This is a genomic window from Brevundimonas sp. Leaf168, assembly GCF_001423685.1.
Lineage (GTDB): Bacteria > Pseudomonadota > Alphaproteobacteria > Caulobacterales > Caulobacteraceae > Brevundimonas > Brevundimonas vesicularis_C.
Window position 1 is genome coordinate 1 of sequence record NZ_LMOY01000009.1, and the last position, 113099, is coordinate 113099.

A 113099-nucleotide genomic window follows, 5' to 3' on the forward strand; every position below is an offset into this window, starting at 1 on the left:
CGACTGACGTCCAGCGGTCCGGATCGGCTGGGTCAGGCAAGCTCGATCCAGACCGGCGCGTGGTCGCTCGCGCCCTCGGCGCCGCGCACCGCGCGATCAACGCCGGCGTCGGTCAGCCGTTCGGCCGCGAGACCGTTGAGCAGCACATGGTCGATCCGCAGACCGGCGTCGCGGCACCAGGCCTCGCGGAAATAGGACCAGAAGGTCCAGGGCGGCGGATCGTGCGGGAAACGCTCGCGCAGGGCGTCGGTCCAGCCCTGGTCCAGCAGGCGCTTGAAGGCCGCGCGGCTCTCGGGCTGAAGCAGGGCGTCGGTTTTCCATGAGCGGGTATCGTAGATGTCGGCGTCGGTCGGGACGACATTGTAGTCGCCGCAGAGAATGACCGGCGCCTCGGTCGAATATAGCGACGCCGCGTGAGCGGTGAGCCGTCGGGCCCAGGCCAGCTTATAGTCGAACTTGGGCCCGGGCCTGGTATTGCCGTTAGGCAGATAGAGGCAGCCGATCAACACGCCATTGACCGCCGCCTCGATATAACGGGCCTGTCGGTCGTCGGCGTCGCCGGGCAGCCGGCGTCGGGTTACGACCGGCGCGCCGATCCGGCTGAGGATGGCGACGCCGTTCCAGCGCGGTTCGCCGACCCAGACCGCGCTATAGCCGGCCGCCTCGAGCTCGGCSGCCGGGAACTGCGTGTCGGCCGCCTTCAGTTCCTGCAGGCAGAGCACGTCCGGCTGGGCCTGTTCCAGCCAGCCGAGGAGGTTGGGCAGGCGACGATTGACGCCGTTGATGTTGAAGGTGACGAGCCGCATCCCGTCACGGCGTCCGNCACGTCCGGCTGGGCCTGTTCCAGCCAGCCGAGGAGGTTGGGCAGGCGACGATTGACGCCGTTGATGTTGAAGGTGACGAGCCGCATCCCGTCACGGCGTCCGYAAGGCCGCCAAGGCGGCGCGCACATGGGAGGCGAGGGCGTCRGCCATCYTYCCYACGCCGGCGGCGTTGGGATGGATCCGGTCCGGTAAGACATAGGCTGGGTGCAGCGCGACACCGTCCATCAGGAACGGCATCAGGGGCGCGTTCGCCGTTCGAGCGACCTCGGGGTAGACYGCGTCGAACGCCCAGGCGTAGGCGCCGAACCAGGGCGGCGCCCGCATGCCGCACAGCAGAACGGGGATGTTGCGCTGTTGGAGTTTGTCGATGATCGACAGAAGRTTATCCCTGACGTGATCGGTCGGGACCAGCTGCATCATGTCGTTGGCGCCCAGGGCGACGACGCAAAGATCCGTCTGGGCCGGCACGTCCCGATCGAGCCGTCTCAGACCGTCCGTTGTCGTGTCGCCGGACACGCCTGCACCGATGATGCGAACCGGGGGCGTGTGGGTCGCCAGTCGCGCCGCCAGTTGTCGCGGCAAGCTCTCGGCCGGCTTGAGGCCGTAGCCGGCGGTCAGCGAGTCGCCGAGAAGCGTTATGACCTGCTCAGTATTGCCCACAGGCGGCGCTCCCGTCAGCGTCTGATGTTGCGGGCGAGCCGAAACCGGATCTGGGGCGGTCGGCGAGCAGTGGGTTCAGCGTCATGGCCTACCCAAAAGCTCGCCGAACCTGTCGTGTTCCTGCCAGATCGCCTGAAAACGACCCCGAGCTCCGGCCGTGATGCGCTGAGACGTCTGGCGGTCCATCGTCGTCACGGCAGTGAGATTCGAACGAAGGCCGTTGATCAGCCGTGCGGCTTCAGCACGACCTTCGTCCATTCGTTCGGATTGTCGTGGAAGTTCTTGTAAGCCTCTGGCGCCTGCTCAAGCGGCAGGCGATGGMTGATCAGATCCGTCGTGTCGATTTTGCCGTCCATGACGAGCTCAAGGAGCTGGGGCAGGTATTTCTGCACATGGGTTTGGCCGGTTTTGATCGTCAGCCCTTTCTGCATGAGCGCGCCGATCGGCAGCTTGTCGCCGATTCCGCCATACACGCCGGGGATCGATACCCGGCCGCCCTTTCGACACGCCATGATCGTCTCGCGGAGGACATGTTGGCGATCCGTGCCCAGCTTCGTTTCCTGCTTCACCGCATCGATGATGTTGTCGGGCGAAAAGCCATGCGCCTCCATACCGACCGCGTCGATGCAGGCGTCCGGCCCGATGCCGGCGGTCATCTCCATCAGGGCTTCGCGAACCTTGACCTCATGATAGTTGAGGACTTCCGCGCCGTTCGCCTTGGCGAGCTCCAGTCGGCGTGGNGATGCCGGCGGTCATCTCCATCAGGGCTTCGCGAACCTTGACCTCATGATAGTTGAGGACTTCCGCGCCGTTCGCCTTGGCGAGCTCCAGTCGGCGTGGTGGTTGAGGATCTGGACAGCTTCAGATCGAGATAGGAGGCGACGAAGGCGACACGCTCGGTCAGCGCGGTCCAGTCGGTGATCGACACCTGACCATTCCGCCATCGTACGAGGCCTGTGTCGCGAAGGACCTTGAGCGAGCGGTTCACATGGACGCTCGACATCCCCAGCATGTCCGTCAGGTCGATTGGGTTAGAGGGCATTCGAAGGTTTGGTCTTGGGCGAGGGAGACCTCTTTCAAACGAAGGTAGAGTTCGCAGATCAGCTGACCCAGCCGCGTCACTGCATCCCTGCGCCCAAGCGCCACCAGCCAATGTCGGTGGATGGCCGCATCTATCAGCGTTTCAAGCCAAAGCGCTCGCGCAAGACGAGGGGCGTGTTTCGTCACGCGCTTCAAGTCGGCGTGCTGGACAACCGCGACGGTGACGTCAGACAAGGCTACAAGGCTACAAGGCTATGATCCATCGTCTTTAGAAGAAAGCCATGCAGATCGATGAAGTCCAAGGGAACCCTGATCGCTGTGATCTGACGACCGCCGTCCGCCAGAGTCGAAATTCGGCCGACAAATCCCGAGATCAGCAGCGTACTGAATGTGGGTCGACTGCCCTCTTCCACTAAGGCTTCGCCTGCTGCGGCGCGACGGCGTCCAGTCAGGAGTCCTGCAAGTCGTCCGCGATCGTCGTTCGAGAGGTCGCCGAGGCGGTAAAGTTTGACGCCGATGAGCGCTTCCACGGACGTCATCCTTGCGAACAGGGGCGTCAGGACGCTTCAGCCCTTGTCATAGGATCAACGCGACGCAGCCGATGACCGGCTCGCATGAGGGTCATCCGTCCTTGGCGCCGAATTCGACGAATGCGGCGCGTATCGCCTGTTCCTCATCATCGGTTTCGGCAGACACGACGACTTTGACACGCCCGGCGACCGGCACGTCTGACGGAGAGTCGACGCTGGGGATGTCGCCTTCGACGTCTCCGCCCGAAAGCCTGTCTCCAACCGTGTTTGCCTCGCCTTCAGGGGCGACCTGAATGGCTTCTCGTTCCATGCCATGGGTTTGAACGAGCCGTTCGACCACGAGCTCGGCGTCTCTACGTGTTGCAAATGTGGAGGCGACAAGGTTGGTCATGGTTGGGTGCCTTTAGCTAGTCCACTGAACGCGCTGCGTAGTTTATCGCTCCAAGGCTGACCGCTCTCCGCAGCACTCGCGCGACTGCATCGGATCATCTCAACCAAATGCGCTTGGTTCTGGTAGCTCCAAAGACCGAACGCCTCCCATCTGCTTGAGCCCACTTTCGCACACAGCAACGAATAGCCGCGGCATAGCTTTGACCTTCAGGCTCTTCGCCATGGACGGATCCGAGGGGGATCGGGTGGTCGATCACAGCGGTACGGATGCGCTCGTGGTCGCCGGACGCCGCGGCGGCCACGGCGATCGACCACTTCGGTTGTCAGCTGCTCGCGGACGGCCAGCAGCTGTGCGGCGACGGCATCATTATCCTGAATCACCGCCACTATTTAAGGTCGGCGATCGCCTCGCCGGCCTCTTCTTCCTCGAGAAGAGCGGCGTTGTCGGCGTTTGCCGACAGGCGCACCCGATTGCCTTCAACCTCGGCGACCAGACCGCCCGAGAGGTAGTGGTGGTGATCACTATGCGATCCGCTGTCGGCCTTGGTGAGCTTGATGCGATCGCCTTCGACCTTATCGACGGTGCCGAGATGGACGCCGTCAGCGCCGATCACTTCCATATGCTCTTTGATGTTCGAGAGGTCGGTCANGCTTGATGCGATCGCCTTCGACCTTATCGACGGTGCCGAGATGGACGCCGTCAGCGCCGATCACTTCCATATGCTCTTTGATGTTCGAGAGGTCGGTCATGGTGGGTCTCCGTTTACCTACGCCATCAACGAGGCGCGACGCGCGGCGTTCCAGAGACGAAAGCGGCGTAGCGGGTAATGCGGCTGCAGTACGTGCGGCTGCGCTGGGCGCTGAGCACTGGCGAGAGGTTCACCGATAAGACCGGCGGCTAGCCCGCACCATTTCCTCGACCCAGTTCATGAGCAGAGTGGCGTAAAGCCGCTGATGGGCGGGATCGCGCATCGCATGGGTCGCCTCGGCGATGATCCTGTGGCTGAACGAGTTCGCGTCCTTGAAGGCGGCCTGATAGGAGGCGATGACTTCTGGCGGAATGCGATCGTCCTTGCCCGACTGCACGATGAGGACTTCGCCCTCGAACGCGGCGCAGGCCGAGAGCGCCTTGTCTTCCTGCGGCGTTCGCAGTTGCTGTCGATAGGCGCGCACCGCGTCCTTATCGAGCTTGGCCNTCGCCCTCGAACGCGGCGCAGGCCGAGAGCGCCTTGTCTTCCTGCGGCGTTCGCAGTTGCTGTCGATAGGCGCGCACCGCGTCCTTATCGAGCTTGGCCTTGGGGACCTCCCAGTGCGCGTCCGGATAAAGCGCCGGGACACGCAGCGCCAACCAGCGCACGTCACGGATGCTCGTCAGCAGAGCCGACAGATAACCTCCGTAGCTCGTGCCGATCACGCCGATCGCACCGGGATCGATCAGGGGCTGGGACGCCAGGTASTCATAGGCCGCGGTCACGTCGTCCAACCCGTTCTGCCGGGTGACCTCGTCTCGGCTCGCATCGCTCTCGGCATGGCCTCGAAGGTCGAAGGTGAAACAGATGCAGCCCAGTCGAGCGAGATCCTCGGCCAGGCCCAGGTCTTCTTCCTGATCGCCGCCCCAGCCGTGGACAAACAGAAAGCCCGGCACGGGNTCATAGGCCGCGGTCACGTCGTCCAACCCGTTCTGCCGGGTGACCTCGTCTCGGCTCGCATCGCTCTCGGCATGGCCTCGAAGGTCGAAGGTGAAACAGATGCAGCCCAGTCGAGCGAGATCCTCGGCCAGGCCCAGGTCTTCTTCCTGATCGCCGCCCCAGCCGTGGACAAACAGAAAGCCCGGCACGGGCGCTTCGGGCGTCAGAAGCGTGCCAGTCAGTTTCTGCCCGTCGACAGCCAGTCTAACCCGCCCTTCCTCGACGTCGTCAGGTTCAATCACGCTGTCCTCGTCACATATTTTGTCATCGGCCCGACCTTGGGGTCCTCACCCCGGAAATAGACGACATCCTCCGGTCCGACATCGGCGAGGCCGTACACTTCGACCGTGGCGGTTTCGACCGAAGTCAGCGCGGGCGAGGCCGCAAACGCCTCGAGGGCGGCGATCTCCGCGCCGGTCGCCCCGCCGACCCGCCACGACTGCTCCAGCACGCCTACACGCCTGCGGCCTCGCGCGTCCTTGCCGGCGAGGACATCGTAGTTCCGGCGGGACAGGACCAAGTCTGGATAGGCGCGCTGGGCCGCGTCGTCGAACACGGCCGCGCAACGCACCGCTTCCACCGCTTCGGGCGTTAGTCCAAGGTGAGTCAGTCGATCAAGGTCGCCCCTGACGCACCTTAGTCGGGAACCGCCGTACACTTCACGTCCCTTGTGATCGGTCGTTTCCCGCTGATCCCCGACGTAGCTGATGCGCAGTCCGCCGACCGACAGGGTTCCAACGCTGTAGGTTTCGACGCCGAGCAGGTTTTCCTCAAGGACGACGCCGAAGGCGGCGATCTGCGCCTCGTCCTGATCGGCGATGACGGAGATGAGCGCTTCGGACGTTTCGACGACCGTCTGGCCCAGACCTGCCTTGGCCAGGACATCCTTGACGCGGACAGGCCCGGTCTTGAGAAGGCGTCGACCAGCTTCGATTGCGTCGTCGACGGAGAAGGCGGTGTAGCCTTCCAGAGCCGCATCCCCCAGACGTTCGGCCATGGTGTTGGACCAGCCGGTCGGGCAGGTCGCGGACCGATCGATCAGGCCGTGGGTGATCGCCTTGGTGGCGATGAAGCGGTGTGGCACGCGGCCGCCCAACAGATTGCTTGAGGTGAAGACCGTGCGCGAGATCATGTCTTCACCGACCAAGGTGTCGCGAGGCACCAGCAAGACGTCGGGTCCGACGTCTTCCGCATCTTCAACGACATCAATGACCGGGAGGCGCAGAAGGCGCGCCAAGCGAGAAACAAGCATTTCTCTGGACGCCTGATCATGCAGATTGCCTGGATTGTGTCCGTCTGGATCGAAAAGCGCGATGCCGGCGAGCGCGGCCGCATTGGTGAATGAAGGCATCGGGGCGACGCCCGATGGATTGAGGATGGTCATGGCGGTCAGCGCTCCCTGCCAAGGGTCAACCCAAAGAGCGATCAACGGTTCAGCGCGCCAACTTTTCTTTTTGCGCGATCCGGCGCGTCGTCGTTGGGACGACAGGCCGATGCCGCGACGTGGCACTAATCAGGGTGGGACGATGGTCATGGCGGTCAGCGCTCCCTGCCAAGGGTCAACCCAAAGAGCGATCAACGGTTCAGCGCGCCAACTTTTCTTTTTGCGCGATCCGGCGCGTCGTCATTGGGACGACAGGCCGATGCCGCGACGTGGCACTAATCAGGGTGGGAAACGTCCTATACCCGCGGGGGCTTTGCTACTGAAGAGGTGCGTTTTCGCACATAGGAACGGTGACCCAGAGGGCGTCGTTGCCCACCCATGAGCGACTTGACAGCCAATATCGTGGGTACAGCGGCGGCAGTCTGCTCGATCACGAGCTTTGCGCCCCAAGCCCTCAAGATCTGGAAAGAGCGCGACGCGTCTTCGGTCAGCCTCAAGACCTATTCGCTCACCGTCACCTGTTTCATCCTCTGGGTGGTCTATGGCGTCATGACCCGAGCCTGGCCGGTGACTGTGTCGAACAGTTTTGCCCTGGTCATGGCGGCCTGCGTCCTGATCATGAAGTGGCGGTTTCGCGATGGCGATCCTGACGAGCATTAGGTTGCATCTACCGGCTACCGCGTATCCTTCGCCTTGCCAGTGCCTGTCAGAAGTGGCCCGGTACAACCGATATTGCTGGGGAGAGCCATGCAGACATGCTAGTTGTCCGATCAACAAGCGGCAGCCAAGGCCGACGGTCAGCAATTCCGAGACAGCGCGGACCACTCGAGATTGACATTGACCCCGGTCGAAAGGCGTCAGCCGAAGAGCCCGTGGAGCCACCAGCTGAGATCGCCGGTCTGAGGCTGTTCGCCATCGCCGCGTCGATAGACCCAGAAGCGGGCCCCAGCCTCGTCCTCCAGCTGGAAATAGTCGCGCACGGCATCGCGTTCGCCGTCACGCCGCCACCATTCGCCGAAGATCCGCTCAGGGCCGTCAGCGCGCCTGACGCGATGACGGACGCCGCGCCAGCTGAATGCGACCGGCGGCTGATCGGGCAGGAGCGCGACGGCCTCGATGGCTTCAGGATGGGCGAGCAGGCGGGAGGGGCGCGGCCAGCGACGCGTCCAGGTTTCCGACACCGGCGGCGCGGTCGGCGGCAGTTTGCGGATTGAGCGTTCGGGCACGTCGCTTTGCGCCGGGGCCAGCCGGTACAGGTTCTGCGGGCCGAGACGATTGGCGAGCAGATCGACGAGATCGCCGATGTCCGCGGTCGCCGGGCCGCCCAGGTCGCCAGCGCTCGGCGACCAGTCCAGCGGCAGGACGACTGGCGCCGCCAGGACCATGGCCTCTACGCCGAGGCCAGGATCAATGGTTTCGATCTTGTCGCAGAGTAGGCGTGTAAGCCGCGCGACATCGCGGACGGGGCGCGCCAGGCCGACGCGGATGGCTTCGGTCCGGTTGTCGATCCGTTCAAACCGCAGGTCGAGCCGGGAGGCGCCCAGCCCTTGAGCTTCGAGCGCACCGCTCAGGGCTTCGACTAAGTTGAGCGTGTAGCGGGCCAAGGTCTCGGGCGCGCCGATCGGCTCGGCGAAGACCCGTCGGACCTGGATCAACTCCGGGGCGTCGATCGGGGTGATCGGCTCATGGGCGCGGCCGTAGGCCTGATCCAGGCGACGGATCAGCTCCGGTCCGAAGCGCAGGGCCAATGGCGCGCGAGGCTTKGCTTCCAGCTCGCCGATGGTGTCGACCCCCAGACGCACCAAGCCATCGACCATGTCTGCGGGCAGGCGCAAGGCGCGCAAGGGGAGGTGACGGATGGCAGGCCCCCCGCGCGCGACGACGATCGTGGGTTCGGCGAGGTTGCGGGCCAAGGCATGGGCGGCGCCCCAGGTGTCGGCAAGGGCGGCGCGGGCGTCCAGACCGACAGCGGCGGTCTGGGCGATCAGATCCTCGAGCAGGCCCTCATCGCCGCCGTAGCGGTGACCGGCGCCGGTGACATCGAGCACCAAGCCGTCAGGCGGGTCGRCGGCCACGATCGGCGCATAGCGGCGCAGCGCCCAGAGGGCGAGTTGGTCCAGGGCGGCCGCGTCGCCTGCCGGATCGAAGGGATGGACGACGAGATCGGCGACCAGGGCCCGGGCCTGGGTCGCGGCCATGCCGGAATGCAGGCGATGGGCGCGGGCGGCGAGGTCGGCGGCCAACACCACGCGTTTGCGGCCCTGGCGCCCGACCAGGACCAGGGGCGTCTCAGGCGACGGCGCGTCGGGTCCCAGCCGGCGTCGCAGCCGATCGGTCGGCCAGGTGGGGAGGTAGAGCGAGACGACCCGTCTCATCGCAGGCTTCCAGTTCGAAATCCGCGCAGGCTCCGGCGCGGCAGCGGATCAGTTCGACAAACCAGCGCGGGCGGCCGACGCCGGGCACGGGCAGGGGGGCGGAGGGCAGGGCGGTGACCCGCCAGCGGGTGGCTGCGGCGGTCGGCTGGCCGAAGTCCGCCGCCTCGGCCTGACGTCGCCATCGTCGGACCGCCAGTCCGAGCGAGCCCGTGTCCTCGGCGACCAGCTGCAGCCGCCGGGACGCCGTCATGGACAGGCGGGCCACTTCGCCGACGACCGCGCCGAAGCCGCCGTGACGCAGGCCGTCCTCGAAGGCGGCCAGCAATCCGGCCTCGTCGCCGGCCTCCACATAGATGACTCGGTTCGAGGACAGCCCCGCCTGCTCCAGCGCCGGCGCGAACAGGTCCGGGCGGGTCACACACCAGAGCACCGGCCCCTGGGTGCGCGCTGCCACACCGGCCGCAAACAAGGCGGCGACGGCCCCGTCGATGGCGCCGTCACCGCCGCCGGCCACCTCATGCAGCGCGCCGAGCGCCAGGCCGCCGGCGGGCAGCCGGCGATCAAGCGCGGCYAGGCCGAACGGCAGCACGCCGCCAGGCGGACGTCGACCCGCCTCAATGCGTGCAATCTCCGCGCGGAGCGCCTGGAAGGATGGGGAGGCGGCGGCCATGTTCTCCTGAAGCCGAATGCGAGCTAATGTTCCTTATTTGTTCTTATTCGAGCGTATGAGAGTCAAGGCTGATTGCAACGGCGTTGTGGATCGCCCTGTGGGCGGCGCCATCCCGGGCGCGGCGCGTTAGCCCACGATGACGCAGCCCCTCCGATACCCCACCACCCCCGACGGCTGCTATTTCGTGGTGCGAGGTCGGCTGTGGCGGTGCTCCAATCCTGCTCTGTCGGCGGAGGCGAGGGACGAGCTGGTGCATGATCTGATGTCGGCGCGCCGGGCGGTGCGGACGGCCCTGGCGGCTGAGGATGMGGACGCTTTGGCCGCGGCGCGGCGCAGCGTCGACAGTGCCAAGGTGGGACTGGGCGAGCGGGGCCCTGTGTGGTGGACCGACGGCTCGCCGGATCTCAATCGACACATGGCGCGAAACACCCCCTATGCAGACTGGTTCGCCAGTCTGGGCGAGACGGCCGGATGACCACAGCACTCGACCGTTTCGTCCTAGCTCAAGACCCCGTGTTCGAAACGGCGATGGCCGAGCTCGCGGCGGGTCGCAAGACAAGCCACTGGATGTGGTTTGTCTTCCCYCAGGCCCGGTCGTTGGGACGGTCTTCGACAGCTGCCTTCTATGGCATCGGATCGCTTGCGGAGGCGCACGCCTATCTGCTGCATCCCGTATTAGGGGCGCGTCTCATCCGCGCAGCCCAAACCGCGAGCACGGCGCCGGTGGCGTCGGTGCTTCAGCTGTTCGGATCGCCCGATGACCTCAAATTCCGTATTAGGGGCGCGTCTCATCCGCGCAGCCCAAACCGCGAGCACGGCGCCGGTGGCGTCGGTGCTTCAGCTGTTCGGATCGCCCGATGACCTCAAATTCCGGTCGTCGATGACCCTGTTTGCCGCCGTGGCGCCCGATCCGAGTGTGTTCGATGCGGCGCTCGCACGTTGGGAGGTGTCGCTTGATCCCATGACGTTGGACCTGGTGGCGTCCGCCCGGCTTGGACCAGACCACCTTTGATGGCGCGGCGAACTCCCGGCCGCGCGATGTGCTATCGTCGTTGGCGGCCGGGTCAGTTGCGCGGCGCGAGATTGCGGTAGGGCTGGCCTCGCTCCCCGGCGTCACTCCGGGTCAGTGTGCGCGTGATCGATCCGCCGGTGACGGCGACCATGATGTCGCGAATCCGAATGCCGTCCACGATGGTCTTCGGCCGTGCCGTCTGCATCTCAGCTAGGCGTTGGATCCAGTCATCGACGCTGATCTCGATCAACCCGGCAGAAGCGTCTCGTCGTCCGCCGCGGCGGTTTGGAGTGCATCCAGCGCGTCATTCAGTTCATCACTCGTCATGGCGAGGCTTCTAGATCGAGTCGCCATGCGCTCGTGAGCGAGTGGATGAACGGGCGTACGGGCGTATGGGATTGGGACGCTTGGTCGTCCGTCAGCCGACGCCTGCGAGACGACCGCAGAAGGCCAGGACGCTGGTGATGACGATGCCGAGGAGGACGATCTTCAGACGGCTCAACGTCCTCTGGAAAAGGGTCGGGATCTCTGGCTGGAGTTTGGTGAAGTCTTCCGGACGATAGGGCGCAGCGTGCGCCTGATCTGCGCTTTCCAAATGGTCTTCAGGGTCAGGCATTGAGGATCGCCAGTGCGCCGTCGGGCAGCGGGCGCTGCAGCGCCTGGGCCGCCTCCCACGGTGCCGTCATCCAGGCCTCGATCTCGTCGGTCTGCGTCAGGATCACTGGCATGGCCTTGGGGTGAACCGCGCCGACCTCGGCGTTAGGCTCGGTCGTCAGAAAGGCAAAGACGTCGATCGTCTCCATGCCGGTCTTGATTTTGCGGACGCTCGTGTGGGCCTGGAGGTGGATGCCGGCGAAGAAGGCGATCGGCTCTGGCTCGTCTCCCGCGAGCTTGAACCAGACGGGTCGGTATTTTCCGGCCGCGTCCCGGCCCGGTTCGCTGAAGGCGGTGAAAGGGACCAGACATCGCGATGCCGGCGACAGATGTGGGCGCCAATGGCTGGAGCTGGTGTTGCGGACGTTGGTCGTGCCGCTGTCGGGTTCGAACTCGAGGATTTTCTGAAAGTCCACCTCGCCGCCTTTGGCGCGCAACTTGTCGGCGCGCTTTGTGGCATTGTCGAAGATCATCTTCTGGGATGACGGCATGCCCCAGCGCGCCGAAGCCAGAATGCGCTCTGCGCCCTCCCAGCGCACGATCGGCGCGGGATAGTCGGGATAGACGTCGCCCGGCGCGAGGTTTCCGACGGTCGACCGCATGGCGTTAGCCGCGTCCAGTATGGCCTGGGGGCCAGAGCGCTGGCGGTACAGATTGCACATCAAGCCCTGGCCTTTTTCAGATCCGCAGCCAGGGATTTGCGCTCCGCCTCATAGGCCGTCTCCACCTGTTGACGCGCCTGGTTCAGCGCGGCCTGTTGTTCTTCGAAATCAGCCATTACCGCCTGATGGCGTTCGTCCAGATCGGCCAACGCCGTCTTCAGCTTTTCGATCTTGGCGGCCTTCGCCCTGGACGGTCCCGGAGGTTTGGCGGGCTTGGCCTTGCCGATCTTGCCGATATCGATAGTGAGGCCCCGCTCGATGACCTCGCCAGGAGAGGCCAGCGCGGCCTCGTAATCCGGTCCGCCGGTAAGCTGGCTGGCCAGGCCGGTGGCGAACAGATCCTGTTTGGAACCCCAGGCTTCCAAAGCCTTGGGTCGCGAGCTTGTGGCGACGGTGAAGGCATGAAAGCCGTCGGACCAAGTGAAGACCTTCAGCTTTGCCGCCATGTCAATCGATCAGTCCGCGACGCTGCAGGTCCATGATGATGGGATCGGTCAGCGAAGTGATGACTTCCATGTCAAAGGCGTCCTCCGCTTCCGTCTCATCGGCAAATGAGCGTGGCGGGTTCTGGCGCAGTGTCGACAGCCGCCAGGACGATTGGACCACCTGCTGCCGGGCCAGATGCTCGATGCGCTGCAGCCGAACGCCGGCGCGTGTTTTGATGAGGGTCTTTCGTGCCGCCATGGTTCCGTCCTCCCGGCCGAAGCCTGACACGCAGGCCAGCGAATGTGGAGTCGCGACCGCGCAAAGACCGCGTTCGAGCGCCATCGCCAAAGAGTTAGGGTATCAACGCTCCAGAATACCCGCGTCTGATGTTGGCGGCTTCACCAAATACGTTGTCTGGATCGTCACGACGCGTTGTGGCAAGCGAGGGCACGTAGACGGCTTTCAGAGAAATTAGACTGCCATACGATCCCCGACTGCTTCTAGGTAGTTGAGGGTCAACACAATCATCGAATTAAGGCAAATCAGTTTCCTAGACATCCAAGCCGTCACTGACTCAACGCTAGGCACATCGTTTTCTTCGCGAATGTTGCAATCCGAACATCTGAATTGGTTATCTTCGCATCTTGACAGATTATTATATCTTGCCGAACTTCGGCTCTTACTATAGCCATACGCTGACTTAGCAGTAACCTAGTACTGGCGATAATCAGTACCCCCTTGCGTCGCTTGTTTCACAGAGTTTCTGGAGTGAAGGCTAGCTTCCGGGGTAAATTGGCACAGATCAACGTGGCGGAAGCGGCGCGGCCTCCGCGTTTCCAGCCGAGCCATCCCTGAGCTTCAGTTTGTCAGTTGAAAACTCAGTCTCAGGGCGCCGGTAATGCCTTTGACGCCCATGCGCATGCAGATGGCGCGCAGGTGGGCGCGCACGGTGTGGATCGACATATCCATCTTTCGGCCGATGTCCTTCGGGGCCTCGCCTTGGGTCAGATGGGAAAGGACCAGGAGTTCAGCCCGGGTCAGACCGAAGATGGCGCGTAGCGGCTCCATACCCTCCACGCCCATGCAGTGGGCCGGGCGCGCCGTGGCGAAGATGCGGTCGATCGCATCGGGCGCCGTCGCCAGATCCAGCAGGCACCAGGCGTCATCGCCTGCGCGAAACAGAAGGCGGCCGTGCGATTGTCGTCCTTCCAGCAGACGGTTGGCCAAGGCGTCGAACTCGCCACGATTGCGATGGGAAGGGCAGATAAAGGCCCCGCCAGCGCCCAGCACACCCGCTGCAATCATGGCTCTGGCATTGGCGTTGGCGTGGATCACGCAGCCTTGAGGATCCAGAACGAACCGGGCGAGAATGTCATGTTCGAACCAGGCGGTGCAGTCCGCACGGGGCAGGGGTGTCGGATTTCCGGTTGATCTGATTGGCGTCCGGCGCTGCCCAAATTCTCCTTGAAGCATCGCTGAAACAGCACGGCCGTCTGTTCGCGACGACGCCGCTATCTTTTGCTCATACATTTGCGCCACCCATTTCTGCAGGCTGTCCAAACCCGGATAGGGCTGTCAGCCTCAAGCTTACGATCTGTGTGTGCCGGCTCCTCCAAACAGCCGGCTCATCGCGTTAACTTTGTTACCAGTTTGACGGTCGGGTCGTAATCGCCGCTATGGGCTAACCAGTATGGGGTAGCCCACGTCATCGGGGCGATATGTCGATAGCGAGCACATCCTGATAGCGACCGGCCATCTGATCCTTGATCTTGCCCAAGGTGAACAGCATCGGCAGCGACATGCCGGCGAGGGTGCGGGGCGGATCGACCTCCTTGGTCCAGGGCGCCTGTAGATCGACCGGCGTCCCGTCCAGCTCGACCGCGTAGGCGACGCTGGACGTGGTCTCCGCGTCGCCCCGACGCTGCATCAGGCCGCGATGTTCGGACGTGATCGCGATGATCGACGGTGCGTTGGCGCGGACCTGGATGAAGATGCGCCGCGTCAGGCCGGTAGAGGCGTCACCGAAATCGACCACATCCACACTGGAACCGGAACCAAAGGCGCCAGCGGCGCCGGCCAGGTTCAGTTGTGCTCGGGGCGTGGAGACCAACTGCATACGGACCGGGATTGGGGCAAGCAGAGCCGTTCCATCGGCGTCCTTGATCAGCAGCTTCAGGTCGGTGGCGTAGGTTCCGGCGTCGGGCACGGCGTCCACGACGATGGCGGCGTCCATCTGCGCCTGACCTGTCGCCTTGCCTGCAAGAGTGTAGCGGAAGACGCCAGGCTCGACGTCGGACGTCTGAAGCCCCGACGCCTCTCGCGGGCGGAACTGCACCCCCACGCCCCCAAGCGCCAGGCCGGACACAATCGCCCCGCCGTCGTCCACGACGGACAACCGCAGCTCGCAGACCTCGTCTGCCTGGTTCTTCAGGCCCAGATCGATGGCGCCGCTCGACGGTCCCGCAGCGAAAGGATTATAGTTGATGACGACAGTGCTGGGGCTCTGGGTCAGGGCAAGGTCGCAGGCTCTCGCCTTGGAGGCGGTCACGGCCAGGATAGCCGCCAGGACCAGCGAGACGATGACGGTCAGCGTTTCAGACCAGGTTGGAACCGGGATCTTTCGGTCACCTTGCGCCTTGCGCCTACGGCGACGGCGGAGACGTGCGGATTTCGCCGACATCGACTGTTCCTTCCACTTTCTCGGGAATCACGAATTCTCCCACCACGGCGCCCTGGATCACCAGGCGATAGCGACCCGGAGCCAGGCCATCGGCGACGAAACGCCCGGAGCGGTTGGTGAAGAAGGGCTTGCCCTCGGCATCAGCCGGAGCGCCTGCCGCTTGGATGACGCCGCCGGCCAGAGCGACCGGCCCATTGGCGGACATCAGGACGCCTCGCGCGGTGCGCGACGCGTCGCTACCCACCACGAAGCGGTACCCGTTGCCGTAGCCCGGGAAGATGTTGACCACACCACTACCCAGGTCGTAGCCCTGCGGCAGCGGATCGGCCTCGATCTCGTAGCGATTGACGCCATAGCCGCGATCCAAGCCGACCAGAGCCGGACCCAGCCATCCGCTGTGCGCGACCGTATTGCCGCTGGAATCCGTCAGCTTGATGCGCGAACGGGAGAGGGTAGGGTGGGGCGTTGCGATGACGAAGCCCTCGCGCGCCGAACGTCCGACGCCAAAGGCGCCGCCGGCGTAACCGATCATCGTCGACATTCGCCACAACGACTCCTGGCGCGTGACCCCGCCGGGCTCGGACGAAACCAGCCGGTTCGATACGAGTTCGGCGTCGAACCGATTATTGATGTAGCGCAGGTCCGCCGTGATCGCTTGGTTGGTTCGATCTTGCGACAGCCGCAGGTCGCCGCTCAAGTCGTTGAGGCGGCCCGAAGATGCGCGTGACACCCCAACCTCACGCAGGTCGTTGTCGGTGTCGTAGCGCGCGGTGGTGCTCCAGCGCCCGCCGAAGCGCGACGTTAGCGTCAGTCCGAAGCGGTCCTCGTCGCGGCCATCTTCGGTGGACCCGCGCTGCCAGGCCAGATTGACCGCGAAACGACGGAAAGTGCGGCCCAGGCCCAGGCTGAAATCAGTGCGATCCTTTTGTTCGCGACTCTTTACGAAGGCGACGCCGCCGCTGATCGAATAGTCACGAAAACGCACAAGCAGCCGCGCGGCGGCGCGCCATTTCTCGTTGTTGAAAGCGGACGGATCGAAGGCGCTCTGAAAATAGCGGCTAGTTGCCTGGGCCGACGCCACAAGGCGCGCATCAGCGGTCTTGCCCAAAGTCCTTTCGAGGAGATAGTCGACAGAGGCGACGTAGCCGTTTTTTCCGGTGTCGCCGTTGTGGCTGGCGGCGCTGCTCAGCTGGATCAGACCCAGTTTGGAACCCCACGTCGCTATGGCCCCGGCTTGCCCCTTTCGGTCGGCGATCTGAGCGTTGACGCCGACGGTCAAAACATCGGACAGGCCCTTGCGAACAAAGCCGCTCGCGGCCAGCGTCGAGCCGTACTGAAAATCTCCGCCTTCTTCCAGCAGTCCGGCCGACACCCCAAAATCCAACACGCCGCGATCCAGCAGCCCGGCGCCGCCGAACAGGTCGAACACAGCGATCTCGCGCCGACCGCTGTCGTCTTCGACGAGCAGGCGAACCGTGTTGGCGCCCTGCGCGAAGGGAAAGTCGCCAATGGAGTAGGGGCCGGCCTCCAGACGGATCCGTTCCGCCACCACGCCGTTGACCTCGACGACGACCAAGGCCGGACGGTCTAGGATGAACTGCCGGCGCCCTGCGGGACGCACGTTCTGGAACGGTCGAATGGTTGAATACGCGCGTGCGGCCGATAGCCCCAAAAATCTTTGCGAGCCCTGAAAACTGTCGATGGGGGGCGCGAACTCGCCGGCGGTCAAACGTACAGCGGATTTGAAGATGTCCTTGGTCAGACGGATTTCGCGGCGCTGCCAGCGGCCTTGTGTGTTGTTCCCGTCGTAATCGACGCCGGTGGTCAGCGTGACGCCGTCAAACCCGCCGAGGTTGGCGAAAATGTCGACGCCGCCCTGTAGCGGCGAAAAACGAGTGTCGGTGTGGGAGTAGAGTTGGGCCAGGGTGATATTCGCGCCGGCCGAAAAGTCCGCCGGTTCATCGAAGGCGGCAGGGTCGATCACCGGGGTTTGGGAGAAGCCGACATCGCGCCGTGCTCGGCTTTCCGGCGTGGATGTCGCAACGAAGGTCAGAGACAGGGGATCGAAGGTCAGAGAGAAGGTGTCGGTGACAAGGTCCGCCATATTGACCTTAGTCTGTGTCGCGATCCGGCCTGACAGGGTGGTGAAGAGTTCGGACCCGATCTGAGGCTTCAACAGGTCCAGCAGGCCTGTCGCATCCACCAGTCCCTGGCCTTGGGCGTCGACCGAGCCGCTGATGTCGCCAAGATATTTGCCGTCGAGCGTTAGCGGCCCCTGGATCGGCGTAAAGACCGAGGACGGCCTGACCGAAGGAGACTGGTCCTGAATGGGTGGCGAAGCTTCGGTAACTGGGCCTTCGCTTTCGTCTCGATCGATGGCTACGACGGCGGAATAGTCCGGCGGCGCCGTGCGCATGACCTCATCGGTCAGCACGACGGGAGCGGCATGCGCCACGGTAGCCAACCCGCCCCCCATGCAGGCGACGGCCCCGATGCGGCGAAAGGCGGTTCGCGCTCCGGACCGCCCGTCCTTGAGGGACTCGCGGGCCATCGCCGGCCCTCACAGCAGCACGATGGAAGCGGTTAGGTCGCCGGATGCCGATGCGGCGAGGGCCGCCGGTATCTTCACCTGCCGCGTGGCGCCGCCGGCGATCACGCTGACCTGTCCAACATCCACTTCGGCGGCCGGCACCTCATGCGACTGTCCGTCCGCCGTCTTCAGGATGATCCTGGACTCACGGATATAGGCGAAGCCGGTCCCTGAATTATGGGCGGTCAGGATGACGTCGCCGTTCGGCTCGCGCGACACGGCAGTGACCTGCACTTCGGCGCGCGCTCTGGGCGGGGCCACGAACACATAGGTATTGATCGTGAAGGCGACCTGAATGTCAGCGCCGACGCCGCCGTCGCTGGGCGTTGTCTGCATATTGATCGGCAACTGAGCTGCGCGGACCAGATACATACGGCCCTCTTCGGTAGCGTCGCCTGTGTAGCGGACTTGGATCACCTGCTCGCGATTGGCCGGGATGACGGACTGGACAGGAAACACCGTGATGTCTTTGTCGTCTTCGACCAAAGACCGGGCGCCGTTATCATCGACCTGCATGCGATAGGTCTCGATTTCGACCGTCGCTGGTGTGGCGCTGTCGTTCCTGACGGTCATCCGATAGCTGGACCCATTGCCGGATGGCGTGATCTTCGAGATCATGGGCGACACGTCCATGGCCTCGGCCGGTGCAGTCGCGCCTGCCATCAGGACTGTCGTTAAAGCCGTTGCGGCCATCAGTGTCGCGAATACACGACGTGTCATTGTTGCCCCCGTTGTGTTGTCAGACTTCTCACGAAGAAGCAGGGGCCGTCCGAGGGCGGCCCCTGCATTTCGCGACGATCAAGCGGGATCGAGCGAGAAGGTGAAGGTTTCCGTATAGGTTCCGGCCGGAGCCGAAGCGGCGCCTGGACCCGAGGGGGAGGCAGCACAACCCGAAGAGCCGGGGTTGCTCGGATCGCCCTGTGTTCCGCCCACACCGCTGCCGCCGGGGACGTTGTAGCAGAGGTTCAGGAACAGATCGCCGAAGACGCCGTCAGCCAGTTTTTGGCTGTAGCCGCCAGAGTTGGTGACTTGGGCAGGTTCGCCGGGATAGGTGTCGTTGGCCGCAAAGCCCAGGCTGGGGATTTCCGGCACGGACAGATCCCAATCGTAGTTGATCAGCTTGCCTGCCGCCGACTTGAAGTCGCCGTTGGCGGCGCTTGATGTCAGTTTGGCGCCGCTGGCGGCGTTGCACGACATCCGCAATGTGGTGACCTTCTGACGTACGCCGTTGGCGACCGCGACGTTTCCGCCTGCAACATTGGCCAAGCCGATGCCGCAGAAGTTGGTCACGGTGGTCGAGACGGTCACATTGGTCTGTGCGCTCGACACAGCCGGCATCGCCAGCAAGGCCGCAGCGGCAGTCGCCGCTGCAATAATATAGGTCCGCATATTATCCTCCAGCTTTTCAATATTTTCCCGCCCAATGAGACTGGGTGGGCGCCACAATGTCGTGGTGTCATCATCTATTCACCGCTGGAGGCGGCGTCGCATCGTCAAAGACACTATCGATGATTGCTTAGTCGATCTGCGCATCATTATTGGTGGTGCAAGGACACACCTTGAAGCTGCGCCAGCGTGTTGGTGTGAAAGTTCGACGCCATTTGGCGAGCGGTATTGAGCTGGATCGACTTCGACGGCCGTCACTCCCCTAACTCGGGTATGTCAATTGGCCCGGTCTGTGGATAGGACGGTGTGGTGAACTGCGCCTGAGAACGCTCGACGCTTGGAATGGCTGTTTACGTGTCGAGCATCGAGGCCCAGCCACGAGGGAGGGTTGAGATGATTGTGGGCGTGACGGGCTTTCTTGCTGTCGGGAGTGAAATCGGCGACTGCGATCCACGACAGGCGAACCTGAACTTCGACGATGACGCCGATCTCATACCGCCTTGGTCTCGCGCCATCGCGGCTTGGGTCAACATCGATCCCCGCGCCAGGATGTTGTTATCGCGATCGGGACGAATCGGTTGGGCGAACGAAGCCGCCTATCGAATGTTGAAGGACGCCGGCGTGTTCCGGCTGAATGACGACCATCTTGTCTCCGACAGTGCACAGACGGCTGCGGCGCTGGCTCGGCTTTTGAAAGACGCTGTGCCCGGGCAAGCGATCTATGCCGTCACATCGACGAATGCCGATCGACAATGGCTTTTGCGCTGCCAACAACTCATACCGGGCGATGACGACAGCATCGGGTTTGCTGCACACCGAATGGCGGACCGTGTTTCATACGAAGCAATGCTCCAGATTCACCACCTGACACCCTGCGAAAAACACATCGTGACGATGATGTTGGCGGGGATGGAGACGGGGCGTATTGCTCAAAAGCAGGACATCTCCATCGAGACACTGCGCACTCACATCAAACATGCCTATCGCAAGTTGGACGTCAGCAGTCGTGGCGAACTATTCGCCAAGGCTGTAGACTTCGCGGGTCTCTAGGCCTGAAAGCACTCTTTCCGGCGCACGATACGGGCGGTCAAGGTTTCGGATTTCGGCCACGACACGATCGCCAATCCCTTCCATCAGCCGCTGAGCGTGGTCTTTATGATGAAAGCTTTGCCGCCTGCAGCATCTGCACGCCTCAAACCTCGACTTGTCGCTGCTTATTTCGAACACAAATTTTGACGGAAACGGCCTCGCGACGCATCGTCCCCAGGAGGGGAAATCAATGATTTACGGCGGCGGAAAATCGGAGCACGCAAGAGTTCGCTGGTTGGGGCAGGAAATACTTCCCCACGAACAGGACGTTCGCGCTTGGTTGCGGCGATCGCTTGTGACGTCCAACGACGTCGATGATGTCATTCAGGAATCGTATTGCCGATTGGCCAACCTCAAGGCGGTGGAGCAGATCGAGAGCCCTCGCGCCTACTTCTTTCAGACCGCGCGGTCTGTCGTGCTTGAGCAGATGCGCCGCGCCCGCATTGTCCGGATCGACGCCGTGACGGAAATCGACGCCCTGCGCATCGAGTGGGACGAACCGTCGCCAGAGCGTATCGCCGGGGGACGCAAGGAACTCGAACGCGTAATGAAGATCGTCGCCACATTGCCCGAACGCAGCCGACGCATCTTCGAGATGCGCCGCGTGCTGGGGCTGTCTCAAAAGGAGATCGCGCGCCAGTTGGGCGTGTCGGAGAACGTGGTCGAGAACGAAGCTGCGCGCGCGTTGAAAGCCGTCCTGGCAGGCTTGGCAAATGCTGACGCTAATGTCGCCCCATCATCGACCGGGGAGCGGCGTGCATGAGCCGTGAAGCTTCCACAGAGATCGACGCGGCGGCGGCCAATTGGGCCGCTCGACTGGACGCAAACGTGATTAGCGCGTCCGACCAGGCGGCCTTGGACGACTGGCTGGCTGGCGACAGCCGTCGTGAGGGCGCTTTGTGGCGGGCGCGGGCGGTCATGGCCTTGATGGTCGAGCCCATGCCTCAGACCCAAACGCACCGGGCGCCGGCGAAGCCCGACCGCCGCGTGCTTCTCGGGGGGATGGGATTGGCGGCGGCTGTCGCGGCCGGGGTCGTTCTGACGCCGATCTTGTCGCGTCAGCGCTACCGGACCTTGGTGGGCGAGATTCGCCGCGTGCCCTTGGCCGACGGGTCAATGGCGGCGATAAACACCGACACGACATTGGACATCCGCTTTCAGAAGGCCGAACGCGCCGTGACCCTTGATCAGGGAGAGGCGTGGTTTCAGGTCGCAAAAGATCGAGCGCGGCCTTTCGTCGTGGCGGCGGGCGATGTCCGCGTCCAAGCGGTCGGCACTGCCTTCTCAGTTCGCCGCAAGTCCGGCGGGGCCGAAGTTCGCGTGACGGAAGGCGTCGTGGAGGTCTGGAGCGACAAGGGCGCTGGAAAAATGCGCCGCCGCGTCGGCGCCGGTGAACAGGTTTTCGTCAGCGACCAGGCCGGCGCGTCCAGTCCGGTGAACCGTCCGCTGGAAATGGACCGGGCTCTGTCTTGGCGAGAAGGGCAGATTGTTCTGGATGGCGACACGATCGGCGCGGCGGCAGCTGAGTTCAACCGCTACAACAACCGCAAGATCGTGATAGTCGATCCGGATCTGGAAGGCCGTACCGTGGTCGGATGGTTCCGCACCAACGAACCGGAAAGCTTCGCCCAGGCGGTGGGCGTCGCCCATGACGCGAGCGTGAAGCTGGGCGCAGATGTCATCATGCTGGGTGGCGCGGGATAAATCTTTTTCGTCCGGCGACGGAAAGTCGATCGTCGAACATCGAGACTCTTGGAACCCTCGAAGAAGGGTCCGGGAACCAGGAAACAGAAAAAGGGAGGGCCGACGCATGGCCATGTCGCGAAACCAAGGCGCGAAGGCGTCGCTGATGATCGCCGTCAGCACGATGGCGCTGGCCGGCGCCGGCGCCGCTCAGGCTCAGGCCAGACAGTTCAATGTCCCTGCGCAGCCTGCCTCGACCGGCGTGCCGGCCTTCGCACGCCAAGCGGATCTTCAAATCCTGGCGTCGACCGAAGCGGTCGCAGGGCAACGGACCGCCGCTGTGCAAGGCGTCTATTCGGTTGATCAGGGGCTGGGCCGGCTCCTGCAGGGCAGCAACTTGGTGGTGGCGTCCAACAACGGCCGGACGGCAGTGCTCGCCGGCGCGAGCGTCGCGCCCCAGACCGTCGCCCAGGGGAGCGAGGTCGAAGACCTGGCGGACGAAGTTGAAACTATCGTGGTAACCGGTTTCCGTGCGTCGCTGGGCAGCGCGCTGACGGCTAAGCGGCGAGCTAACGGCGTGGTGGATGTGATCAAGGCCGAGGATATGGCCGATTTTCCGGACGCCAACCTTGCGGAGTCCATTCAACGGGTGCCTGGAGTCTCCATCGCACGCGACGCTGGCGAAGGCCGTCAGATCACGGTGCGAGGGCTGGGGCCGCAATTCACGCGCGTGCGCATCAACGGCGTCGAGGGACAGAGCACTGCGTCGGGCACGGACAGCTCAGGCGGCGCCAACCGCAACCGAGCCTTCGACTTCAACGTCTTCGCGTCCGAGCTTTTCAACAGCATCACGGTCCGCAAGACCGCCTCGGCCGAAACGGAAGAGGGGTCGTTGGGCGCTACGGTCGATCTGCAGACCGGTCGTCCGTTCGACTACGCCGGCGCCAACCTCGTTGTGTCGGGCCAATACGGCTACAATGATCTGTCCCGGGAATGGGACCCGCGGTTCGCGGCGCTCGCCAGCAATACCTGGATGGATGGGCGTCTCGGAGCCCTCGTCTCGGTGGCCTATACCAAGCGTCGGCTTTTGGAGGAAGGACATGGTTCCGGCGGCTGGCTCAACGGGACCGAGGCTGGCGGCTATAACCCCGCATCACCCTTTGCCGATGCGAGGCGAGCCGATGTCTATACGCCCCGCTTTCCGCGTTACGGCCGACTGACGCACGATCAGGAGCGGCTGGGCCTGACGGGATCGGTGCAGTTCCGCCCGCAGGAACAGACGCTGATCAATCTCGATCTGCTCTACTCCGACTTCAAAGCCACGCGTCAGGAAAACTGGCTGGAAGCCCTGTCCTTCGCGCGCAACGCGTCGCAGGGCGGCCGACCAGAAATCATCGTGCGCGACGGCGTCATCGATGCCAACGGCGACATGGTCTACGGCTTGTTCGATGACGTCGATGTGGAGACGGAAACTCGCTACGACGAACTCGACACCAAATATACGCAAGGCACACTGAGCCTAGAGCACGCGTTCAGCGACCGATTCAGGATCAAGGGCCTGGTGGGCTATTCCAAGTCTGATTTTGACAATCCGATCCAGACGACGGTCATTCTGAACCGTGAAAATTCGGACAACTACTCATACGACTATCGCGAAAACCGAAACGCGCCATTGATCCGGTTCGGCTATGACGTGACCGACCCGCTGGCCTACAACTTCGGGGCGGCGCGCTCGGAAATCCGCCTGCGTCCGCAGGGCGTCACCAACACGATCAAGACTGCGCAACTTGACGGCGGCTACGATCTGACGCCGTCGCTGACGCTTAAGGCCGGGGTGAACTACAAAGAATATGAGTTCGACTCCTGGGCTCTGGCGCGGGTCAACGAGGGCGTGGTGCCGCAGCTGCCTGCTGGCGTGACCCTGGCCAGCCTGACCGAGTTGGTCAGCGGGTTTGGTCGCAATCTTGGCGCACCGAACGGCACCGTCACCAACTGGATCGCGCCGAACCTCAACGCCTTTGCTGACCTGTTTAACATTTACAGCGGCACGGGACTGTTCGAACTCAGCGGCGCCTCCAACGCCAATGCCCGCGGCAACATCCGCAATGTGACCGAGAAGGACTCGGCCGCCTATCTGCAGCTCGACTTTGACACCGAACTTGGAGGCGTTCCGGTACGCGGCGACATCGGTGTGCGCTACGTCAAGACGAAACAGAGCTCGACCGGCTATCAACTGGTCGCCGGCGCGGCGCAGCAGACGACCGTCGATCGCGACTATGACGACGTTCTACCGGCGCTGAATCTGACGGCCGAAGTCACGCCGGACTTCCTGGTGCGGTTCGGCGCCGCCAAGGTCATGACCCGTCCAAACCTCGGCAGTGTGACGCCGGGCGGCAGCCTCAGCACGGTCGGCGTGTTCAGCGTCAGCTCGGGCAATCCGTATTTGGATCCCATCCGCGCCACGACCTACGATTTGTCGGCGGAATGGTATTTCGCGCCTGACGCCCTGCTGTCAGTCGGCCTGTTCTACAAGGACATCGAAAGCTACATTCAAACCTCTCGAACCTCCCAGCCTTTCAATCAATCCGGCTTGCCGCTGGAGTTGCTGAACGGCCTGGGTGTTTCGCCCAGCGACGTCTTCCTGTTCAGCCAGCCGGTGAACACCGAAGGCGGCCCGCTGAAGGGGATCGAGGTCAGCTATCAGCAGCCCTTCACCTTCCTGCCCGGACCATTCGACAATCTCGGCGCCATCTTCAACGTCACGCTGGTGGACTCCAAGATCAGCTATATTTCCTCGCGATCGCCGACGGGCTTCGTTGAAAATGATCTGCTCGGCCTTTCGAAGACCGCCTACAACGCCACCCTCTATTACGAAGACGATCGGTTCAGCGCCCGCGTCTCGGCCGCCTATCGCGATCGCTATCTGACCGCGGTCCCTAGCGGCACCAGCACCAATGACATCGATGGCGTGCGTGACATCGTGACAGTGGACGCCTCGGCCTCCTATGCTTTGACGGACCGCATCAAGCTGACGTTCGAAGGCTTGAACCTGACCGACGCCTTCAATGAGCAGTACACAGACAGTCGCCGCGACAGTATCTACGTCTATTCGCACACCGGAAGGCAGTACAACTTCGGCGTCCGCTACACCTTCTAAGACACTCCCAACTCCTCCGGGAGACTGGGCGCTGGCCGACCTGTCGGCCGGCGCCTTCTTTTTCATTAGGGGCTCTCATGCGTCTGTCATTCTCGCGCCGTCAGGCGCTTGTCGCCGCAGCAGCTTTGCCGATGATGGCGCCGCCGTCTTCCTGGGCCGCTGTGGCGCCCTACGATGCTGTGCTGGGGACAAGCGACTCCGGTCGTCGGGTCGGCGCGCCTTCCTATCCCACCCTTTCCGCCGCCATCGCCGCCGCACCGGCGGACGGGCGAAAGCCGTTCCGCATCCTGATCACGCGCGGCATCTGGACCGAGCAGGTCGTTGTCGACAAACCCTTCATTCATCTGATTGGCGAGGATCGCTCGGCCTCGGTGATCAATCATCTGGCGGCATCGGGATTGGCGGCGCCGGATGGGCGGATGTGGGGCACATTCCGCACCCCGACCCTGTTCGTTCGCGCGCCCGATTTTCGCGCCGAGAACCTGACGATCAATAATGCCTTCGACGGTCTGGCGGAAATAACGAAGCCGAACGGCCTGCACTCTCACAGTGGCGCAGGGCCCCAAGCCGTGGCTCTGATGATGGACAAGGGGTCGGATCGCGCGGTCGTCCGCAACTGCGATATTCTCAGCTATCAGGACACCTTGTTCCCCGACGCGGGCGCGACCCTGTTTGAAAACTGCCTCATCACTGGCAGCTATGACTTCATCTTCGGCGGCGGGCGTGCTTGGTTCGAACGTTGCGAAATCCGATCGCGACTTCGTCCCGCCGATCCGGTCGAAGGCTATATCGTCGCCCCAAGCACGCCGATCGAGCAGGACTACGGCTTTGTCTTCCACGATTGCCGTCTCACCAGGGACGCCGGCGTCCTGCGGCATTCCGTGTTTTTGGGGCGCCCCTGGCGACCGTCCAGCACCTTCCCTGATGGTCGGTACGGCGATCCGAAGTTTGTCGGCGCAGCGACCTTCCTCGACTGCTGGATGGACGATCATATCGCGCCGGCGGGCTGGACCGAGATGTGGTACACCGGCCGCGACGGCAATCCCCGCACAATGCTTCAGCCGGAAGACGCCCGCTTCGCTACCTTCGGATCGCGCGGACCTGGTCGCGCAGACTTTTCGCGGGGCAAGCGTCTGACGCACCCGCAGGCGAGGCGGATCGATAGAGTTGCCGTGATCGGCGACTGATTCTAGAACTGGCTAGCGAGGGTGACGCCTATGCGCGAGATTTTATCTCTAAAATGGCAGGAACATTTGCTTCTGACCTAGAATAGTGTTGCGAATGACAAGGATGATCTAACCTGATCGTCTAGCGTATTCTTATGTTATGAAAAAATTCGATAAATATGTCGGTTATGGTTTCGGTCCAATTTAATCCGTCCAAGCAAGGCCTACCAGCTAAGTGCTTCAACACGTTCGATTTGAGCGCGTGCTGCGAGATTGCATCGAGCACCCGGCACTCTGATTTCAACGGCCTTTGGCGCCTCTGAGGAGATAAACGCATCCCTTGAGGACTTGAGACCGCTATCGCACACAGGAACGAATAGCCTCGGCATAGCTTTGACCTTCAGGCTTTACGCCATGAACCGATCCGAGGGGGATCGGGTAGTCGATCACGGCGGTACGGATGCGCATCGGCGTCATCGCACATCTCAAATATCCGATCGCAGAACCCTTCGCCGGCGGGCTGGAGATGCATACCCATCTGCTCTGTCGCCAACTGCGGCTGAACGGTCATGACGTCACTCTGTTTGCAGCGACCCTGTCGGACCCCGCGCTCGGTCTGGAGGCGATCTGCGAGCAGACGGAAATCGCCAAGGTCGGGACGGCGGAGGCGGGCGACGTCGCCTTCTTCCGAGAGCATCACGCCTATCTGTCGTTGATGAGCCGGCTTCGTCGCAGTTCGTTCGACGTCATCCACAACAACAGCCTGCACTATCTGCCGGTCTCGATGGCGGAGACCTTGCCGATGCCGATGGTCACTACGCTCCACACGCCGCCATTTTGCTGGCTGGAAAGCGGTATCCGCGAAGCGAGCGCGCCCTTCGCGCGGTTTGTCGGCGTTTCCGAGGCGATGCGTGAGCAATGGAGCCGGGTGCGGCCGATCGATCAGGTCATTCTGAACGGGATCGACCTGGAGCGCTTTCCCTGGCGTGCGCATCACGACGATCCTGGGCATTTGATCTGGTATGGGCGGATCGTGCCCGAGAAGGGTCTGCATCTGGCGCTGGACGCGGCGGCATTGGCGGGTATCGCCCTGCGGTTCGCAGGCCCGATCCTGGATCAAGCCTATTTCGATGCCGAGATCGCTCCGAGGTTGACGCGCGAAACCACCTATCTCGGCCACCTCGATCACGAAAGGCTCTCGCAGGAGATCGGACAGGCGGCCGCCTTCGTCTGCACGCCGCGCTGGGACGAACCCTACGGGCTGGTGGTGGCCGAAGCGCTGGCGTGCGGAACGCCGGTCGCCGCCTTCGCGCGGGGCGCCATACCCGAGATCCTGACCCCCGACTGCGGCGCCCTGGCGCGCGCGGACGACGTGCAGGATCTGGCGCGCGCCATCGTCCGGGCGGTCGGCCTGTCTCGGTCGGCCTGCCGCGCCCGCGCCGAGGCGGCCTGCGATGTGCGCCGAATGATCACGGCCTATGAAGGGCTCTATGGCGAGATGATCCAAGCGGCTGCGGCGGGACAGATGCAGGCCAATGACTCGCTGGAAGATCGGCTGATCGCATGAAGGACGAACCTGCCTTCTGCGTTTGCGTGCCCGTGCGGAATGAGGAACGGCGTCTTCCCGTGCTTCTCGCCGCCCTGGCCGCGCAGGATTTTCCGGGCAGGATTTCGGTCGCGCTTTGCATCAATAACTCCACGGACGGTTCGCTCCCTCAGGCGCAGGCCGCAGCCGATCGGTGGAAGGATCGACTGGACATCGTCGTCGATCTGCAGACCTTCCCAGAGCATCGGGCGCATGCCGGCGCGGCGAGGCGTTCGGCCATGTCCGCCGGTATCGAGCATCTCGGAGATCGATCCAATGGCGTTTTGATCTCGACGGACGCCGACACGCGACCGCCGCCGAACTGGCTGTCCGCCAATCTCGCAGCCATCGTGGATGGAGCGGATCTGGTGGGCGGACGGCTGGTCCTGGATGAAGCGGAACCGATCTCGGCGGATGTCGCGGCTCTGCGTCGACTATGGGACGCCTACTGGCGTGAAGTTCGCACGATTGAGGACGAGATCGACCCTTCGCCGCATGACCCGGCGCCTCGCCATGGCGATCACACCGGGGCCAGCCTCGCCATCACCGCGGCGGCCTATCAGTCAGCCGGCGGGGTGCCGGAACAGCCGACGGGCGAGGATCGGGCGCTTGTGATCGCCGCTCAAGCGCAGGGGGCCAGGCTTGTGCATCCCTTGGCGGTGTGGACCCGCGTGTCGGCACGCACGACGGGCCGCGCCGCCGGGGGGATGGCGGAGGATATGACCCGTCTGTTCGATCAGGCGCGGAACGGCGGTCCGATCATGGCGCCGGACCTTTCGCATTGGCGGCAGCGGGTGAGGTGGCGCCGGGGTCAGCGTCACGACGCGGCGAGCGCCAGGCGGCTGTCGGCACTGGAAACCCAGTTGCCCGCCATGCCGCTCGACATGGATTTACGAGAATGGGCCGACGGCGTTGAGAGAGCCGCAGCGTGAGGGCTTCGATCGGATACTATGTCCATCACCAGGGCGACGGCCACCGCCAGCGCGCACTGGAAATCGCCGCCGCTGCGCCCGAGCGATTTGTCCTGCTTGGAACGGGACTGAAAGGGCGAACCGAAGACATCGCCTGCGTGGATCTGGAGGATGACAGGCCCCACGAGGGAGACCGCTTCTCCGGCCGTGACGAGGCGCCTGTCCGGCCCGAGGCGCTGCATTACGCCCCCTATCACCATGCGGGCGTCCGGGCGCGAACCGCCCGGTTCGCCCAGTGGATCAGCGACGCCAAGCCGGCCTTGATGGTGATCGATGTGTCGGTCGAGATGGCGATGCTGGCCCGGCTGTGTGCGACGCCTGTGGTTTATGTCCGTCTCGCGGGGGATCGATCAGATTCGGCGCATCTGGACGCCTTCCGCGGCGCAGAAGCCTTGCTTGCGCCCTTCCATGAGCGGCTGGATGGAATGGGGGCCAGAGAGGTGCGCGACAAGACGCACTACTTCGCCCCCCGGCGCAATTCAGGACCGAAGCGTGGATCAGGCATCCTGGTCGTTCATGGGCGGGGTGGCGATCCGTTGGATGGCGCCAAGCTGGCGGCGGCTGCAGAAGCTACGCCCGATCAAGTGTGGACCGGGGTCGGGCCGATCGAGCCGCCGCCGATCATGCCGCCGAACCTGAAGCTGGCAGGCTGGATCGACGCTATCGGCGACGAGATCGAAAAGGCGGAGATCATCGTCGGAGGCGCGGGAGACGGCCTGCTGAACGCGGTGATTTCGGCCGACAAACCCTTTGTCTGTCTTCCCGAGCCTCGCGCCTATAACGAGCAGATGGCAAAGGCCGAACGGTTGGCGGCGCTAGGCGCTTCGATCGTCCTGGCGCAGTGGCCGCAGGCGCAGCAATGGCCGAGCATCCTTGGGTCAGCACTCTCACTGTCGCCCGCTGATCGGCAGCAGATCAGCGGGCAGGGACTCGGCGCCGCCGGACTCTGGCTTGTCGATCTCGCATCAGAGCTTGAGGCACGCCGATGACAGCTCTGGAAGCAACGCCGACCGCGTCATCGCCTCTAAAACTTGAGGTTAGATTGGCGGCGCTAGGTGCGCGCTACGACGCCGCGCCGCGATATCCCGCCGAGAGTCTGACGCTGCTCGCGTCGGAGGGTTGGGGGCGGCGGTTCGCTCCGGTTCAAAGCGGCGGAACGGCCTATGACAATCCACTCCACAAGGCCTTGGCATTGATGAACGCTCTACGCAGCGTGGGACGGTCGGATCTGAGCGTCGGCCGACTGTTCGAAGGACATGTCAACGCCCTGGCGCTGTTCGACTGGTACGCGGACCCGGCCCAGAAGGCTTGGCTGGGGAAGGTTGTGGCGCAGGGCGGCTGGTTCGGCGTCTGGGCGACGGAACCGCCGCCCGGCGTTCGTCTGGTCGGCGACCGGCTGCAGGGTGCCAAGATGTTCGCGACCGGCGCGGGCGGATTGGAATATGCGATCATCACCGCCCAGCCGGAACAGGGCGAACGCCAGCTGATCGTCGTGCCGGCGAACGAACCCGAGAGGGCCGATCTGAGCGGTTGGCGCGTCCGCGGCATGCGCGCAACGACCAGCGGGCGCTATGAGGTGACCGGGTTGACGGTCGATGCCGATCAGCGGCTCGGACGTCCTGGAGACTATGATCGCGAACCGCGTTTCACGGCGGGAGCCTGGCGATTTACGGCGGTGCAGTTGGGCGGCGTCGAAGGCCTGGTCATGGCGATGCGTGACGCGCTGTCCGACGCCGCGCGCGCAGATTCCATCCGGCGCGCGCGCTTTGCCGATGCGGTCGTTGCGATGCGGACGGCCTGGCTCTGGGTCCGCGAAGCCGCGATCCGCGCGGCCTCCGAAGCGCCGGACGCCGGCGATTTCGCCCGCGCCACGCGCGGCGTCGTCGAACGCAGCGCCCTGGATGTCATGGAGTTAGCGGCGCGGTCGGTCGGGACGCGCAGCGCCTTCGACGGCGAGCGCATCGACAAGATCACCCGCGATCTCAGCCTCTACCTTCGGCAGGCCGGACCCGACTATGCGAAGGACCAGGCGGCCAAGACCTGGCTGGATCGCGATCTCTGGGGCGAGGGCGACGCCCTATGGTGAGCAAGAAAGCCGGCCGGCTGGCGACCCTGGCGCTGGAGCGTTCGCCCTGGCGATCCGCGCGGTGGTTGGTCGTTGCTCCGCATGCCGACGACGAGACGTTGGGCGCCGGAGCCTTGATCCATCAGGCGGCGGCGACGCAACATTTAGCAGGCGTCGTGATCCTCACCGACGGCGCGGGTTCGCACGACCATCCGGACACGGCTTCCCATGCGAGGCTTGTCCGGACCCGACGCCTGGAGGCGGGGCGCGCGGTTCGACGGTTGGCGGGGGATGCGGCTGCGGCGCCCGTGTTTCTGGATTGGCCTGATGCTCAGCCCGCTTCTCCTGGCAGCACGGTATTCGAGGCGACCGCCCGTCGTCTGGCCGCCCTGTGCCGTGATCGGCGCGTCGATGCGATCGCCGTCACTGGACCAGACGATCCCCATTGCGATCATCAGGCTGCGGCCCAGCTTGCGCGCCGCGCGGCCGGGCTGGCCCGCCGGCCGGTCGCCGTGTTCGATTATGTCGTGTGGGGGGCGGCTCCGCCCGGGTCGAAACTACGGATCACGACGCGACCTCTTAGGGCCGGCCTCAGAGCGTACGCCTTATCGAGCCATCAAAGTCAGTCGACGCCGATGTTCGGCCAAGGGTTCCGGCTTGAGAAGGAGAGAGGGCTGCGCGCCGCCTCGGACACCCTTTATCGGCGCGACGCCTATGGCTGAACGCTCGCTTCCCGCCGCCTACTTCGAAGGCATCTTCGCCGGGGACGCCGATCCATGGAGTCTGGCCTCCAGCCCCTATGAGGCGGCCAAGTTCGATCGCACTATCGCCGCTCTGTCGGCGCGGCGAGCGGCTTTTGCGCTCGAGGTCGGTTGTGCGGGCGGCGTCCTGACCGAGCGGCTGAGCGCAGTCTGCGATCATCTGTTGGCGATCGACGTCAGCCCGACTGCCCTGGAGCGAGCGCGCCAGCGTCTGTCGGGGCGGCCGAACGTCCGGTTCGAGGCCGCGGCGTTCCCCCGGGACTGTCCGGCTCTTGATGGGCTGGATCTCGTCGTCCTGTCCGAGGTGGCCTATTATTGGAGCGACGCTGATCTGGACCTTGCGGCGCAACGCATCGCCGACGGTTTGGTCGAGGGGGGACGCGTCCTTCTGGTGCACTGGACCGGCGAGACCGACTATCCCCAGACCGCCGACGACGCCGTGGAACGCCTCTGGCTTGGATTGTCGGCTGTCCTGAGAGTGGATCTGGCCGAACGGCATCCCAACTATCGGCTGGATTTGTGGAGCCGCCGATGACCAGCCTGTCCGCGCTCACGCTGGTTCGCAACCGGCAAGCCCATCTGGACCGATTGGTCGAGGGATTGTCCCTCAGCGCCACGCCGCCCGACGAACTGGTCGTCATCGACATGAGCGATGCACCGGTGACGCTGCCGCCACTGAGCTTTCCCGTTCGCATCGAACGTCTGGCGGGCGACGCCTTGCCTCTGGCCGCCGCCCGAGGACTGCATCGTGTCGTCGTCAGTTTGCGGCCGTATGCAGGCCCTGCTCGCCGAGCATGACGCCGTCGTCTGTCCAGAGGTGCTGTATCTCCCCGCCGGAGCCGTCCGGCAGGGCCCCCTGTCGGAGATCGATCTAAAGGCGGCCGGGCGCCCCCATCCCGTGCGCCCTTTTCCGCAGGAAGGCGAACGCCCGGAGGGCAATCCCGGCCTGTTCTGGTCTCTGGCTTTCGCGCTCCGTCGCGCGACCTTCCATCGGCTTGGCGGGTTCGACGAGACCTATGTCGGCTACGGTGCCGAAGATACGGACCTGGGCTTTCGCATCGCGAGAGACGGCCTGCCGCTCCTCTTCGCCGGCGGCGCGCCGGTCTTCCACCAGCACCATGAGGGCTATGATCCGCCCCTGCAGCATTTTCGCGCCCTGATCGCCAACGCCAAACGCTTTCACGCCGCCTGGTCGATCTGGCCGATGGACGGTTGGCTGCGGGCGATGGCGGATCTCGGACTGATCGACTGGTCGTCGGACGGATTGACCATTCGGCGCGACCCCACGCTGGCCGAAATCGCCGCCGCACGAAAAGATCCTGCAAATCCCTTCTAGGGCGGTTCCGTCGCGCTGGCGGCTGAAATGACTGGGGGTACGAAAGCGGGCGCAACCCCCGGCCGGCCTTGGGGTTGAGCCAAGATGAAATCGTTACCCGCCGAGACCGATCTTTCCGCCACGGGCCAACAGGTCCTCGTTGGAGGGCCAGCGCCCGAGCAGGACGACGGCAAGCGTTGGAAAATGCCGGCGGCGGCCGTGGCGGCTGGACTTGCCGAGATGAAGACAAGGCGCTCGCAGGCCGTGGTGTTCATAGCCACCAGCGAACGCCGCGCCGATGAGATTGCGGCGGCGCTCTCGCCGATGGTGAAGGACGCCGAGGTGCTGGTCCTGCCGCCCTGGGACTGCCTGCCCTACGACCGCGCTGCGCCTTCGCGAGAAAGCATGGGGCGGCGGATGGCGGTCCTGGCCGCCCTGAACGAAGCCAGCGCAAGGCCCGTGTTCTTGGTCGTCTCGCCCGATGCGATCGTGCAGCGGACGCCGTCGCGCGAACGGATCAAGGCCCGCTTGTCGCTCGCGGCGGGCGAAGCGCTGGATCGCGAACTTCTGGAGTCGTTTCTGACGGATACGGGCTATGCGGCGGATGAGCGGGTCGACGAACCTGGCGAGTACGCTCTGCTCGGCGCGGTGGTCGACGTCTTCCCGCCGGCGTCCGCAACGCCTTATCGCATCGCCCTGGACGAGGCGGACCGGATCACTGAGATCCACGCCTTCGATCCAGTATCGCAACGCCGGGGCGCCGAGATCCAGACGATCTGTCTGACCCCTGCGGCTGAGTGGAGCGACCGGTCACCCGAGGATGACGATCGTCAGGAGACCGGACCGTCGATCAATGCTGAGACCTCGACGACCCTGTTTGATTTCCTCGACAAGCCGATGATCCTGACCGACGTGGGCGTGGAAGATCGGTTCGAACGCATTCGCGCGCATGTGGCCGAAGCCTATGACACCCGCCTGCGGTTCAGCGAGGGCGCGCGTCCTTCGAAACCCGACAGCCTCTATTTGACGGAGAAGGACGTTCGGCAGGCGTTGAAAAGCGCCAAACCCCTGAGCGTCGAGGGTTGGGCGCCGACCCCGGCCTTCGCATTCGAGAAATCGCCAGGGCGGGCCCTTAAACAATTTATCGCCGAGCGGCGCGAGGCGGGCGATCGCATCGTCCTGACGGGATTGCCCCATGAGCACAGGATCATCCTGCGCCTGCTGCGCCGACACGGTATCGATGCGCCCGTGGTGCTGGAGAACTGGAGCGCGATCGCGACTCTGCAGCACGGGCAGATCGCCGTCGTAACCGCCGATCTGGACACAGGCTTCCGACAGGCGGCCGCCGGTCTAGTCGTCCTGACGCCTTCGGACATCTTCGGCGGCCGGATCGCGCGAGCATCCGGCGACACGAACAATGCGTTCGGAGAGACAGAACTGCGGTTGGACGATGTGGTCATCCATGAAGACCACGGACTGGGCGTCCTGAAGGCGTTGGAGCAGGTCGAAGCAGATGGTGTCGAGCGCGACGTTCTGCGCATCGAGTATCATGGCGGAGGAACCATTCTCGCGCCGATCGAGGAGTTCGACAAAATCTGGCGCTACGGCTCGGAGAAGGAGGCCGTATCGTTGGATCGACTGAATACCCAGGGATGGCTCAAACGTCGCGCGAAGGTGAGCGCGCAGATCGACGAGGCCGCAGCGGCCCTGTCAGCGCGGGCCGAGGCGCGTGCAGCGCTGAGGACCGAACCGATCACGGCCCCGCGTCAGGCGCTGGCCCGGTTCGCCGCAGGGTTCGCCTTCCCCGAAACAGCCGATCAGGCGCGCGCCATCGAGGCGGTCCTGTCCGACCTGGGATCCGGCAAGCCCATGAACCGGCTTGTCTGCGGCGATGTCGGTTTCGGCAAGACCGAGGTCGCCCTGCGCGCTGCGGCGGCCGTGGCCCTTGCCGGCAAACAGGTCATCGTCGTCGCCCCGACCACCGTCCTGGCGCGCCAGCATTTCGAGGTCTTCAAGAGACGGTTCAAGGACACGGACGTTCAGGTCGGCCACTTGTCGCGCGCCGCAGACAGCGCGGAGGCGCGGGCGGTCAAGACGGGGCTGGCGGACGGCTCCATGCGCGTCGTGGTGGGTACGCAGGCGCTGGCGTCGGAAGGGGTGGCGTTTTCCAGCCTTGGGCTTGTCATCATCGATGAGGAACATCGCTTCGGCGCGCAGATGAAATCTGCCTTGGCAGAAAAAGCGCCGCATCTGTTGTCGATGTCGGCCACGCCGATTCCAAGAACCCTGCAGAGCGCCATGGTCGGCATTCAGGACGTCAGCCTGATCGCTAGTCCGCCCGCCCGACGCCGGCCCATCCGAACCTTCATGACCCCGTTCGACGCCGGGGCCGTTCGCTTGTCGCTGATGCGCGAGAAGGCGCGAGGCGGCCAGAGTTTCGTGGTCGTGCCGCGGATCGAGGATATGGAACCTTTGGCGGAACGCTTGAAGACCTTGACGCCCGAGCTGTCGGTGGTTTCGGCGCACGGTGACATGTCCCCGTCGGCGATCGACGAGGTTATGAGCCGGTTCTCCGACGGCGAGGGGGACGTGCTTCTGGCCACGAACATCATCGAGACGGGCCTGGATGTGCCGCGCGCCAATACGATGTTGATCTGGCGGCCGGACCGCTTCGGCCTAGCGCAGTTGCATCAGCTGCGCGGGCGTGTCGGCCGGGGGCGCCGCCAGGGCTTCACCTATCTGCTTTCCGATCCCGAAGCGCCCATGGCGGCGGCGACGGAGGCCCGTCTTCATACATTGGAGGCTCTGGACCGACTGGGGGCGGGCTTCGCGATCAGCGGGCGCGATCTTGACCTGCGCGGCGGCGGCGATCTGGTGGGCGAGGAACAGGCCGGACATCTCAGGCTTATCGGCTCGGCCCTTTATCAGGCCGTTCTGGCTCGGGCGCTCGCGGCTGCCAAAGGCGATCCCGATCCAGACCAAGCTTCTCCCAGTCTGAACGTCGGCGCGACAGGGCATCTGCCGGCGGACTACATCCCCGACGAAACCGTGCGCATCAATCTTTATGCCCGGTTGGCGCGCGCCACGACGGCGGAAGATGTCGACGCCTTGCGAGACGAAGCCGAAGATCGGTTCGGCTCTTTACCAGACCCCGCAGAGGACCTGTTCACCGGCCGTCGCCTTGCGGCGCTCGCCCGTGATGCCGGCGTCACGGAAATCGTGTCGGGACCGAAGGCGACGGCGTTGCGGATCGCGGCGGCGCGTCGGCCCGGCATGGAAGCGTCGTTGTCGTTGCGCGATGATCGACGTTGGTCCGAAGATCGCATGATCGTCGACGCCGCCAACGATCAACCGCACGACACGGCCTTCATCGAGAAGCTTCTGACCGAATTGGCGGCGGCCTGAGGGCAGGGCGGGTTTGCGCCGGTTTCAACGTCTGGAGTCTGTTTTGTTGGGAGCAATTCCGCCGCTGGCGCGCTGATCGACGACCGCCGACCGATCACGGCGGAGCCTCGCGTCTTCGCTTTCTTAAAAGCCCCTGCATGCCCACAGACACCCGCCTTACTGTCGTCTTCCTTCATTCCCTGGGCTCGAGCCGCCACGATTGGGACGCGGTGATCGACCGGCTTGCCGATGAGATGGTAACCGTCGCGATCGATCTTCCAGGGTTCGGGGACAGGGCGGGGGAAGGCTATGGCGATGTCCAGGTCGTGCTCGACGACCTGAGCTGCCGCCTGACCAATCTCCATCTCCCGCGCTGGATCCTTGTCGGCCACAGCATGGGCGGCAAGTTTGCGACCTTGATCGCCGCGCGGGCGCGTGACGGGGCGGCGGGTCTGAGCGGGTTGCTGGGCGTGGTGCTGGTCGCCGGATCGCCACCCTCGCCGGAGCCGATGGACGAGAGCAGGCGTGCGGATATGCTGACCTGGTTCGACGATTCGGCCAGGATAGAGGATCGGGGACACCAGTTCATCGACGCCAATACCGCCGCCGGTCTGCCGCAAGCCGCCTTCGATCAGGCGCTGGCCGATTTCACCCGATCCAGCCCCAAAGCCTGGCGCGGATGGCTAGCCGAAGGATCGCGCGAGGATTGGTCCGATCAGGCCGGCGTCCTGCCTTTCCCTGCCCTGATCATCGCCGGCGCGGAGGATGGCGATTTGGGCGAGACGGCGCAGCGGCGTCTCAACGCTCCCCACTATCGCGCCGCTGACGTGGTGGTCGTGCCGGATGCGGCGCACCTGATCCCTCAGGAACAGCCGGACCGTCTCGCCGGCTTGGTTCTAGAATTCGTCGAGAAGGTCGGTTCATCCGCGCTGCCTCCACGCTTCGTGGGTCTGATGGCATCCGATCGCGTGTCGGATCGCACACGACGCGCAATGCTGGATCGTCATTTCGGTCCGGTGCCAGCTGACGGCGGCGTCCTGAACCCGACCCAGCGCGCCGTGCTGTCGGCGATGATCGCGCGCATTCTGCCTGATGCAGGCGATCCGGATGATCTGGCGCGACGTTTGGATGTGGGCCTCGCCAACGGACAGGGCGATGGATGGCGGTTCGCCGATCTTCCCTCGGACGCCGAGGCCTGGCGACGCGGGCTGGATGAGATCGCCGCCATGGCGCCGGAGTTCGCAACCCTGGCCCCCGATCGCCAAGACGACATCCTGCGCACCATTTCACAGGGCGAATGGCCCGAGCCGGGCCGGCTTTCGGCGGACGCCATGAGGCTGTGGTTCGAGGACGTCGTGTCCGAGGCCGCGCGCCTGTGGATGTCGCTGCCGGCCACCTGGGCCCAGATCGGTTACGACGGTTTCGCCACGGGCGGCGAAGGCCGGTTCCAGGGCTACGATCAGACGGCGGCGGACCACATCGAACCTTGGCGTCTGCCGATGGAGGGCGTGGGTTGAGCGCGCCTGCAAGGACGGCCGGCGAAACCGATGTCGTCATCATCGGCAGCGGGGCCGGCGGGGCTCCGATCGCGGCCAGGTTGGCGAATGCTGGGCTGTCGGTCACGGTGTTGGAGGCAGGGCGGGCTTTCGATCCGGCGGAGCATACGCCCGACGAAACGACGGCCGATCTCTATTGGATGGAGGAGCGCCTGAGCGGAGGGCGCGACCCGACCGCCTTTGGGGCCAACAACTCCGGCCAGGGCGTCGGCGGCTCGCTCCTGCACTGGGGCGCCTTCTGCCCACGACCCGATCCCCGTGATCTGACGCTGGCCTCGGAGACGGGACGCGGGCGGGACTGGCCGTTCGGCTGGGACGAACTGAAATCCTATGTCGAGACCGTAGAGACGGTGATCGGGGTCTCAGGCCCGGCCGACTATCCGTGGGGCGGGCGACAGTTCGCCTATCCGCCTGTCCCGCGCAACGCCCCGGCGGATGCAATGGCCCGTGGCGCGACGGCCGTCGGGCTGACCGTTACGGATGCGCCGGCGGCCGTGCTGTCCCGCGATCGCGAGGCGGGGACGACGCCCTACCGCATGGCCTGCGTCAACTGCGGCGCCTGCCACCAGGGATGCAGAACCGGCGCCAAGGGCGGCGCGGACAACAGCTTTCTGCCGATGGCCGCAGCCAACGGCGCCACGATCATCGCCAACGCGCGGGCGATAGGCGTGGAACGTGACGCCGGTGGACGGATCAAGTCCATGATCTATCGCCGCGACGGGCAGGATCATCGGCTGAACTGTCGAGCGCTGTTCCTTTGTGCGGGCGGTGTCGAGACGCCGAGGCTGCTGCTGAATTGGGGATTAGGCAACGGCGGCGGCGAGGTCGGCTGCAACTTCATGACCCATGTGGCGACTCAGGTCTGGGGCCGGTTCGACGCCGACATGTCGATGAACCGCGGTTATCCGTCTTCCCTGATCAGCGAAGAAATGGTGCGTCCGGCCGACGCGAACTTCGCCGGCGGCTATCTAATCCAAAGCCTTGGCGTCATGCCGGTCACCCTGGCGGGCGGGTTCGCGCGCGGCGCGGGCCTATGGGGCGCGCCGCTGGTCGATACGCTACGCAACTATCGCCGGCTCGCCGGGATCGGCATCAATGGAGAGTGTCTGCCGGACGACGACAACCGCTTAACCCTCTCCGATGAGGTCGACGCCGTCGGGCTGCGCAAGGCGCGGATCGACTTCAGCTATGGCGAAAACGAGCGGCGTCTGGATGCCCATGCCCGGCGCGTCATGACCGAGATTTGGACCGCCGCGGGCGCCGAGGACATCTTCGCGGTGGCCCGGTCGGCGCACACCATCGGCGGCTGCCGGATGGGGGACAAATCGGACGGGGCGGTCGTCGACGCCGACGGGTGTAGCGTCGAGATCGACAATCTGTACGTTTGCGACAACTCGGTTTTCCCCAGCGCGCTTTCGGCCAACCCGGCCTTGACCATCATGGCCGTCGCCCTGCGCACGGCCGATCGCTTCCTCGAACGTCAACGAACAGGAGATTTGTGATGGACCTTGGGATCAAGGGGCGTATCGCCCTCATTTCCGGCGCCGATTCCGGCATGGGCAAGGAGACGGCGCGGCTGCTGCTGGAAGCCGGCGTACGGGTCGCCCTGACCGACAAGCCGGACGGCACGCTGGATGAAGCCGTCCAAGAGCTTTCTGCCTTGGGCGAATGCATCGGCGTGACCGGCGACGTGACCAAGGCCGACGATGTCGAAAGACTGTGGGCGGAGGTCCGAGACCGCATGGGCGATCCGGACATCTATGTGAACGCAGCGGGCGTGACCGGCGCGACCGGCGATTTCCTGGATGTCGATGACGCCGGTTGGCTGGAGACGCTCGACATCAATCTGATGGGCGCGGTGCGGATGTGCCGCCAGGCCATTCCGGCCATGCGGCGTTCGGGCTGGGGCCGTATCGTCTTGTTCGCGTCGGAGGATGCGGTCCAGCCCTATGTCGATGAACTGGCCTATTGCGCCTCGAAGGCCGGCATTCTCAGCCTGGCGAAGGGTCTGTCAAAGGCCTACGGCTGCGACAATGTGCTGGTGAACACAGTCTCGCCCGCCTTCATCGCCACCCCGATGACCGACGCCATGATGAAGAAGCGCGCCGAGGAACGCGGCGAAACCTTCGAGGAGGCGATTAAGAGCTTCCTGAAGGAAGAACGCCCCGGCATGACCCTGGATCGCCGAGGTAAGGCTGAAGAGGTCGCGGCTGCCGTCGCCTTCCTGTGTTCTGAACGCGCCAGCTTTATCAACGGCGCAGGCATCCGGGTGGATTCCGGCTCGGTCGCCACCATCGCCGGCTAGTCGTAGGGCCGAGAAAGAGAGACCGGCGGCGGGACGACCCCGCCGCCGGTTTTGTCTTGTCAGGCGACGCCCATGCCGCCGGTGACGCCGAAGACTTCGCCCGTGATGTAGCTGCCTTCTTGAGAGGCCAGCAGAACATAGACCGGGGCGATCTCGACAGGCTGGCCCGGCCGACCCAGCGGCACCTGCTCGCCGAACTTCATCACGGCTTCCTGCGGCTGTCCGCCAGACGACTGCAGCGGCGTCCAGAAGGGGCCGGGCGCCACGACATTGGCCCGTATGCCCTTTTCGATCAGCTGCTTGGACAGGGCCTTGGTATAGGCGACGATCCCGGCCTTGGTGGTGGCGTAGTCCAGCAGGATGGCCGAAGGCTCATAGGCCTGGATCGAGGCGGTGGTGATGACCGAGGCGCCCGCGGGCAGATGCGGGACGGCCGCCTGGGCGATCCAGTGCATGGCGTAGAGGTTGGTCTTCAAGGTCTTGTCGAAGTCTTCCGACGTCACCTGCGATATGTCCTCGCGATACTGTTGGCGACCGGCGTTGATGACCAGGATGTCCAGTCCGCCCAGTGCGGACACGGCCTGTTCGACCATCTGCCGGCACCAGTTTTCATCGGTGATGTCGCCGGGCAGATCGATGGCCTTGCGCCCTTCAGCCTCGATCAGCGCGATGACTTCGGCGGCGTCCTTGCGCTCGGACGGCAGATAGGAGAGCGCCACGTCGGCGCCTTCCCGGGCGTAGGCGATGGCGGCCGCGCGGCCGATGCCGCTGTCGGCGCCGGTGATCAGGGCCTTGCGTCCTTTCAGCTTGCCGGAACCCTGATAGCTGTCCTCGCCATGATCGGGCTTTGGGTCCATCTCGCGCGCTTCGCCGGGCACGGGCTGCGGTTGGCGCGGGAAGGGCGGCTTTGGATATTGCTCGCGCGGATCCTGAAGGGTCAGGCGATCAGTCATGGAACGTCTCCGTTTCGGGCTGGGGGGAAGTGGTCTGCGCCTTGCCGACGGCGGTCAGGGCGGTCAGATGCGCGAGGTGGCTGAGCCCCTGCGGCATGTTGCCGAGGTAGGCGCCGGTGTCCGGGTCGATCATCTCGGTCAGCATGCCCCAGCGGCCGCTGAGGGCTTCGCGCAGGGCGTCGATGCGGGCGCGCGCCTTGTCCGGTTCGCCTAGCGTCGCCCAGGCTTCGGCGATCCAGAAGGAACAGGCGATGAAGCAGCCTTCCTCGGCCTGCATGCCGGAATAGCGATAGTGGAAGACGCCGGCGCCGAGGTGACGGTCCAGCGCGTCAAGGGTTGCGCGCAGCCGCTCTTCGCCATCGAACCGGAACCGCACGGCAAGGGCCAGGGCCGCATCCAGCTTGTCGCTACCCGGATACATGACGAAGGCCTGAAGGTTTTCGGACCAGCAATGCGTCTCGACCCAGTCAAAAATCCGGTCGCGCTCCCGCCGCCAGCGATCCCGGCACGTCGTCGGCAGTTGTCCCGCGTCCGCCAGCTCGACCGCACGGGCCAGGGCCTGCCAGCAGCTGATCTTGGACATGGTGTAGTGCTGCTGATCCTCCAGCTCCCACATGCCCGCGTCCGGCTGTCGCCAAGCGTCGGCGCACTGATCCGCCAGTTCGGACAACTGCTGGGCGCTGGCGCTGTCGAGGATGTTGCCGCAGCCGACGAAGCGCGAGGCGGTCTCAAAGATGTCGCCGAATACGCCGTGCTGGGCCTGGTCGGCGGCGCGATTACCCGTGACGACCGGACGCGAGCCTTTATAGCCCGGCATGTCCCAGTGCGTTTCCGGCGGCACGAGTGCGCTGTCGAGGCTGTAGCAGACCTTGGCGCCATGGCGCTTCAGCTGCATCAGCAGCCAACTGAAAGCGGCCTTGGCCTCCGCCTGGGCGCCGGCCGCCAAGAAGGCCTCGATCGTATAGCCGGCGTCGCGCAGCCAGGCGTAGCGATAGTCCCAGTTCTTGTCGCCGCCCAGTCGCTCGGGCAGGGACGTCGTGGCGGCCGCGGCGATGGCGCCCGACGGCGAGTACAGCAGCAACTTCAACGCCAGGGCGCTGCGGATGAAGTCGTCGCGATACAGGCCGGGGCAGTTCAAGCGCGCCGCCCAATCCCGCCATTCCTGATCCGACAGGTCGATGCGGGCGTCGATTTCTTCGATGGACGGCACGACCAGCGGTTCGTCGCGTCCAGCGACGATGGCCACGGTGCGCCGCTCGCCTGCGCCGACCACAATGGTTCCGACAATGCCCTCATCGGACCATTCGCATGAGATGCGCGGATCGTGGACGAACAGGCCGAGCACCCGCTCGACATGGAAGACCGTGTGTTCGCCGATCTTCGAATGATACGGATTGGCCGTGTCGCCCCGACGCCCCGGACGCATGTCCAGGGTGAAGGTCACTTCGCCCTCCAGGCCATCGATACGGCGGGCCAGTTCGCACCAGGGCAAACGACCGGCCGTGCCGCTGTTCAGGCTCTCGGTCAGGCGCGCGCGTCCGCTGGCGGTGATGAACTCCGTCTCCAGCACATTGCTGTCGGGGCGATAGCGGCGGGTCGCCGTGAAGGCCTCGGTCGGCGTGATCGAAAACCGGCCGCCCTCCGGATCCAGTAGGCGGTCGAAAAGGGGCGGCGCATCGATCGCCGGGACGCACCACCAATCGATGCCGCCATCCAGCGCCGACAGGGCCACCGTTCGGCCCTCGCCCAGAACGCCATAATCTTCGAGGGCGACGTAGCCATCGGGACGGAGCGCTTGCGACGAGCGCGCCGGATGGGGCGTGAAGGTCGTCTCTGTCATCGTTTGGACGATCTGATCGCAAAGCCAGCCGTTACGGCAAGGCCGGCAAGGACGCCGACCGCCGCGACCTTGAGCGCCGCAATCTGGCGGCTGGACACGAAACCGATCAATGGTCTGATCACCCGTTCGGTGTCTGGGCCGTCGATCGCCGCCGGACCGTCTTCGGGTTGATCGAGATTGCCGAGACGCGGCAGTTGCGGGTCGCCCTGCTGCGCTGTGATCATCCTGGCGGCCTGCCGATCCGCCAGCGCCGGTGCGAACTGTTGCGCCAGCGCCATCAGCCATGTCGTGCGACCCACGAAGACCTTACGGCTGGGCCGCTGCACGGCCGACCAGACGGCGTCTGCACACAGGCGAGGATCGAACAGGGGATCTGGAATGACCTGCGCCCGGTCGGTCCGGTTGCGTGACCACAAAGGCTGGGGCGTGTTGACGGCCGGCAGATAAACGGTGGTCAGGGTGACGTTGGAAGCTGAGGCGATCAGTTCGGCCCGAATGGCCTCGGTAAACCCGTCGATGGCCGCCTTGGCGCCGCAGTAGGCGGCCTGCAGCGGGGCGGGGCGCAGCGCCAATCCCGAGGAAATTTGGATCACCGCCCCTGTGTCCGCCGGCCGCATGACCCGAAGCGCCGCGCGCGTTCCGTAGACCTGAGACAGATAGGTCGTCTCGACGACGCGGCGGTAATCGGCGTCGGTCAGATCTTCATCGCGCCCGATGACCGTGGACATGGCGTTGTTGACCCAGACATCGATGCCGCCGAAAGCGTCCACGACATCGCGCCCCGCCTGCTCGACGAAGGCCGGATCGGACACATCGCCCGCCATGCCGATCACTCGGTCTCCCGAACGCTTCAGCTGTTCGACGGCGTTGGAAAGCCGTTCAGCCTGTCTGGCGATCACCACGACCTGCCATCCGGCTCGGGCGAACCGCTCGGCGATCGCGAGACCGATGCCGGCGCTGGCGCCTGTGACGACGATGACCGGCATGGCGATCCTTCTGATCTCGATTGCGGAATGACGATCGCGGTTGCGGCCGAACGGGGAGGCTCTGACAACGACACGTCCGGAGGAAGGTTGCCGTCTTTCCGGCGGCCGACGCTTAAGTCGCTGGTCAGCATTTTGATGCTGGCGCAAAGCTTCGCCCATAGAGATGGACGGGCACGAGCATGCAGGACGGCGGCAAACACAGTGGAACGTCATTCACTGTCGTGCGGTGCGGAGCTTCTGGACCAGGCGGCTAAGCTTCGGATATTTTCTCTCTGCTGAAGGCGGGGTGAAACGATGCGTGCAGCTTGGATAGGTTCGGTTGCTGTCGGCATTCTGGCCGGATCAGCGCCGAACGCTCTTGCGGCGGTCTCCCAAGTTCAGGCCGCGCCCCAAGAGGCGGCCCAAGGCGGCGCCACAGTCGCTCTGACCTTTGCGGCTGCTCAACAACGTTTGCGCTCCAATTCCAGTCTCGGTCGCGCTGCGGGCTATGGGATGCAGGCCGCGAGGGCCCAGGCGGATGTGGCTGCCGGGCTGAATCGGCCGACCGTAGCGCTCGATGCTCAGTTGATCCGTTATCGTAAAACATTCGATCTCTCGCTGGGTGACACGCTGGACCGCGCGCAGGCCGAGCTCGGCGCCGCCATTCCTGGGCTCATCGCGGACTTGCCCGGTGTGCCGGGTGACGTGTTGCAGAGTGTCGGTCAGCGGCTGGAAGCGGCGCTTCCCGAATTTTTCGCCGCCTTGCCGCAAGACGTCCGACTGCAGGTCGACGACACGACCTTTCGCCCCACAGTGACGGCGCTTCAGCCGATCTACACCGGCGGCGCAATCCCAGCCTTACGACGAGCGGCGTCGGCCAATGTGGATCTGGCGCAGGCGAAACAGCAGGAAGCGGTCAGTCTGGAGGACGTAAATCTGGCGCGGGCTTACTTTGGCCAGGTGCTGGCAGCCGAAGCGCTGAAGATCGCACGCGAGACCCGTGACGGCTTCGATCTGCATTTGCGCAACGCTCGACTGTTGGAATCGCAAGGCGTGCTCAGCCACGCCCAGACGCTTCAGGTCGAAGTCGCCCGCGATGCGGCTCAGCGGCAGGTCAACAGGGCCGAACTGGAGCACGACAACGCCGTGGCGTCCCTCGCCAGGGTCGTTGACGCCAATGGCGCCGTCGTTCCAACCACGCCCCTGTTCGTAAACCGTGACCCAATCGGTCCAGCCGGCGTGTTTCTTGACCAGGCAAGCCAGGCGAATGCTCGCCTTGCGCAGGCTCAAGCGGGGCGCGATCTGGCCGAGGCGGGCGCCGATCTCGCGGCGTCACGAATGAAACCGTCCGTCTATGCATTTGGAACCTACAATCTGAATCCAGACGACGCTCTGCCGACCGAGCCAGATTGGGCGGTCGGGATCGGCGCCCGCTACACTCTGATATCGACGGTGGATCGACGACGCATGCTGGGCGCAGCGCGCGCTCAGGCCTTGGCTGCCGCGGAGGTGGAGCGACAGGCCCGACACGACGCCCGATTGCTGGTCACGCGAGCCTATAATCAGGCGGAGTTGGCGCGCCGTCAGTTTCTGAGCATGGACAGCAGCCTGCAGGCCGCCAGCGAAAATCTTAGAGTCCAGGAGGTTGGATTCCGTGAAGGCGAGGCCACAGCCGCCTCGGTCGTAGACGCCCGCAATCTTCTGGGGGGCGCGCGCCTGCAACGCGCGGCAGCAGCTTACGAATATGATCTCAGCCTAGCCGCCCTGCTAGCGGCGTCGGGAAGCGATCTGACCTTGAACGACTATCTGCAACGCGAAGATCGGATCAGCGCGCCATGAGCGAGACGCCTCCCTTTGCCGATGCCCCGACAAACGGTGCGCCGACCATCGCGGCCGGTCGCACGTCTGCACGGCGACGCATTCTGCCTGTGATTGTGGGCGTTGGTCTCGTTCTGCTGATCGCCTTCATCATCGTTGGCCTCTTCCTTGCGGCACGTCCTGCCCAGGATCAGGTTCAGGGGATGGTCGAGGCGGAGACCTTCACCGTTGCGACCAAGGTGCCCAGCCGCGTGGAGCGCTTCCTCGCGTCAGAGGGCGATCAGGTGAAGGCCGGTCAAGAGTTGGCTCTGATGAGCAGTCCGGAGGTTGCAGCAAAGGACGCTCAGGCCCGCGCCTTGCTTCAGTCGAGCCAAGCCATTCAGTCAATGAGCCGCGAAGGCGCTCGGCGCGAAGATGTGCAGTCGGTCGAGTCCATCTGGCGCGCCGCCCAGGCGACGGCTCGTTTGGCGGACCAAACTGCGCGGCGGGCGGAGAAGCTGTTCGCCGAAGGCGTGATTTCCGCCCAGCGCCGTGACGAAGCCGTGGCCGCTCGCGCTGCTACAGCCTCGCAGACCGAAGCCGCCCGTCAGCAGTATCTGAAGGCATTGGCAGGGACACGGCCACAGGAAAAATCTGTTGCCGACGCCAATGTGCAAGGCGCGCAGGCCGCCGTCGCTGAGGTCCAAAGCCTGCAAGGCGAGACACGACTGCTCGCTCCAAATGACGGCGAGGTTGCGGAGCGTTTCGCCAATGTCGGCGAGCTCGTGCTCACGGGCGTGCCTGTCTTCACAATCGTGGACATCGGCGACCCGTGGGTTACGTTCAGTGTGCGCGAGGATCAGTTTCGCGATCTGAAAATCGGCGCGATCGTGCGTGGCGACGTGCCCGCACTCGGCGTTACTGACGTCGCCTTCCGTATCACCGCCATCAGTCCTCAAGGCGAGTTCTCCACTTGGCGCTCAACCCGGCAGTCGAGCGGCTATGACGTGCGAAGCTTTCAGGTCAAGGCCAAGCCTGTTCGACCTGTCAACGGCCTGAGGCCTGGCATGAGCGTCCTGTTCGATTGGTCCGCTCGTTGAAACGCCTCGCGGCCGTCTTCGTATCGGCCGTTCGGGACGAAGCGCGCGTCTTGGTGACCCGACCGTGGGACGCGTTCGTCGCCTTCGGCCTGCCGCTGATCCTGCTGATGGTCATCGCGGCAATGCTGGCCCCTGGAGTGATCCGTCAGGCCCCGGTCGCCGTGGTCGATCAGGATGATTCAGTCTTCAGCCGCGCCGCAATCCGCAACATGGAGGCGAGCCCCGGTGTTCGCGTGACCCATGCTCCGGCGACGATGACGGAGGCCATGGCCCTGATGCGGCGGGGCGAGATTTACAGCGTCGCTCATTTTCCAGCAGATTTTTCTGACGGGGCGTTTCGTCGGCCGGAACAGGTGACCGTATCATTCAACGGCGCTTTCCAGACGGTCGGCGCCTTGTCCGCCTTGGGACAGAGCGCGGCCATCGCATCAGCGGCCGGCCAGCAGTTGCAAGAACGCGCGCGCCAGAGAGGATTGCCCGAAACCGCATTGCAACTCCCCGCTGTCCAAGTGTCGATCGTCGGCAATCCGCAGCTCAGCTTCGAGCTTTTTCTCGGCGGACTTCTGGCGCCGGGGGTCCTTCATCTGCTGGCGGCTTGTTCCGCGGTGCTGGCGGTTGGCCGGCTGATGGAGGGCGGCTCCTTCAAACGCTTCAAGGCCGAGACGAGCGGCTTCACGACGACGGCGCTGGTCGGGCGACTCATTCCGCACTTCGTGATCTTCAGCCTGTGGGGGTTGGCCTGGATCGCTTGGCTCAGCGGCGTCCGGGGCTGGGGTGTGGCAGGCTCTCTCCCGCTGCTGATCCTCGGCATACTCGCCTTGATGGCGGTGAGCGTTGTCTTGTCGGCTTTTCTGGTCGCCGCGCTTGGCGAGGTGGATATGGCGTTCTCGGCCACCGCCATCTATTCGGGCGCGGCTATCGCCTTTTCCAACGGCACTCTCCCGCTGGACCATGGGCCGCGCTTCGCCCGGGTATGGAGCGATATTCTTCCGTATACGCACTATCTACGGCTGCAGACGGGCCAGCTGATCACGGGTGCGACTTCCGCATCGGCATGGCGAGACTTGATGATCCTGAGCGGCGTCGCCGTCGTTGGTCTTCTTCTATCGGCGCTGTTCATCCGGGGACGAGCGCGTCTTGTCCCCAAACCGGAAAATTTGAACTTTCCGCTCCCGCAACAGGGCGTTATCGCCACCTTTGCCGCGACGTTCCGGAACCTGCCGCGTGCGCGGCCGGTCAGCAGCCTGCTGATCCTGGCCGTCGTCCTTTACGCCTTTTACTATCCGGCCGCCTATGCCGGCCAGGCCGCGACGGGACTACCCATCGCCATAGCGACACCGACGCAGACAGCGCTGACGCGCACTCTTGTCGAAGACCTGAATGCTTTGCGCGAGATCGAGGTCGCCGCTGTGATTTCATCCCCCGCTGAGGGCTTCGAACTGATGCGGCGCGGCGTGGTCGACGGGGTCGTCGTCCTGCCTCAGCGTTTTGAGGCCGATTTGGTCAGGGGGGCGCCGACGGGCGTGGCCATCTGGCTGAACGGCGGCTATCTTGTTCGTGTCACAGCCGTCGGCAAAGCCGTCGCCGCCGCAACAGCGCAGGTCGCCGAGGCGCAGTTGAAAGAGCTGCCTGATATCACTCGCACCGTCAGATTGGCGCCGACCCTGGAGCAGGTTTCCCTGTTCAACCCGACGGAGGGCTATGGCGGCTATGCCGTGCCGGCGGTTAGTCTCATCATCCTGCAGCAGACGCTATTGCTGGGCGCCGGCGTGATTACAGCCGTTCGTCGAGAGACCGCCGCACCTAGGCTGAGACGCAGCGCGCGCTTGGGTCTTTGGCTGGCGCTTACGGCGATTGGGACAGCATCTAGCCTCTTCTATTTCGGTTTCGTGTTCTGGTTTCAGGACTATCCCCGCGCCGGCAACCTGATCGGCGTTCTACTGCTGGCGCCCATTTTTTCAGGGGCGGTCGCCGCTGTGGGTCTGCTTCTAGGCGCGCTTTTCGATCGCCATGAGCGGGTCTTGCAGGTTCTGGTCGGCACCTCCGCGCCCTTATTCTTCCTGTCTGGTGCTGCGTGGCCGCATTTCATGATGCCTGAAGGCCTCGTCTGGCTCGCGCATCTTTCACCATCCACCGCTGCCGTTCAGGCCTTTGTTCGCCTGAACGCCATGGGCGCCAGCCTTTCAGAAGTCTCAGGTTTGGCAGCCATTTTGACAGGCCTCGCCGTCGTCTATGGCGGCTTGTGGGTGGTGGGCGGCTCTCTGCGCGTGGCGGCGGGAGCGTCTTCTTCGCAAAGCGCATCGGGAGAATAAGGACCAATCGAAGCGCAGGGGTGGGTTTGGCTATCGAGACGCCACCGTTGTGCCGATGATACGAAGGACGTCGGGTCGCTGACAAGCGCCATGATGCGTCTGGTCGATCACCCCGATGAACGTCTAGCCCTGGCGCGTGGCGGGCAGGCCTATGTCGAGCGGGTGCATTCGCCGGCCTCGCGCGCCGCCGAGCTGGACGCCTTGCGCGAGGCCTTGGTCGACACGGCGTTCGTTACGCCGCAGCCGACGCTGCGCCGTCGTCCTCCGTTCGGGCCGGCGGCGTCCCTGACCCGGCTTCAGGGCTAAGGGCTTAGGGCTAGGCTTCAGCCTCTTCGGATGAGGCTGTCGTAAACGTGGGTGACCGCGTCGAACCGCACGCGCGTCGGTTGGTCGCCCAGTGGCGCGGCTTGGAAGTCGGCGTCAGTCAAACCGGCGGCGACGGGATCGGCGATCTTGTCGTGTTCCAGCCCAGCAGCAGGCGACCGCCCGGGCGTAGGATGGCCGCTAAAGCCTTCAAGGCGCGCTGCTGCTGGTCGGGACTGTCGACGCCATAGCCCAGCACGCCGTTGCAGACGACGGCGTCGAAGGTCAGGTCCGAGAACAGCCGATCCGCCTCGCAAACGTCACCGGTGCGATGACGCCCCTCGCGGCCCCAGCGTGCGGCCGTCGGATCGATGTCTGTGGTCCAGACCTCGCCGCCCTAGGCCTCCAGCAAGGCGTAGTCGTCCAGCGTGTATTCGCGGCATCCGACCCACAGAATCCGCCCGCCGTCGGCCGCCAAAGCCGGAACATAGTTCTCGGCCATCACGCGGCGGTCGGGCAGGGAGCGGATTCGCGCCGCCTTGGCGGATCGTCGCCTGCGGTCGGCGTCCTTGCCTAAGATCAGACCCCTGACAAGCGTTCCCAGACCCACGTGCATCCCCTCGGACCGTTCAATACGGCTGTTATCGAGGGGGCGGCGATCTGTCTCGCGCTTTTCCAGGCGTTTCCGGCCGCCGGGCTTTGATGTGGCGGAACGACCGCCTACTGACGGCGCATGATCCAGGACGTTCCTCCCCCCGTCACGCCCACCGCCTTGCCCGAGATCGTCGTCACCGCAGCGCGTCTGCCGCCGGCGGCGGCGGACGCCGCGTTTTCCGTTGTGCGGATCGACGAGGCGGTGCTGTCGCGGTCGTCGCGTCTGGATGAGGCGCTACGGTCCGTGCCCGCGGTGTCGCTGTTTCGACGCACCAGCAGCGCGGCGGCCAATCCGACGACGCAAGGGATTTCGCTGAGGGCCATCGCGCCGTCCGGGGCAGGACGGACGCTGGTGCTGCTGGATGGCGTGCCGCTGAACGATCCGTTCGGGGGCTGGGTCATCTGGTCCCAAGCGACGCCGGAATCTCTGGAGAGCCTGGATGTGATCCGGGGGGCGGGCTCGGGCCCCTATGGCGCGGGCGCGCTGACGGGCACGATCACCCTGCGCGAACGCGGGAAAGGCGGCGCGCTGGATGTGTCCGCGTCCGAGCGGGGCGGCTTGCGGGCGGCGGCCTCCGCCTCCACGCGACTGGGACCTTTGGCGGTGACGTTGAGCGGCTTGCGCGAAGTCAGCGACGGCTATGTGCCCGTGCGCGGGCCGGCGGCAGGCGCGGCGGACACGCCGATGGATCTCGACAGCCGAAGTGCAGCGCTGCGCGTCGATACGGCCTTGGGACAGGCGAACCTGTCCGTCAGGGCGGCGACCTGGGAAGAGGATCGCGGATCGGGGCTGGCCGGAACGCGCGCCAACGCCAGCGGGCACAGCCTGAGCGCCACGGCGGCGCAGACGCCGATGGCCGACGGCTATGGCTGGCGGCTACAGGCGTGGCGGATCGACAGCAATCTGGCCAATAGCTCGGCCTCGGTGTCGGCCGACCGCTCGACCACGACGCCGGCCAACGATCAGTTCAAGACGCCCGCGACGGGATGGGGACTGAATGCGGCGCTGCGCCGACGCATGGCGGATTTCGCGGGCGGACGGCTGGAGTGGGAGCTTGGCGCGGATGCGCGCTTCAACGAAGGCGAGACCAACGAACTCTTCAGTAATCCAACGGGCGCGGGTTTCACCCGTATTCGGCGTGCGGGCGGGGAGACGGCTGTGGCCGGCGCCTATGTCGATGCGTCCTGGACCGCGGCCGACTGGCTGGTGGCCGGCGGACTGCGGGTGGATCGCTGGGAGAATACCGGCGGATTCCGTCAGGAGAACACGCTGTCGACCGGCGCCGTCCTGCTGAATGAAAGCGATCCGGACCGGTCAGGCGAGGTAGTCAGCGCGCGTCTGGCCGTGCGTCGTGATCTGGGCGGCGGCTATGCGGCGCGGGCGGCGGCCTATTCCGGATTCCGGCCCGCCACGTTGAACGAACTGCATCGGCCATTCCGCGTCGGCAACGACATCACCGAGGCCAACGCCGCCCTGACGCCGGAAACATTGAAGGGCGTGGAAACGGGCTTGGCCTTCGAGCGCGACGGCATGCGCTGGGGCGCGTCAGTGTTCTGGAACCAGATCGAGGACGCCATCGTCAATGTGACGCTCGGGTCCGGGCCGGCGACCTTCCCGCGCGCCGGGTTCGTGCCGGCGGGCGGCGTGCTGCGCCAGCGTCAGAACGCCGGGACCATCGACGCCTGGGGCGTGGAACTGACGGGCGCGCTGGACCTGTCGTCAGCTGTCTCGCTGAACGCCGCTGCATCCTGGACCGACGCCGAGATCGACGGCGGATCGTCCGCCGCGCAGCTGACCGGCTTGCGCCCCGCACAGGCGCCGGAGTGGAGCGCCACGGCCGGGCTGGATTGGCGCGCGACCGATCGACTGACCCTGGCCCTGGCCGCACGTTATGAGTCGAGCCGGTTCGATGACGACCTGAACAGCCGGGTGCTGGACGCCGCTGTGACGATCGATGCGCGAGGGGAGTGGGCCCTCACGCGGACCGCGACCCTCTGGATGGCGGCGGACAATCTGTTCGATGAAGACGTCGAGGTGTCGGAGACGGGTACGGGCGTCGCCGGATACGGCCCGCCGCGAACGCTCAGCATCGGTCTGCGGGTGAGCTATTGAGAACGCTGAACAGCAGCCTTTTCAACCAGGTTTTTGCGCGACGCACAGATTTCGTCCGCCTGACGGGTGAAAATGACCTTCAATGCTGTTGCGCGAGGCCGCTGGCGCGCTAAGCGCTAAAGGCGGTCGATCCACGGCCGCAGATCCCAACTACGAGCCTGTGATGTCCGAAGAGTTCTACCGCATGAAGCGGTTGCCGCCCTATGTCATCGCCGAGACCAATGCGATGCGCGCGGCGGCCCGTGCGGCAGGCGAGGACGTGATCGACCTGGGGATGGGCAACCCTGACCTGCCGCCGCCGCAGCATGTGATCGATAAGCTGATCGAGGTGGCCAGGAAGCCCGACGCCCACGGCTATTCGGCGTCACGCGGCATCCCCGGCCTGCGCCGCGCCCAGGCCAACTATTACGGCCGCCGCTTCGGCGTCGATGTGGATCCCGAGACCGAGGTGATCGTCACCATGGGCTCCAAGGAGGGCCTGGCCAGTCTGGCCACCGCCATCACCGAGCCGGGCGACGTGATCCTGGCGCCCAATCCGTCCTATCCGATCCACACCTTCGGCTTCATCATCGCCGGCGCTGCGATCCGCAGCGTGCCAACGACGCCGGACGAGAAGTATTTCGAGGCGCTGGAGCGGGCCATGGCCTTCACCGTGCCGCGGCCCAAGATTCTGGTGATGAACTATCCATCGAACCCGACGGCGGAGACGGTCGATCTGGCCTTCTACGAACGGGTCGTGGACTTCGCCAAGGCGAACGATCTGTGGATCATCAGCGATCTTGCCTATTCGGAGCTCTATTACGATGGCAAGCCGACGGTCTCGATCCTGCAGGTGCCGGGGGCCAAGGACGTGGCCATCGAGTTCACGTCGCTGTCGAAGACCTACAGCATGGCCGGCTGGCGGATGGGTTTCGCGGTCGGCAACAAGACGCTGATCGCGGCGATGACGCGGGTGAAATCCTACCTCGACTATGGCGCCTTCACGCCGATCCAGGCGGCGGCGTGCGCCGCGCTGAACGGGCCGCAGGACATCGTCGAGCAGAACCGCAAACTCTATCACCGCCGGCGTGACGTGCTGGTCGAGAGCTTCGGCCGCGCGGGCTGGGAGATTCCCAAACCCGCCGCCTCCATGTTTGCCTGGGCGCCCTTGCCGCCGGCGCTGAAGCACCTGGGCAGTCTGGAGTTCTCCAAGCAGCTGCTGACCCACGCAAAGGTCGCGGTGGCGGCGGGCGTGGGCTATGGCGAGAACGGCGAGGGCTTCGTGCGCATCGCCATGGTCGAGAACGAACAGCGCATCCGCCAGGCCGCGCGCAATATCAAATCCTATCTGAAATCGCAGGGCGTCAATGTGCCGCCCAGCCGGGAAGACTGACTATGCCGTCTGGACTGATCGCGCTGCTGGACGACGTCGCCGGCATCGCAAAGCTGGCGGCCGCGTCGCTGGATGACGTGGGAGCGGCGGCCGGCAAGGCCTCGACCAAGGCCGCCGGCGTGGTGGTGGACGATGCGGCGGTGACGCCGCGCTATGTCATGGGCCTGTCGCCCAGCCGCGAACTGCCGATCATCAGCAAGATCGCGCTCGGGTCGTTTCGCAACAAGCTGATCTTCATCCTGCCGGTGGCCCTGGTGCTCAGCGCTTTCGCGCCCTGGGCCATCACCCCGATCCTGATGTGCGGCGGGACCTATCTGTGTTTCGAGGGGGCGGAAAAGCTACTGGAGGCGATGGGGCACGGCGGGCATGAGGATGCCGCGCCGGTCGCGCGCGATGCGGCGGCGCTGGAGAAGACAACGGTGTCTGGCGCGGTGCGCACTGACCTGATCCTGTCGGCCGAGATCATGGCCATCGCCCTGGCCGATGTAGCGGCGCAGCCGATCCTGACCCAGGCCGCTGTGCTGGCTGTGGTCGGCATCGCCATGACCGTGGTCGTCTATGGCGCGGTCGGCCTGATCGTGAAGATGGACGACATCGGCCTGCATCTGGCTCAACGGCCCAATGGCGGGGTGCGCGCTTTGGGGCGGGGTCTGGTCAAGGGCATGCCGATGGTGATGAGCGCCCTGTCGGCGATCGGCACGGCGGCCATGCTGTGGGTCGGCGGCGGCATTCTGCTGCACGGTTCCCATACGCTGGGGCTGCACTGGCCGGCGGTACCGGTCGAGCATCTGTCGCATGCCGTCGGCGAACTGTTCGGGCCGTTGGCCGGCGTGATGAGCTGGCTGACGACGGCGGTGGCTTCGGCCGTGATCGGGCTGATCGTCGGCGGGGTGGTGGTGCTGGTCCTGCGTCAGGTCGCGCGGCTGCGGTCCAAGGAATCGCACTAGGAGCGAGCCGGGCTGTCACGCGGGCGCCATCCGCGACAGCTAGAGGCCGCACGGCTGTTGTTGGAGTTGTTCATGTCCCTGTCGCGTCACGTTGCCGCCGCGTGTCTGGCCGTATTTTCGATCGCGGGCGCCGCCTGTGCGGGCGCGCCGGTCGCCCAGCCGACGGTTCAGGCGGCCGCGCCTCAGGCATCGGCTGCGGCCCTGACGCCGCCCAAACTGATCGTGACCATCGTGGTCGATCAGTTCAGCGCCAACCTCTTCAACCAGTTTCGCAGCCGCTACAGCGGCGGCCTGCGCCAGCTGGCCGACCAGGGGCTGGTGTCGATCAACAGCTATCAGACCCACGGTCTGACCGAGACCTGCCCGGGCCACTCCACCGTTCTGACCGGGATGCATCCGGCCGAGACCGGCATTCCCGCCAACGACTGGATCGACGGCAAGACCGGCAAGGAGGTCTATTGCCTGGCCGCGCCGCAGAACCACCTGGCGCACGGGCGTGACGACACCGACAACGGACCGGTGGGCCCGGACCAGCTGCGTGCGACGACGCTGGGCGACTGGCTGAAGGCCGTCAGTCCGGACAGCAAGGTCATGGCGGTGTCGGGCAAGGATCGCGGGGCGATCAATCTGGCCGGTCGTCAGGGGCAGGCCTTCTGGTTCACCGACGGGTTTGGACTGACCACCTATGTCGAGCCGGGACAGACGGCCGAGGCGAAGCTGGCGCCGGTCGCGGCGTTCAACCGGGACTTCAACGCCTGGACGGCGGCGACGCCGACAGCCTGGGACTATCAGAACGCGGACTGCCGGGCGCTGGCGGGCGACTGGACCATTCGCGGCCAGACCTTCCATTCGGTGCTGCCGCCGGCGGGGCTGAAGTTCGACACCTCGCCATTGCTGGACGAGCAGACGCTGAAGGCGGCGGAATATCTGCTGGACAGCCAGAAGCTGGGGCAGGGGCCGGCGACCGACATGCTGGGCGTCAGCCTGTCGGCCACCGACCGGATCGGCCATATGTACGGCACCCAAGGGCCGGAGATGTGCGAGCAGATGCACCGGCTGGATGCGGCGCTGGGCGTCTTCCTGGACAAGTTGGCCCAGGTTCCGGGCGGGGCGCTGGTCGTTCTGACGGCTGATCACGGCGGTTCGGACTTCGTCGAGCGGCTGCACGAGCATGGCTATCCGCAGGCGCACCGCGCCGACACCGATGCGATCAAGGGCGTCAACGCCGCGCTGAAGGCGCGCTTCAACCTGGGCGCCGATCCGCTGCAGTCCGGCGGAAGCGGCTGGATGGTCGCCGATGCGGATCACAAGTCGCTGCCCGATCCGTTGCGGACACAGGTGGCGGAGGCGGCGGTCGAGATGCTGCGCGCCCTGCCGGACGTGGCCTTCGCCGAGACGCGCGACCGGCTGCTGGCTGAGCCTCTGCCGGACAGCCGTCAGCCCGAGATGATGACGGTTCGCGAGCGGATGCGGCTGTCGACCGTCGCTGAGCGATCGCCCGACATCCAGTTCGCCTGGACCCAGAACACCACCTCGGGCGGCCGCGTCGGCTCAACCCTGGCCGGGCACGGCACGCCGTGGGAATATGATCGCCGCGTGCCGATCATCTTCTGGTGGCCGGGCGCCAAGGCCGAGGAGCGGTTCCTGCCGATCCGGACCGTCGATATCGCCCCAACCCTCGCCCATGTGATCGGCGTCGCTGCGCCGCAGGTGGAGGGCCGGTGCATCGATTTGAACGGATTTACCGTGGCGGCCTGCGGGGCGGCGGCCAGATAAACTCCTGTTTCCAGCCGTCAACTCATGTTTCCTGAGGGGAAGGCGGCCTTACGCAGCGCGGGTTTCGTTGGCAGAAGAGGGCGAAATCGCCCAGGCGGCCCCGTTTTGCCGTCCGAGAGAGCCAACAGGAAACGTCATGAACCGAGCCCGTCGCGCGCGCATCGTCGCCACCCTGGGACCCGCCAGCCGTGCGCCCAGCACCGTCAAGGCGCTGGCCCAGGCGGGGGTGGACGTCTTCCGCCTGAACTTCAGCCACGGGTCGCATGAGGATCACGCCGCCGCGTTGAAGGCGGTGCGCGGCGCAGAAATGGCCCTGCAGCGTCCGCTGGGCGTGTTGGCGGACCTTCAAGGACCGAAGCTGCGTCTGGGCCGGTTCAAGGACGTCGAGATCTCGGTCAAGCCGGGCCACACCATGCGTTTCGATCTGGACCCGACGCCCGGCGACGAGACGCGGGTGCAGATGCCGCATCCCGAAATCTTCAAGGCGCTGCGCAAGGGCATGCTGCTGCTGCTGGACGACGGCCGGGTGCGTCTGCGTGTGGGCGAGCGGACCGACGAGTGGGCCGATGTGACGGTCGAGAGCGGCTCGAAGCTGTCGGACCGAAAGGGCGTGGCGGTGCCGGAGGCGGTGATCCCGGTCTCGGCCCTGACGCCCAAAGACCGTGAAGACTTGGCCTTCGCCCTGCGGATGGGCGTGGACTGGGTTGCGCTCAGCTTCGTGCAGAAGCCCGAGGACATGGCCGAGCTGAAGCGGATCGTGAATGGTCAGGCGGCCTGCCTCGCCAAGATCGAGAAGCCGGCGGCGCTAGCCGATCTGGAAGCCATCCTGGACTATTGCGACGGGGTGATGGTGGCGCGCGGCGATCTGGGTGTCGAGCTGGATCCCGAGGATGTGCCGGTGGCGCAAAAGCAGATCGTGCGCGCGGCCCGCAATCGCGGCGTGCCGGTGATCGTGGCCACCCAAATGCTGGAATCCATGACCAGCGCCCCGGCCCCGACCCGCGCCGAGGCGACCGACGTGGCCAATGCGGTCTATGAGGGCGCGGACGCCCTGATGCTGTCGGCCGAGACGGCGTCGGGCGACTATCCGCTGGAGTCCGTCGGCATCATGAGCCGGATCATCGAGCGCGTCGAACGCGATCCGATGTGGCCCAGCCTGATGGGGGCCGAACACGCCGGCATGGACGAGCATGACGTGGACGCCCTGGTCGGTGCGGCGCGGATGGCGGCGAATGCGCCCTCGACCGGCTGTCTGGTGGTGTTCACGACCCTGGGCGGCACGGCGCGGCGGATGGCGCGCGAGCGTCCGCTGAAGCCGATCCTGGTGCTGACGCCCAATCCCAACACCGCGCGCCGGCTGGCCCTGGTCTGGGGGCTGGAGCCGCGTCTGGGCGAGCAGCCGGACTCGCTGGAGGCCGTGACGGACGACGCCGTCAACAGTGCGGTCAAATACGGTCTGGCCGAGCCGGGCCAGCGCATCCTGATCCTGGCCGGCACGCCGTTCGGGGCGCCTGGCGCGGCCAACCTGCTGCGACTGGCCCACGCGCCTGCGGCGACGTCGAAGGGCCGCAAGAAGAGCTAGAGCGCGATCTCGCGGCGCTCCGCCGCGCTACGCAGACCGGCGTCGAGGATGCGCATGACGGTCAGGGCCTGATCGGCGGGCACCGGCGGCGGTCCCTCGCCGAGGATCGCATCGCGCATGGCGGCGTAGAAGGCGGGATAGTCGCCGCGCTCGGGTGTCGGCGTGGTGCGGACGGTGTCGCCGTCGATCTGTTTCGTCAGCACGCCGGGCGAAGGATCGACGCCCCAGTCGGGATCGCCGGGACGCAGGCCGGCCTTGGACTGCCCTTCCTGAGCGTCGAGGCCGTGTTTGATGAAGCTGCCGCCCGTGCCGTGGACGGCGTAGCGGAGGCTGGCCTCGGCGGCGAGGTGGCTCATGTTCAGGATGACCCGCAGCCGGTCATAGCGCAGCAGGACGTGGGCGTAGTCGATGGCTGTGCCGCCGACCCGTTGGGCCTGGAGATCGGCATAGACGGCCAGCGGCGGGCCGAACAGCTGCACCGCCTGGTCGATCAGATGCGGGCCCAGGTCGGCCCAGACGCCGCCGTCGCGTCTGTCCTTCCAGCGGTCGGCAGCGGTCGGACGGAAGCGATCGTAGCGGCTTTCGAACACGGCGACATCGCCCAGTTCGCCCTGGTCGATCAGGCGGCGCAAAGTCAGGAAGTCGACGTCCCAGCGGCGGTTCTGGAAGACGCTGAAGACGCCGGGGGCCTCGGCGGCGACGGCGGCGACCGCTTCGGCCTCAGCTAGAGTGGCGGCGAAGGGTTTGTCCACCACCACCGACTTGCCGACCCTCAGCGCTGCGATCGACTGTTCGGCGTGCAGGGTGTCGGGGGTGGCGACGACGATCAGACCGATGTCCTCGCGGGCGATGGCTGTGTCCAGATCGGGCAAGACCTCGACGTCAGGCAGGTCGGCGTGGACCGCTTCGGGCCGGGACGAGACGACGGCGATCAGGCGCAGGCCGGGCGTCGCCTTGATCAGCGGGGCGTGGAAGGTCTGGCCCGCCAGGCCGTAGCCGACGACGGCGACGCCGATAGGTGCATGAGAGGTCATGCCCCGATCAATAGCGGTCGGGGCGCGGGCCATCCAGCACATAGGGCACCACGCCGCGCTCATTCTCCGGCACGTGCAGGGTCCGGTCCAGGGGCGGGAAGGCGCGCTGGGTGCAGTCGGTGCGCTCGCAGATGCGGCAGCTGACGCCGATCCGTGCGGCCGGGCCGTTCAGGTCGAGGCCGGCCGCATAGACCAGGGCGCCCGCATGTTCGACCTCGCAGCCCAGGGACAGGGCGTAGCGGCGGTCGTTGGCCAGATAGGATCCGCTGGGTTTGGACACGCTGCGGGCGATGGAGATGTAACGCGATCCGTCGGGCATCTCGGCCAGCTGGACCCCGATCCGGTCGGGCGCCGCGAAGGCTTCGTGGACGTTCCACAGCGGGCAGGCGCCGCCGAAGCGGGCGAACTGGAAGCGGGTGGCGCTGTGGCGCTTGGTGATGTTGCCGGCCATGTCCACGCGGGCGAAATAGAAGGGTACGCCGCGCCAGCCGGGCCGTTGCAGGGTCGAGAGCCGGTGGCAGACCTGTTCGAAACTGACCTGGAACCGGGTGCGCAGCCGGTCGATGTCGTGCTTTTCCTCGCGCGCGGCCTCCAGGAAGGCGCGGTAGGGCAGCAGCAGGGCGCCGGCGGCGTAGTTGGCCAGACCGACGCGGGCCACGTCCCGCGCGGCGTCGGTGCGGAAGGCGGCCTGATCCAGTTCGGCCTCGATCAAATCGCGGAAGGACAGCAGGGCCAGCTGGTGCGCCAGCTGGAATGACCGCGTCGCGCCGGGCTGCCAGGCGTCCAGCGTCAGGACGCGGCTGGCGGGATCGTAGCGACGCAGGACCTCCTGACCCGCGACATAGGCGACGCGGACGCCGTGCGCCTGGCTCAGCGCAGCCTCCAGCGCCCGCTCGATCTGACCGTCCTGCACAAGCGTAGCCGCCAGCGCCTCGGCCGCCGTGTCCAGCGCGTCGATATAGTTGTCGCGATAGTGGAAGAAGTCGCGCACCTCTTCGTAGGGCAGCAGGGCCACGCTGGCGCCGTGCTCGTCCCGGCCCAGGGTGTCGTCCAGCGCCTTCACCCGCTCGTCCAGGCGGCGGAAGGTCTGGTGCAGGGCCAGAAACTGGCGGGCCAGACGCGGGGTGTTGGCGACGGCCTGTTTCAGCTCTGCGGCCGTGGGTGGTTCGGCCTCACCCATCATCGGGCCCGCGATGTCGGTGGTGGCCTCGCGCAGGTCGGCGATCAGGCGGGCGTCGCCTTCCAGATCGAACAGACTGGCGTCCACGTGAAAGGCGCGGGTCAGGGCGATCAGGACACGCGCGGTCGCCGGGCGCTGGTTGGTCTCGATCTGCGACAGATAGGACGGCGACAGGCCCAGCCGCTCGGCGCAGGCCTCCAACGTCCAGCCGCGCGCCTCGCGTAGTTTGCGCAGTTTGGCGCCCAGGAAAAGCTTCTCAGCCATTCGCAACTTTGCAGATCATATCGCCATCGTTTGCAAGCCCGCGCAGTTCCACACTTTTTGCAAAGTTGCGTTTGCCATTTTGCGATGAAGGCGCCACGCGTTCTTTGAACGAGAGGCGAAGATCCATCATGACTCAAGCCATCCTTGAAGAACTGGAGCGCCGTCGCGCCGCCGCCAAACTGGGCGGCGGGGAAAAGCGTATCGCCGCCCAGCACGCCAAGGGCAAGCTGACGGCGCGCGAACGCATCGACGTGCTGCTGGACGAAGGCTCCTTCGAGGAAACCGACATGTTCGTCGAGCACCGCAGCCACGACTTCGGCATGCAGGACCAGCGAATCCCTGGCGACGGGGTGGTGACGGGGCGCGGCACGATCGGCGGTCGGCTGGTCTATGTCTTCTCCAAGGACTTTACGGTCTTCGGCGGCAGCCTGTCGGGCGCCCATGCGGCCAAGATCGTCAAGCTGCAGAAGATGGCCCTGACCACCGGCGCGCCGATCATCGGCCTGTTCGACGCCGGCGGGGCGCGGATTCAGGAGGGGGTGGAGAGCCTGGCGGGTTACGCCGACATCTTCCTGCAGAATACGCTCGCCAGCGGCGTCATTCCCCAGATCAGCGTCATCATGGGGCCGTGCGCGGGCGGCGACGTCTATTCGCCGGCCATCACCGACTTCATCTTCATGGTGAAGGACACGAGCTACATGTACGTGACCGGCCCCGACGTGGTGAAGACGGTCACCAACGAGGTGGTCAGCCACGAGGACTTGGGCGGCGCCCGCGTCCATGCCGGCAAGTCGGGCGTGGCGGACGGGGCGTTCGAGAACGATCTTGAGGCCCTGTCGGAGGTGCGCCGTCTGATCGGCTTCCTGCCCCTGTCGAACCGTGAAAAGCCGCCGGTGCGCGAGAGCTATGACGAGCCGGAGCGGGACGAGCCGTCGCTGGACACCCTGATCCCGGCCAATCCGAACCAGCCCTATGACATGAAGGAGCTGATCCTGAAGGTGGTCGACGAGGCCGACTTCTTCGAGATCGGGGGCGACTTCGCCAGGAACATCATCTGCGGCTTCGGGCGGCTGGACGGCCAGACGGTGGGCATCGTCGCCAACCAGCCCCAGGTGCTGGCCGGCGTGCTGGACATCGATTCAAGCCGCAAGGCCGCGCGGTTCGTGCGCTTCTGCGACGCCTTCGACATTCCGCTGGTGACGCTGGTGGACGTGCCGGGCTTCATGCCGGGGACCAAGCAGGAATACGGCGCCCTGATCAAACACGGGGCCAAGCTGCTGTTCGCCTATGCCGAGGCGACCGTGCCGAAACTGACCCTGATCACGCGCAAGGCCTATGGCGGCGCCTATGACGTGATGAGCTCCAAACATCTGCGCGGCGACGTCAACTACGCCTGGCCCACCGCCGAGATCGCGGTCATGGGCGCCAAGGGGGCGGTCGAGATCATCTTCCGCAAGGAGGCCGGCGATCCCGAAGCTCTGGCCGCGCGCGAGGCCGAGTACAAGGACCGGTTCGCCAATCCGTTCGTGGCGGCGGGCCTGGGCTATATCGACGACGTCATCATGCCGCATGGCACGCGGCGGCGGCTGGTGAAGGCGCTGCGGACGCTGAAGAACAAGGTCCAGGAGAACCCCTGGAAAAAGCACGACAACATTCCGCTGTAGGCTCTGACATGTTCTCCAAAATCCTCATCGCCAACCGGGGCGAGATCGCGGTTCGGATCATCAAGACCTGCCGCAAGATGGGCATCAAGACCGTGCAGGTCTATTCGGAGGCCGACGCCGGGTCGCTGGCGGTCGAGATGGCTGATGAGGCGGTGCTGATCGGGCCGGCGCCGGCGGCGCAGTCGTATCTGCTGGCGGACAAGATCGTCGAGGCGGTGCGCCAGACGGGGGCGCAGGCCGTGCATCCGGGCTTTGGCTTCCTGAGCGAGAACGCCGGGTTCGCGCGGCGGCTGCGGGACGAGGGGATCGCCTTCATCGGCCCCAATCCCGAGGCCATCGAGGCCATGGGCGACAAGATCAGCTCCAAGAAGCTGGCGGCCGAGGCGGGGGTTTCGACCGTGCCGGGGCATATGGGGCTGATCGAGACGCCGGAGGAGGCGGTCAGGATCGCCAACGAGATCGGCTATCCGATCATGATCAAGGCCTCGGCCGGGGGCGGCGGCAAGGGCATTCGCGTGGCCCATTCGGACGCCGACATGGCCGAGGGGTTCGCGGCGGTGAAGGCCGAGGCGCTGAACGCCTTCGGCGACGACCGGGTCTTCCTGGAGAAGTTCATCGTCGATCCGCGCCATATCGAGATCCAGGTGCTGGGCGACAAGCACGGCCATGTGGTCCACCTGTTCGAGCGGGAATGTTCGATCCAGCGCCGCAACCAGAAGGTCATCGAGGAGGCGCCCAGCCCCTTGCTGGACGAGGCCACCCGAGCGGCCATGGGGGCGCAGGCCGTGGCCCTGGCCCAGGCGGTGAACTATGACTCGGCCGGCACGGTCGAGTTCGTCGCCGGTCAGGACAAGAGCTTCTACTTTCTGGAGATGAACACCCGGCTGCAGGTCGAGCATCCGGTGACGGAGTTGATTACGGGCGTCGATCTGGTCGAACAGATGATCCGTTCGGCCTGGGGCGAGACGCTGGCCTTCGAGCAGAAGGACCTGAAGATCGACGGCTGGGCCATCGAGAGCCGCATCTACGCCGAGGATCCGTATCGCGGCTTCCTGCCGTCCATCGGCAGGCTGGTCCGCTACGAGCAACCCGAAGAAGGCGATCAGGGGGATTATACGGTCAGGAACGATTCCGGCGTCCGCGAGGGCGACGAGATCAGCATGTTCTACGATCCCATGATCGCCAAACTGTGCGCCTGGGGCGAGACGCGTGAGGCGGCGGTCGAGGGTATGGCCCGCGCGCTGGAGGACACCCACCTGTCGGGCCTGGGCCACAATGTGCCCTTTCTGGCGGCGGTGATGGATCAGAACCGGTTCAAGTCGGGCAATCTGTCGACCAGCTACATCAAGGACGAGTTCCCGGACGGCTTCCACGGCCTGCGCCCGACGGTGGAGCAGGAGCGGATCCTGATCGCCGCAGCCCTGGCCATGCACGAGGTCATCGCCGAACAGGACGGCGATCCGTCGGACCGTACCGACTGGATCGTGATGATCGACAAGACGCCGCACGGCGTCGGACTGTCCTATGACGAGGACGAGGAGATGATCCTGACCCTGACGGGTGGCGGCGACATCCGCCTGTCGGACATCGACTGGCGGCCGGGTCTGGCCCAGTTCAAGGCCGATCTGGACGGCGAGCCCTTCACCGCCGAGGTCAAACGCGTCGCCGACGGCTTCGACATCCGCCACCGTGCGGCCAAGGCACGGGTGCGGGTGCTGCGGCCCCATGTCGCCGAACTGTATGCGCGCCTGCCGGAGAAGGTCGCGGCGGACACCTCCAAGATTGTGCTGTCGCCGATGCCGGGTCTGGTGGTCTCGATCCCGGTGGTCGTGGGCCAAGAGGTCAAGACCGGCGAGACGGTGGCCATCATCGAGGCCATGAAGATGCAGAACATCCTGAAGGCCGAGCGCGACGGGGTTGTGAAGGCCGTCGGCGCCAAGGACGGCGATCCCGTGGCGGCGGACGACGTGCTGGTGGAGTTCGGGTGATGAAGAACCCCTCCGTCTCTCCGCTTCGCTCCGAGCCACCTCCCCATTGCATTGGGAGGAGACAGGGGGGTGTTGCGTTTCCTCCCCACGTAGTGGGGAGGGGGACCGCGGAGCGGTGGAGGGGCTCTTCATGCCGCATGGGTGGGGAGGGCTGCGCATGACCTTCCCCACCCCCACGCCGCTGGAATGGCGTGAGGCGGCCCAGAAGGCGCTGAAGGATCGGCCGATCGAGTCGCTGATGCATCTCGACGCCGACCAACTGGTGACGCGGCCGCTGTACGCAGGCGCGACGGGCGTGCAGCCGATCTTCGCCCCGCGTCCGTCCGATTCCGAAGGCCGGGCTTGGGATCTGCGGACGCTGTTGGAAGGCGACGATGCCGAAGCGGTCAACGCCGCCGTCCTAACCGATCTGGAGAACGGCGCGGCGTCGGTGGTGCTGAAGGGGCGGGTTCTGGCGGATTCCGCTCCGCTCAGCCGGGCGCTGGAAGGCGTGGCGCTGGAGCTGGCGCCCGTCGCGCTGGACGCCGGGATCGACGGGCCGGATGCGGCCAATGCGCTGGCGGTCGTCGCCAAGGGCTCGCCGCGCGCCCAACTGCAGTTTCATATGGACCCGGTCTCGGCCTTCGCTGAGGCGGGCGGGGCCCCGCGTTCGGTAGAAGAGCATCTGAGCCTGGCGGCCAATACGGCGGCGCGTCATGCGGGCGCCTATCCCGATGCGACCTTCTTCCTGGCCAGCGGGCGCGTGGCGCACGAGGCGGGCGGATCGGCGGCGCAGGAGCTGGCCTTTGCGGCCTCAAGCGTCGTGGCCCATGCGAAGGCGGCGGTGGACGCGGGAATGTCGGTCGAGGCGGCCCTGAAGGGGACGGTGCTCGGCCTGTCGGTCGATGCGGAATATTTCGACAGCCTGGCCAAGGTGCGGGCCATGCGGCTGATCTGGGCCAGCCTGACGCAGGCGTTCGACGTGGAGGTTCCGGCGGTGATCGAAGCGCGGTCGTCGCGGCGGATGCTGTCGGCGCGCGACCCCTGGCCCAATCTGCTGCGGCTGACGGCGGCGGGGTTCGCCGGCGCGGTCGGCGGCGCGGACGTGGTGGTGCTGGACGGTTTCACCCGCGCGACCGGACGGTCCGACGCCTTCGCCAGGCGGCAGGCGAGGAACACACAGCTGGTGCTGATGGAAGAAGCCAATCTGGGCCGGGTCGACGATCCGGCGGCGGGCAGCTGGTACTTGGACGCGCGCACGCGGGATCTGGCCGAGGCCGGCTGGTCCGAGTTCCAGATGATCGAGGCCGAGGGCGGTTTGGTCGACGCGCTCAAGGGCTCGGTCATCCAGCCCCGCATCGCCCGCGCCCGCAAGATCCGCGAGGCCGCGCTGACGAACGGCGCAGCGCAGATCATAGGCGTGACCAAATATGTCGATGCGGACGTGCGGCCGGCGCCGGTCGACGTGGGCGATGAGGCGGCCGTGGCGGTCGAACGGGTGTGCGAACCGTTGGCTCCGATCCGGTTCGCCGCAGCTTTCGAGGAGGCGGCTCAATGAGTTTCCCCGATTTCAGCAAGATCGCCCTGAAGCTCGATGCGACCGGGCAGGGGCCGACGCGCGATCCTTGGCTGACGCCCGAGGGGCTGACGGTCCAGACCGCCTATGGTCCCGACAGCACGGACGCGCTGCATCATCCGCATGGCCTGCCGGGGTTCGCGCCTTTCGTGCGTGGTCCGTATCCGACCATGTATGCGGGCAATCCCTGGACCATCCGCCAGTATGCCGGCTTCTCGACCGCCGAGGAGTCCAACGCCTTCTATCGCCGCAACTTGGCGGCCGGTCAGAAGGGGCTGAGCATCGCCTTCGACTTGGCGACGCACCGGGGCTATGACTCGGACCACCCCCGGGTGAAGGGCGACGTCGGCATGGCGGGCGTGGCCATCGACAGCATCTACGACATGCGCACCCTGTTCGACGGGATCCCGCTGGATCAGATGTCGGTGTCGATGACGATGAACGGGGCGGTGCTGCCGATCCTGGCTCTCTATGTCGTCGCGGCGGAAGAACAGGGCGTGCCGCACGCCAAGCTGACCGGGACCATTCAGAACGACATTCTGAAGGAGTTCATGGTCCGCAACACCTACATCTATCCGCCCGAACCCTCGATGCGGATCATCGCGGACATCTTCGCCTGGACGGCGCAGGAGACGCCGAAGTTCAACTCGATCTCGATCAGCGGCTATCACATGCAGGAGGCGGGAGCCTCGGCGGATATTGAGCTGGCCTACACCCTGGCGGACGGGATCGAGTATCTGCGCGCTGGCGTCGCGGCGGGCATGCCAATCGACCGGTTCGCGCCGCGTCTCAGCTTTTTCTGGGCCATCGGCATGAACTATTTCATGGAGGTGGCCAAGATGCGGGCCGGCCGCCTGCTGTGGGCCGAGGCGGTGAAGCGCGAAGGCGGGGAAAGCCCCAAGAGCCTGTCGCTGCGGGCCCACTGTCAGACGTCAGGCTGGTCGCTTGCGGCGCAGGACGTGTTCAACAATGTGCCGCGCACCATGGTCGAGGCCATGGCGGCGGCGGGCGGCCAGACGCAGAGCCTGCACACCAACGCCTTGGACGAGGCCCTTGCGCTTCCAACCGATTTCTCGGCCCGGATCGCGCGCAACACCCAGATCCTGCTGCAGCAGGAGACGGGGCTGACGCGGGTGATCGATCCTTGGGGCGGCAGCTTCTATGTCGAACGGCTGACGCACGAGCTGGCCGAGCGCGCCCGCGCCCATGTGGCCGAGGTCGAGGCCTTGGGCGGCATGGCCAAGGCGATCGAAGCCGGCATCCCCAAGCTGCGGATCGAGGAGTCCGCCGCCAAGACCCAGGCCCGGATCGACACCGGCCAGCAGACGGTGGTGGGGGTGAACAAATATCTGAACCCCGTCGTCGACGACATTCCGATGCTGAAGGTCGACAATGCGGCGGTGCTGGCCGCCCAGATCGACAAGCTGAAGCGCCTGCGCGCCGAGCGGGATCAGGCGGCGACCGATGCGGCGCTGAACGCCCTGACCGAGGGGGCGCGCGGGAACGCAAACCTGCTGGAACTGGCGGTTCAGGCGGCCCGCGCCAAGGCGACGGTGGGCGAAATCTCCGACGCGCTGGAGGCCGCCTTCGGCCGCCACGTGGCGACGGTCCAGACCGTGTCGGGCGTATACGCCAAGGAGGCGGGGACCGACGCCCGCTTCGCCCGCGCCCGCGAGATGGTGGCGACCTTCGTCGAGAACGACGGCGGCCCGCCGCGCATTCTGATCGCCAAACTGGGACAGGACGGACACGACCGGGGCCAAAAGGTTGTCGCGACCGGATACGGCGATCTGGGCTTCGACGTTACGGCCGGCAGCCTGTTCCAGACGCCGTCCGAGGCGGCCCAGGAAGCGGTCGAGAAGGGCGTTCACGCGGTCGGCGCATCGTCGCTGGCGGCCGGGCATCTGACGCTGGTGCCCGAGTTGAAGGCCGAGCTGGAGAAGCTGGGCCGGCCCGACATCATGATCGTGGTCGGCGGCGTGATTCCGCCGTCCGACGTCCAACCCCTGCTCGATATGGGCGCGGCCGCCGTCTATCCGCCCGGTTCGGCCATCGCCGATACGGCGGTCGACCTGATCGACAAGCTGAACCAGCGTCTGGGTTACGCCCAGCCCGCGCCTGCAAAGGACAAGTCATGATCGGCGCCCTGAACCACGTCGGCGTCGCCACGCCCTCCATCGCCGACTCGATCAAACTGTATCGCGATATCCTGGGCGCGACGAAGATCGGCGAGCCGTTTGACCTGCCGGCGCAAGGGGTGAAGGTCTGTTTCGTGGATACGCCGACGGCTCAGATCGAGTTGATCGAACCCTATGACGAGACCAGCCCCATCGTCGGCTTCCTGGCCAAGAATCCCAAGGGCGGCCAGCACCACGTCTGTTTCGAGGTCGCCGACATCCAGGCCGCCGTCGCTGAGATGCGGGCCAAGGGCGTGACAATCCTAGGCACGGGCGAGCCGCGCATCGGGGCGCACGGGACGCCGGTCGTCTTCCTGTATCCGCGTGACATGGGCGGCGTGTTGATCGAGCTGATGGAGACGCCAAAAGCGGGGCATTAAGCGGAGCCTTTGGTCAGGTTGGGCCGTTGAAGGCGAAACCAGAGGACATGACATGATGTCGCACCGCCTGACCGCATTCGTCGCCATCGCCGCCCTGACCGGCGCTGCAGCCTGCTCTCGCACCGAGCCCCAACAGCCCGCCGCGCCGGTCGAGCCAGCGGCTGTCCCTGCATCCGATGCGCCCTCGGTCGGCTATGCCTGCGAAAGCGGCGCGACGCTTCAGGTCCAGTATGTCGACAGCGACAACGCCAAGCTGACCCATCAGAACCAGACCTATGCCTTGCGTTCGGTTCAGGCCGCCAGCGGCGCGCGCTATGTCGGCGGCGGCGTGGAATGGTGGACGGCGACGCGCGATGGCCAAGAGAGCGGCACGCTGAGCCGACTGGGGCCGGACGGCACGACCGGCGTCGCGGTGCTCGAGCGCTGCTCGCGGCCGATCCCCGGCGCTGATGCGACGCCCGGACCGCTGCCGGCGCCGGGTCAGGCGCCGACTGAGGCGACCGGTGGGGTCTTGCCCGCTGCGCTGCCCTGCAAAGGGCCGCAACTGACGCTGGCGGCGGGCGACGGCGATGCGGGTGCGGGAAATCGGGTCAGCAACTTCAGTCTTCAGAATATCGGAACCCAGGCCTGCAGCCTGACCGGCTACCCCACCGTGACCTTACAGGACGCGCGCGGACGCACCTTGTCGTCCATCCGCGCCGAACAGAGTCCCGGAAGCTATTTCCGCCAAGGCCAGGCTCCGACGCCGGTCGAACTGGCGCCCCGGGCCAAGGCCTATTTCGAAATGGCCTGGAGCGTCGTGTCCAATGAAGCCATGCAAAAGACGTGTCCCGACGCGGCCACGATAAAGGTCACGGCGCCCAGCGATACGGCCGCCGTCAGCCTGCCGTTCTCGTTCAGTCCCTGCGGCGGTCGCATTCGCGTCAGTCCGATCCGGGCCGAGGCCAACCCGGCCCCGGCGACCTGAGGCGGGTGGAAACCGATCGAAAATCGGCGTAGGTCGCGGCTCATGACCCAGAGCTTCTACGACCGCGTCGCCGGCGAACTGTCCGAGATCGACGCCCAGGGCCTGACCAAGCCCGAACGCATCATCGCCTCGCGCCAGGGGCCAGTGATCCAGGTCGCCGGACGCGACGTGCTGAACTTCTGCGCCAACAACTATCTTGGCCTGGCCGGCGACGAGCGCGTGACCCAGGCCGGGATGGCGGCGCAAGCGAAGTGGGGCGCGGGCACCGCGTCCGTGCGCTTCATCTGCGGCACGCTGGAGATCCACAAGGAACTGGAAGCGGCCATCGCCGCCTATCTCGGTTTCGAGGACGCCATCCTGTTCGCCGCCGCCTTTGACGCCAACGGCGGTCTGTTCGAGCCGCTGCTGGGCGAAAACGACGCCATCGTCTCCGACAGCCTGAACCACGCCTCGATCATCGACGGGGTGCGGCTGTGCAAGGCCAAACGCTATCGCTTCGCCAACTCCGACATGGACGAGCTGGAGAGCCGGCTGAAGGAGGCCCGCGCGGCGGGCGCGCGTGACATCATCATCGCCACCGACGGCGCCTTCTCGATGGACGGCTATATCGCCAAGCTGGACGAGATCCGGGCGCTGGCCGACAAATACGACGCCCTGATCATGGTGGACGACTGCCACGCGACAGGCTTTTTGGGCCCGCAAGGCAAGGGCTCGTTCGCCCACCATGGCGTCGAGGTGGATTTCGTCACCGGCACCTTCGGCAAGGCGCTGGGCGGCGCCATGGGCGGCTTCATCTGCGCGAAGAAGTCGGTGGTCGAACTGCTGAAGCAGCGGGCGCGGCCCTACCTGTTCTCCAACGCCCTGGCGCCGGCCGTGTGCAGGTCCAGCCTGGAGGCGATCCGCATCGCGCAAGGGACGGAAGGCGATGCGTTGCGCACCCGTCTGTCGGCCAACGCCCATCGCTATCGCGGAGCCATGTCGGACGCAGGGTTCACCCTGCTGGACGGCGAACATCCGATCATCCCGGTCATGCTGGGCGACGCCAAGCTGGCGCAGGATTTCGCGGCGCGGGCGCTGGAATTGGGCGTCTATGTGATCGGGTTCAGCTTCCCGGTGGTTCCGCGCGGCCAGGCTCGCATCCGCACACAGATGTCGGCGGCGCATAGCTTCGATCAGATCGACCGGACGGTTGAAGTGTTCACCCAGGCGGGACGGGAACTGGGCGTCATTTAGCCCTTTTCGCCCGCCATCGACGAAGACCAAGCGGCGAGGAGGCGTGGGGCCTCAGCTGCGGGTTTCGGGATGAACCCGGAGCCGTGATTTCAGGGAGTTGAGACTATGACCGACACGATGAAGGCCTTGGCCAAGACCGCGCCCGGCGTCGGCCTGGAACTGATCGACGCGCCGATCCCCGAGGCGGGACCGGAAGACGTGCTGATCCGGGTGCATCGTACTGCCGTCTGCGGCACGGACATCCACATCTGGAACTGGGACGAATGGTCCCAGAAGAACGTCCCGACTCCGATGATCACCGGCCACGAGTTCGCCGGCGAGATCGTCGCCATCGGTAAGGACGTCGATCGCCCGCTGAAGATCGGCCAGCGCGTCTCGGCCGAGGGCCACGTCATCGACCTGAACTCGGAAGCCGCCCGCGCCGGCCATTTCCACCTGGACCCCAAGACGCGCGGCATTGGCGTGAACCGTCAGGGCGCCTTCGCCGAGTTCGTGGTGGCCCCGGCCTTCAACGTCATCGAGCTGCCGGACGATGTGCCCTATGAGATCGGCTCGATCCTCGATCCGTTCGGCAATGCGGTGCACACGGCCCAGCAGTTCGACCTGCTGGGCGAGGACGTGCTGGTCACTGGCGCCGGCCCGATCGGCATGATGGCGGCTGCAGTTGCGCGCCACGCGGGCGCGCGCACCGTGGTCCTGACCGACATCAACGACTTCCGGCTGGAGCTGGCGCAGAAGGTCGCGCCGGGCGTGCGCACCGTGAACACCACCAAGGAAGACATCCACGATGTCATGAAGGAGTTGGGCCTGAAGGTCGGCTTCGACGTCGCGCTGGAAATGTCGGGCTCGCCCATCGCCTTCAAACAGTGCGTCGACACCCTGATCATGGGCGGCGGCATGGCGCTGCTGGGCATTCCCGGCAAGCCGATGGAGACCGACTGGGGCGCGATCATCCTGAAGGCCCTGACGATAAAGGGCGTCTATGGCCGCGAGATGTTCACCACCTGGCGCAAGATGCTGGGCCTGCTGAAGGCCGGGCTGGACCTCAGCCCGCTGATCACGCACCGCCTGGGCTACGCCGACTACCGAGAAGGCTTCGAAGCCATGAAGTCGGGCCAGTCGGGCAAGGTCGTGCTGGACTGGGACAAGGCGGCCTGAGAGACGAATGCTGCTGATCAGACAGCCAGCAGCTGTTTGATCAGCGCTTTTTCAAACCCCTTGGTCTCCGACCCCGGCAAGGCGTTGCCGATTTCCCCGCTTTCGAACAGGGCGAAGACCTTGGGGTGGACGTAAGAGGCGCGGCAGACGGTGGGGGTGTTGCCCAAGAGGCCGGCGACCGCCTTCACGCAGACGGTGATCTTGCGCTTGGCGTCGGTGGGCGAGGTCGGGGCCTCGGTGTCGCGCAGCGCCCGCGCCGCCGAGACGGTGCCGGCCCAGGTGCGGAAGTCCTTGGCCGAGAACTGCTCGCCCATCGCCTCGCGGATGTAGGCGTTCACGTCGTCGGAATCGACCGGGCACAGCGCGCCGTCGGCCGCGCGGTATTTGAAGAGTTGCTGGCCGGGCAGGCCTTCCAGCTGCCGCACGACCTTGGCCAGGCGCCGGTCTTTGACGCTGACGCTGTGATCCTTGCCGCTCTTGCCGCGAAACTCGAACGTCAGGGCCGCGCCATCCACATCGATGTGGCGCTTGTGCAGGGTCGTCAGGCCGTAGCTGCGGTTCTGTTTGGCGTAGATGGAGTTGCCGACCCGGATCAGGGTGATCTCCAGCAGGCGCACGGCGGTGGCCAGCACCTTGTCGCGACAGACGCCGCGAAGAGCCAGATCATGCTCGACCTTCTCCCGCAGTTTCGGCAGGTTGCGCGAGAAGGCCGGCAGCTTGTCGAACTTGTTCTCGGAGCGGGCCGTGCTCCAGTCGTTGTGATAGCGGTATTGCTTGCGGCCCTTCACGTCCCTGCCGGTCGCCTGGATATGGCCGTTGGCCTTGGGACAGATCCAGACGTCGGTCCAGGCAGGCGGAATGGCCAGGGCGCGGATGCGGGCCAGTGTCTTGGCGTCCGTGACGGTCTTGCCCTTTGCGTCGCGATACGACCAGCCCTTGCCGGCGCGGCGGCGCGTCAGGCCCGCGAACTCGTCGCTGCAATAGCTGAGGCCCTGGGGAACTTCGGCGGCGATGTCGAAGGCGTGCGATCCGTCGGCCATCACCCGTTCGCCTTTTCGAGACGGTCATGCAGCCGTTTGATCCAGCGTTCGGCCGGGTCGCCGCCCCACAGCAGCCATGCGATATAGCCGGCGGAAGGATCGGTGCGGCTGCTCCAGCCCTTGCCGTCCTTGTCGACGGTGTGGCGGGCGAAATAGCTGTAGATGTCCTTGATGTCCTTGTCCGAGACGGGCTTCTGATCCGCCAACTGATGGGCGCGGCGCACGCCGACCTCAGTGCCGCCCCGATCATGTTTGTCACGCAGGTCGAGACCGCGTTTGGCCTGGGTCGCGACGCCCTTGGGCGGCTTGCGTTGCGTGTCGGTGAGGGTGGTTTTGGCGGCCATCGCATCTTTCCGTACAAGGACTTAGGCCGAACGCCGTCTCTGGCGCGCGAGTTCCGCTTGACCGCGCGGGCCGGGCGCGAGACGAGGCGGCATGAACTATCGCCACAGCTTTCACGCCGGAAACTTCGCCGACTTGGTCAAGCACGCCCTAGTGCTTTGGCTGGTGAAGGCTAGGCAGGCGGCCGGGCCGCTGACGGTGTTTGACACCCATGCGGGGGCGGGGCTGTACGATCTGTCGGGCGACGGCGCGCGGTCGAAGGAGGCCGAGGCCGGCGTGGCGCGGTTGATGTCCGCGGAGGGGCGGACGACGCTGATGGACGCGCTGGCGGCCGAGGTCGCGGCGCTGAATCCCGACGGCGGTGCGCGGTTCTATCCGGGGTCGCCTTTGCTGATCGCGGACGCGCTGACGCCTGGCGGTCGGTATGTCGGGTTCGAGCTGAACCCGCCGGTTCGGGCCATGCTGGCCGAGGCGCTGACGGGGCGAGCGAACGCCGAGGCGCGCGAGGGCGACGGCTATGCGGCGGTGGCGGCGGAGGCGGCGACGGTGCGCGGGCCGCTGGTGCTGATCGACCCGCCGTTCGAAAAGCCCGACGACTATATCCGCTCGGCCGAGACCGCGATTTCGGTGGTAAAGCGCGATCCGACGGCGACGGTGGCGATCTGGACGCCGCTGAAGGACTTGGAGACCTTCGACGGCTTTATCCGGCGGCTGCAAGGCAAGGCGGGGTCGACCCTGGTCGCCGAGGCGCGGCTGAGGCCGCTGACCAATCCGATGAAGATGAACGGCTGCGCCATGGTGGTGGTCAATCCGCCGGCGGGCGCGGAAGAAGCCGCGACCGAGATCTGCGGCTGGGTCGCGGGGGCGCTCGGCGAAGCGGGCGGACGGGCCGAGGTCTGGACCTTCTGACCGCAGTCACTAGGTTGATCGCATGACGCGCATCGCCATTCTGGAAACCGGACACCCGCCGGAGCATCTGAAGGACGATTTCGACGACTATCCCGCGCGGTTTCGGGCCCTGCTGGGCGAGGGTGTGCCGACCACGCGGTTTGACGTGCAGTCGGGGCATCTGCCCGAGGATCCTTCGGTTTTTCAGGGGGCCATCGTCACGGGGTCGGCGGCGGGGGTCTATGACGATCTGCCGTGGATTCCGCAGTTGATCGATTGGCTTAGGGCGGCGCGGGGGCGGACGCGGCTGGTCGGCATCTGTTTCGGGCATCAGGCGCTGGCCCATGCGTTCGGCGGCGTGGTGGAGAAGTCGCACAAAGGCTGGGGCGTGGGGCTGCACCGCTATGACGTGCGCGAGGATGCGCCGTGGATGCATCCGCGGGCGCGGACGATCGCCATTCCTGTGTCGCACCAGGATCAGGTCGTCGCGGTTTCGGACGACGCGCGGGTGATCGCGTCCAGCGGGTTCACGCCCTACGCCGGTCTGGCCTGGGGCGACGATGCGATCTCGTTTCAGTGCCACCCGGAGTTTCAGCCGGACTATGCGGCGGCCGTGATCGAGGGACGGCGCGGGGCGCGCATCCCGCATGATGTGGCGGATCAGGCGATCGACAGTCTGAAGCGGCCCAACGACCGGGCCGTGCTGACCGCCTGGATCCGCGCCTTCCTGCTGCTGACCCCGCCGCCGGTCGAGGACTACGGCAGCGGGATCTAGAGGCCCAGCAGCCGGATCAGCGCCAGCGCCAGCACCACCAAGGCGCCCAGCGACAGGATGACGGCGGCGACGACGCGGCCGCCGGCACGGGCGACGGCGCGAATGTCGGTCTGGAGACCCAGGGCGGCCATGGCGACGACGGTCAGAAGGCTGGAGGCGGCGGCCATGGGCGCCAGCGCGGCCTGCGGGATCAGGTCAAACGAACGCAGGCCGATCATGACCAGGAAGCCGATGATGAACCAAGGGAGCAGGCGCGACAGGCCGGGCTTTGCGGCGCCGGGCGCGCGGTCGCGGAAGATTAGCGACAGGGCGAGGATGACAGGACCGAGCATCAGCACCCGCACCAGCTTGACCACCGTGCCGGTCTGGGTCGCGACGACGCCGAACGGGGCGGCGGCGGCGAGGACCTGCGGCACCGCATAGACGGTCAGACCGGCCAGAGCGCCGTATTGCAGGCCGTTCAGATGGATCAGGCCGCCCAGCAGGGGCAGGGCCAGAACCACGATGACGCCGAGCACGGCGGTGAAGGCGATGGAGGCGGCGACCTCTTTTCCATCGGCGTCGATGACGGGGGCGACGGCGGCGATGGCGGAGTTGCCGCAGATCGCGTTGCCGCAGGAGACCAGCAGGGCCATGCGCGGGTTCAGGCCCAGGGCGCGGCCGAGGCCGAAACCGACGACAATGGCGAGCGCGACCAGGGCGAAGATGCCCAGGACGAAGCCGACACCCAACGAGGAAAGGGTGGCGGCGCTGACCGAGGCGCCGAGCAGCACCACCGCCACCTCCAGCAGGGTCTTGGCCGAGAAGTCTATTCCGGCCTTGAACCGCGCATCGGGCGTCCAGGCAGTGCGGACGGCGGCGCCCAGCAGGATGGCCAGCACCAGCGGCTCAAGCCAGACATGGCCAATGACGTCGCGCTCGATACTGGTCAGGCCTATGGCCGCCAGGGTCACCAGCAGGCACAGCATGACGCCGGGCCGGATCGTGCGCCCGAACGCCGTCATCGACGCCAAAGTCGGCGCGTGAAGCGGGGCGGGCAGGGCGGTGGACTTCATCGTCAAGCGTGATGCGCCTGCCCTCGACGGCGGTCCAACGGATAGTTATGGTCGTTTCAATCCGATTTGGAGATCAATCGTGACCTTGGAGCGCCTGCGTATCTTCGTCGCTGTCGCCGAGCGTGACCACGTGACGGCAGCGGCAAGGGCGCTGAACCTGACGCAGTCGGCTGTGTCGAACGCCTTGGCAGCGTTGGAAGCTGAGCATGACGTGCGGCTGTTCGATCGGGTCGGGCGGGGCGTCGTTCTGAACGAGACCGGCCGCGCCTTCCTGCCCGAGGCTAAGGCGGTGCTGGCGCGAGCGGCGGCGGCCGAGGCGGCGCTGGCGGACATGAGCGCCCTGCGGCGCGGACGGTTGGCGGTGTTCGCCAGCCAGACCATCGCCAGCTACTGGCTGCCGCGCCGGCTGGTGGATTTCCACACGGCCTATCCCGGCGTCGAATTGGCGGTCGAGATCGGCAATACGCGCGAGGCGGCGCAGGCGGTGTTGAGCGGCGCCGCCGAGATCGGCCTGGTCGAGGGGGCGGTGGACGAGCCGGCCCTGTCTCAGGTTCAGGTGGGGTCGGATCGGCTGGCTGTGCTGGTGACGCCGGACCATCCGTGGGCGACGCGACGTCGGCTGGACGCGAAGGATTTGTCGGGCCAGCCCTGGGTGTTGCGGGAGGTCGGGTCAGGGACGCGGTCGACGCTGGAGACGGCGGTGCGGGACATGGGGGTCGATCCCGCGACCCTGTCGGTCTCGATGACCCTGCCGTCGAACGAAGCCGTGCTGGCGGCGGCCGAGGCGGGGGCGGGAGCCACGGCCCTGTCGGAAAGCGTGGCCTATGCGTCGGTGGCGGCCGGGCGGCTGGTGACGGCGCCCTTCACCCTGCCCGAGCGGCCGTTCCGCCTGTTACGACACCGGGAACGGTATCGCAGCCGGGCCGGCGACGTGTTTGTCGAGGCGATGGGCTAGGGCCACTTCACCACCGGCGGCATGGACGACAGGATCGAGTCGATGTTGCCGCCCGTCTTCAGTCCGAACATGGTGCCGCGGTCGTAGAGCAGGTTGAACTCGACGTAGCGGCCCCGGCGGATCAGCTGTTCCTCGCGCTCCTCGGCCGTCCAGGGCTCGGCCATGCGATTGGCGACGATGCGGGGATAGACGTCCAGGAAGGCCAGGCCGATGTCGCGGGTGAAGGCGAAGTCTCGGTCATAGTCGCCGCTGTCGTGATGATCGTAGAAGACGCCGCCGGTGCCGCGCGGCTCCTTGCGGTGGGCCAGGTAGAAATACTCGTCGCACCAGGCCTTGTATTTGGCGTGCCAGGTCGGGTCGTGGGCGTCGCAGGCGGCCTGCATGGCGGCGTGGAAGGCCACGGTGTCAGGGTGATCCTGACGACGATCCGCCATCAGCACGGGCGTCAGGTCGCCGCCGCCGCCGAACCAGCTCTTGGTCGTGGCGATGAAGCGGGTGTTCATGTGGACAGCCGGAATGCGCGGGCTGACGGGGTGGCAGATCAGGCTGATCCCCGTCGCGAAGAAGCGCGGATCGACGTCGGCGCCGGGCACGTTCTTGGCGTAGTCAGCGGGAAAGGCGCCATGCACCGTCGAGACGTGGACCCCGACCTTTTCGAACAGGCGGCCGTGCATCATGCCCATGACGCCGCCGCCGCCCTCGGGACGTTCCCATGGGGTGCGGACGAAGCGACCGGGCTCGCCGGGGAACAGGTCGGCGGGGGCGGCATCCTCCAGCGCTTCGAAGGCGGCATGGATGCGGTCGCGCAGATGTTCGAACCAGGCGCGGGTCTCGACCTTCTTCAGGTCGAGCGGATCGGAGAAGACGGCGTCGCTCATGGCGCGCTTGAACCACGTCGCGGCGGCGGCGTCATCCGGCGAGGTTGTCATAAGCAGAATCGCGGGCGCTAATGGCCGCCTGCCGTTTTCAGGAAGCCCGCCAATGATCCGCCGTCTCGTCTCCGTCGCCGTCGCCTCGCTCGCGCTGGGAGGGGCGGTTCAGGCCCAGGACGCGGATGAGGCGCGGGTGATGGAGATTTTGAAGACCACGCCGCTGATCGACGGGCACAACGACCTGCCGTGGGCGCTGCGACAGCAGTACGGAAACGACGTTTACGCCGTTGATCTGACGAAGAATCTGGCGGCGTCGACCAAACTGCATACCGATATCGCGCGCCTGCGGGCCGGGGGCGTCGGAGGGCAGTTCTGGTCCGTCTATGTGCCTGCCAGCCTGACGCCGCTGGAGGCGGTCGAGGAAACCTTTGAGCAGATCGACACGGCCAAACGCATCATCGCCGCCCATCGCGACACCTTTGGCCTGGCGACCACGGCGGACGAGGTGGATGCGGTGTTCACATCGGGCCGGATCGCCAGCCTGATCGGGATGGAAGGCGGCTATTCGATCGACGATTCCCTGGCCCTGCTGCGCGAGTTCTACCGGGCCGGCGCACGCTATATGACCCTGACCCACTCCAAGACCACGACCTGGGCCGACAGCGCGACGGACGCGCCGAAGTGGGGCGGGCTCAGCCCGTTCGGCGAGGCGGTGGTCAAGGAGATGAACCGGTTGGGCATGATGGTCGACCTCAGCCACGTGTCCGAGGAGACGATGCTGGACGCCATGCGCGTGTCCGATGCGCCGGTGATCTTCTCCCATTCGTCGGCGCGGGCGGTCACGGATCATCCGCGCAACGTGCCGGATCGGGTGCTGCGGATGATGCCGCAGGACGGCGGCATCGTGATGATCAACCTGGCGCCCGGTTTCGTGTCCGAGGCGGTGCGGGCCTGGAACGGGGCCAAGGCGGGCGAGGAGGCGCGGCTGAAGACGCTAAACCCCGACGATCCCGGTGCCGTGGAGGTCGGGCTGACGGCCTGGACCGCCGCCAATCCGACGCCTCAGGCGACTCTGGCCGACGTGGTGGCGCATATTCAGCACGTGCGCGCAGTGGCGGGCATCGACCATGTCGGCCTGGGCGCCGACTTCGACGGCATCGGCAGCCTGCCGGAAGGCATGGGCGGGGTGGACGCCTATCCGCGAATCCTGGCGGCCCTGATGGCGGCGGGCTGGACCGAGGCCGACATCCGCAAGATCGCCGGCGAGAACCTGCTGCGGGTCATGCGGGCGGTCGAGACCGTCGCGGCGTCAAAGGCCGGCGAACGCCCGTCGTTGGCGCGGCTGGAGCCCGCTTCGGCTCAGAACTGACCGACGGCGCCCGTCTGGCGCAGGCCTTCCCAAAGGGCGATTCCGGCGGTGACCGACAGGTTCAGCGAGCGGGCGTCGGGTCGCAGCGGCACGACGACACGCGCGTCGGCGGCGGCGTGGACATAGTCGGGGGCGCCGGCGCTTTCCTTGCCGAACAGCAGAGTATCGTCAGGCTGGAAGATGAAATCCGGCAGGGGCGTGGCGCCCTTGGTCGTAAGCAGCACCAGCCGCCCGGCCGGACGATCCGCCTGGAAGGCCTCCCAATCGGCGTGGCGGGTCATGTGCGACAGCGGGCCGTAGTCGAGGGCGGCGCGCTTCATGGCGCGGTCGTCGAAACGGAAGCCCGTCGGCTCGATCACATGCAGATCGACGCCGAAACAGGCCGACAATCGGATGCAGGCTCCGACGTTCTGAGGAATGTCCGGTTGAAAAAGGGCGAGACGCATTCTAAGGCCTGACATACGCGCGGCGAGGGGGTTTGTCGCGGTCTGTTTGCGAGCGTTTCGCAAGAAACGTCAGCAGCTTGCGTCCAATGCGGCGCAAGTCACGGGCCGTCGGGGATTCCCGGCGTCTTTTGTTGGTTCGTGCCGTGGCTGGGGACGCCCTTGGGGGTCTTCTGCGGCGTTCGAGAGGTGGAAACGTGGCCGAATCGGTCGTGCATACGGAAGACGGTCACAGCCCTGAGGGCGGTGATCCCAATCGTCGGGACTTTATCTACATCGCGGCGGGCGCCGCAGCGGTCGGCGCGGGCGCCATGATCGCCTGGCCGCTGATCAACCAGATGAATCCGGCGGCCGATACGCTGGCGCTGGCGTCGATCGAGTTCGACCTGACCAAGGTTCAGGAAGGCCAGCAGGTCGTCATCAAATGGCAGGGCAAGCCGGTGTTCGTGCGCTACCGCACCCCGGCCGAGCTGCAGAAGGTCATCGCGGACGATCACGCTCCGGACCTGAAACAGCCCCAGACCGACGCCGAGCGCACCAAGCCGGGTCACGAGAAATATCTTGTCGTCATCGGCTCGTGCACGCACCTGGGTTGCGTGCCGACCTTCGGCGCGGGCGATTACGGCGGCTGGTTCTGCCCCTGCCACGGCTCGCACTACGACGCCTCCGGCCGCATTCGTAAGGGGCCGGCGCCTCTGAATCTGGTGGTGCCGGAATACGATTATCTGTCCGACACCCGCGTCAAGATCGGCTGAGGACCAAGGGGGAATCATGAGCGATCACGAGAGCACCTACGTCCCGAAGACGGGCGTCGAGAAGTGGCTGGACACCCGGCTGCCGATCATCCGTTTCGGCGCGGACTACATGTCCCTGCCGACGCCGCGGAACCTGAACTACTGGTGGACCTTCGGCGGGATCCTGGCCCTGTGCCTGATGACGCAGATCGTCACCGGCATCGTCCTGGCCATGCACTATACGCCGAACGTCGACCTGGCTTTCGCCTCGGTCGAGCGCATTATGCGCGACGTCAACGGCGGCTGGCTGATCCGCTATGTCCACGCCAACGGCGCGTCGATGTTCTTCATCGCCGTCTATCTGCACATGCTGCGCGGCCTCTACTACGGCTCGTACAAGGCGCCGCGCGAGATGATCTGGATCATCGGCTGCGTGATCTTCTTCCTGATGATCGCCACCGCCTTCCTGGGCTACGTCCTGCCGTGGGGCCAGATGTCGTTCTGGGGCGCTGAGGTCATCACCAACCTGATCGGCGCCATCCCGGTGCTGGGCGAGCCGATCCTGATCTGGCTGCGCGGCGGCCCGGCGATCGACAATGCGACGCTGAACCGCTTCTTCTCGCTGCACTACCTGCTGCCGTTCGCCATCCTGGGCTGCGTCGTGCTGCACCTTTGGGCGCTGCACTCGGCCGGTCAGAACAACCCGGTCGGCATCCTGATCCCGAAGGATCGGGAGAAGAAGGACACGCTGCCCTTCCACCCGTATTTCACGGTCAAGGACGGCTTTGCGATCATCCTGTTCCTGATCCTGTTCGCCATCTTCGTCTTCTATCAGCCGAACGCTCTGGGCCACGCCGACAACTACATCCCGGCCAACCCGCTGCAGACGCCGGCGCACATCGTGCCCGAGTGGTACATGCTGCCCTTCTACGCGATCCTGCGCGCCATCCCGGACAAGTTCGGCGGCGTGGTGGCGATGTTCAGCGCCATCGGCGTGCTGTTCGTCCTGCCCTGGCTGGATACGTCCAAGGTGCGCTCAATGCGCTATCGCCCGACGATGCGGACCTTCTTCATCATCTTCCTGGTGGTGGGCGTGGGCCTGGGCTGGTGCGGTGGTCAGCTGCCTGACGCGCCGGTGATTGGGTCGTTCAAGACCTTCACCCTGATCGACGGCGACCTAAACTCCTACCTGTGGCTGACGCGAGTCTTTACCCTCTACTACTTCGTCTTCTTCCTGATCATCATGCCGCTGGTCGGGTTGAAAGAGCAGCCGCTGCCGATCCCGGCGACGATCTCCGAGCCGGTCCTGACCGGCGCCGGCGCCGTCGAGCACAAGGTCTGAAAATCATGACGATTGGAATGAAGACCGTGTCGTTCAAGACGATCATCGCCTCGGCCGCGATTGCGTTGGGTCTATTGAGCGCAGCCGCTCCCGCCATGGCGTCGGGCGCCGCCGCCCATCCGCGCTCGGGCGGGTTCAGCTTCGAGGGGCCGTTCGGCACCTATGACCAGGGCCAGCTGCAACGCGGCTATAAGGTCTATCACGAGGTCTGCGCCGCCTGTCACAGCATGAACCTGATGCACTATCGGAACCTGGGCGACCGTCATGGGCCGTTCTGGAATCCGAAGTACCCGAACCCGAACGACAATCCTGTCGTGAAGGCTCTGGCCAAGGAAAATCAGGTCGGCGACATCGACAGCGAGACCGGCGAGGCGATCCAGCGTGACGCCACGCCCGCCGACAAGTTCCGCGCCCCCTATCCCAACGCCACGGCGGCGGCGGCGGGCAATGGCGGCGCCGCGCCGCCCGACCTATCGGTCATGGCCAAGGCCCGTCACGACGGCGCCAACTACATCTATTCGCTGCTGTCGGGCTACAAGGCCGCGCCGGCCGGCCTGCAGATCCGCGAGGGTCAGCACTACAACCCCTATATGGCCGGCGACCTGACGCCGTTCTGGACGGGCGACCACAAGGACGTTCCGCCCGGCGGCTTCATCGCCATGCCGCCGCCGCTTCAGAACGGTCAAGTGACCTATGACGACGGCTCGCCGCAGACGGTCGATCAATACGCCAAGGACGTCGCGGCCTTCATCGCCTGGACGTCCGAGCCGAAGATGGTCGAGCGCAAGCAGGCCGGTCTGGGCGTGATGATCTATCTGCTGCTGTTCGCCGGCATCACCTATGTCGCCTACCGCCGCATCTGGAAGGGCGTCGCCCACTAAGGGCGTCGCCGCCGGATCGAAATCGTAAGCCCGCCAAGGTTCGCCTCGGCGGGCTTTCTCGTTTGCGACGAAAGGTCCGGGACGCAGCATCGACAGGGAGAGGTTCGCCCCCTAGGGTCGCGTATCGTTTTCGGCTGTGGGGCCTTCAGTTCATGCGTCTTGTCTCTTCTTTCGCCGCCGTTCTGTTGGCGAGCGCCGCCTTGTCCGCCTGCGCCACGGCGCCCAATCCCGCTGCGGTTCACACCGTCCCGACTTTCGATGCGGCGCGCATCTCGCAGGACATCAAGACGCTTTCGGACGACAGTTTCGAGGGCAGGGGCATCGCCACCCCGGCCGAGGAAAAGGTCGTCCGGTATCTGAGCGAAGGCTACGCCGCCGCCGGGTTCGAGCCGGGCGGGCCGAACGGTCAATGGACGCAGGACGTGATCCTGAACCGCTTCACCCAGTCCAATGTGCGCGCTTCGCTGAAGCTGGGCGACTGGACCCTGCCGATGACGCAAGGGCGTGAGGTCGCCATCTCGACCCGCCGCCCGGCTGAACACGTCAGCCTGAAGGACGCCCCGCTGATCTTCGTCGGCTATGGCATCAATGCGCCCGAGCGGCAGTGGAACGACTTCAAGGGCCAGGACCTGCGAGGCAAGATCCTGGTCGTGCTGGTCAATGACGCCGACTTCGAGGAGCCGGCGCTGAACACCTTCGGCGGCAAGGCCATGACCTATTACGGCCGCTGGACCTACAAATACGAAGAGGCGGCCAAACAGGGCGCGGCGGGCGTGCTGATCGTGCACGAGACGGCGCCGGCGTCTTACGGCTGGCAGACGGTCGCCAACTCCTGGGGCGTGTCGCAGTTCGACATCCTGCGCCAGAATGCGGCGGCGGAGCGCGTGCCGATGGAGGGCTGGATCCAGCGTGACGTGGCGGTCGACCTGTTCCGTCGCGCGGGTCTGGATTTCGACGCGCTGAAGGTTCAGGCGCGCAGCCGTGACTTCCAGCCGGTCGCCTTGCCCGGCGCATCCTTCTCGACCGAGTTCGACGTGGCCACCAATCAGGTCACCAGCCACAACGTCATCGCCCGCCTGCCGGGCGCGACTCATCCGGACGAGACGATCCTCTATACCGCCCACTGGGATCACATCGGCATGGGCGAGCCGGATGCGACCGGCGACCGCATCTTCAACGGGGCGGTGGACAACGCCTCGGGCACTGCGGGTCTGCTGGAGCTGGCGCGGATGTTCGGTCGCGCGCCGCGCACCGAACGCTCGATCGTGATGATCAGCTTCACCGGCGAGGAAAGCGGCCTGCTGGGCTCGGAATACTATGCGGTGAACCCGGTCTATCCGCTGGCCAAGACGGTGGGCGGGTTCAACATGGACTCCATGAACGTCTATGGCCGCGTCACGGGTCTAGGCGTCACCGGATATGGCCAGTCGGACTTCGACGAACGTCTGGCGGCGGCGATCCAGCCGCAAGGGCGGTCGCTGGTGCCGGACTACGAAAATGCGGCCGGCACCTATTACCGTTCGGACCACTTCCCGCTGGCCAAGCGCGGCGTGCCGATGGCCTACGCCGGCAGCCGGGGCGAATTCCGCGACGAACCGATCGCCGCGCGCGAGGCGGCGCGGTCGGAATACGGCGCCAAACGCTATCACCAGGCGGCGGATGAATGGTCGCCCGACTGGGACTACAGCGGCATGATTGAGGATCTGACGGTCTTCTACGATGTCGGTCGCGCCCTGGCGAACGGTCGCGACTGGCCGCAGTGGAAGTCGGGTTCGGAGTTCGCGCCGGTGCGCGCCACGACCGCGTCCGAACGCCGCTAGTCTTTTTACAGATCGAGATGGGGCGGAGAGGGATCGCCGCCCCTTTGCCATTCCGCCTGTCGAGTCAGTTCAATGATCCATCGCCGTTCACCCCTGATCGCCCTCGCGGCGCTCGCACTCGCCGCCTGCGCGACGACGCCGGTCGCATCTCCGGCGCCGAAGCTGGACGCTTTCGCCGTCGCCTCGGCCGCGACGCCTCAGTTCAGCGCCCAGCGCCTGTCGGACCACATCAAATATCTGGCGTCGGACGAGTTGGAGGGACGGTTCCCGGGGCTGATCGGCGAACGGCTGACCCTGGCCTATCTGCAGGCGGAGTATGAGGCGATGGGGCTGGAGCCGGGCGGACGCGACGGATCGTGGCTGCAGCCCGTCGATCTGGTGCGCTTCACGCCGGAGCGGGCGCCGACGGCGTCCTGGACCGGGGCGGACGGCGTGTCGCATCCGCTGGTTTCCGGGACGGACATCACCCTGCGGGCCGGGTCGGCGGAACCGGTCGTGACGGCCGAGGCGCCGCTGGTTTTCGCCGGTTACGGCATTTCGGGGCCGACATGGGACGACTATGGAAATGCGGACCTGACTGGCAAGGTCGTGGTCATTCTGCGCGGCCAGCCGACGGTGATGGGCGAGGATCCCAACTTCTACGGCTCGACCACGCACAAGACCCAGGAGGCGCTGAAGCGCGGAGCCGTGGGCGTCATCACGCTTCAGGACCAGGACAACCGCTGGCGTCGCGCCGTGGGCGGGGCGACGCGCCCGCAGATGACGGTCAAGGGCGCGCAGGACCCGCGGTTCAGCGGATCCATCAACATGGCCACGGCGACAGTGATCGGCGGCGCGCCCCTGGAAGCCGCCGTCGAGCGGGCGAAGACGACCGCCTTGGGGGGCGTTCTGGATCTGGGCGCGCGTCTCAGCGTCGATATCGCCGAGACCACCGAGGTCATCCACTCCAACAACCTGCTGGCCAAGATCCCCGGCACCGAGCGGCCTGACGAGTACGTCTTCTATTCCGCCCACTGGGATCACGTCGGCAAGGCCCGGACGCCCAATGCCGAGGGCGACGACATCTTCAACGGCGCCTGGGACAATGCGTCGGGGACGGCCGGTCTGATCGAGATGGCGCGGGCGTTCAAGGCTGGACCGGCACCGAAGCGCACCGTGGTCTTCCTGCACGTCACGGCCGAGGAGCAGGGGCTGCTGGGGTCGGAAGCCTATGCCGCCGATCCGGTCTATCCGCTGGCCAAGACGGCGGCGGACATCAACATTGACATGCTGCCTTTTACGCCCGCAACGCGTGACGTGGCGGTGTTCGGCGTGGGCAAGTCCGAGCTGGAGGATATCCTGGGCCGGTTCGCCGCCGTGCAGGGGCGGGTGGTGACGGGCGACGGCTATCCGGAGGAAGGCTTCTACTACCGCTCCGACCACTTCAACTTCGCGGCCGGCGGGGTGCCGGCCCTGATGCCGTGGACAGGCCGCGATTTCGTCGAGGGCGGGATCGAGGCGGGCAAGCCCTATTACGAGGGGGCGATGGACCGCTACTATCACAAGCTGACCGACGAATGGCGAGCCGACTACGACTTCACGGCCGCCTTGCAGAACCTAGACCTGCTGTACCGGCTGGGGCTGACGGTGGCCGACAGCGAGAGCTGGCCTGCGTGGAAGCCGACGGCCGAGTTCAACGCCATCCGCGACCGCACGGCCGATCAGAGGCGCTAGGCCTCAGGCCGCGCCGAACGGATAGGGGCTGACGGACTTGGACCAGTCATCGACCGCCAGCGGGCGGTCGATGGGAGCGGCGGCGCGTTCGGCGCACGGGTGGCGGTGGCACAGGCGGCAGGCCGGGCCGATGGGCGTGACGTCGGGGTTCTGCAGGTCGATGCCGTGGGCGTAGGTTAGACGATGCGCATGACCCAGTTCGCAGCCCAGGCCGACGGCCAGGTCGTGCCGCTCGCCATAGCCGTCGTGGCCTTGCCGCTCGACCGTGCGGGCGAAGGTGAACCAGCGGCCGCCATCTGTAGTCTCGATGATCTGGGTGACGATGCGGCCGGGCGTGCGGAAGGCCGAATGCAGCCGCCAGCGGGGGCAGGCGCCGCCGAAGCGCGAGAAGGGAAAGGCGCCCGCCGCATAGCGTTTGGAGATGTTGCCCGCCTGATCAACCCGCATCAGGAAGAAGGGCACGCCGCGCGCGGTAGGGCGCGACAGGGTGGTCAGGCGGTGCGCGGCCTGTTCGTAGCTGACGCCGAACCGGGCCTGGAGCCGAGCCAAGTCATAGCGCGTCTCTTCCGCCGCCCGCTGGAAGGCGGCGTAGGGCATTAGAGTCGCGGCGGCGAGCGTGTTGGTCAGGGCGACCTTCAGCAACGATCGAGTGGGCGCGTCCGGGGCGTTCGCGGCCTCTGCCAGAGCGTTGAGCGCCGGCCCTTGCTCGGCCAGGGCCAGTTGATAGGCGATGGCGAAGGCGCGTGAGGACGGCCCCAGGGTTTCCGACAGCAACAGCCGGCGGCGGTGCAGGTCGTAGCGGCGGGTCCATTCCACCATGACCTCGGCCGGCAGGGTGCGGACCCCCAGATCATGCCTGGCCGCCAGCCGATGGCGCGCGGCGGGTTCGAAGCCGTCGGCGTGGGCCGGCGCCTCGGCGGACAGGGCATCGGACAGGGCCTCGCCCATCTGGTCCAGTTCGGGAAAATGGTTGCCGCGCGACTGGATGTATTCGCGCACCCATTCGGCGGGACTGGTCTCGATCGGGCTTTCGCCTGTCTCGGCGGCGGCGCGGGCGCGCGTGCGGCCGTCGTCGAAGGCCTGATAGAGGCGCAGCAGGGCGTCGGCCACACCGGGCGCCTCTTCCAACAGTTGCACCAGTTCATGGCGGGGCGCGGACAGACCCTTGAATAGAGGATCGGTTAGGATCTCCGTGAGGCGCGCCTCGTCCGCCGCGCCACCCTGGTTCAGGGCGCGCAGATCGACGTCATAAGTGTCCGCCAATCGCAGCAGCAGCTGAGCTGAGACCGGGCGCTGATTGCGTTCTATGTGATTGAGATAGCTGGGCGAAACGTCCAGATCGGCAGCCATGGCGGTCTGGGTCAGGCCGAGATCGCGCCGCAGCCGCTTGAGCCGGGCGCCTAGAAACAGTTTGCGATCAGCGGCGGTGTTCATCATCGCATGATGTCACAACGTGACTGTCCGGGCAAAGTCATAGTGTGACAAGATGACTTCGTTGATTGTGTTCGATCTGTATCAGTTTTGACCGACGCGTGTTCTTGTCTCCGAGACGGCGGCTGCGGCCGCGCCCTTCAGAGACCGAGTTCGACCATGACCACTTTCGCCGATCTGGTGCCTTCGCCCGCCGGCCGTTTCGACGGCATCGAGCGCCCCTACACCCCTGAAGACGTCCTGCGCCTGCGCGGCTCGGTGCCGATCACCCATACGCTGGCCGAGCGCGGGGCCAACCGCCTGTGGCAGTTGCTGCACGACGAGCCCTTCATCAATGCGCTGGGCGCCGTCACCGGCAACCAGGCCATGCAGATGGTCCGCGCGGGTCTGAAGGCCATTTATCTGTCGGGCTGGCAGGTTGCGGCGGACGCCAATACGGCCGGCGCCATGTACCCCGATCAGTCGCTGTACCCGGCCAACGCCGCGCCGGAACTGTGCCGCCGCATCAACCGCACCCTGCAACGCGCCGATCAGATCGAGCATGCCGAGGGCGGCGCCAAGCGCGACTGGTTCGTTCCCATCGTCGCCGACGCAGAAGCCGGTTTCGGCGGGCCGCTGAACAGCTTCGAGATCATGAAGGCCTTCATCGAGGCGGGCGCTGCCGGCGTTCACTTCGAGGACCAGCTGGCGTCGGAAAAGAAGTGCGGCCACCTGGGCGGCAAGGTTCTAATCCCGACCCAGGCGCATGAGCGCAATCTGGTCGCCTCGCGTCTGGCCGCCGACGTCATGGGCACGCCGACCATCACGGTCGCCCGCACGGACGCCGAAAGCGCCCAGCTGATCACCTCCGACATCGACGAGCGGGATCAGCCCTTCATCGATCGCGACAACCGCACGCCTGAAGGCTTCTTCCGCCTGAAGGAGGGCACGGGTCTGGACCACTGCATCGCGCGCGGCCTGTCCTACGCCAATATCGCCGACCTGCTGTGGTGGGAGACGTCGCATCCGGATCTGGACGACGCCAAGAAGTTCGCGGAGGCGGTTCAGAAGGCCCATCCGGGCAAGCTGATGGCCTACAACTGCTCGCCGTCCTTCAACTGGAAGGCCAAGCTGGACGACGCCACCATCGCCAAGTTCCAGCGCGAGTTGGGGGCTATGGGCTACAAGTTCCAGTTCGTGACCCTCGCCGGCTTCCACAGCCTGAACAACTCGATGTTCGAGCTGGCGGACGGTTATCGCGATCGCGGCATGGCGGCCTATTCGGAGCTGCAACAGCGCGAGTTCGCCAACGAGGCCATCGGCTACACCGCCACGCGTCACCAACGCGAAGTCGGCACCGGCTATTTCGACCAGGTCGCCACGGTCATTTCCAACGGCACGTCCTCGACGACGGCGCTGAAGGACTCGACCGAGACCGCCCAGTTCACCCACGCGGCTTAAACCGGAAAGGAACCCGCAAATGGAACCGCTGACCCGAACCGAAGCCATCATCGACTTCTGCCTGGCGCCCCTGGCGCTCGACACCGGCACGGAGGCCGAGCGTGAGGTGCGTCGTCGTCTGACGCACGTGCTTCGGACCTATCAGTCCAAGACCGCGACGCCTGTCGCCGTGGACTTCTCGTCCATGCCTTCACAAGTCATCAACGAGGCGGCGCACGGCTACGAATAGGCCGTCCGCTCAAGAAAAGGGGCCCGCTCCGATCGCTCGGGCGGGCCTTTTGTCGATCTGGACAGGAAGACCTAGCGCGTCGTCGGGCCGGTGTTCAGCGATTGGGTGGTCGCAACAGCCGGGGTCGGAACAGGCGTCGCTTGCGGGACGGTGACCGAGATGGGCGTGCGCGCCGGCGCGGCGCCGGTTTCCTGAGGATCGCCGACGACGATGGTGGTGATCTGCGTCGCCTCGGTGGTGCAGGTCGCCAGGTCGCGGGTGATGTGGCGGCCCAGGCAGAAGATGTCCTCATAGCTGGGGCGCGAGGCGGCCAGGCACTGGAACAGCATCAGCTTGGACATATCCATGCAGAACTCGCTGTTCGGCTCGTGCGTCAGAGCCTCGGTGTTGACCCGGGCCTCGTCGCCGCCGGCGCCGAGCGCGCCAAGAGCCGCGATGGCCAGAGAGCGGACGACAGCGGGGGTGTAGGGCGGGCCTTTGCGCGAGGGCTCAAGTCCCAGACCCGTGCCGCTGTTGGCGGCGGCGAACAGGCGGCTCGATTCCTCCGGCGACGGCAGCATCTTCACGGCCGACAGGGTCTTTGCGCTTTCCAGCCGCACTTCGCGGTTCGGAATGGGGGTGATGGCCCATTGGCGACGCGGATCGCTGCGGCCCTGAATGGTGTAGGCGTCCTGCTCGATCGCCTCGGCGATGGCGCGCATGGCGATGGCGTCCTTGCCGACGGTCGCCGAGATCAGGCCAGCGGCCGCATCTGCGCCGGGCAAGGTAGCGGCGTAGGCCGGATCGGCGACGATCTGGGCCACCATGCGCTGCCGTTGCGCCGGGTCGATCGCATACTGCTGCACGCCGGCGACGAACTCGGGCGACTGCAGGGCGATGATGGCGCCGTATGCGATCAGCCCGCGCGACAGCTGGTCGGCGTCATAGGCCGAACCCTTGCGCAGGGCGGCCTGGATCGATTCCGCATCGGGGAAGCCGCCCGGCTGGATCGTCTGGGCTTCACGCAGGAAGGCGACGTAGATCGCGGCGGCGTCCGCCACGCCCTGGTTCAGGGACACGGGGGGCGGCTTGCGGGCGGCAAGTTCGGCCGCCAGACGCTGGGCTTCCAGCTCGGCCTTCGAGGGTCCGCTCTCGCAACTGGCGAGCAGGACAGCGGCGGCGAGGGCGGCGGCCGACAGACCGCGGCTCAGTAGGGCCGTTTTCATGGTGACTTCCTCAGGCGAACACGCGGGCAAAAAGCGCCAGTACTGTTGGCGCTTATAAGGCGGGCCTTATGGTTAGCCGATGGTTAATCGAACAGTTTCGACACCGATTCTTCGTTCGCGATCCGTCGGATAGCCTCTCCGACGAGCGGAGCCACGGAAACCGCTCGGATTTTCGGGCAGTTCAAAACTTCGTGGGGTTGCTCGATGGAGTTAGTGATCACCAGCTCCTTCAGCGGGCCGTCGGTGATGCGCTGGACGGCGGGGCCGGACAGGACGCCGTGGCTGATGTAGGCCGAAACCTCGGTCGCGCCCTGGTCGATCAGGGCCTTGGCGGCGTTGACCAGGGTGCCGCCCGAATCGACGATGTCGTCGAACAGGATGCAGCGGCGGCCCTGCACGTCGCCGATGATGTTCATGACCTCGCTCTCGCCCGCCTTGGGCCGGCGCTTGTCGACGATGGCGAGATCGGCGTCCAGGCGACTGGCCAGGGCGCGGGCGCGCACCACGCCGCCGACGTCGGGCGAGACGATCATCAGGTCGTCGCCGCGGGCGTAGTTTTCCTTGATGTCCTGCGCCAGCACGGGGGTCGCGACCAGATTGTCGGTCGGAATGTCGAAGAAGCCCTGAATCTGACCAGCGTGCAGATCCATCGTCAGGACGCGGTCGGCGCCGGCGCGGGTGATCAGATTGGCGACCAGCTTGGCCGAGATCGGCGTACGGCCGCCGGTCTTACGATCCTGACGCGCATAGCCGAAATAGGGAATGACGGCCGTGATCCGCTTCGCCGAGGCCCGCACCAGGGCGTCGGTGATGATCAGCAGCTCCATCAGGTTGTCGTTGGCGGGATAGGAGGTCGACTGCAGGATGAAGACGTCCTCGCCGCGGACGTTTTCCTCGATGATGGCGAAGACCTCGTTGTCGGCGAACCGCTTGACCTGGGCCTTGGTCAGGGGCGCATCCAGGTGGTCGGCGATCGCCTGGGACAGTGCGCGGTTGGAGTTGCCTGAGAGCAGCTTCATCGGCCGGTCATCCTTTCGCCGTCATCCGCCCCCCATGAACGGCGGTCGGTTGGCGCGCTCTTTACCAGTGGAGCCGGGCAGGGCAAGTCGTATGCTGAGTTTTCCTCGGCATGGCGCGGCTCGGTTGCGGGTGCTAGAGGTCGCCGCGTTGGTTTCCGGGGAACGGCTTCAGGGCCGTCCTTCACACGTCATGGGGTCGTCCTTGTCCGCTTCTAAGTTCCGTTCCGGCATGGTGCTGATGACCGCGGCGCTCGCCGCAGTGACGATTTCAGGCTGCTCGGGCACCAAGCGTCCCAAGCTGGCCTATGAGGAACGCCCGGTCGAGGCGCTCTACAACACCGGCTATGATCGGCTGCAGCAGCGCCGCTGGTCCGACGCCGTCGATTATTTCCAGGAAGTCGAACGCCAGCATCCGTATTCCGATTGGGCGCGTCGTTCGATCCTGATGCAGATCTACGCCTACTATCAGAACAACGCCTATGCCGACGCCATCGCGGCGGCGGACCGGTTCATCCAGCTGTTCCCGGGGAATCCGTCGGCGTCCTACGCCTTCTACATGAAGGCCGTCTGCAACTTCGAGCAGATCACCGACGTCGGTCGTGACCAGGGTTACGCCACCGCCGCCCTGGCCGGTCTGAAGGATGTCTCGCGCCGCTATCCGGGCACGCCCTATGCATCGGACGCCGCCGTCAAGATCGACATGGTCAACGACCAGCTGGCCGGCAAGGAAATGAACATCGGCCGCTACTATCAGCGCGCCAATCAGCCGCTGGCGGCGCTGAACCGCTACAAGGCCGTGATCGCCAACCCGGACTTCCAGCGCACCTCGCACACGCCCGAAGCCCTGTATCGTCTGGTCGAGGTCAACCTCCAGCTGGGTCTGAAGGAAGAGGCGACGCGTAACGGCGCCGTGCTGGGCTACAACTATCCGGGCAGCCCCTGGTACGCCGAGGCCTATGCGCTGCTGACCGAAAACGGCCAGACGCCGGACAAGGCGCCCGAGGGCAAGCGCGAGAGCTGGCTGCAGCGGATCATTCCGGGCTGAGCACGCGACGGCTTGTGCAATCCGGCGTGGATCGGGATTCTGTCGGTCATGATTCGTTCCGCCGGCGCCTGACGCGATGCTGACCGCCCTTTCCATTCGTGACGTCGTCCTGGTGGACGTGCTCGATCTCGAGGTCGAGAACGGCCTGACCGTGCTGACCGGCGAAACCGGAGCCGGCAAGTCGATCATTCTGGACGCGCTCGGCCTGGCGCTCGGCGGGCGCGGCGACGCAGGACTGGTGCGCAATGGCGCCAAACAGGCCGTGGCCACCGCCGTCTTCTCGGCTCCCGACGATCCCGATCTGCTGGCCTTGATCGCCGACAAGGGGTTCGGGGTTCAGCCGGGCGAGGAGCTGATCCTTCGCCGCGTGCTGGGCGCCGACGGCCGCAGCCGGGCCTATGTCAACGATCAGCCGGCCGGTGTGACCGCCGTGCGAGAGATCGGCGCGGCCTTGGTGGAGGTGCACGGACAGCATGAGACGGTGGGCCTGCTGGACTGGCGAACGCACCGCGCTTCGCTGGACGCCTATGGCGGGCTGCAGCCGCAGTTGTCGGCGGTCGCCTCGGCCTCCGCCAAGCTCAAGGCCGCCGAGGCCAGGCTGGCCGAGCTGAAGGCGCATGCCGCGGACGCCGATGCGCGGCGCGAAGAGATCAGCCTGAACCTCTCCGAATTGGATGCGCTGGATCCGCGCGCCGACGAAGAGACGGAACTGGCGGGCGAGCGCGCCCTGCTGGGCGCCGCCGAAAAGGCCATCGCCGATCTGGGCGACGCCCGCAGCCAGCTGGGCGGCGACAAGCTGAGCCAGAAGCTAGGCGCGGCGCTGAGGGCCGTGGAACATGCGCGCCAAAGGGCCGGGCAGGCGGGCGCCGAGGGCGATCATCCGGTCATCGTCAAACTCTCGGCCGCCGTGGACGCCATCGACCGCACCATGGTCGAGGCGGCGGAAGCCCTCGCCGCTGTGGACGCCGCCGCCGACGCCTTCGACTATGAGCCCGGCCGTCTGGACAAGGCCGAGGAGCGTCTGTTCGCCCTGCGCGCCGCCGCCCGCAAGCTGCACACCACCGTCGACGCCCTGCCGACCCTGCGCATTCGCCTGCGCGAGCAGTTGCGGCTGATTGAGGATGGGGAGGAGGCGCTGACCAATGCCGGGCGCGAGGCGGCCGAGGCGGCGGAAGACTATGATCTGGCGGCCACCTTCCTGACCTCGGCGCGGGAAGCCGCCGCCGAACGCCTGACCGCCGCCGTCATGGCAGAGCTGGGCCCGCTGAAGCTGGAGCGCGCGCGGTTCCGAGTCGCGCTGGAGCCGATCGAGGGCCGACGCGGGCCGGACGGCGTCGAGACGGTGCGGTTCCAGATCGCCACCAACGCCGGAACCGACTTCGGCCCGCTGGACGCCATCGCCTCGGGCGGCGAACTGGCGCGTTTCGCCCTGGCGATGAAGGCCGCCCTGGCGAGCCGCGAGGACATGCGCCAGCCCGTGATGATCTTCGACGAGGTCGATCAAGGCGTGGGCGGAGCGGTGGCCGAGGCGGTTGGTTCGCGCCTGAAACGCCTGTCGAGCGGCGCCCAGGTCCTGGTCGTGACCCACAGCCCCCAGGTCGCCGCGCGCGGCCATGCCCACTGGAAGGTGATGAAGGCCGACCGCGACGGCCTGACCACCACCACCGTCGTTGCCCTGGACGATCAGCGCCGTCAGGAAGAGATCGCGCGCATGTTGTCCGGGGCTGAGATCACCGACGAAGCCCGCGCGGCGGCGCGAGCTTTGATCGGCTGACTGAACGTTTTAGACGCCCAGGATCCAGCCTTCTTCCTGTTCGACTTGAGCGATCAGTTCCGGCGTGGCGTCCTTGGGCGGGGCGAACGCCTTGGCGAGGTCGCCGGCCTCGTCCATCCGGGCGAGGGCCTCGGCCGTGGAGCGAACCTGGGCCTGGTCCTTGAACTCACCGGGTTGAGGCTTGGTCTCGTGCATCGACGGCCAGACCTCGACAACCAGGGCCGACAAGGGTTCCACGTCCTCGGGCGTCAGCGCGCGCCAGCCGGTGCCGAACGGCCAGACGGCGCCTGACGGGCCGAGGCTTTCCAGAAGCCGCCGCACAGCCGGGATGCCGACCAGGGTCTGGCCGCCCACGGCGCCGGCGCCGTGCATCTGCCACACGCTCTTGGGCTGAAGCCGGCCCTTGCGAGCCGCGTTTTCGGTGGCGCGGAACTCGGGGATGTCGGCGCCGGAGCCTGCGGGCGGTTTGGTCGTGGTCAACCAGCGCTGGGCCTGTTTGGCGGGTGCGCCCCACAGAGGCCAGGCCTCGTCGGTCATCAGCCGGTTCATCTTGGCCGCGACCTGATAGCGGTTGTTGGTGTTGTCGGCCTTATCCACGACGTTCGAGGCGATGAATTTCCACATGGCTTGCCACGGGGTTCCGTCCAACTTCAGCCGCGCGGCCGTGCCGACGGGATAACCGAAGTTGAAGTCCAGGCCGACCAGCACCCGGTCGCCGCGCTTTCTGTGGTCCGCCAGGATCGAGGCCAGCAGGGCTTCGCCCTCGGCCCGGGTCGCGACATTGTGCGTCTCGGTATAGAGGCGGAAACGCACGTCGCGCTTGGCCACGCCGATCCACAGCGAGGTGTCGCCGAGCTTCTTGGTTTCGGCGGCGGTCCAGTCAGCGACGATATAGGCGTCGAAAAGGCGGGCCAAGGCGGCCTCCCTGATAAAGGCGTGTCGGTTAGGAGTGAGCCGGGCTTCTAACGCCGCATCGCGGCGACTGAAAGGCCCATGCGGCGTCTCAGCCCTTCAGCAGGGCCTCCAGATGCGACAACCAGCGGCGGCCGAGACGAAGCGCCTCGCCCGGCGAGCCGGTCTGGACGGGCAGGGCGGCGTCCCACAGGGCCAGTTCGAACTCCGGGTGGCGGGCGTCGGCGAACATCAGGCGCAGCACGACCTGTTCGGCGTCGGGGGCCAGCACGTCCAGCGACTTGCGCGCCTCGCCCCGGCGAATGCGGGCGACGACGTGGCCGTCCACGATGATCTCTCCCCCCTCGACCTCATCGAAGGCGTAGACCAGGCCATGGGCGCCGTTGGCCCAAAGCACGACGACCTGTTCGACGTCGAAATTCAGGGCGCAGGCGCGACCTTCGCCCGGTGACAAGGCCTCGACCTCCGGCGCGGCGCCCAGGGTCTTCAGCATAGCGCGGTGCAGGCGGCGTGACGGCTCCATCCACCACGACAGCGCCAGGGCCAGGGTCGTCAGCAGGGCCGCCGCGAGGGCGATCAGCAACACCACCCGCAAGACGTCGGCCATGGTCGTCAGGCCTCTAGATCAATGTCGACCACGACGGGAACGTGGTCGCTGGGTTTTTCCATTTCGCGCGCGTCGCGATGGGTCTCGATCCCCCGGAACCGGTCGGCCGCCTGGGGCGACAGCAGGGCGAAGTCGATACGGATGCCATGGTCGCGCTGCCAGGCGCCGGCCTGATAGTCCCAGAAGGTGTAGGTTCCGGCGGGTTCGCCGCCGATCTCGTGCGCGTCGGCCAGGCCCAGGTTCTTGAGCGCGCGGAATGCCTGGCGGCTCTGAGGCTGGAACAGGGCGTCGTCGGTCCAGGCGGCCGGATTCTTGGCGTCCTCGGCCTCGGGGATGACGTTGTAGTCGCCGCAAAGGGCCAGCGGCTCCTCGAACGCCAGCAGATCCCGGGCATGGCGGTTCAACCGGTCGAACCAGGCCAGCTTGTAGTCGAACTTCTCGGTCCCGATCGGATTGCCGTTCGGCAGATAGATGGCGCCGACGCGAATGGGTCGGGGCGCCTCGACCAAGGCCTCGATGTAGCGCGCCTGTTCGTCGGTCTCGTCGCCGGGCAGGCCGCGTCGGATGTCGGACAGCGGATACTTCGACAGCAGGGCGACGCCGTTGTAGCTCTTCTGCCCGTGGGTCTCGACATTGTAGCCCAGGCTCTCGAAAGCCTCGCGCGGGAACTTCTCGTCCACGCATTTGATCTCCTGGAAACAGGCGACGTCGGGGGCGGCCTGCTCCAGCCACGCCAGGACGGTGGGCAGACGGGCGTTGACGGAGTTCACGTTCCAGGTGGCGATGCGCATGACGGCGACGCTAGGCTGCGTCTCGGTTTTGGAAAAGAGGGCGCAAAAGAAAAGGGCCGCCGGATCGCTCCGACGGCCCTTGGATTCAGTCTTTTGACTGTCTTAGAGGCGCCCGCCGGCGGGCGCCGCAGCAGCGGCAGGCGCTGTTGTCAGCTTGCAGCCCCCGCCGATCCGCTGGGCGGTGGCGCAAGGGTAGATTTGCTGAACCGCGTTTTCGGCGTTCACGCGGGCGATGACGCCATCGGCCCCTTCACACTTGGCTTCATAGAACATGCCGTTTGCGTTCTGCCCCATCAGACGGGCTTCGACGACGTTGCAGGATGCGGCTTCCGAGCCAGCGAGGAGCGTTTTTACGAAGGTGGCGTTTTCGGCCGTGGTCGTGAATTCGCAGGCGCCGTTCTCGGCCAGGACCTGAAGGCACGGCGTCTTGCTCCAAACGCCGGCGTCTTGCCTGATCCAGAAGCCCGGACCGTCGGAGCACCCGATTTCGTAGACCACAACACCGCCGTTGGACTGTCCCAGCACCTTGGTCTGATCGACCGCACAAGAAACGCCGGCCTGTTGGGCGTATTCGCGCAAGAACTTGTCGGTGTCGGTGTTGGCGGCGATCGTGCATTGCAGGCCGACATCGGCGGCGGGATCGCGTTCACGTGCCACGCGCGCCGAATAGGCGAGCGCAATGCAGCTGGTCGCGGACGGTGGTGTCTTCGATTCGATGATGAAGCCAGGACCCGTGGCGCAGGCTACTTCATACACCGACGTCTTGTCGGCGGTTTGCCCAAGCAGCTTGGCTTCACTGACCTGACAGTTGGCGCTGGCCAAGGTGGCTTGTTGCTGCGCGGCCGCCAAAATCTCTTCTGCCGTGGGCGGTGCCGGTTGACGCTCGCGTCGCGGTTGGTTGTTGCTGGGGCGCTGAACACGCGACGGTGTCACCCGCTCGCTGGGGGCTTCGATCCCGTTTCGAGATCCTGCAGGCCCATACCCCGTTGACGGCGTCGTTTGCGCAAAGGCAGACACGGAAATCGCGCTGAAAACGAGCGCTGTCGCTGCGGCGAATATTCGAGCTTTCATATCGACACCCAGATTTGTCACTACCGACTACGTGACGTCGTATTGGCACGCGGTCAAGGCGAGTGTGGACGGCGGCAAGGGACACGGGCTAAGTATCTGCGCGTTTCGATTGGAGACTGACTTGGCTGATGGAACGGCGCCGACGACGGCCGCGAAGGATGGGCGGGGGCTGACCTATCCGTTCGACGCCGTGCCCGGCGCGGGCGAGGCGATCGAGGTCGCGCCCGGCGTGCTGTGGCTGAGGTTCGCTCTGCCGTTTCAACTGGATCATGTGAATGTCTATGCGGTCCAGGACGGCGACGGCTGGGTCGTCGTCGATACGGGTTTGAAGGCATCGGCGACCGTTGCTGCGTGGAAGACGGCGCTGGATGGCGCGCTGGGCGGCAGACCCGTGACGCGATTGATCTGCACCCATATGCATCCCGACCATATCGGCTTGGCGGGCTGGCTATGTGAGCGGTCGGGCGCGCCGTTGCTGATGTCGCGACTGGAGTATGTGACCGCGAGGATGCTGATGGCCGAGGAGGCAGGCGATGCGCCGGCGGACGGCGAGCGATACTATCGCGCCGCAGGCTGGAGCGATGAGCAGATCGCGCGCTGGCGGGCCGACTACGGCGGGTTCGGCAAGGGCGTGGCGACGATGCCGCGCAGCTATCTGCGACTGTCCGACGGCGACATTGTTCAGATCGGTGGAGACGATTGGAGCGTGGTCGTCGGGTCAGGCCACAGCCCGGAGCATGTCTGCCTGTGGCGGCGGTCGGACGACGTCTTCATCGCCGGGGATCAGATCCTGCCTCGCATTTCGTCTAATGTTTCGGTCTGGTCGACGGAGCCGGAAGCCGACCCTCTGGGAGACTGGATGGACTCGCTGGACAAGCTGAGGGCGCTGCTGCCGGAGGGCGCGTTCGTCCTGCCGGCGCATGGAGAACCCTTCTATGGCGTCCACGCGCGGCTCGATGCCCTGAAGCGAGGGCATGAGGTCGCGCTGAAACGGCTTGAGCGGACGTTGCGTCAACCGTCTAGGGTGATCGACGGCTTCTCCGCCGTCTTCGGTCGAGCGGTCGGGGACGGGGTGCTGGGTATGGCCACGGGCGAGGCCCAGGCGCACCTGAACTATCTGGAAAGGCGCGGCCGCGCTCGACGGACGCGCGACGAGAGCGGCGTCGATTGGTGGAGCGCCGTCGCACAGGACGAGGAAACGACGTGAGCGAACATATCCGCAGCGAACTGGCCGACGGCGTCCTGACCGTCACCCTGGACCGGGCCGACAAGAAGAACGCCATCACCCAGGCCATGTATTCGACCTTGGCCGAGGCGACGGAGCGGGCGGGGACCGACGATGCGGTGCGGGTGCTGCTGCTGCGCGCGGAGGGCGACAGCTTCTCGGCTGGCAACGACATTCAGGACTTCATCGCCCTGGGCTCGCAAGGGGCGGGGCCGGGCGACATGCCGGTGTTTCGTTTCCTGAAGGCGCTGGCGGACCTGGACAAGCCGGCGGTGGCGGCGGTGAAGGGACGGGCGGTCGGTATCGGCCTGACCATGCTGCTGCACTGCGACTTGGTGGTGGTGGCCGAGGACGCGTTGCTGTCCGTGCCCTTCGTCAATCTGGCCCTGGCGCCGGAGGCGGCGTCCAGCCTGCTGTTGCCGGCCGTGATCGGTCATCAGCGGGCCTTCGAACTGTTTGCGCTGGGCGAACCGCTGGATGGCCGGACGGCCCTGGCCTGGGGCATCGCCAATCGCGCGGTCCCGGCCGATCAGGTCGAGGCGACGGCGGCGGAACTGGCGGCGAAGGTGGCGGCCCGAGCGCCCAACTCGATCCGCAAGACCAAGCGCCTGATGCGCGATGCCGAAGGGATTTGGGCGCTGATGCAGCGCGAGGGCGAGGCGTTCGGTTCGCAGATGAAGAGCCCAGAGGCGATGGAGGCCTTCATGGCCTTTATGCAGAAGCGAGCGCCGGACTTTTCCAAGGCGGGTTAAGCGGTCGTCAGAAGGCCTTGCCTTGATTTGGCGCAGCTTTGCTTCTAGGTGCGCGCGCCGATGTCGCACGCCCTTTCCATACCTCCGGCCGTAAGCCGTATCGAAGCCGAGACCCCGGCCGACGCCGAAGGCGTGGAGGCTCTGGTCATGGCCGCCTTCGGGCCAGGACGGTTCGCCAAGACGGCCGAGCGTCTGCGTGAAGGTTCGCAGCCAAGCGCGGGCTTTGTCGTGAAGCGGGACGGGGAAGTGGTGGGCTCGGTGCGATTGTGGCCTGTCGTGGTTGGAGACACCTCGGCCCTGTTTTTGGGACCGATCGCGGTGGACGCCGGACGGCGAAGCGACGGTCTGGGCGCCGAACTGGTTCAGGCGTGCGTGGATCACGCACGGACGCTGGACGTCGGCGGCGTGCTGCTGGTCGGGGACGCGGCCTATTTCGAGCGGTTCGGATTCGCCCCTGCGCCTGAGGCGATCCTGCCCGGACCTGTGGATCGTCGTCGTGTTCTGTGGCTGGGGACCGGCGTGGATCAGGTTTCGGGCTCGGTTCGCATCGGCTGACCCTTTCCCGCACGGTTCGCGGGGCCTAAGTCACGGGGATGGATAATCCTAAGTCAGGACTGAACGCTGTCGCCGAGGCGGCCAAACAGGCGCCCGGCAAGGGGCTGCCGCCGGTCCACCTGTGGCATCCCGAGCATTGCGGCGAAATCGATATCGTCATCCGGGCGGACGGCGTCTGGATGCACGAAGGCTCGCCCATTGGCCGCAAGGAATTGGTGCGGCTGTTCTCGACGGTGCTGAGGAAGGACCCGGACGGCTATCACCTGGTCACGCCGGTCGAAAAGCTGCAGATCACCGTCGAGGATTTGCCGTTCCGGGCTGTCGCGATGCGGCGGGAGGGCGACGCCCTGATTTTCACCACCGATGTCGGCGACGAGGTTACGGCGAGCGAAGCCGATCCCATCGTCGTCGAAACCGATCCGACGACGGGCGAGCCGGCGCCGCGCATTCATGTGCGCGGTGATCTGTGGGCTCGGATCGCACGGTCGGTCTTCTATGAAATGGTCGAAATGGCCCAAGAGGTCGACGGACGCCTAGTCGTTCGGTCGGGCGGCCAGATCTTCTCGCTGGGCGCGGTGACGTGAGCCTGGAGACCTTGAAGGCGCGGCTGGTCGATCGGCTGGCGCCGGTCGAGACGTGGCGGCCTGAATTGGTCGCGGCGCGGTCGGACTTCGACCTAAATCCGCAGGCGACACGGACGGCCAAGGAACTTCGGCCGGCGGCGGTGCTGATCCCGATCGTGGCGCGGCCCGAGGGCGCGACGGTGCTGCTGACGCGGCGCGCGGACACCCTGGCGCGCCACACGGGGCAGATCGCTTTCCCGGGCGGCCGGCTCGACCCCGACGAGACCGCAGTTCAGGCGGCGCTGCGTGAGGCTGACGAGGAGTTGGCGCTGGACCCGGCGGCGGTCGAGGTGCTGGGCCTGTCGGACGCCTATGAGACGGGGACCGGATTTCTGGTCACGCCGGTGATCGGCTGGCTGCGCGAGGCGCCGGTCACGACGCCGTCGCCGGACGAGGTCGCCGAGGTGTTCGAGACGCCGTGGGACTTTCTGATGGACGCCGCCAACCATCGTCGCGACTTTTACGATCTGGATGAGGGCTTGCGGCGCTGGTTCTGGGCCATGCCCTGGGGCGAGCGCTACATCTGGGGCGTGACGGCGGGGATTCTGAAGGCATTGCACGCGCGGCTGTATGGCGACGAGGCTGCGCCAGAAGCGGCGGCCGACGAGGACGCGGCATGAGCGTCTCTGTGAAGGGACAGCCCTGGCTGGAAAGCCAGGCGACGTGGGCGGTGATGCGGGCGCTGGAAGCGGCGGGCGGTCCGGGCTGCGCGCGGTTCGTCGGCGGCTGCGTGCGCAACAGTCTGCTGGGGCATCCGGTCGATGACATCGACATCGCCACGCGCTTGCGGCCCGAACAAACGATGGCGGCGCTGAACGCGGCCGGGTTGAAAGCCGTGCCGACGGGCGTCGAGCACGGCACGGTGACGGGCGTGTCGGAGCGGCGTCCCTATGAGATCACGACCCTGCGCCGCGATGTGGAGACGGACGGACGCCGCGCGGTGGTCGCCTTCACCGAGGACTGGGCCGAGGATGCGGCGCGGCGGGATTTCCGGCTGAACGCCCTTTACGCCGATGCGGCAGGGACGGTGTTCGATCCGACCGGCGGTGGGTTGGAGGATGCGGCGGCGGGACGCATCGTTTTCGTCGGAGAGGCGGAGACGCGCATCCGCGAGGACTACTTACGCATCCTGCGCTTCTTCCGGTTCTACGCCTGGTACGGGCGGGGTGAGCCGGACGCGATCGGACTGGCGGCGTGCGCGGCGCTGAAGGCCGGGATGGCGCAGCTGTCGGCCGAGCGGGTGTCCAAGGAACTGCTCAAACTGCTGGCGGCGCCTGACCCGCGTGCGGCGGTGCGGGCGATGGCCGAGACCGGCGTGCTGGCCCAGGTGCTGCCGCAGGCGCAGCCGCTAGCGCTGTTCGATGCGATGTGTGACCTGACCGACGATCCTGTGATGCGGCTGTCGGCCTTGGTGCCCGCAGATGCGGCAGGTGTGACGGAGATCGCGGGTGGTCTGAGATTGTCGAACGCGGTGCGAGATCGGCTGGCGGCGGCGGTCGCGGACGGGCCTGCGGTTTCGCCGACGATGAGCGACGCCGAGGCGCGAGCGGCGATCTATCGTTTGGGACGCAGGGCGTTCGAGGATCGGCTGATGCGCGCCCAGGCGGCCGGTGCGGGCGTCGGCGCGCGGCTGCGGGCGCTGGCCGCCGACTGGACGCCGCCCAAGATGCCGGTGGGGGGGCGCGATCTGGCGCGTCTGGGCCTGACGCCAGGGCCGGAGACAGGACGGTTGCTGAAGGCGTTCGAGGACGGTTGGGTCGCTGACGACTTCCCGGCCGAGGGGCATGAGGCGCGGTTGAAGACCCTTATCGCGGCGGCTGAGCGCGGGTGAACTCGGTGATGACGGGGCGGTGGTCGGATCCCGTCGGCTTCCCCAGGCGGCGCGTGATCAGGGCCAGATCCGGCGAGCGATAGACCTGGTCAATAGTGATGCCAGCGAAGGCGGGAATCTGGCTGGGCCAAGTGCCGGGCCAACCGGGCGCGGGGATCAGGACCAGGTCGGACTGGATTTGTTTGCCGATACGAGCGCTGGAGACGCTGTTGAAGTCCCCGGCGGCAATGACGGCATGGTCTGGCGCGGCCTTCATGCGCTCGGCCAAGGCCATGACCTGGCTGATCTGACCCCACTGATATTGATAAGGCCAAGGCCGCGTCAGGTGGACGCCGAAGACGTTGATCGGGCCGATGGGCGCCTGAACCGTCGCGCCAACGGCGCTGAGTCCGTCGGGACGTTCGGGCAGGCGTTGCAGGATCGGATAGCGCGAGGCGATGATCGAGCGCGCGTGGTCGCCGGCGCGCGCCTGGCCGATCAGAACGCGGTGGGGATAGTCCGGCAGCAACTGGTCCAGCCGCGACGCCGGGGCCTGCCCCAACTCGACCAGCACCAGGATATCGGCGTCGGCGGCCGCGATGGACCGGCGCATGGCTGCGACATCGGTGTTGAACACATACAGATTGGCCGAATAGACCCGGACGATAGGCTGGTCAGGCACGGGCACGCCCTTCGTCGGCGTCCATTGCGGCCAGACCGACAGGGCCAGCACCACGCACGCCAGTCCACCGACGATCGAGGCCGGCCATAGGCGAAAGAGCAGACAGACCACGGTCACGCCGACGGCCGCCAGCAACATCGGCGATGTGAATTGCGCCAGGATATCCACCCAGCGATGGCCGATGCCGCTGAGCGCCGCTGCGCCGAAAGCCGCCAAGCCCAGCAGCAGGGCGCTCGCCGTCACATTCGCCGCCAGCTTGATCAGGGTCATCGAAGACGTTTCTCTCGGATTGAACAGGAAGCCTCGCCCAGCGTTAAGGCGACGCTTTGGAGGGCGACATGGCCAGACGGTCGATCCGGGATATCGAGAACATCTGGTCCAATGTCGAGGGCGTCAAGAAACTGTCGGACCGGGTCATCGGCATCGGCCCGTTCGGCATGGGGCTGGACGCCATGCTGACCTGGGTGCCGGTCGTCGGCACGGCATACACGGTCGGAACGGGCGGCTGGCTGATGCTTCAGGCCGTGCGGGCCAAGGCGACGCCGGCGACCCTGGCGCGGATGGGGGCCTATATGGCCATCGACACCGCCACTGGTACGGTGCCGATCGCAGGCGACATCGTCGACACCTTCTTTCCCGGACAGCTGATGGCGGCGCGGGCGCTGCAAAAACATATCGAAAGCACCCACTGGGTCGAGGACACCGAGGCCAATGCGCGCGCCACCGGCGACCACGAGATGCACGAGGCCCGCGTGCAAAACGACAAGACGCTGAAGCGGATCATCTATCTGCACGATTGAGATGCGCTGGCTGAGGCGGCCTAGCCATCGTTTTCTCCGCAATTAAGCCGCCTGAAATCAAGGACCTGATTCAAATCACCGACCGTCTCCCGGCCTGAGGAAGGGCTGCGCCCAGACTGATCTCCACGACAACGGAGAGAAGAATGAGCGACGATTTCAGCGCGCGTCTTAACCTGCCCTATCTGGCGGCGGGGCAGATGCAGAAGCATGTGACCCTGAATACGGCCCTGACTCGGCTGGACGCCCTGTTGCAGACGGCGGTGGTCAGTCGCACGACGGTCATCCAGCCGGCCGATGCGTCGGATGGCGATCTCTATATCCTGCCGCAAGAGGCCGAAGGCGCAGCCTGGGCCGGGCGGGCGGCCGGCGCCCTGATGCGGTTCGAGCGCGGCGGCTGGACCGTCGTGACGACGCCGGACGGCATGATCGCCGGCGTCCTGGATGAAGGCGTCGTGGTGGTGCGGGCCGATGAGGGCTGGATCACGCTGGGGCAGCGACTGGGCGAGGTCCAGGGCCTAACGCGGCTGGGTCTCGGGACGACCGCCGACGAAGCCAATCCCCTGGCGGCCAAGATCAACGCCGCCCTGTTCACGGCGCGCGGCGAGGAGGAAGGCGGCGACGGCGACCTGCGCCTGATGCTGAATAAGGCGACGGCGGGCGATGTCCTGTCGCTGCTGTTCCAGAGCGGGTATGCCGCCCGCGCAGAGTTGGGTCTGATCGGCGACGACGACCTGAGCCTCAAGGCCTGCGACGACGCCGGGATATGGCGGTCGGTGTGGCGCGTGGATCGCGCGACGGGGCGTATCGGCTTCGATCAAGGCGCGGTCCGGCGCGAGACGACGCTATTCACCAGCGATGACGACTATGCCCTGCCGGCCTGGGCGCGCTGGGTCGAGGCGACGTGCGTGGGCGGCGGAGGCGGCGGGGGCGCAGGGCTGGCGGGTGCGGCTGGTGCGTCGCGCCTCGGCGGCGGCGGAGGCGGCGCCGGCGGGCTGAGCCTAGGACGCTGGTCGGCCGACGATCTGGACGGCGTCCTGACGATCACGGTCGGCACCGGCGGGATCGGCGGCGTTTCGGGCGGCGATAGTGAGGTCGCGACGGGTGACACGGTTCTGTTGCGCGCGACGGGCAGGACCGCAGGCGGCTCTGGCGTCGGTGGGGCAGGCGGTATCGGCCAGCGACCCGCCAATCCCGGCGGGAGCTCTTCGACAACCGCGACAGCGGCGACGGGCTCAGAAACCCTTTGCCCGGACGGGCCGGGGGGCGGCGGGGCAGGGGGCGGTCTAAGCGCGGCGAATCTCGCCTATGCCGGAGGCGGGGGCGGCGCGGGCGGCTGGTCGGGCCTTCGCGCGGCCGGCGGCGTCGCGGGCGCTGCGGGACAGGCCTCGCCCAAGCCGCTGTTGTCGATGGTCGGCGGCGGCGGCGGGGGCGGCGATGCATCAGCGAGCGGCGCGGGTGGTCCCGGCGGCTCAGGCGCTCTGTTCGGGGCCGGGGGCGGCGGCGGCGGCGCGGGCCTGACCTTCGGCGGCCAAGGCGGTTCGGGCGCTTCGGGCGCGGTTCTGATCACGGTCGTCGGATGAGCCGGCGCGGACATCCGGCTGAGCCGGTCGAAGTGCTGGAGGCTGAGGCATGGGAAGCGCCCGACAGCCTCAGCGACGGGGAATGGCGCGCCCAGTTTGGCTGGGACGGCCGCTGCGCCGTCGAAACCTATGACGAGGAGGACGAACGATGACCCGACACAAACAGGGTGCGATCCCCTTGGCGGAGGGGCGGTGGCTGTTTCGTCGCCTCTACGTCTTCGCTGTCAGCGCGGGGCTGTGGGTGCTGTTGATGCGCACGGTCGGGCGGATGCCGGCTGATATGCTGCCCAGGATCACGGACGGGCTGATGGGCCTGCTGGCCCTGATCCTGGTGCTCTATCTGGTGGCGCCGACCGCTCAGCAGTTGATCACCCTGATCGCCACAGCGCGGCTGCGGATCAGCGGAGGCCGACCATGAGCTTTCGTCTGTCCAGCCGGTCGCGGGCACGGCTCGTCGGGGTGCATCCGGCCCTGATTGCGGTGGTCGAGGCGGCCATCACCCGCACGACCGTGGATTTCATGATCACCGAGGGACTGCGAACGGTCGAACGTCAGGCTGTCCTGGTCAAGGCGGGCGCCAGCCGCACCGCGCGCTCGCGCCATCTGACGGGCTATGCCGTCGATGTCGCCGCACTGGTCGAAGGGCAGGTGCGCTGGGACTGGCCGCTGTATGGCCGGATCGCCGAGGCGTTCAAGGCGGCGGCGCGGGATCTCAAGACGCCGCTGATCTGGGGCGGCGACTGGAAGACGTTGCGGGACGGTCCGCATTTCGAGCTGGATCGAAAGGCCTTTCCATGAGCGCGGGATCGATACTGCGGGCGCTGACGCCGCTCGGCTGGCTGGTGGTGGGTGCGACAGCGTTGGCGCTGGGGTTCGTCCTGCTGGGCGGGCTCGGCTTTCGCTGGGATCCGCTGAACCTGCAGCACAAGCGTCTGGAGGCCGCGCGCAATCAGGCGCGGGATGCGACTGCCGTGGCGGCGGCGCAGGCTGACGCCCGACGCATCGAAATCGAAGGCGCCGCGGCTCAGGCCCAGCGCGTCGATCACTATCACCACATGACGGGGGCGGCGGACCGGGCGACCACGGCCGCCGTCGCCCAGAGCAGGAGCGCCGACGATGCCGACCAAACCTTGGACAACCGCCGCGCTGATCGCCTGCGCGACCATGACCGCGAACTGTGCCGCGTTGCCCCCGATCTCGACGGTTGCGCCGGCGCGACTGGTCTTGCCGGCGGTGGCGACACGCCCGTGCGCGCTGGCGACCCTGCCGGCTGAACCGACGGCCGGCGATCTGGACGCGGCCTATCTGCTGCGCGGCGCCCAGATCGTGACCTGCGACGGGGCGCGGCGGCTGGCGGTCGAGACCCTGTTGGCCGAACGCGCGATGCAGGACGCGCAGGTGCGACGCCGCGACTGACGCCCTGCAAAAACGACTCGGCAACTTCTGCCGCCTGGTGTGCAGGCTTGCCGGGTCGTTTCGCAAACCGCTGAGATAAGTTCAATGAAATCAATGTCGGAGTGTGGCTGGCGTCGAATTTTGGACTGGCCCCGCCCTTGCTCTCCTGAAGACCGAGCAAAACGCTCCTGACGCTAAAATGGCGTCGGACATCACACGAAGTGAACAGGAAAGCCAAAATGGCTACGAGCATCAATACGAACTACGGCGCCGCTGTTGCGCTGCAAAACCTCAACGCGACCAACGCTATGTTGGAGCGCACGCAAAACCGTGTCTCGACGGGCCTGAAGGTGGGCTCGGCCAAGGACAACGGCGCGATCTACGCCATCGCGACGACCCAGCGCGCCAACATGGGCGCTATGGATGCGGTTCGGAATTCACTTCAGCGCGGACAGTCGATCGTCGATGTGGCCCTGGCCGCCGGCGACACCATCACCGCCGCCCTCGAAGAGATGAAGTCGCTGGCCGTCAGCATTCAATCGTCGGTCGCCGGCTCGGCTGCCGAAACCTCATATCTGGCCGATTTCAACGCCTTGGGTAAGGAAATCGACGCGGCGTTGAAGGGCGCGACCTTTGACGGCGTCAACCTGTGGAACACCACAACGGCCACCAACATCACCACCAACGTCAGTGGCGGAACCTATCAGATCGGTTTCGGAACGACCGACAAGGCGGCCGCCGCCCCGATCACGGCCGTCTCCGCCGGCACTGCTGCCCGCGCCGGCGCCACGACAGCCATCGTCGATGCGGCAATCACCGAGATCACCGCTGACCTGGCCACGATCGGCACGCAGTCCAAATCGGTCGGGCGTCAACTGACCTTCGTCAACAAGCTGCAGGACTCGACCGAGGCCGGCATCGGCAACCTGGTGGACGCAGACCTGGCCAAGGAAAGCGCCAAGCTGACCGCTCTGCAAACCAAGCAACAGCTGGGCGTGCAGGCGCTGTCGATCGCCAATCAGGGCAGCTCGATACTGCTGAGCCTCTTCCGCAACTAAGCCCTTGGGGCTGAATGCTTCGCCTTTCGCCGTGGGGTGACCCCACGCAGGCGCAGACCAACTCGACGCCCACTCGGCAAATCTTGCCTGGTGCGCGGACCAGCCCGGCAAGAGCTGCCGGGTCGGAAGGAGGGTAAATCAAAGGTAAAACAGTAAAATCAGTTAGTTGTAGGCTTTTGTGCGGATCAGAAATGGCCCGGCAATTGCTTCTTACTCACCGAGCAAAAAGCTCCCGGCGGCAAAACGACGCTGGAAATCACTGAAGTGACAAGGAGGGCCAGAAATGCCCAGCATCAATACGAACTACGGCGCTGCAGTCGCCCTGCAGAGCCTGAACAAGACCAACGCCCAGCTGGAAACCACCCAAAACCGGATCAGCACCGGCATGAAGGTGTCTTCGGCCAAGGACAATGGCGCGATCTTCGCCATCGCCACCCAGCAGCGCGCCAACGCCGCTTCGCAAGACGCGACGCGCAACTCGCTGCAACGCAGCCAATCGATCACCGACGTGGCCCTGGCCGCCGGCGACACGATCACCTCCGCCCTAGAAGAGATGAAGTCGCTCGCTGTCAGCATCCAGTCTTCGGTCGCCGGTTCGGATGCTGAGACGGCCTATCTGAAAGACTTCAACGCCTTGGGCGCGGAAATCGCCACCGCGATCTCTGGCGCTTCGTTCGACGGCGCCAACAGCCTGACGACGCCTCTGGGCGTCGCCTCGGTGACGGGCCTGACGGGCGGCTCCGTCGCTCGTGCGGGCGCCACGACGGCTGCGGTCGACGCCGGCATCGCGACGGTCACGTCGTCGCTGGCGACGCTGGGCACCCAGTCCAAGTCGCTGGGCCGCCAGATCACCTTCGTCAACAAGCTGCAAGATGCAATGGAAGCCGGTGTCGGCAACCTGGTCGATGCAGACCTGGCCAAGGAAAGCGCCAAGCTGACCGCCCTGCAAACCAAGCAGCAGCTGGGCGTGCAGGCGCTGTCGATCGCCAACCAGGGCAGCTCGATCCTGCTGAGCCTGTTCCGCTAAGGCCCACGGCCCGATCGCTGAGGCGGTCGGGCCAAGGCCGCATCTGATCGGTCGTCGGTTCCCGGCGCCCGGACCTGAGCAAAATGCTCACCCCGGCAAAACGCCAGGGGATCTCACGAAGTGAACTAGGAGGGCCAGAAATGCCCAGCATCAATACGAACTACGGCGCCGCAGTCGCCCTGCAGAGCCTGAACAAGACCAGCGCCCAGCTGGAGACGACTCAGAACCGGATCAGCACCGGCCTGAAAGTCTCCTCGGCCAAGGACAATGGCGCGATCTTCGCCATCGCCACGCAACAGCGCGCCAACGCCGCCTCGCAAGACGCGGTTCGCAACTCGCTGCAACGCGGTCAGTCCATCGTCGACGTGGCCCTGGCGGCCGGCGACACCATCACCTCCGCCCTGGAAGAGATGAAGTCGCTCGCGGTCAACATCGCCTCGTCCACGGGTTCGGCGAAGACGGCCTACGAGGCCGACTTCACTGCCCTGGGCAAGGAAATCAACGACGCGATCGCCGGCGCCAGCTTCGACGGGGTCAACCTGTTGAACACGGCGGCAGGCACGACCACCGACGTCCAGACGGGTTCGGGCACCTATCGCCTGGGCACCGCCACGGCGGTCAGCGCGAACACCCAACTGGCGATGTTCACGGCGGCCACGCCGACCGTCGCCAACTACACCACCGCGAACGTCGATCTGGCGATCGCGGGCGTGACCAGCACCCTGGCCACCCTGGGCACCCAGTCCAAGTCGGTCGGGCGTCAGATCACCTTCGTCAACAAGCTTCAGGACGCGATGGAAGCTGGCGTGGGCAATCTGGTGGACGCCGATCTGGCCAAGGAAAGCGCACGACTGACCGCCCTGCAAACCAAACAACAGCTGGGCGTGCAGGCGCTGTCGATCGCCAACCAGGGCAGCTCGATCCTGCTGAGCCTCTTCCGCTAAGGCCCGGAGACCTCGCCGTCCCGGCGGCGGGGTCGTGGCCTTGAACCCCGAGCAAAACGCTCACCCCGGCAAAACGCCGGGGCTCTCACGAAGTGAAAAGGAGGGCTAGAAATGCCCAGCATCAATACGAACTACGGCGCCGCAGTCGCTCTGCAGAGCCTGAACAAGACCAGCCAACAGCTGGACACGACCCAAAACCGGATCAGCACCGGGATGAAGGTGTCGTCTGCGAAGGACAACGGTGCGATCTTCGCGATCGCCACGTCGCAACGCGCCAACGCCGCCTCGCAGGACGCCGTTCGCGCCGGCCTGCAACGCACCCAGTCGATCACCGACGTGGCTCTGGCCGCCGGCGATTCCGTCACTTCCGCCCTGGAAGAGATGAAGTCGCTCGCCGTCAACATCGCCTCGTCGACCGGCTCGGCGCAGACGGCCTATCTGGCCGACTACAACGCCTTGGGTCTGGAAGTCGCCTCGGCCATCTCCGGCGCGACCTTCGATGGCGTGAACAGCCTGACGGCACTGGGTTCGAACGCGGCGATCACCGCCGTGAACACCGGCAGCGTCACGGCCGCTAACGCCACCGCGGCGAACGTCGACGCCGCCATCTCGGCGACGACGAGCGCCCTGGCCACCTTGGGCACCCAGTCCAAGTCGCTGGGCCGTCAGATCACCTTCGTCAACAAGCTTCAGGACGCTCTTGAAGCCGGCGTGGGCAATCTGGTGGACGCCGATCTGGCCAAGGAAAGCGCCAAGCTGACCGCCCTGCAAACCAAGCAACAGCTGGGCGTGCAGGCGTTGTCGATCGCCAACCAGGGCAGCTCGATCCTGCTGGGCCTGTTCCGCTAAGACGCGCGGCCGGAGCGGTTTCGCGACCGCTCCGGCTGATCGTTTGTTTCTCTAGAGGGCGCAGGACGACCTGTGCGTGGAGCCATGACAGACAATGTCGCAAGATCAGTAAGCGTAGCTCAGATCCCTCCCGTTGGTCCCATCGCCGTTCAGCCTGCAACGCCCGCGCCGGCGGCCAGGAACGACAACCACGACGCCAGCCGCTTTCGACTGACCATCGAGGCCGTGGGTGACAACCGCTTCGTCTACAAGGTCCTGGACCGGGTGACGGGGGAGGTGATCCGCCAGTTGCCGCGCGAGGATGTCGAGAAGTTGAACAGCGACCCGACCTACCGCGGAGGCCGTCTGGTCGATACCGCCGTCTGACGACAGGCGAGGGCTCAAACTCTCTAACGCCGCCGGCTCGCCGGACGGCGCAATCATGGTTTCCGGCGCGTTAACCATGTGATTACGACTCATGGTTAATCCTGTAGCCCACAGAACGTCCGGGGGCTTGAAGCCATGACCACCAGCATCCACACCAACACCTCGGCGATGATCGCCCTGCAGAATCTCAACCGCACCAACGACCAGTTGGCGGCGACGCAGAGCCGGGTGAACACGGGGCTGAAGGTTCAGGGCGCGCGCGACAACGCCGCGGTCTGGGCGGTCGCGCAAGGTCAACGCGCCGACCGGGGATCGCTCGAAGCCGTCACCACCAGCCTGAACCGCGCGACATCTATCGCCGACGTTTCGCTGGCGGCCGGCGAGCAGATCTCGGACATCCTGCTGGAGTTAAAGCAGAAGGCGACCGCAGCGGCGGACCCGAGCGCCAGCGCCGCCACCCGCACGTCCTACAATGATGAGTTTCAGGCGCTGCTGAGCTCGATCGATTCGTTCGCCAACAACGCCATCTTCGACGGCGCCAACATTCTGGACGGTTCGGCGACGACGACGCTGAACTTCCTGGCCAGCGCCGACGGCGCCGAGACCATCGCGCTGGATCGTCAGAACCTGACCGTCGCTGGCCTGTCGCTGACCGGCACGACCCTGACCAGCCAGGCCAACGCCAATACGGCCCTGGCCGCCGTCAACGCCGCCATCACCACCAGCAGCGCGCGTCTGGCTGAATTGGGCGCACAGTCCAAGCAGATCGAACGCCACACCACCTATGTCGGCAAGCTGTCGGACGCGCTGGAAGCCGGCATTGGCAATCTGGTGGATGCGGACCTGGCCAAGGAAAGCGCACGCCTTCAAGCCCTGCAGGTTCAGCAGCAACTCGGCGTTCAGGCCTTGTCGATCGCCAACCAGGCGCCGCAGGTCATCCTGTCGCTGTTCAAGGGCTGATCGGACAGCTTAACGGTTCCTTATCGACGCCCGCCGCACGATAGGATCGGAGCCGTCTGAATGATCAACAACAGCTATCTGCTGGGTCTTTTCGGAACGACGATGGGGACGTCGTCGTCAGGCGCCGCCACGACCGCCAGCCCGGCCGTCAAAACCAAGAAGACCCAACCGACGGCCCCCTGGTCGTCCACGGCGACACCGGCGAAGGCCAGCGACCTGGTCCGTGCGGCCCTGGGCGGCCGTCGCCTGATCGACGAAGGCAATGTCAGCCTGGATTTGGCTGGCGCCTCTACTGACTATCGCAAGATGTTCGCCCTGTATCAGGGCCTGAACACGCTGGGTGCCCTGGCCGACCGTGCTGGCGTCAAGGGGCTGAGCGCGTCGGAAGCCGCCTTGGTGTCGAAGCGTTTCGGCGAAGGCCTGGCCGAACTGTCGACCTATCTGAGCACCGCCAGTTTCGAAGACATGCGGCTGGTGCAGGGCGTGGCCCAGACCTCGGTCAAGAGCACCTATGCGCTGGAACGGGCGCCGACCAGTTTCGTCACCGCTCCTATCCACGACGGCGACCCCACCGCCTCGGTCAAGGCCTTCGAGGGCGACGTTAAGTTCTCCGTAACCGTCAAGACGGCGGCCGGCGAGCAGGCGATCGCCATGGACCTGGCCGAAATGGGCCCGGCCGATCGGTCGTTGGCCAATGTCACCGCCTATATGAACGGAAAGCTGGAGGACGCGGGCGTCGCGACGCGCATCAGCTCCCAGCTGATCCCCGCCGAGCCGAAGACGGTCAAGAGCGGGACCAAGACCATCACCCTGCCGGCCGGACCGGATCAGTGGGCGTTGAAGGTCAACGGCGGCACCGGCGAGGCCATCAGCTTCCAGGCCGTCGATACCTCCGACGCCGTCTATGTGACGCAAGGGGTCGGCAAGACCGGCACGGCTGGTCAGTTGCTCAAATTCCAGGCCGACGGCGGCGCGGCGCCGGCCGCGCAACAGGGTGTGGACGATCCGTTCTGGGTCGAGGGCAGGGTGGGGCACACCCACCTGCCCGACGGCGTCGCCGCCGTTAAGGCCAGCGCCGTGGCGCCGGATGGTTCCATCTGGGTCGTCGCCGAACTGACGGCGGGCGACGCCAGTCAACCGATCAAGGGTGCGCGCGATGTCGCCCTGATGAAATACGATTCCGCCGGCAATCTGATGCAGACCAAGTTGCTCGGCGCCGCCTCCAGCGCCAACGGCTTCTCCATCGCCATCGACGATGACGGCCGGGTCGCCCTGGCCGGATCGGTGACCGGGGCGCTGGAACCCGGCAAGAGCGGCGACAAGGCGTCCGTGGCCGACAGTTTCGTCTCGGTGTTCGACAGTTCGGGCCAGGAGTTGTGGACCCAGCGGCGCGGCGC

Annotated in this window: 112 protein-coding genes and 4 pseudogenes (1 of these 116 running past the window's edge); 71 read left to right on the forward strand and 45 right to left on the reverse strand. The window is 66.0% G+C overall.

The features are described 5' to 3' along the window. Positions 1-32: 32 nt before the first annotated feature. The 12 genes and pseudogenes from ASF81_RS09025 to ASF81_RS09080 all read right to left on the reverse strand — a co-directional run bounded on the left by ASF81_RS09025 (position 33) and on the right by ASF81_RS09080 (position 6517). The gene (locus ASF81_RS09025) at positions 33-806 is read right to left on the reverse strand and encodes an exodeoxyribonuclease III (RefSeq protein ID WP_055807881.1); all 774 of its coding nucleotides are present in this window, start codon (positions 804-806) and stop codon (positions 33-35) included. Between the two features lie 108 nt (positions 807-914). Then, the gene (locus ASF81_RS09030; RefSeq protein WP_055807883.1) at positions 915-1484 is read right to left on the reverse strand and encodes an arylesterase; all 570 of its coding nucleotides are present in this window, start codon (positions 1482-1484) and stop codon (positions 915-917) included. 224 nt (positions 1485-1708) lie between these two features. Further along, positions 1709-2224, reverse strand: a pseudogene (locus tag ASF81_RS09035) (glutathione-dependent formaldehyde dehydrogenase); the annotation flags it as partial. 44 nt (positions 2225-2268) lie between these two features. Next, the gene (locus ASF81_RS15660) at positions 2269-2526 is read right to left on the reverse strand and encodes a helix-turn-helix domain-containing protein (RefSeq protein ID WP_082503510.1); all 258 of its coding nucleotides are present in this window, start codon (positions 2524-2526) and stop codon (positions 2269-2271) included. Further along, positions 2502-2759: a hypothetical protein gene (locus tag ASF81_RS15425; RefSeq protein ID WP_055807887.1), complete on the reverse strand. Its 258-nt coding sequence runs from the start codon at positions 2757-2759 to the stop codon at positions 2502-2504. Before ASF81_RS15425 ends, ASF81_RS15660 begins: the two co-directional genes overlap by 25 nt. Positions 2760-2761: 2 nt before the next feature. Further along, positions 2762-3055 (reverse strand): cyclic nucleotide-binding domain-containing protein, encoded by a 294-nt coding sequence (locus tag ASF81_RS15045; RefSeq protein WP_156363202.1) that lies wholly within the window; start codon positions 3053-3055, stop codon positions 2762-2764. Between the two features lie 91 nt (positions 3056-3146). Beyond that, positions 3147-3446: a hypothetical protein gene (locus tag ASF81_RS09055; RefSeq protein ID WP_156363203.1), complete on the reverse strand. Its 300-nt coding sequence runs from the start codon at positions 3444-3446 to the stop codon at positions 3147-3149. 385 nt (positions 3447-3831) lie between these two features. Next, complete coding sequence (locus ASF81_RS09060; protein WP_055807893.1) at positions 3832-4065, reverse strand: DUF2171 domain-containing protein; 234 nt, start codon at positions 4063-4065, stop codon at positions 3832-3834. Between the two features lie 30 nt (positions 4066-4095). Beyond that, a pseudogene (locus ASF81_RS15665) lies at positions 4096-4195 on the reverse strand (DUF2171 domain-containing protein); the annotation flags it as partial. A 446-nt stretch (positions 4196-4641) separates the two neighbouring features. Then, positions 4642-5090, reverse strand: a pseudogene (locus ASF81_RS15670) (alpha/beta hydrolase family protein); the annotation flags it as partial. 4 nt (positions 5091-5094) lie between these two features. Next, positions 5095-5375 (reverse strand): annotated as a pseudogene (locus ASF81_RS15675) (alpha/beta hydrolase family protein); the annotation flags it as partial. Next, positions 5372-6517 carry a DUF3182 family protein gene (locus ASF81_RS09080; RefSeq protein ID WP_055807902.1) on the reverse strand — a complete coding sequence of 382 codons (1146 nt, stop codon included), beginning with the start codon at positions 6515-6517 and terminating at the stop codon, positions 5372-5374. The gene ASF81_RS09080 and the pseudogene ASF81_RS15675, both read right to left, overlap by 4 nt. A 378-nt stretch (positions 6518-6895) precedes the next feature. Between ASF81_RS09080 and ASF81_RS09085 the strand changes: the two genes are divergently transcribed. Continuing rightward, a complete protein-coding gene (locus ASF81_RS09085) occupies positions 6896-7177 on the forward strand; it encodes a SemiSWEET family sugar transporter (RefSeq protein WP_055807903.1) in 282 nt (93 codons plus the stop codon). Between the two features lie 197 nt (positions 7178-7374). Here ASF81_RS09085 and ASF81_RS09090 read toward each other — a convergent pair whose 3' ends face one another. Together ASF81_RS09090 and ASF81_RS09095 are read right to left on the reverse strand one after the other, a co-directional pair. After that, positions 7375-8892: a DUF6504 family protein gene (locus tag ASF81_RS09090; protein WP_055807905.1), complete on the reverse strand. Its 1518-nt coding sequence runs from the start codon at positions 8890-8892 to the stop codon at positions 7375-7377. Next, positions 8807-9562, reverse strand: coding sequence for an ImuA family protein (locus ASF81_RS09095; RefSeq protein WP_055807907.1), 756 nt, complete (start codon positions 9560-9562; stop codon positions 8807-8809). The genes ASF81_RS09090 and ASF81_RS09095 overlap by 86 nt, the downstream gene beginning before the upstream one ends. A 136-nt stretch (positions 9563-9698) precedes the next feature. On the opposite strand from ASF81_RS09095, the gene ASF81_RS09100 reads away from it, so the two are divergent. From ASF81_RS09100 to ASF81_RS15550, 3 genes are read left to right on the forward strand one after another with little or no spacing between them, the layout of a single operon-like run. Further along, entirely contained in the window at positions 9699-10037 is a 339-nt protein-coding gene (locus ASF81_RS09100) for a hypothetical protein (protein WP_055807909.1), read from the forward strand. Then, a complete protein-coding gene (locus ASF81_RS14850) occupies positions 10034-10423 on the forward strand; it encodes a DUF1810 family protein (RefSeq protein WP_082503512.1) in 390 nt (129 codons plus the stop codon). Before ASF81_RS09100 ends, ASF81_RS14850 begins: the two co-directional genes overlap by 4 nt. Next, complete coding sequence (locus ASF81_RS15550; protein WP_055807911.1) at positions 10320-10574, forward strand: DUF1810 family protein; 255 nt, start codon at positions 10320-10322, stop codon at positions 10572-10574. The genes ASF81_RS14850 and ASF81_RS15550 overlap by 104 nt, the downstream gene beginning before the upstream one ends. A gap of 52 nt (positions 10575-10626) precedes the next feature. Here ASF81_RS15550 and ASF81_RS09110 read toward each other — a convergent pair whose 3' ends face one another. The 10 genes from ASF81_RS09110 to ASF81_RS09155 form a co-directional block, all read right to left on the reverse strand. Continuing rightward, positions 10627-10824, reverse strand: a complete 198-nt coding sequence (locus tag ASF81_RS09110; RefSeq protein WP_055807913.1) for a hypothetical protein — start codon at positions 10822-10824, stop codon at positions 10627-10629. Between the two features lie 168 nt (positions 10825-10992). Then, positions 10993-11190, reverse strand: coding sequence for a hypothetical protein (locus ASF81_RS09115; RefSeq protein WP_055807914.1), 198 nt, complete (start codon positions 11188-11190; stop codon positions 10993-10995). Then, complete coding sequence (locus ASF81_RS09120; RefSeq protein ID WP_055807917.1) at positions 11183-11890, reverse strand: SOS response-associated peptidase; 708 nt, start codon at positions 11888-11890, stop codon at positions 11183-11185. Before ASF81_RS09120 ends, ASF81_RS09115 begins: the two co-directional genes overlap by 8 nt. Beyond that, positions 11890-12336: a hypothetical protein gene (locus ASF81_RS09125; protein ID WP_055807919.1), complete on the reverse strand. Its 447-nt coding sequence runs from the start codon at positions 12334-12336 to the stop codon at positions 11890-11892. Before ASF81_RS09125 ends, ASF81_RS09120 begins: the two co-directional genes overlap by 1 nt. A 1-nt stretch (position 12337) precedes the next feature. Next, complete coding sequence (locus tag ASF81_RS09130; protein ID WP_055807921.1) at positions 12338-12658, reverse strand: hypothetical protein; 321 nt, start codon at positions 12656-12658, stop codon at positions 12338-12340. 516 nt (positions 12659-13174) lie between these two features. Further along, positions 13175-13651, reverse strand: coding sequence for a LuxR C-terminal-related transcriptional regulator (locus ASF81_RS15270; protein ID WP_055807922.1), 477 nt, complete (start codon positions 13649-13651; stop codon positions 13175-13177). 370 nt (positions 13652-14021) lie between these two features. Continuing rightward, positions 14022-14864, reverse strand: coding sequence for a hypothetical protein (locus ASF81_RS09140; RefSeq protein WP_156363204.1), 843 nt, complete (start codon positions 14862-14864; stop codon positions 14022-14024). A gap of 94 nt (positions 14865-14958) precedes the next feature. Next, positions 14959-17547: a fimbria/pilus outer membrane usher protein gene (locus tag ASF81_RS09145; protein ID WP_055807927.1), complete on the reverse strand. Its 2589-nt coding sequence runs from the start codon at positions 17545-17547 to the stop codon at positions 14959-14961. 9 nt (positions 17548-17556) lie between these two features. Continuing rightward, on the reverse strand, positions 17557-18249 hold the full coding sequence (locus ASF81_RS09150; protein ID WP_055807929.1) for a fimbria/pilus periplasmic chaperone: 693 nt from the start codon (positions 18247-18249) through the stop codon (positions 17557-17559). Positions 18250-18384: 135 nt separating this feature from the next. Further along, positions 18385-18975, reverse strand: coding sequence for a hypothetical protein (locus ASF81_RS09155; protein WP_055807932.1), 591 nt, complete (start codon positions 18973-18975; stop codon positions 18385-18387). Positions 18976-19314: 339 nt separating this feature from the next. On the opposite strand from ASF81_RS09155, the gene ASF81_RS09160 reads away from it, so the two are divergent. The 17 genes from ASF81_RS09160 (at position 19315) to ASF81_RS09235 (ending at position 40009) form a co-directional block, all read left to right on the forward strand. Then, a complete protein-coding gene (locus ASF81_RS09160) occupies positions 19315-20022 on the forward strand; it encodes a response regulator transcription factor (RefSeq protein WP_082503513.1) in 708 nt (235 codons plus the stop codon). A gap of 154 nt (positions 20023-20176) precedes the next feature. Then, on the forward strand, positions 20177-20824 hold the full coding sequence (locus tag ASF81_RS09165) for an RNA polymerase sigma factor (protein WP_235559293.1): 648 nt from the start codon (positions 20177-20179) through the stop codon (positions 20822-20824). Beyond that, on the forward strand, positions 20821-21765 hold the full coding sequence (locus ASF81_RS09170; RefSeq protein ID WP_055807938.1) for a FecR family protein: 945 nt from the start codon (positions 20821-20823) through the stop codon (positions 21763-21765). The genes ASF81_RS09165 and ASF81_RS09170 overlap by 4 nt, the downstream gene beginning before the upstream one ends. A 145-nt stretch (positions 21766-21910) precedes the next feature. Next, positions 21911-24901 (forward strand): TonB-dependent receptor, encoded by a 2991-nt coding sequence (locus ASF81_RS09175; RefSeq protein ID WP_235559294.1) that lies wholly within the window; start codon positions 21911-21913, stop codon positions 24899-24901. A 77-nt stretch (positions 24902-24978) separates the two neighbouring features. Further along, positions 24979-26088, forward strand: a complete 1110-nt coding sequence (locus ASF81_RS09180) for a pectinesterase family protein (protein WP_055807940.1) — start codon at positions 24979-24981, stop codon at positions 26086-26088. 439 nt (positions 26089-26527) lie between these two features. Further along, positions 26528-27634, forward strand: coding sequence for a glycosyltransferase (locus ASF81_RS09185; RefSeq protein WP_082503515.1), 1107 nt, complete (start codon positions 26528-26530; stop codon positions 27632-27634). Then, a complete protein-coding gene (locus ASF81_RS09190; protein ID WP_055807943.1) occupies positions 27631-28584 on the forward strand; it encodes a glycosyltransferase family 2 protein in 954 nt (317 codons plus the stop codon). The genes ASF81_RS09185 and ASF81_RS09190 overlap by 4 nt, the downstream gene beginning before the upstream one ends. Further along, positions 28581-29612 carry a glycosyltransferase gene (locus tag ASF81_RS09195; RefSeq protein WP_055807945.1) on the forward strand — a complete coding sequence of 344 codons (1032 nt, stop codon included), beginning with the start codon at positions 28581-28583 and terminating at the stop codon, positions 29610-29612. The genes ASF81_RS09190 and ASF81_RS09195 overlap by 4 nt, the downstream gene beginning before the upstream one ends. Before the next feature lie 206 nt (positions 29613-29818). Continuing rightward, positions 29819-30709: an acyl-CoA dehydrogenase gene (locus tag ASF81_RS09200; RefSeq protein ID WP_200932927.1), complete on the forward strand. Its 891-nt coding sequence runs from the start codon at positions 29819-29821 to the stop codon at positions 30707-30709. Further along, positions 30703-31410, forward strand: coding sequence for a PIG-L deacetylase family protein (locus ASF81_RS09205; RefSeq protein ID WP_055807949.1), 708 nt, complete (start codon positions 30703-30705; stop codon positions 31408-31410). The genes ASF81_RS09200 and ASF81_RS09205 overlap by 7 nt, the downstream gene beginning before the upstream one ends. Further along, a complete protein-coding gene (locus ASF81_RS09210) occupies positions 31403-31984 on the forward strand; it encodes a class I SAM-dependent methyltransferase (RefSeq protein ID WP_055807951.1) in 582 nt (193 codons plus the stop codon). The genes ASF81_RS09205 and ASF81_RS09210 overlap by 8 nt, the downstream gene beginning before the upstream one ends. Next, positions 31981-32247, forward strand: a complete 267-nt coding sequence (locus tag ASF81_RS15275; protein ID WP_200932928.1) for a hypothetical protein — start codon at positions 31981-31983, stop codon at positions 32245-32247. The genes ASF81_RS09210 and ASF81_RS15275 overlap by 4 nt, the downstream gene beginning before the upstream one ends. Then, on the forward strand, positions 32198-32785 hold the full coding sequence (locus ASF81_RS09215; protein WP_200932929.1) for a glycosyltransferase family 2 protein: 588 nt from the start codon (positions 32198-32200) through the stop codon (positions 32783-32785). Before ASF81_RS15275 ends, ASF81_RS09215 begins: the two co-directional genes overlap by 50 nt. 84 nt (positions 32786-32869) lie before the next feature. Beyond that, positions 32870-36169: a DEAD/DEAH box helicase gene (locus ASF81_RS09220; RefSeq protein ID WP_055807953.1), complete on the forward strand. Its 3300-nt coding sequence runs from the start codon at positions 32870-32872 to the stop codon at positions 36167-36169. A 137-nt stretch (positions 36170-36306) separates the two neighbouring features. Beyond that, the gene (locus tag ASF81_RS09225; RefSeq protein ID WP_055807956.1) at positions 36307-37665 is read left to right on the forward strand and encodes an alpha/beta hydrolase; all 1359 of its coding nucleotides are present in this window, start codon (positions 36307-36309) and stop codon (positions 37663-37665) included. Beyond that, positions 37662-39206, forward strand: coding sequence for a GMC oxidoreductase (locus ASF81_RS09230; protein WP_055807958.1), 1545 nt, complete (start codon positions 37662-37664; stop codon positions 39204-39206). The genes ASF81_RS09225 and ASF81_RS09230 overlap by 4 nt, the downstream gene beginning before the upstream one ends. Next, positions 39206-40009, forward strand: coding sequence for an SDR family NAD(P)-dependent oxidoreductase (locus ASF81_RS09235; RefSeq protein ID WP_055807960.1), 804 nt, complete (start codon positions 39206-39208; stop codon positions 40007-40009). Before ASF81_RS09230 ends, ASF81_RS09235 begins: the two co-directional genes overlap by 1 nt. Before the next feature lie 59 nt (positions 40010-40068). On the opposite strand, the gene ASF81_RS09240 is transcribed toward ASF81_RS09235, so the two are convergent. From ASF81_RS09240 to ASF81_RS09250, 3 genes are read right to left on the reverse strand one after another with little or no spacing between them, the layout of a single operon-like run. Next, on the reverse strand, positions 40069-40962 hold the full coding sequence (locus ASF81_RS09240; RefSeq protein WP_055807962.1) for an SDR family oxidoreductase: 894 nt from the start codon (positions 40960-40962) through the stop codon (positions 40069-40071). Next, positions 40955-42802 (reverse strand): glycoside hydrolase family 15 protein, encoded by a 1848-nt coding sequence (locus tag ASF81_RS09245; protein ID WP_055807964.1) that lies wholly within the window; start codon positions 42800-42802, stop codon positions 40955-40957. The genes ASF81_RS09240 and ASF81_RS09245 overlap by 8 nt, the downstream gene beginning before the upstream one ends. Then, complete coding sequence (locus tag ASF81_RS09250; RefSeq protein WP_055807966.1) at positions 42799-43788, reverse strand: SDR family oxidoreductase; 990 nt, start codon at positions 43786-43788, stop codon at positions 42799-42801. The genes ASF81_RS09245 and ASF81_RS09250 overlap by 4 nt, the downstream gene beginning before the upstream one ends. A gap of 294 nt (positions 43789-44082) precedes the next feature. Between ASF81_RS09250 and ASF81_RS09255 the strand changes: the two genes are divergently transcribed. The 4 genes from ASF81_RS09255 to ASF81_RS09270 all read left to right on the forward strand — a co-directional run bounded on the left by ASF81_RS09255 (position 44083) and on the right by ASF81_RS09270 (position 49282). After that, the gene (locus ASF81_RS09255; protein WP_055807968.1) at positions 44083-45606 is read left to right on the forward strand and encodes a TolC family protein; all 1524 of its coding nucleotides are present in this window, start codon (positions 44083-44085) and stop codon (positions 45604-45606) included. Next, complete coding sequence (locus tag ASF81_RS09260) at positions 45603-46664, forward strand: HlyD family secretion protein (RefSeq protein ID WP_235559297.1); 1062 nt, start codon at positions 45603-45605, stop codon at positions 46662-46664. Before ASF81_RS09255 ends, ASF81_RS09260 begins: the two co-directional genes overlap by 4 nt. After that, positions 46661-48976, forward strand: coding sequence for an ABC transporter permease (locus tag ASF81_RS09265; protein WP_055807970.1), 2316 nt, complete (start codon positions 46661-46663; stop codon positions 48974-48976). Before ASF81_RS09260 ends, ASF81_RS09265 begins: the two co-directional genes overlap by 4 nt. A gap of 90 nt (positions 48977-49066) precedes the next feature. Beyond that, on the forward strand, positions 49067-49282 hold the full coding sequence (locus ASF81_RS09270; RefSeq protein WP_055807972.1) for a hypothetical protein: 216 nt from the start codon (positions 49067-49069) through the stop codon (positions 49280-49282). Positions 49283-49400: 118 nt separating this feature from the next. Here the strand turns inward: ASF81_RS09270 and ASF81_RS15430 are convergent, their stop codons facing one another. Both ASF81_RS15430 and ASF81_RS15435 read right to left on the reverse strand, forming a co-directional pair. After that, positions 49401-49652: a class I SAM-dependent methyltransferase gene (locus tag ASF81_RS15430; protein ID WP_235559315.1), complete on the reverse strand. Its 252-nt coding sequence runs from the start codon at positions 49650-49652 to the stop codon at positions 49401-49403. A gap of 24 nt (positions 49653-49676) precedes the next feature. After that, entirely contained in the window at positions 49677-49889 is a 213-nt protein-coding gene (locus tag ASF81_RS15435; protein ID WP_235559298.1) for a hypothetical protein, read from the reverse strand. Between the two features lie 123 nt (positions 49890-50012). Here ASF81_RS15435 and ASF81_RS09280 point away from each other — a divergent pair, with 123 nt between their 5' ends. From ASF81_RS09280 to pyk, 5 genes are all read left to right on the forward strand, one after another. After that, a complete protein-coding gene (locus tag ASF81_RS09280; protein ID WP_055807974.1) occupies positions 50013-52046 on the forward strand; it encodes a TonB-dependent receptor in 2034 nt (677 codons plus the stop codon). A 163-nt stretch (positions 52047-52209) separates the two neighbouring features. Further along, positions 52210-53418: an LL-diaminopimelate aminotransferase gene (locus ASF81_RS09285; RefSeq protein WP_055808442.1), complete on the forward strand. Its 1209-nt coding sequence runs from the start codon at positions 52210-52212 to the stop codon at positions 53416-53418. Positions 53419-53420: 2 nt separating this feature from the next. Beyond that, a complete protein-coding gene (locus tag ASF81_RS09290; protein ID WP_055807976.1) occupies positions 53421-54365 on the forward strand; it encodes a DUF808 domain-containing protein in 945 nt (314 codons plus the stop codon). A 72-nt stretch (positions 54366-54437) separates the two neighbouring features. After that, entirely contained in the window at positions 54438-56141 is a 1704-nt protein-coding gene (locus tag ASF81_RS09295; RefSeq protein ID WP_055808444.1) for an alkaline phosphatase family protein, read from the forward strand. A gap of 136 nt (positions 56142-56277) precedes the next feature. Continuing rightward, a complete protein-coding gene (gene pyk, locus ASF81_RS09300; protein ID WP_055753148.1) occupies positions 56278-57723 on the forward strand; it encodes a pyruvate kinase in 1446 nt (481 codons plus the stop codon). Here pyk and ASF81_RS09305 read toward each other — a convergent pair. From ASF81_RS09305 to ASF81_RS15060, 3 genes are read right to left on the reverse strand one after another with little or no spacing between them, the layout of a single operon-like run. Next, positions 57720-58757, reverse strand: coding sequence for an oxidoreductase (locus tag ASF81_RS09305; protein ID WP_055807978.1), 1038 nt, complete (start codon positions 58755-58757; stop codon positions 57720-57722). The two genes, pyk and ASF81_RS09305, sit on opposite strands and share 4 nt — an antisense overlap. A gap of 7 nt (positions 58758-58764) precedes the next feature. Next, complete coding sequence (locus tag ASF81_RS09310) at positions 58765-60201, reverse strand: short-chain fatty acyl-CoA regulator family protein (RefSeq protein WP_055807980.1); 1437 nt, start codon at positions 60199-60201, stop codon at positions 58765-58767. Then, positions 60194-60331 carry a hypothetical protein gene (locus ASF81_RS15060; RefSeq protein WP_156363206.1) on the reverse strand — a complete coding sequence of 46 codons (138 nt, stop codon included), beginning with the start codon at positions 60329-60331 and terminating at the stop codon, positions 60194-60196. Before ASF81_RS15060 ends, ASF81_RS09310 begins: the two co-directional genes overlap by 8 nt. Between ASF81_RS15060 and ASF81_RS09315 the strand changes: the two genes are divergently transcribed. The 8 genes from ASF81_RS09315 to tdh all read left to right on the forward strand — a co-directional run bounded on the left by ASF81_RS09315 (position 60330) and on the right by tdh (position 71323). After that, positions 60330-61865, forward strand: coding sequence for an acyl-CoA carboxylase subunit beta (locus ASF81_RS09315; RefSeq protein WP_055807981.1), 1536 nt, complete (start codon positions 60330-60332; stop codon positions 61863-61865). The two genes, ASF81_RS15060 and ASF81_RS09315, sit on opposite strands and share 2 nt — an antisense overlap. 8 nt (positions 61866-61873) lie before the next feature. Continuing rightward, positions 61874-63853 (forward strand): acetyl/propionyl/methylcrotonyl-CoA carboxylase subunit alpha, encoded by a 1980-nt coding sequence (locus ASF81_RS09320; protein ID WP_055807984.1) that lies wholly within the window; start codon positions 61874-61876, stop codon positions 63851-63853. 157 nt (positions 63854-64010) lie between these two features. Then, entirely contained in the window at positions 64011-65390 is a 1380-nt protein-coding gene (locus ASF81_RS09325; RefSeq protein ID WP_055807986.1) for a methylmalonyl-CoA mutase family protein, read from the forward strand. Then, positions 65387-67546, forward strand: coding sequence for a methylmalonyl-CoA mutase (gene scpA, locus ASF81_RS09330; RefSeq protein WP_055807988.1), 2160 nt, complete (start codon positions 65387-65389; stop codon positions 67544-67546). The genes ASF81_RS09325 and scpA overlap by 4 nt, the downstream gene beginning before the upstream one ends. Then, a complete protein-coding gene (mce, locus tag ASF81_RS09335) occupies positions 67543-67965 on the forward strand; it encodes a methylmalonyl-CoA epimerase (RefSeq protein ID WP_055807990.1) in 423 nt (140 codons plus the stop codon). Before scpA ends, mce begins: the two co-directional genes overlap by 4 nt. 52 nt (positions 67966-68017) lie before the next feature. Next, positions 68018-68932: a DUF4232 domain-containing protein gene (locus tag ASF81_RS09340; protein ID WP_055807992.1), complete on the forward strand. Its 915-nt coding sequence runs from the start codon at positions 68018-68020 to the stop codon at positions 68930-68932. Between the two features lie 42 nt (positions 68933-68974). Next, positions 68975-70165: a glycine C-acetyltransferase gene (locus ASF81_RS09345; protein WP_055807995.1), complete on the forward strand. Its 1191-nt coding sequence runs from the start codon at positions 68975-68977 to the stop codon at positions 70163-70165. A 117-nt stretch (positions 70166-70282) separates the two neighbouring features. Then, positions 70283-71323, forward strand: coding sequence for an L-threonine 3-dehydrogenase (gene tdh / locus ASF81_RS09350; protein ID WP_199059180.1), 1041 nt, complete (start codon positions 70283-70285; stop codon positions 71321-71323). Between the two features lie 17 nt (positions 71324-71340). Here the strand turns inward: tdh and ASF81_RS09355 are convergent, their stop codons facing one another. After that, positions 71341-72363: a DNA topoisomerase IB gene (locus ASF81_RS09355; RefSeq protein WP_055808000.1), complete on the reverse strand. Its 1023-nt coding sequence runs from the start codon at positions 72361-72363 to the stop codon at positions 71341-71343. Then, the gene (locus ASF81_RS09360; protein ID WP_055808002.1) at positions 72363-72707 is read right to left on the reverse strand and encodes a hypothetical protein; all 345 of its coding nucleotides are present in this window, start codon (positions 72705-72707) and stop codon (positions 72363-72365) included. The genes ASF81_RS09355 and ASF81_RS09360 overlap by 1 nt, the downstream gene beginning before the upstream one ends. 91 nt (positions 72708-72798) lie before the next feature. Between ASF81_RS09360 and rlmJ the strand changes: the two genes are divergently transcribed. Continuing rightward, entirely contained in the window at positions 72799-73614 is an 816-nt protein-coding gene (gene rlmJ, locus ASF81_RS09365; RefSeq protein WP_055808005.1) for a 23S rRNA (adenine(2030)-N(6))-methyltransferase RlmJ, read from the forward strand. A gap of 22 nt (positions 73615-73636) precedes the next feature. Continuing rightward, positions 73637-74368, forward strand: coding sequence for a hypothetical protein (locus tag ASF81_RS09370; RefSeq protein WP_055808007.1), 732 nt, complete (start codon positions 73637-73639; stop codon positions 74366-74368). On the opposite strand, the gene ASF81_RS09375 is transcribed toward ASF81_RS09370, so the two are convergent. Beyond that, on the reverse strand, positions 74365-75423 hold the full coding sequence (locus ASF81_RS09375; RefSeq protein ID WP_235559317.1) for a YeiH family protein: 1059 nt from the start codon (positions 75421-75423) through the stop codon (positions 74365-74367). The two genes, ASF81_RS09370 and ASF81_RS09375, sit on opposite strands and share 4 nt — an antisense overlap. 79 nt (positions 75424-75502) lie before the next feature. Here ASF81_RS09375 and ASF81_RS09380 point away from each other — a divergent pair, with 79 nt between their 5' ends. Next, positions 75503-76378 (forward strand): LysR family transcriptional regulator, encoded by an 876-nt coding sequence (locus ASF81_RS09380; protein WP_055808009.1) that lies wholly within the window; start codon positions 75503-75505, stop codon positions 76376-76378. Here the strand turns inward: ASF81_RS09380 and hemF are convergent. Continuing rightward, positions 76375-77256, reverse strand: coding sequence for an oxygen-dependent coproporphyrinogen oxidase (gene hemF, locus ASF81_RS09385; RefSeq protein ID WP_055808449.1), 882 nt, complete (start codon positions 77254-77256; stop codon positions 76375-76377). The two genes, ASF81_RS09380 and hemF, sit on opposite strands and share 4 nt — an antisense overlap. Positions 77257-77359: 103 nt before the next feature. On the opposite strand from hemF, the gene ASF81_RS09390 reads away from it, so the two are divergent. Further along, positions 77360-78619: a dipeptidase gene (locus tag ASF81_RS09390; protein ID WP_055808011.1), complete on the forward strand. Its 1260-nt coding sequence runs from the start codon at positions 77360-77362 to the stop codon at positions 78617-78619. Here ASF81_RS09390 and ASF81_RS09395 read toward each other — a convergent pair. After that, entirely contained in the window at positions 78610-79065 is a 456-nt protein-coding gene (locus tag ASF81_RS09395) for a tRNA (cytidine(34)-2'-O)-methyltransferase (protein ID WP_055808013.1), read from the reverse strand. The genes ASF81_RS09390 and ASF81_RS09395 overlap by 10 nt on opposite strands. A 194-nt stretch (positions 79066-79259) precedes the next feature. Here ASF81_RS09395 and petA point away from each other — a divergent pair, with 194 nt between their 5' ends. The 5 genes from petA (at position 79260) to ASF81_RS09420 (ending at position 85552) form a co-directional block, all read left to right on the forward strand. Beyond that, a complete protein-coding gene (gene petA, locus ASF81_RS09400) occupies positions 79260-79817 on the forward strand; it encodes a ubiquinol-cytochrome c reductase iron-sulfur subunit (protein ID WP_045810115.1) in 558 nt (185 codons plus the stop codon). A 16-nt stretch (positions 79818-79833) separates the two neighbouring features. After that, complete coding sequence (locus ASF81_RS09405) at positions 79834-81138, forward strand: cytochrome b N-terminal domain-containing protein (protein ID WP_039245598.1); 1305 nt, start codon at positions 79834-79836, stop codon at positions 81136-81138. A 5-nt stretch (positions 81139-81143) separates the two neighbouring features. Next, entirely contained in the window at positions 81144-82019 is an 876-nt protein-coding gene (locus tag ASF81_RS09410) for a cytochrome c1 (protein WP_200932931.1), read from the forward strand. Positions 82020-82171: 152 nt separating this feature from the next. Then, positions 82172-83839 (forward strand): M28 family metallopeptidase, encoded by a 1668-nt coding sequence (locus ASF81_RS09415; protein WP_055808018.1) that lies wholly within the window; start codon positions 82172-82174, stop codon positions 83837-83839. A 72-nt stretch (positions 83840-83911) separates the two neighbouring features. Continuing rightward, the gene (locus ASF81_RS09420) at positions 83912-85552 is read left to right on the forward strand and encodes a M28 family peptidase (RefSeq protein WP_055808020.1); all 1641 of its coding nucleotides are present in this window, start codon (positions 83912-83914) and stop codon (positions 85550-85552) included. Positions 85553-85555: 3 nt separating this feature from the next. Here ASF81_RS09420 and ASF81_RS09425 read toward each other — a convergent pair whose 3' ends face one another. Continuing rightward, positions 85556-86986, reverse strand: a complete 1431-nt coding sequence (locus tag ASF81_RS09425) for a short-chain fatty acyl-CoA regulator family protein (protein WP_055808451.1) — start codon at positions 86984-86986, stop codon at positions 85556-85558. Between the two features lie 156 nt (positions 86987-87142). Here ASF81_RS09425 and aceA point away from each other — a divergent pair, with 156 nt between their 5' ends. Both aceA and ASF81_RS09435 read left to right on the forward strand, forming a co-directional pair. Then, the gene (gene aceA, locus ASF81_RS09430) at positions 87143-88423 is read left to right on the forward strand and encodes an isocitrate lyase (protein ID WP_055808022.1); all 1281 of its coding nucleotides are present in this window, start codon (positions 87143-87145) and stop codon (positions 88421-88423) included. A gap of 19 nt (positions 88424-88442) precedes the next feature. After that, entirely contained in the window at positions 88443-88652 is a 210-nt protein-coding gene (locus tag ASF81_RS09435) for a hypothetical protein (protein WP_045810109.1), read from the forward strand. Between the two features lie 71 nt (positions 88653-88723). On the opposite strand, the gene ASF81_RS09440 is transcribed toward ASF81_RS09435, so the two are convergent. Beyond that, positions 88724-89857, reverse strand: coding sequence for a hypothetical protein (locus ASF81_RS09440; RefSeq protein WP_055808024.1), 1134 nt, complete (start codon positions 89855-89857; stop codon positions 88724-88726). 83 nt (positions 89858-89940) lie between these two features. Beyond that, positions 89941-90876, reverse strand: a complete 936-nt coding sequence (locus ASF81_RS09445; protein ID WP_017504159.1) for a ribose-phosphate pyrophosphokinase — start codon at positions 90874-90876, stop codon at positions 89941-89943. A 190-nt stretch (positions 90877-91066) separates the two neighbouring features. Here ASF81_RS09445 and ASF81_RS09450 point away from each other — a divergent pair, with 190 nt between their 5' ends. Together ASF81_RS09450 and recN are read left to right on the forward strand one after the other, a co-directional pair. After that, complete coding sequence (locus ASF81_RS09450) at positions 91067-91921, forward strand: outer membrane protein assembly factor BamD (RefSeq protein ID WP_055808026.1); 855 nt, start codon at positions 91067-91069, stop codon at positions 91919-91921. A 76-nt stretch (positions 91922-91997) separates the two neighbouring features. Beyond that, the gene (gene recN, locus ASF81_RS09455; protein WP_055808028.1) at positions 91998-93695 is read left to right on the forward strand and encodes a DNA repair protein RecN; all 1698 of its coding nucleotides are present in this window, start codon (positions 91998-92000) and stop codon (positions 93693-93695) included. Positions 93696-93704: 9 nt separating this feature from the next. Here recN and ASF81_RS09460 read toward each other — a convergent pair whose 3' ends face one another. From ASF81_RS09460 to ASF81_RS09475, 4 genes are all read right to left on the reverse strand, one after another. Continuing rightward, entirely contained in the window at positions 93705-94610 is a 906-nt protein-coding gene (locus ASF81_RS09460) for a hypothetical protein (protein ID WP_055808030.1), read from the reverse strand. Positions 94611-94698: 88 nt separating this feature from the next. Next, the gene (locus ASF81_RS09465; RefSeq protein ID WP_055808032.1) at positions 94699-95214 is read right to left on the reverse strand and encodes a hypothetical protein; all 516 of its coding nucleotides are present in this window, start codon (positions 95212-95214) and stop codon (positions 94699-94701) included. 5 nt (positions 95215-95219) lie between these two features. Then, entirely contained in the window at positions 95220-96005 is a 786-nt protein-coding gene (gene xth, locus ASF81_RS09470) for an exodeoxyribonuclease III (protein ID WP_055808034.1), read from the reverse strand. Between the two features lie 102 nt (positions 96006-96107). Continuing rightward, positions 96108-97097 carry a hypothetical protein gene (locus tag ASF81_RS09475; RefSeq protein WP_235559300.1) on the reverse strand — a complete coding sequence of 330 codons (990 nt, stop codon included), beginning with the start codon at positions 97095-97097 and terminating at the stop codon, positions 96108-96110. A gap of 100 nt (positions 97098-97197) precedes the next feature. Between ASF81_RS09475 and ASF81_RS09480 the strand changes: the two genes are divergently transcribed. The 6 genes from ASF81_RS09480 to ASF81_RS09505 are packed head-to-tail and all read left to right on the forward strand — an operon-like array spanning position 97198 to position 102062. Then, positions 97198-98283 (forward strand): MBL fold metallo-hydrolase, encoded by a 1086-nt coding sequence (locus ASF81_RS09480; RefSeq protein WP_055808039.1) that lies wholly within the window; start codon positions 97198-97200, stop codon positions 98281-98283. Then, positions 98280-99053, forward strand: a complete 774-nt coding sequence (locus ASF81_RS09485) for an enoyl-CoA hydratase (protein ID WP_055808040.1) — start codon at positions 98280-98282, stop codon at positions 99051-99053. The genes ASF81_RS09480 and ASF81_RS09485 overlap by 4 nt, the downstream gene beginning before the upstream one ends. A gap of 60 nt (positions 99054-99113) precedes the next feature. Beyond that, positions 99114-99608 carry a GNAT family N-acetyltransferase gene (locus ASF81_RS09490; protein ID WP_055808042.1) on the forward strand — a complete coding sequence of 165 codons (495 nt, stop codon included), beginning with the start codon at positions 99114-99116 and terminating at the stop codon, positions 99606-99608. 38 nt (positions 99609-99646) lie between these two features. Then, a complete protein-coding gene (locus ASF81_RS09495; RefSeq protein WP_055808044.1) occupies positions 99647-100192 on the forward strand; it encodes a DUF1285 domain-containing protein in 546 nt (181 codons plus the stop codon). Continuing rightward, a complete protein-coding gene (locus tag ASF81_RS09500; RefSeq protein WP_055808046.1) occupies positions 100189-100851 on the forward strand; it encodes a CoA pyrophosphatase in 663 nt (220 codons plus the stop codon). The genes ASF81_RS09495 and ASF81_RS09500 overlap by 4 nt, the downstream gene beginning before the upstream one ends. Then, positions 100848-102062, forward strand: a complete 1215-nt coding sequence (locus ASF81_RS09505; protein ID WP_055808049.1) for a CCA tRNA nucleotidyltransferase — start codon at positions 100848-100850, stop codon at positions 102060-102062. The genes ASF81_RS09500 and ASF81_RS09505 overlap by 4 nt, the downstream gene beginning before the upstream one ends. On the opposite strand, the gene ASF81_RS09510 is transcribed toward ASF81_RS09505, so the two are convergent. Beyond that, positions 102037-102993, reverse strand: a complete 957-nt coding sequence (locus ASF81_RS09510) for an endonuclease/exonuclease/phosphatase family protein (RefSeq protein WP_055808051.1) — start codon at positions 102991-102993, stop codon at positions 102037-102039. The two genes, ASF81_RS09505 and ASF81_RS09510, sit on opposite strands and share 26 nt — an antisense overlap. Positions 102994-103061: 68 nt before the next feature. On the opposite strand from ASF81_RS09510, the gene ASF81_RS09515 reads away from it, so the two are divergent. From ASF81_RS09515 to ASF81_RS09575, 14 genes are all read left to right on the forward strand, one after another. Next, the gene (locus tag ASF81_RS09515) at positions 103062-103523 is read left to right on the forward strand and encodes a DUF4112 domain-containing protein (protein WP_017504140.1); all 462 of its coding nucleotides are present in this window, start codon (positions 103062-103064) and stop codon (positions 103521-103523) included. 143 nt (positions 103524-103666) lie between these two features. Beyond that, the gene (locus tag ASF81_RS09520) at positions 103667-105103 is read left to right on the forward strand and encodes a DUF2793 domain-containing protein (RefSeq protein WP_055808052.1); all 1437 of its coding nucleotides are present in this window, start codon (positions 103667-103669) and stop codon (positions 105101-105103) included. Next, positions 105100-105255 (forward strand): hypothetical protein, encoded by a 156-nt coding sequence (locus ASF81_RS15065; RefSeq protein WP_156355834.1) that lies wholly within the window; start codon positions 105100-105102, stop codon positions 105253-105255. The genes ASF81_RS09520 and ASF81_RS15065 overlap by 4 nt, the downstream gene beginning before the upstream one ends. Next, complete coding sequence (locus ASF81_RS09525; RefSeq protein WP_055808055.1) at positions 105252-105521, forward strand: hypothetical protein; 270 nt, start codon at positions 105252-105254, stop codon at positions 105519-105521. The genes ASF81_RS15065 and ASF81_RS09525 overlap by 4 nt, the downstream gene beginning before the upstream one ends. Beyond that, positions 105518-105901: a M15 family metallopeptidase gene (locus ASF81_RS09530; RefSeq protein ID WP_055808057.1), complete on the forward strand. Its 384-nt coding sequence runs from the start codon at positions 105518-105520 to the stop codon at positions 105899-105901. Before ASF81_RS09525 ends, ASF81_RS09530 begins: the two co-directional genes overlap by 4 nt. After that, positions 105898-106377, forward strand: coding sequence for a hypothetical protein (locus tag ASF81_RS09535; RefSeq protein ID WP_082503516.1), 480 nt, complete (start codon positions 105898-105900; stop codon positions 106375-106377). The genes ASF81_RS09530 and ASF81_RS09535 overlap by 4 nt, the downstream gene beginning before the upstream one ends. Next, positions 106337-106519: a hypothetical protein gene (locus ASF81_RS09540; protein ID WP_197458562.1), complete on the forward strand. Its 183-nt coding sequence runs from the start codon at positions 106337-106339 to the stop codon at positions 106517-106519. The genes ASF81_RS09535 and ASF81_RS09540 overlap by 41 nt, the downstream gene beginning before the upstream one ends. Before the next feature lie 218 nt (positions 106520-106737). Next, entirely contained in the window at positions 106738-107556 is an 819-nt protein-coding gene (locus ASF81_RS09545) for a flagellin (RefSeq protein WP_055808061.1), read from the forward strand. Positions 107557-107839: 283 nt separating this feature from the next. Next, the gene (locus ASF81_RS09550; RefSeq protein ID WP_055753191.1) at positions 107840-108583 is read left to right on the forward strand and encodes a flagellin; all 744 of its coding nucleotides are present in this window, start codon (positions 107840-107842) and stop codon (positions 108581-108583) included. Positions 108584-108723: 140 nt separating this feature from the next. After that, entirely contained in the window at positions 108724-109527 is an 804-nt protein-coding gene (locus ASF81_RS09555; protein WP_055753192.1) for a flagellin, read from the forward strand. 111 nt (positions 109528-109638) lie between these two features. Next, on the forward strand, positions 109639-110376 hold the full coding sequence (locus ASF81_RS09560) for a flagellin (RefSeq protein WP_055753193.1): 738 nt from the start codon (positions 109639-109641) through the stop codon (positions 110374-110376). A gap of 84 nt (positions 110377-110460) precedes the next feature. Next, positions 110461-110742: a hypothetical protein gene (locus ASF81_RS09565; protein WP_200932932.1), complete on the forward strand. Its 282-nt coding sequence runs from the start codon at positions 110461-110463 to the stop codon at positions 110740-110742. A 135-nt stretch (positions 110743-110877) separates the two neighbouring features. Further along, entirely contained in the window at positions 110878-111702 is an 825-nt protein-coding gene (locus ASF81_RS09570) for a flagellin (RefSeq protein WP_055753194.1), read from the forward strand. A 60-nt stretch (positions 111703-111762) separates the two neighbouring features. Continuing rightward, positions 111763-113099: the start of a hypothetical protein gene (locus ASF81_RS09575; protein ID WP_055808063.1), read on the forward strand. Its footprint extends 1372 nt past the window's final position; only the first 1337 of its 2709 coding nucleotides appear in the window; its start codon is at positions 111763-111765; its stop codon lies off the right edge, out of view.

Excerpts from the sequence above, each read along its gene's own strand:
- ASF81_RS15660 (WP_082503510.1), bottom strand. The coding sequence starts at position 2,526 with ATGCCCTCTAACCCAATCGACCTGACGGACATGCTGGGGATGTCGAGC.
- ASF81_RS09055 (WP_156363203.1), bottom strand. The coding sequence starts at position 3,446 with ATGACCAACCTTGTCGCCTCCACATTTGCAACACGTAGAGACGCCGAG.
- ASF81_RS09060 (WP_055807893.1), bottom strand. The coding sequence starts at position 4,065 with ATGGAAGTGATCGGCGCTGACGGCGTCCATCTCGGCACCGTCGATAAG.
- ASF81_RS09080 (WP_055807902.1), bottom strand. The coding sequence starts at position 6,517 with ATGACCATCCTCAATCCATCGGGCGTCGCCCCGATGCCTTCATTCACC.
- ASF81_RS09085 (WP_055807903.1), top strand. The coding sequence starts at position 6,896 with ATGAGCGACTTGACAGCCAATATCGTGGGTACAGCGGCGGCAGTCTGC.
- ASF81_RS15550 (WP_055807911.1), top strand. The coding sequence starts at position 10,320 with ATGACCTCAAATTCCGTATTAGGGGCGCGTCTCATCCGCGCAGCCCAA.
- ASF81_RS09115 (WP_055807914.1), bottom strand. The coding sequence starts at position 11,190 with ATGCCTGACCCTGAAGACCATTTGGAAAGCGCAGATCAGGCGCACGCT.
- ASF81_RS09120 (WP_055807917.1), bottom strand. The coding sequence starts at position 11,890 with ATGTGCAATCTGTACCGCCAGCGCTCTGGCCCCCAGGCCATACTGGAC.
- ASF81_RS09125 (WP_055807919.1), bottom strand. The coding sequence starts at position 12,336 with ATGGCGGCAAAGCTGAAGGTCTTCACTTGGTCCGACGGCTTTCATGCC.
- ASF81_RS09130 (WP_055807921.1), bottom strand. The coding sequence starts at position 12,658 with ATGGCGCTCGAACGCGGTCTTTGCGCGGTCGCGACTCCACATTCGCTG.
- ASF81_RS09145 (WP_055807927.1), bottom strand. The coding sequence starts at position 17,547 with ATGGCCCGCGAGTCCCTCAAGGACGGGCGGTCCGGAGCGCGAACCGCC.
- ASF81_RS09150 (WP_055807929.1), bottom strand. The coding sequence starts at position 18,249 with ATGGCAGGCGCGACTGCACCGGCCGAGGCCATGGACGTGTCGCCCATG.
- ASF81_RS09155 (WP_055807932.1), bottom strand. The coding sequence starts at position 18,975 with ATGCGGACCTATATTATTGCAGCGGCGACTGCCGCTGCGGCCTTGCTG.
- ASF81_RS09160 (WP_082503513.1), top strand. The coding sequence starts at position 19,315 with ATGGCTGTTTACGTGTCGAGCATCGAGGCCCAGCCACGAGGGAGGGTT.
- ASF81_RS09170 (WP_055807938.1), top strand. The coding sequence starts at position 20,821 with ATGAGCCGTGAAGCTTCCACAGAGATCGACGCGGCGGCGGCCAATTGG.
- ASF81_RS09175 (WP_235559294.1), top strand. The coding sequence starts at position 21,911 with ATGATCGCCGTCAGCACGATGGCGCTGGCCGGCGCCGGCGCCGCTCAG.
- ASF81_RS09180 (WP_055807940.1), top strand. The coding sequence starts at position 24,979 with ATGCGTCTGTCATTCTCGCGCCGTCAGGCGCTTGTCGCCGCAGCAGCT.
- ASF81_RS09185 (WP_082503515.1), top strand. The coding sequence starts at position 26,528 with ATGCGCATCGGCGTCATCGCACATCTCAAATATCCGATCGCAGAACCC.
- ASF81_RS09190 (WP_055807943.1), top strand. The coding sequence starts at position 27,631 with ATGAAGGACGAACCTGCCTTCTGCGTTTGCGTGCCCGTGCGGAATGAG.
- ASF81_RS09200 (WP_200932927.1), top strand. The coding sequence starts at position 29,819 with ATGAACGCTCTACGCAGCGTGGGACGGTCGGATCTGAGCGTCGGCCGA.
- ASF81_RS09205 (WP_055807949.1), top strand. The coding sequence starts at position 30,703 with ATGGTGAGCAAGAAAGCCGGCCGGCTGGCGACCCTGGCGCTGGAGCGT.
- ASF81_RS09210 (WP_055807951.1), top strand. The coding sequence starts at position 31,403 with ATGGCTGAACGCTCGCTTCCCGCCGCCTACTTCGAAGGCATCTTCGCC.
- ASF81_RS15275 (WP_200932928.1), top strand. The coding sequence starts at position 31,981 with ATGACCAGCCTGTCCGCGCTCACGCTGGTTCGCAACCGGCAAGCCCAT.
- ASF81_RS09220 (WP_055807953.1), top strand. The coding sequence starts at position 32,870 with ATGAAATCGTTACCCGCCGAGACCGATCTTTCCGCCACGGGCCAACAG.
- ASF81_RS09225 (WP_055807956.1), top strand. The coding sequence starts at position 36,307 with ATGCCCACAGACACCCGCCTTACTGTCGTCTTCCTTCATTCCCTGGGC.
- ASF81_RS09235 (WP_055807960.1), top strand. The coding sequence starts at position 39,206 with ATGGACCTTGGGATCAAGGGGCGTATCGCCCTCATTTCCGGCGCCGAT.
- ASF81_RS09240 (WP_055807962.1), bottom strand. The coding sequence starts at position 40,962 with ATGACTGATCGCCTGACCCTTCAGGATCCGCGCGAGCAATATCCAAAG.
- ASF81_RS09245 (WP_055807964.1), bottom strand. The coding sequence starts at position 42,802 with ATGACAGAGACGACCTTCACGCCCCATCCGGCGCGCTCGTCGCAAGCG.
- ASF81_RS09250 (WP_055807966.1), bottom strand. The coding sequence starts at position 43,788 with ATGCCGGTCATCGTCGTCACAGGCGCCAGCGCCGGCATCGGTCTCGCG.
- ASF81_RS09255 (WP_055807968.1), top strand. The coding sequence starts at position 44,083 with ATGCGTGCAGCTTGGATAGGTTCGGTTGCTGTCGGCATTCTGGCCGGA.
- ASF81_RS09260 (WP_235559297.1), top strand. The coding sequence starts at position 45,603 with ATGAGCGAGACGCCTCCCTTTGCCGATGCCCCGACAAACGGTGCGCCG.
- ASF81_RS09270 (WP_055807972.1), top strand. The coding sequence starts at position 49,067 with ATGATGCGTCTGGTCGATCACCCCGATGAACGTCTAGCCCTGGCGCGT.
- ASF81_RS09280 (WP_055807974.1), top strand. The coding sequence starts at position 50,013 with ATGATCCAGGACGTTCCTCCCCCCGTCACGCCCACCGCCTTGCCCGAG.
- ASF81_RS09285 (WP_055808442.1), top strand. The coding sequence starts at position 52,210 with ATGTCCGAAGAGTTCTACCGCATGAAGCGGTTGCCGCCCTATGTCATC.
- ASF81_RS09290 (WP_055807976.1), top strand. The coding sequence starts at position 53,421 with ATGCCGTCTGGACTGATCGCGCTGCTGGACGACGTCGCCGGCATCGCA.
- ASF81_RS09295 (WP_055808444.1), top strand. The coding sequence starts at position 54,438 with ATGTCCCTGTCGCGTCACGTTGCCGCCGCGTGTCTGGCCGTATTTTCG.
- pyk (WP_055753148.1), top strand. The coding sequence starts at position 56,278 with ATGAACCGAGCCCGTCGCGCGCGCATCGTCGCCACCCTGGGACCCGCC.
- ASF81_RS09305 (WP_055807978.1), bottom strand. The coding sequence starts at position 58,757 with ATGACCTCTCATGCACCTATCGGCGTCGCCGTCGTCGGCTACGGCCTG.
- ASF81_RS09310 (WP_055807980.1), bottom strand. The coding sequence starts at position 60,201 with ATGGCTGAGAAGCTTTTCCTGGGCGCCAAACTGCGCAAACTACGCGAG.
- ASF81_RS09315 (WP_055807981.1), top strand. The coding sequence starts at position 60,330 with ATGACTCAAGCCATCCTTGAAGAACTGGAGCGCCGTCGCGCCGCCGCC.
- ASF81_RS15060 (WP_156363206.1), bottom strand. The coding sequence starts at position 60,331 with ATGATGGATCTTCGCCTCTCGTTCAAAGAACGCGTGGCGCCTTCATCG.
- ASF81_RS09320 (WP_055807984.1), top strand. The coding sequence starts at position 61,874 with ATGTTCTCCAAAATCCTCATCGCCAACCGGGGCGAGATCGCGGTTCGG.
- ASF81_RS09325 (WP_055807986.1), top strand. The coding sequence starts at position 64,011 with ATGACCTTCCCCACCCCCACGCCGCTGGAATGGCGTGAGGCGGCCCAG.
- scpA (WP_055807988.1), top strand. The coding sequence starts at position 65,387 with ATGAGTTTCCCCGATTTCAGCAAGATCGCCCTGAAGCTCGATGCGACC.
- mce (WP_055807990.1), top strand. The coding sequence starts at position 67,543 with ATGATCGGCGCCCTGAACCACGTCGGCGTCGCCACGCCCTCCATCGCC.
- ASF81_RS09340 (WP_055807992.1), top strand. The coding sequence starts at position 68,018 with ATGATGTCGCACCGCCTGACCGCATTCGTCGCCATCGCCGCCCTGACC.
- ASF81_RS09345 (WP_055807995.1), top strand. The coding sequence starts at position 68,975 with ATGACCCAGAGCTTCTACGACCGCGTCGCCGGCGAACTGTCCGAGATC.
- tdh (WP_199059180.1), top strand. The coding sequence starts at position 70,283 with ATGAAGGCCTTGGCCAAGACCGCGCCCGGCGTCGGCCTGGAACTGATC.
- ASF81_RS09355 (WP_055808000.1), bottom strand. The coding sequence starts at position 72,363 with ATGGCCGACGGATCGCACGCCTTCGACATCGCCGCCGAAGTTCCCCAG.
- ASF81_RS09360 (WP_055808002.1), bottom strand. The coding sequence starts at position 72,707 with ATGGCCGCCAAAACCACCCTCACCGACACGCAACGCAAGCCGCCCAAG.
- rlmJ (WP_055808005.1), top strand. The coding sequence starts at position 72,799 with ATGAACTATCGCCACAGCTTTCACGCCGGAAACTTCGCCGACTTGGTC.
- ASF81_RS09370 (WP_055808007.1), top strand. The coding sequence starts at position 73,637 with ATGACGCGCATCGCCATTCTGGAAACCGGACACCCGCCGGAGCATCTG.
- ASF81_RS09375 (WP_235559317.1), bottom strand. The coding sequence starts at position 75,423 with ATGAAGTCCACCGCCCTGCCCGCCCCGCTTCACGCGCCGACTTTGGCG.
- hemF (WP_055808449.1), bottom strand. The coding sequence starts at position 77,256 with ATGAGCGACGCCGTCTTCTCCGATCCGCTCGACCTGAAGAAGGTCGAG.
- ASF81_RS09390 (WP_055808011.1), top strand. The coding sequence starts at position 77,360 with ATGATCCGCCGTCTCGTCTCCGTCGCCGTCGCCTCGCTCGCGCTGGGA.
- ASF81_RS09395 (WP_055808013.1), bottom strand. The coding sequence starts at position 79,065 with ATGCGTCTCGCCCTTTTTCAACCGGACATTCCTCAGAACGTCGGAGCC.
- ASF81_RS09405 (WP_039245598.1), top strand. The coding sequence starts at position 79,834 with ATGAGCGATCACGAGAGCACCTACGTCCCGAAGACGGGCGTCGAGAAG.
- ASF81_RS09410 (WP_200932931.1), top strand. The coding sequence starts at position 81,144 with ATGACGATTGGAATGAAGACCGTGTCGTTCAAGACGATCATCGCCTCG.
- ASF81_RS09415 (WP_055808018.1), top strand. The coding sequence starts at position 82,172 with ATGCGTCTTGTCTCTTCTTTCGCCGCCGTTCTGTTGGCGAGCGCCGCC.
- ASF81_RS09420 (WP_055808020.1), top strand. The coding sequence starts at position 83,912 with ATGATCCATCGCCGTTCACCCCTGATCGCCCTCGCGGCGCTCGCACTC.
- ASF81_RS09425 (WP_055808451.1), bottom strand. The coding sequence starts at position 86,986 with ATGAACACCGCCGCTGATCGCAAACTGTTTCTAGGCGCCCGGCTCAAG.
- aceA (WP_055808022.1), top strand. The coding sequence starts at position 87,143 with ATGACCACTTTCGCCGATCTGGTGCCTTCGCCCGCCGGCCGTTTCGAC.
- ASF81_RS09435 (WP_045810109.1), top strand. The coding sequence starts at position 88,443 with ATGGAACCGCTGACCCGAACCGAAGCCATCATCGACTTCTGCCTGGCG.
- ASF81_RS09440 (WP_055808024.1), bottom strand. The coding sequence starts at position 89,857 with ATGAAAACGGCCCTACTGAGCCGCGGTCTGTCGGCCGCCGCCCTCGCC.
- ASF81_RS09445 (WP_017504159.1), bottom strand. The coding sequence starts at position 90,876 with ATGAAGCTGCTCTCAGGCAACTCCAACCGCGCACTGTCCCAGGCGATC.
- ASF81_RS09450 (WP_055808026.1), top strand. The coding sequence starts at position 91,067 with ATGGGGTCGTCCTTGTCCGCTTCTAAGTTCCGTTCCGGCATGGTGCTG.
- recN (WP_055808028.1), top strand. The coding sequence starts at position 91,998 with ATGCTGACCGCCCTTTCCATTCGTGACGTCGTCCTGGTGGACGTGCTC.
- ASF81_RS09465 (WP_055808032.1), bottom strand. The coding sequence starts at position 95,214 with ATGGCCGACGTCTTGCGGGTGGTGTTGCTGATCGCCCTCGCGGCGGCC.
- xth (WP_055808034.1), bottom strand. The coding sequence starts at position 96,005 with ATGCGCATCGCCACCTGGAACGTGAACTCCGTCAACGCCCGTCTGCCC.
- ASF81_RS09490 (WP_055808042.1), top strand. The coding sequence starts at position 99,114 with ATGTCGCACGCCCTTTCCATACCTCCGGCCGTAAGCCGTATCGAAGCC.
- ASF81_RS09495 (WP_055808044.1), top strand. The coding sequence starts at position 99,647 with ATGGATAATCCTAAGTCAGGACTGAACGCTGTCGCCGAGGCGGCCAAA.
- ASF81_RS09505 (WP_055808049.1), top strand. The coding sequence starts at position 100,848 with ATGAGCGTCTCTGTGAAGGGACAGCCCTGGCTGGAAAGCCAGGCGACG.
- ASF81_RS09510 (WP_055808051.1), bottom strand. The coding sequence starts at position 102,993 with ATGACCCTGATCAAGCTGGCGGCGAATGTGACGGCGAGCGCCCTGCTG.
- ASF81_RS09515 (WP_017504140.1), top strand. The coding sequence starts at position 103,062 with ATGGCCAGACGGTCGATCCGGGATATCGAGAACATCTGGTCCAATGTC.
- ASF81_RS09520 (WP_055808052.1), top strand. The coding sequence starts at position 103,667 with ATGAGCGACGATTTCAGCGCGCGTCTTAACCTGCCCTATCTGGCGGCG.
- ASF81_RS15065 (WP_156355834.1), top strand. The coding sequence starts at position 105,100 with ATGAGCCGGCGCGGACATCCGGCTGAGCCGGTCGAAGTGCTGGAGGCT.
- ASF81_RS09525 (WP_055808055.1), top strand. The coding sequence starts at position 105,252 with ATGACCCGACACAAACAGGGTGCGATCCCCTTGGCGGAGGGGCGGTGG.
- ASF81_RS09530 (WP_055808057.1), top strand. The coding sequence starts at position 105,518 with ATGAGCTTTCGTCTGTCCAGCCGGTCGCGGGCACGGCTCGTCGGGGTG.
- ASF81_RS09535 (WP_082503516.1), top strand. The coding sequence starts at position 105,898 with ATGAGCGCGGGATCGATACTGCGGGCGCTGACGCCGCTCGGCTGGCTG.
- ASF81_RS09545 (WP_055808061.1), top strand. The coding sequence starts at position 106,738 with ATGGCTACGAGCATCAATACGAACTACGGCGCCGCTGTTGCGCTGCAA.
- ASF81_RS09550 (WP_055753191.1), top strand. The coding sequence starts at position 107,840 with ATGCCCAGCATCAATACGAACTACGGCGCTGCAGTCGCCCTGCAGAGC.
- ASF81_RS09555 (WP_055753192.1), top strand. The coding sequence starts at position 108,724 with ATGCCCAGCATCAATACGAACTACGGCGCCGCAGTCGCCCTGCAGAGC.
- ASF81_RS09560 (WP_055753193.1), top strand. The coding sequence starts at position 109,639 with ATGCCCAGCATCAATACGAACTACGGCGCCGCAGTCGCTCTGCAGAGC.
- ASF81_RS09565 (WP_200932932.1), top strand. The coding sequence starts at position 110,461 with ATGACAGACAATGTCGCAAGATCAGTAAGCGTAGCTCAGATCCCTCCC.
- ASF81_RS09570 (WP_055753194.1), top strand. The coding sequence starts at position 110,878 with ATGACCACCAGCATCCACACCAACACCTCGGCGATGATCGCCCTGCAG.